This is a genomic window from Paenibacillus sp. NN59 (assembly GCF_057597225.1).
Window position 1 is genome coordinate 4,325,095 of the sequence record NZ_CP199678.1, and the last position, 115,343, is coordinate 4,440,437.

Consider the following 115,343-nt stretch of genomic DNA (forward strand, 5'->3'; position numbering starts at 1 on the left):
CGATGCGGACAAGTACAGACTATGGGGCGAGTTGTTATTCGCATCCCTGCACTTGGTCAACAAGGGTGATAAGAGTGTAGAGCTGATTAACTTCTACGATGAAGATCAGGGCAACATTACGATTCAGCTTGATCCACTGCTCACACCTTCTGATAATGCTCAGCGTTACTTCAAACGTTATAACAAATATAAAAACAGTCTGGCTGTAATTCACGAGCAACTTGGTAAAACCAAGGATGAAATCGCCTATCTGGATAATCTGCTTCAGCAGCTCTCCATCGCCTCCATGAACGATATCGAAGAAATTCGAGACGAACTTGTACAGCAAGGTTATCTGCGTGATCGGAACAAAAAAGGCAAGAAAAAGAAGAAAAATGATCGTCCAACTGTGCATCAGTTCACTTCATCAGAGGGAATTGACATTCTGGTCGGCAAAAACAATCTACAGAACGAGTATGTGACCAATCGTCTGGCATCAGCTAATGATACTTGGCTGCACACTAAGGACATTCCGGGTTCCCATGTCGTTATTCGCAGTACTGATTTTGGTGAAGCTACGCTGGAGGAAGCCGCTCAACTCGCCGCTTATTTCAGCCAAGCGAAGGAATCAAGCAGTGTCCCTGTGGATTACACGTATATCCGTCACGTTCGCAAACCAAGTGGTGCAAAACCCGGATTTGTCATATACGACCATCAGAAAACTCTGTTTGTAACACCAAACGATGAATTAATTAAAAGCTTACCATCCACGATAAAAAATGGATAAGCTGCCACTTATCTTATAGGATGAGATGTAACGATAACCAAAAAAACCCTGCCAGCTAAGGCCGAGGGGATTCTTTGGTTATCGTATATGTTTAGAAGAGTAACACGTGTCACTCCATTTCTTAATTCTAATTACGTATAATAACGCCGTATTAACTCAATGAATACATAAAAGAAGGATGTGTTCTATGCCGATTCATATTAGAGAAACTCGCTCGGATGATCTGAAACCACTGATAGCATTGATGCATGACTACGTCGTAGGTTTCTACAATAATCCATGGCCAGGTGACCAAGCAATCGAACTTTTGATTAACAACCTGCTGGAGCAGCAGATCGGCGCTCAATTTGTAGCAGAAGAGGACGGAAAGTTGATCGGATTCGCTACATTGTTTTTCACGTACAGTACGATGAAAGCAGAACGTGTAACGATTATGAATGACCTTTTTGTCACGGAAGCATTCAGAGAAGGAGAAACCGAAGCCAATTTATTCGCACGCTGTCAGCAATATACGCATGAACATGGATGTGCATATATGTCATGGATTACAGCCGTGACTAACGAGCGTGCGCAACAATTATTCGATCGGCTTGGAGCTAAACATGGCGATTGGGTTAACTATTCAATTCAAGGATAAACACATCCTAATGAGGTTATCTCTTGCTGTGTGCAGCCGCCTGCAGTCTTTCGAGCACATCAAAAGGTACCGTCTTGCTACCCAGATCTCCATGAAAAACAACGCCTTGTCGTTCGCCATGGTAATCTGAACCACCTGTCACAATAAGATCATATTCTCTGGCCATTTCAGCATATCTGTGTTCCTCTTCCGGGCCATGGTCTGAATGAAAGACTTCAATGCCATCCGGAAGGGATTCTGTGATAATACGGCGTACTAAGTCATCATCGCTATAGAGACCCGGATGCGCAATTACCGCAGCACCTCCTGCTGCTCTAATCCACTCACAGGCATCCTTAGGCGTAACTCGCGGTACAGATACGAAGCCAGGCTTGCCTTCAGCAAGATATCGATCAAATGCATCTCGCATGTCGGTAGCGTATCCCTTTTTCACCAATACATCAGCCATATGAGGTCTACCGATACTCTCATCTGGCGCTAACGGTCGTCCGAGTCCATCCAGTACTTCCTGCCAGCTTATATCCAATCCTAGTTGCTGGAGCTTGCCAATAATCAGATGATTCCGTTCCTCCCGCGCTTCTCTCAATCCGCGCAACCGTTGCAGAAATAACTCATCCTCCGTATTCACGTAATAACCGAGCACATGAATATCTTTACCACCAGCCCGTGTGCTGATTTCGACTCCAGCTATAACATCGATACCGTACTCTTTTCCCGCTTGCTTCGCTTCTGCTACACCTGCTACCGTATCATGATCCGTTAAGGCTACCGCAGCCAGTCCTCTCTGTTTTGCAAGCTTCACATTATCAGCCGGTGGTTGCATCCCATCTGAAGCCTGACTATGCGTATGAAGATCACAGCGTCCTTGATGCTGATCCATTGGCTCCCATCCCTTTCTGATTGAAATTTTACAGCCCTTTCATCCTTAAACCCGTTCTCCCTGCTCGAGCTCCTGTTGTCGCAAATACCCTAGAAAGGCAACAGCCGACAAAGGCAACAAAGATGACTTAAGGTGAATGGCATAAAACTGCCGTTTGAATTCAAGCCCGCGAATATCCACAATATGTACAAGCCCCAGTGCCAGCTCATGCTGCACGGACGAAGGAGACAACATCGTAATGCCCACGCCAGCCTCTACAGCCGATTTGACCGCACCTGTACTCCCAAGCTCCATAACCACATTCATGTCACTCGGATCTATTTTTTTCTTTTGCAGTTGACCTTCCATCACTTGGCGAGTACCTGAACCTTCCTCACGTAGCACAAAAGGGTAGTTCATTACCTCTTCCAAGTTTACTTTTCCCCGTCCTGCCAGATCATGTCCTGCTGGTACAATCAGTTTCAGTTCGTCCTGCATCACAGGTTCGACGATCATATCCGGATGATTTACCGGTGCTTCGATTAATCCAAAATTCAACTGGTGCTTCAAAATCTCATCCATGATCTGGGTGGTATTCATCACTTTCATCACAATCGAGATATCGGGATACTGCTTGGCAAAGGGCCCAAGCATACGTGGCAACACGTATTCACCAATGGTCAGACTTGCTCCAAGCTGTAATCTTCCCTGCAATTTCTGCGTAAAAGCAGACATCGCTTCATCTGTCTGACGGACAAGTTCCACACTTCGCTTGGCGTGAGGCAGTAACGTCCTTCCTGCCTCCGACAATTCTATTTTTTTGGTGGAACGATGCAGCAGTTTAGTCCCAAAATAATCCTCCAGCGATTGGATCTGCATCGTCACGGCCGGTTGTGTCATATGTAACGCCTGCGCAGCTGCGGAAAAACTCCCCTTTTCCGCTACCGTATAAAAAATGTGCAACTGATGAAAATTCATATCTTCGCCCCTCTTCTATTACACTTACTATATTGTATCCGATTTCCAGTCTGGCAACAAAAAAAAGCATGCAGCTTGTCTGCATGCGTTGGTACAAATGATTCTTCACTTCTCATCCATAAATTTTTATGATTGCAATCTCAAATCTGTTTCATCATCTATGCTTCCGGCTATTTTTGACCAGCGTCATTCTTCTGGAATGCCTCAGCCAAGAATAATATGACTTCAGATCTCTTAGTTCAATCGTCTCCGACATACGTCCCAAAAACGTCACTACAATCATTTTGTGTAGCGGATTGCCTGTAATGTCATATTCTCCTTCAAGCTCGGAAAACTCAGCAACCACCACCAGATCATCGTCAATCAGATAAACATCCTGCTCATTGCGGTAATATGGCGTTACCCTGTCCTGCTTCAGACACTCCCATAACCAAGCCGCAATATGGTCATCATCACTACGTGCAGGCTCAATACGGTCTGCATACCGCATCTTTGCATGATGGGTAATGACGATGTCAGCCACTTTCTTGTCTCCGAGAGCCACAAAAAACGGCTCGTAGGTGCTCCAACGTTGCATCACCTTATCACGCATGGGAATCACTCTCCACCAGATAGGACTTTCTATCTATTTATTACCCAATATATTACAACATTAGTCCCGTAACAACAAGGCGTAAGTGTAACTTTTTTTCGCAAAAATCTATTTATGCTTATTTTAGAAAAGAGCGACCCAGTGGGTCCCTCCTATGTTTCCTGCTATACTCCGTAAAAACTCGTTTTGTCCGCCGTTTTGCTAGCATACTCGGTTTTAATCTCGTTTCGATAGGAGCGCTCGATTTTGCGCACATAGGAAAGCCGCTTTACGTTTTTCATCGTATCGTCAGCCCGTTCTGCATTAACATACATGACAACATAATGCATACGGCGGGAGATATAATGCACGGTACCATATTTTTCGAGATTGCGGGCCGCTTTCAAATCACTGACCCAAATAATAAATCCTGTTCTTTCCGCAAACACCATCGTTCCCCGCCCTTCTATAAATGGAGACCGGCCCTCGAAAGGCCCGGTCTGTTCAAATTCTAAAAAACTATAATGTAACGGTCTTCGGGTTTAACTGCATCCACATTTGCCGCCGCTACCACAGCCGCCTTTAGGATTAGGATCGTTGCTTGGCACCTTAATCGTGCTCGATACAGCAAAAGCAATGGTTTCGGACATCTGAAACAGCATCTCATCCAAAGCTTGCTCAGCCTGTTTGAAACGAGCTACAGCTTCAAAAGATTCCAGTTCCTTCTCGATCGCTTTCACCTGATCCTTCGCTGCATGAAAGTCAGGATGAAAATGGCCAAAACGCTGTGTTTCTTCAAAAAGCTCTTTCTTGGCATTTAATCTGCGGATGCCCTCTTGAATCTCAGAACTTGTTTCGACTTGCTGCTTCCAATATAAATAATCCGATACTTCGGCAGATTGGTTAATCATGTCGCCCAGTTCATATGCGCCCGTTAACACTTGGGCCATATCGACCGTGTTTATTTCCGCTACGCTCATGAATTATTCATCCTATCTATATATAAAGTTCTACTTAACGTAGACTTCTTCATCATAGCATATCCATGAAAGGTTAAGAAGAGTTTTTCCACTAAACTAGACATCATCCGGTAGAATAAGACGCATTGCATCCCAGTCTTCCGGGGTAAATGTTCGCCATTCCGTACGCGATGCAGTTTCGTGCGGATCAAGGATGCACCATCCTTCCAGTATCCATCGCTCTTGCTCTTTCACCTGATGCGGAATAAGAACAAACGCATCCTTCCCCTTTTGAATTCCTAGTTTCACTTGCCATTCGATGGCTTGCATTGCAATTTGGCGCTCAGTCGACAGGTGATACTTTCTCCATTCCCTGTGCCAAGTCTCAGGTACATCAGCCTTCCTCTCGTTCCATGCCGATTTTTCAATCGCATCATAGTCAGACCCATCCTCATCGTAGTCCACCGTCATACCAGGCATCAATGGGAATTGCAATAAGCCTTGAGTCTCACCGTTGTAAAAGAAAAGGGAGTTCCGCTGTTCAGGGTGATCCGGATTCGTAGCAAATATCAGCATATCTTGCTTATCTTGAACATTCTCTCCGACTGTTGCCCAGTCCTTCAACGTAACAAATACTTGGCCGGGCAACTCCCCTTGTCCATGTCTCTGTAAAAAATCAGCGATGCCTTCCCACTTCACTCCACTCGCAGCAGCGGTTTCCACCCGGGCCTTGGTTAAACGATAGATTGACATCTGGTCGCGTGTGATCCGTTCACAGTATTGTTCGAGTCTCCAGCAGACTTCAGCTGGCACATCGGGCGGCACCATAACTTCAAAGTCGGGCTGCACATAAAATTTGCCGTAGTGTATCTCCCCCTGCTTGTGTAGCCTATCTGCATGATAAGCACCACAGTCTACTCCCCTATTCAAGAATTCGGCTGGATCGATCAACCAGCGAAATGCAGCCTCCCCATTCTCATTCTCACCGACTTCACCAAACCCCCAGCCAGCTAAAGCTTGCAACCAGCCTTGAAACCCTGAATTACCTCCTCCGCACAGTACACGGAACCATTGATTCACTCCAGGCGTAAGTACCGCGAGCTGATAGCGAGAATGTTGCATTTCTGATCCGGACGTCCCATATCGCTCCATGCATACTCTAAACACTTCACCATGCATCTCGAACCAGGATAACTTGATCCACTGTTGCAATTTATCTTGCCTGATTTCGAAACCCCGATCTGTTTGTTGCACCAAGTTTAAGCAGAGCAGTAAATCCAGCAAAATAACTACATGCACCGGGTATAATGCCTTATGATCATACGCAATCTCCAACGGTTCGAAATCCTCTGGAGACATGATCGTTAATGTGCTTAACTTTTGTACCGTTCTCTTATGTATTGTACCTTTTCCAGTGACAGGCAGACCTTCTCTATCAATCCAAGCAAGAAGATGAAGTAATTCCCCTGCGATATGCGGTTTTCCTTCCTTAATGACACGCCTGACAGAACCGACCATCGGTTCAACAATGCGGTCCACGCGACTTGTATACGACAAGGTCAATGTTGCCAGATGACATTCAGGGATATGAAAAGAGCATTCTCCCCAGCTTTTATGTACGGATTTAATCCATTGTTTACGGCGTAACATGGCAAAAGCAAGCTTCGCTTCAGCTCCACTTAACCCTTCCTTAGCCCAAACCTCCGAAGGCAGAAGAGAAGAGAACGTTTGACCCGCATATTTGTGAAAAAGAGCACCAAGCACCCGTTGCTCCGCTGACGTAAGTGCAGACCACTGTGCCAGATCAGCCAACTTTCTCGATTGCATCGATTTCTCCACTTCAAATTCCAGATCAGACATCAGCATTTCCCTTCCCTTCTGCAACATGTTAATGAACCTTGTCCTGCTCATGCACAATCGCATATTCGTAACCCTGCTCTACCAAAAACATCTGGCGATTTAACGCAAATTCCTGTTCCTTGCTATTTTCGGAAACCAGTGCATAGAAATAAGCTTTGTTCTCACCTGCTTTGGGGCGCAGAATCCGTCCAAGCCGCTGGGCTTCTTCCTGCCTGGAACCAAAGCTACCAGAGATTTCGAGGGCTACGGCAGCATCCGGCAAGTCAACCGCAAAATTGGCAACCTTGGATACAACAATCGTACGAATTTCCCCCTTTCTAAAAGCAGAAAACCAGTGAATCCGTTCCTGTTGTGACATCGATCCAGAGATTAGAGGTGCATCAATTTCCCGGGCAATCATCTCAAGCTGATCAAGGTACTGCCCAATGACAAGTGTCGGTAGATTTTGATGTCGTTCCAGTAAACGCTTTACAACCTTTAATTTTGCCGGATTTTCAGCTGCCAGACGAAATTGATGCTTACCCTCGGCCTGCACATAAGTTGATCTTAATTCAGGGGACAAGGGTACCCTCACTTCCTGACACTTCACTTCTGCAATCCAACCTTGCTGCTCCAGCTCTTTCCATGGCATATCATATAATTTGGGGCCGATCAACGAGAATACATCCTGTTCACATCCATCTTCACGAACAAGCGTGGCGGTCAAACCCAGACGACGAGTGGCCTGAATGTCCGCAGTAGCCCGAAACACCGGAGCAGGCAACAAATGCACTTCATCATAGATGATCAGCCCCCACTTTCTCTCTTGTAAAAGATGAATGTGAGTGAACTCTGCGTCTTTGGATTTTCGATGCGTCAAAATTTGATATGTGGCCACCGTCACCGGTTTCACCTGTTTTTTCTGGCCCGAATACTCTCCAATCTGTTCAGCAGTTATCGTTGTTTTATCCTGAATCTCCTTTATCCACTGCCGGACAGATGTAGTGTTGGAGGTTAAAATAAGACATTCACATTGCAAACGTTCCAGCACAGCCATGCCAATAATCGTTTTGCCTGCTCCGCAGGGCAGTACGAGAAGTCCGCTCCCCCCGATACCTTCACCGTCTTGAAAAGCATCCACTGCCATCTGTTGATAAGGTCTTAGCGCAAATGTAGCTCTTTTTCCCTCACCGCATCTACTAGACATACTAGTCGTTGATTCAGTAATATTAGGCCGCCAGCCAAATGAAAGATCGCTCCCTTTCCGATAACCTGCATAATCCAACACAGGGTAACCAAGACGTGTCAGTTCCCTCTTCAATAAACCACGCTTTTCTCCCGATAACACAAGCTCGTTCACGCTCGTTCGTTCCATACGGAAAGCAGATATCGATTTGATGTCGCTCAAATCATCCAACAATTGCTCGTCTTCACTAGTCAGGCGCATTTTGGCATGGTCCGGCTCGGCATGTAACTTTAATTTGCCGTATTGCTCCATTATTCTGCACACATCCTGAGCGAGTGCCGCAGGTACATTCCAGCGTGACACGTTCTCAAGACTCTTGATCACCCATTCAGAATTCCAGCCTAGTGCTGCCGCATTCCACAGCGACAACGGGGTGATCCGGTAGGTATGAAACGTCGCAGGTGTCTTTACGAGTTCCGCGTACATACTGAGCTCGGCTCTGGCTGTTTCAAACTCGGGATGCCCCACTTCGAGCAATACCGTGAAATCACGCTGTACAATGCAAGCTCCCTGCGGATTGAACATCTCCATCTTTCCCACATCCATTCCTAATCTATATCATTCGAACAAAGATCTAACTCGTATACTCCGACCGAAAACTTCATTTCATACACAACAAAAAAAGCACCCTGTCCATACCCTTGGTATGTTCAGGATGCCCAACTATAGTTCTCAGCATTCGGTTGCGTAGCCTTTCGCCATTGCCACAAACAGTTTCACGCCCGTCTGCATGGCGTCCTCGTCAAAATCAAACATCGGATGATGATGAGGGTACATTGCATTTTTCTCCGGATTACCCGCACCGACAAACATGAAGCACCCCGGCAACTTTTGCAAATAATACGCAAAGTCCTCTGCAGGCATCAGCATCGGAGAGTTCTGCACCCGGTCTGGGCCAAATATCGCCGTTGCTTCATTAAAGAAACGTTCAGTCTCCTGCGCATCATTAACCACCGGCGGATACCCCATGATGTATTTCACCTGTGTTTCCGCACCATAAGCAGCCCCAGTTTGTGCCACCATAGATAGCACACGCTCTTTCATATTCATCCGTGTCTCGTCATCAAACGTTCGCACCGTGCCGCTGAGCTTGCACTGCTCCGCAATCACATTCTGCGCAGATCCCGCCTGCATCGTGCCAATCGTTAGTACTGCCGGGCGCAACGGATCAACGGACCGGCTAACGATAGTCTGAAGCTGCATCACAAGCGCAGAGCCCGCAACGACACTATCAACGGTAGCTTGCGGCATGCCGCCGTGACCGCCTTTTCCTTTGATATCAATGTAAAAGTCATCTGCCGCAGCCATCATCGGTCCTGCTGTGCTTGCAACAATGCCAACGGGAAGCGGTGTCCATAGATGAATGCCATAGATAACATCCACCCCTTCCAGGGCTCCGTCTGCAATGACCTGAACTGCACCACCCGGCAACAACTCTTCCGCTGGCTGGAACAGAAACCGAATCTCGCCCTGCACTTCCTGCTTATGACGACTGAAATAAAGCGCGGTTCCCAGAAGCATTGAAATATGACCATCGTGGCCGCAAGCATGCATCGCTCCAGGTTGCTGTGAAGCATATTCCACATCCTTCTCGTCCTGCATCGGCAATGCATCCATGTCAGCGCGAAGCATGACTACAGGCCCTGACCTGTCCCCGCGAAGTATTCCAATCACCCCATGGCCACCTATATGACGTTTCACCTCAATGCCAAAGCTCTCCAGCATATCTGCCACAAAAGAGGATGTTTTCTCCTCATGAAAGGAAACTTCAGGATTGCGATGAAGGTGACGCCGCCATTCCACCATATGGATCTGCAGATCTTCCCACCATATTTGATTTGTCATGTAACCCCATCCTTTCGATCATCAGCAGGGCTTGTTCATAGCCCCAAACCTTCCTCTTCAAACCTGTTGCAGTATATTGTAGCAGAATTGAAAGAAAACCGATACGAAAGGCCTTCGGAAAGCTTGCACGGGAAGGGGAAACATACTATCATGAACTAGAGAAACACACGAGAATTATACTCGGAAGCTTATGAGGAGGATCAAACGCTTATGATTTTTGAGAATACAGGCTTGGATGGCTTGAAAAGCGACTTGGCATACCTGGATGAGAGCGCCGAGAAAGTCGGATTCGTCCGGTGGCAATGGGAATATTACCGTGCTACATATGACTACAAAATCGAAGATGAACAAACCAACTCAGAATACTTTGTACGCATTAATACGCGCGCGGTAGAAGGCAAACTGGAGAAACCCGATACGGTTCTGGCCGTTGAAGCCGTTTATCTGGGCAAAGCTACTTTCCCGCATGGACTTGATTACGACTCTTCCGTTCCGCAGCCAGTCGTGAAGCTGGCCACCCAAAAATTGCAGCAGCTCAAAGAACTGCTCGAAGCTTAGGCGGGCCAGATTATGAAACAACAAACGGCCCAGACGAGAACGAAGAGAGGCACGCCGGATTTTCAACTGCTAATCCTCACTTTATTGTTGGTGGGCTTTGGACTGGTGATGGTATTCAGCTCCAGTTCCAGCATCGCAATCGCAAGCGAAAGTTTTAACAACGATGCCCTTTACTTCACGAAAAAACAACTTATGTGGGCGATGATCGGTCTGGTTGGCATGTTTTTTGCCATGAATATCCGCTTTAACAAGTACAAAAAGCTCTATGCACCGTTTTTCCTGTTCACCACCGCACTACTCTTAGTTGTCTTGGTATCCGGTGCCGTGTTAAATGGTGCAAGAAGCTGGATTCGCGTGTTTGGATTCAGTTTGCAGCCTGCAGAGTTCGCCAAAATTGCAATTATTTTATATTTGTCAGCACTCATCACCAAAAAAGGTGAACGTTTCCGTGATTTCAAGACCGGATATTTCCCTGTCCTGTTCATCGTCGGATTTATTGCAGGATTGATTATGTTGCAACCTGACTTTGGTACCTGTTTCATTCTGGTATCTACCTGCGGTCTTGTCATTTACGCTGGTGGAGCTAACATGAAGCACATCCTGGGTTCTATTTTATTAGTTGCGCTTGGTGGTGCACTTGCCTTTGGAGCCAGTGCCCTCTTTTCCTCCATGTCTCCGGACACTCCTGCGCTGGACAGCACAACAACAGTGACAGCAGAGCAAAACTACAAAATTGGACGTATTCAAGCCTTCCTTAATCCAGAGTCTGATATCAATGGCGGAAGTCTCAACCTCTACCGTTCTCTGGTTGCCATCGGGGACGGCGGTATTACAGGTTCGGGTATTGGACAAGGCACCATGAAGTTGCATTATTTGCCAAATGCCTATAATGACTTTATTTTTTCCGTCATCGGAGAAGAGCTCGGTTTCATCGGGAGTGCATTGTTCCTGCTCATTTATCTGTACTTTATCTGGAGAGGCATTATCGTCTCCCTACGTTGTCCTGATCCTTTCGGAACGCTGGTGGGTATAGGTATCATGGGGCTTATTGCGATCCAGGCCTTCATCAACATTGGCGGGGTAACTCAAACGATACCTGTAACGGGAGTTACACTTCCGTTTATCAGTTATGGGGGGACTTCACTCTTTGTCATGATGGTGGCGATGGGTATTGTGCTAAGTATTTCACGGACCAATAACCTAGAAGCAATTAAGGAACAAAAAACGAAATCGGTAACGGTGCAGACACGCACCTCCCCGGCACTTCGTTCACGGGATTCGATTCGCCGAGTTCGCTAACGGAATGAAAAAAGACTTTGCATCTGATGGATGCAAAGTCTTTTTTGTGTTTTTTTGTATAAAGATAAGGAACAAAACATAGATTTGTTCATACCTTACGTGGAGTCTAAAGATTTACAGGTCGTCGCCTTTGAAAGAGACACCTTCAACCTTCACATTCACTTCGACTACACGTAGTCCGGTCATCGTTTCTACCGCTTCTCTTACATTCTGCTGGAGCATACGGGAAACTTCATGAATCGGAGTTTCATACAGGACGATGATACGCAGATCAATGGCTGCTTCCAGCTGACCGACTTCCACGCCTACGCCTTTCTGTACGTTTTTACCACTGAGACGCTTCGCCCAGCCCTCTGACAAACCTCCAGACATTGCGGCGATTCCAGGCGTTTCCATTGCAGCCATTCCAGCAATTTTCGCAACCACGTCATCGGCAATCCGGATGTTTCCGCTCTCCATTTGAAGTTGTTCTGCCATGCCACATCCTCCTTCACTTCGTTACTCGTATTTTAAATCCTTTCCACCCTAAAAAGCAAATTTAACTGTAAAAGATGCGTTTACAACCTGCCCCCCTTTGGTTATATTGAAATATGAAATTAATCGCATAGTTACATAACGTGAATTTCAAAACAAAATATGTATATAACCGAGGTGTTTTTTGTGAGAAACCGGATTTCATCCTTTTTGCTGATTGCATTTTTTGCGCTCAGTGCCATCGCCCACTTCTTGAAATGGGATTCGATTCTGCAGTTCGTGATATCTGCCATTTCGGTTATTTTCGTGGCCGGTTTTTTAGGTAAAGCGACCGAAAGTGTAGCCCACTATGCCGGTCAACGATTAGGAGGATTCCTAAATGCAACCTTTGGCAATGCAGCCGAACTCATTATTGCGATTTTCCTCGTAAAAGAGGGCTTGTTCGACATGGTCAAAGCCAGTCTGACCGGGTCCATTATCGGTAACCTGCTACTCGTGCTGGGACTCAGCATTTTTGCCGGCGGACTAAAGTATAAAACACAGAATTACAACGTTTCGCTTGCGGGCCTCAACGGCTCCCTGATGATCGTTGCCATCATTGCCCTGTTCGTCCCGGCCGTATTCCTGAACACCCACTCTATCACACAGCGGGATACGAACACACTCAGTCTCATTGTGGCTGGCTTGCTTATCCTGGCTTATATTGCGTGGCTTATCTTCTCTATGGTCACGCATAAAAGCTATCTTGCCGATGTAACGGATGACCAGGACGAAGAATTGCCTCATGAGCATGCTCCTGCATGGTCGAAGAAAAAGTCGATCCTCTATCTCGTGATCGCTACCGTTATGGTCGCCTTTGTCAGTGAATGGCTGGTTGGCACACTTGAGGTATTTACTTCAGAGTTTGGACTAAGTGAGCTGTTCGTTGGTGCGTTCCTCGTGGCCATTATCGGTAATGCAGCCGAACACAGTGCGGCCATCATGCTTGCGATGAAAAATAAAATCGGTGCCGCTGTTGAAATTGCCGTAGGCAGCAGTTTGCAAATCGCACTATTTGTAGCTCCAGTGCTGATCTTTGTAAGCTATTTTACGGGTCGTACGATGGATATCGTGTTTACCACCATTGAACTGGTCGCCATCGGTGTGTCTGTTTTTATTGCCAAATCGATCACACAGGATGGCTCCACCAACTGGTATGAAGGTCTGCTTCTGCTTGTTGTGTATGTCATTCTAGGTGTCTCATTCTTCCTGGTATAACAGAACTGTTGATTAACGTTATACCACTCCTGCGTACATCAAGAGACAGCCGAGGGACTACTTCCCCGGCTGTCTTTTTACGCCTACTGCAACACTAGACATATACATCAACACATACAAAAAAAGCATGCAACGGAATGTGCATGCCTTCTATTCTGACCCGCGCAATTGCAGGCTATTGCTCATTCTTTTTGTTCAAAGCTTCATATAAAATCGCCAAGTTCCGCTCAAGCGCGCTAACCATCTGCTTACCTGTACCTTCCGGAAGGAGCCCTGCACGGACAGCAAAATCAACTTCCTTGGAGAACCCATACATCTGTGTATCCAATACTTCCTCATAGAGAGGGCAGTAGCGGGTAGCCAGATTCTCCATCTGTACTTCAATAAGCTTCTGTATTTTATCTGCATCTTCTTGAAGAAGATTGATTGCTTTCAGGTTCAGCTGGTCCTGCAGATCAGATGAAGTCATGCATCATTTCCCCCCTATGTCCCAAAATCGCGTAAAGACGTTCTACCTCTAATATTAGACGAAATGAAGAGCTAATACAAGAACCTGACCAAAATAACCGCACGAGTTGTGAGCTCTGTTACAGCCTTTTCTCGCTTTGTCTAATTCACTCTAACGGACATTGTGTTCTGCTATGATTAAAAACACCCCTGCCCGAAGGCAGAGGTGTTCTTAATGATGTTATTCAGATGCGATGTTTACATTCAGCCCATGCTTTGCAAATACTTCAGACATTGCTGCCTTCGCTTCATCTGCATCCGGGCCATGAACGTGCAGTTCATAACTGTGCGTGCTAATCAGCGTTGTAAACAACCCAAGAATACTTTTTACGTCAATATACTTGTTCTCTGAATGAAGCACGATTGAAGAAGTAAACTTGCCTGCTGTTTGAGCAATTTCCACTACAGCCGCGTTATTACTCGACATAGGAATCCCTCCGTCTTTTCACTTTTGGTATCATCTATTAATTACCACTACATGATACCGTGAATCCGCTTTCCTAGCAACTGCAAAATACAGTTCCTATTTCAACTGGTCCGGATTCAAACATTCCAGCTCAGGAATGGCAAAGATGCCATCTTTACGAATCAGCACATCATCGAAATAGATTTCGCCACCGCCGTAGTCTGGACGCTGAATCAATACGAGATCCCAGTGAATGGACGAGCGGTTTCCGTTATCTGTTTCTTCATATGCCTGACCTGGCGTAAAGTGCAGGCTACCTGCAATTTTTTCATCAAACAAAATATCTTTCATCGGGTGCAAAATGTGCGGGTTGAAACCAATCGCAAACTCACCGATATGACGCGCACCTTCATCTGAGTCCAGAATTTCATTCAGGCGTTTCGTATCATTGCTGGATGCTTCTACGATTTTACCGTCTTTGAATGTAAACTTGATATTCTCAAACGTAATTCCGTTATACAGCGTCGGTGTATTATAACTAATTGTTCCATTAACGGAGTTGCGTACGGGTGCGCTGTATACTTCACCATCCGGAATATTTTTTTGTCCGGAACACTTCTCTGCACCGATATCTTTGATGGAGAAGCTCAGATCCGTGCCTGGCCCCGTAATCCGCACTTTATCTGTACGTTTCATGAGGCTTGCAAGTGAGTCTTGGGCTTTGTCCATTTTTGCATAATCCAGGTTACATACGTCAAAATAGAAATCTTCAAATGCTTCCGTGCTGGTGTTCGCGAGTTGCGCCATGCTTGCGTTAGGGTAACGAAGCACCACCCATTTTGTATGTTTGACACGCTGTTCGCTATGTACCGGATGGGAATACAGGGAGTTGTACAGTTTCATTTTTTCTTCCGGCACATCGGACAGATCATTCACGTTCTCTCCCGCACGAATACCGATATAACAATCCATTTGTTTCATACGGTTCAAATCAATCTCTGCCCACGTTTTCATCATCTCTTCCGTAGCATTTTGCAACATCACACGCTGAACGGTTCGATCTGTCAACTGTACAAAAACGTTACCGCCTTTTTTGCCCACTTCTTCAATAATGGCATTGATCAAATCACGTTCTGATCCAATCATCTCAACCAATACATTTTCGCCAGGCTGTACATCAACAGAATAACCTACGAGGTTCGCTGCAAGCTTCTGAATTCTAGGGTCCTTCATTCGATAAATCCTCCTGTCATCTGCCATTCAATGAATTGAACAACGGTAAATTACGTTACTATTGTAGCACGCACCAGACATCCCGTCAGCAGGCAGTCACAGGTTTTATTTATTGATATGATTTAAAGTTCACATCGGTTACCAGTGCTTCTACATTGCTTCGGCTACTGTTATCCGTGTATTTCACCTGACTCTCAGAGGAAAGGCGCATTGGTAAGCTGGTTTTGCGATCAACCGTCAGATGATAGACCGTATGCACCTCAGCCTTTTGAATCAACTTCTGCATCGTGTCCTCACCCTGCTGCCATACCTTTTGCAATTCCTGCTCAAGTTTCTGCTTACTCGCACCTTTCACTTGACTCGCTTTGTGCATGTACTCTGCCCGAATGGAATTCATCTCATCTGTCAGTTGGTCTGTAGCCCAGGTTTTGGCGTCCTCTGGCGCAAGCTCAATCCGCAATATGCGTGTTTGGCGCCCCGAACCATATTCGGACTGAATCGTTTTCTTCATACTATCGATCTTTTCTAATTGCGCAATGGGGTTAAAACGGGATAAGGAGCCACGTAATGGTTCATGCTGCGCTGTTAAAGCATTCCATTGTCCTTTTTTACGTTGAAAAGAGGCACTGAATCCGCTCGGTTGACCATTATTTTTCACCGCATTCAAACTTACTCCTGAATCCGCTGCAGTCACGGCACCTGGCAATCGGGTCTGCAACGTCAGCCGGTCATGGTCTTCCAGCTTACCTTCAAATTTAAATTGATTTTCAAACATTCCACTGTTTTCTCGTCTCAATCCAGCCTGCCCTTCAAACGTCAACGTCTCTTTCCCCGCTATGCCGGATAATGCCAGAGAAAATATTTCTTCCGGCGTCCGATCATGCTGGAGCATCCCACACCCCGGGACAATGGCCAGCACAAAGCAAAGGATTAGCGATAAAGAAAACGTAGACTGGCGGTTCAACATGTCTATTCCACCTTTCAGTCATTTTCTCCATAGATTGCCCTCACAATATGTGCTTATACTTCCTTACTATGCGACCAGACGAACCAGATGGACTTTGATCCACATACCGGTTCCATAAAAAACAAAAAAAAGAGAGAAACGACTCCGCAACCGGAATGTTTCTCTCTTATCGTATACCTTCCTGTTCCTCTATGACAATTCGATTCCGGCCACCGTTCTTTGCACTGTACAGCGCCATATCTGCACGGTAAAACAGGGACTCTACACTTACTTTTTCATCCATCCAGTTCCATTCAGCAATGCCACTTGACACCGTGACAGACGGCCTCGTCTCGGCCTCAACTCGGGTACGGATTCGTTCCGCATACACAAGCGCTTGTTGAATTCCGATCTGAGGCATGTAGATAGCCAGTTCTTCACCGCCCCACCTTGCGCAAATATCCTCGGCTCGAACCGAACTTGTAACAATGTCACTGACTTGTTTTAATACTTGATCCCCTGTCTGGTGACCAAAAGTATCATTCACCTGTTTGAACTGATCGATATCAACGACAACCAATGAGCCGCAGTAATCATGAACCTGACGTTCGTGAATAATATTATCCAGGTAATGCCTTACGTACAGTCCGGTCAACATGTCCAGATTGGCCAACCGGCGCACCTCAGCATGCAGGGTGGCATTGGTTAAAGCAAGGCCCAGATGAATCGATAACATTTGTAGTAACCTGTAGTTCTCATAGGAGAAAAAATGTTCCCGCACATGGGCAAGCAGAATAGCACTCTTCACCTGTCCATCCACGCGAATTGGTGCTGCAATCAGAGACATCGCGCCTGTTAATTCCATGAAACTGGAAGTTACCTTATCAAACTGCGTATAGTCAGATATGATTAATGGCTCTTCAGTCTGATACATGTAACCGGCAATACCAGAATCCATAGGATACGTTCTCTGCCGAATCTCTTTTACATTGGTCGCCATCACCTCAAACCTGTTCGTACTGTCATTCAATTGCAAAATGCAGCAATAGTCGGCCTGAAAGATATTTTTAAATTCTTGCTCGGAAAACTGATAGATTTCCATCAATTGCAAGCTTTTGTTAAGACGCTGCGTCAGATCATTGATTACACGAAGTTCCTGAATCAACATATGGGATTGCTCATGAAGTTTTGCATTTTCGAACGCTGTCCCTGCTGTATCCGCCATCATCGCAATCAGTTGCAAATCGGAGTCTTCCATCAATTCCTCGTTCATTTCGATATGAAATACTCCGTATATGCCCTGCTTGCCTTTGAGCGGCAACCCCACCTCAATGATTCGTTTGTCCAACTCATCGGACCGGGAGACAATCAGTCTGCCCTCCATAAATGAGCGAACACAGATATCTTCTCCACGCTCCTGAATAAGGAGTGGTTTAATTCGTGGATTAAAGCTTCTCTGGTCCTGAGACATATAGAGCATAATGTGTGTGGAAGGATAGAGGTAGTCCATACTGACAAATACTTCGTCCAATATCGCCCCGACATCCATTTTGTCATGCATACGCTGTACGATCTGAAAAAGAATGGATCTTCGGTGTTCCTCCCGAGCGGTTTGTTCATGTGAGTGCAACAAGTCCGTCATAAATATGTATTCAAATCTTCGGTAAAAGCAGGTGCGGTAATGCAATGCCTCAGATCGAACCACAGCTTCTGACGTTTCGGATCGGTGGGATTCAAAGACCAGCGCAACAAACACAGCAAATATATCTTTATTGATTCTTGAAAACAGAGGCTCGGCAATCAGCAGATACTCCCCATGTTTACTAATTCCGCGTCTAGATAACGTCTGTTCCTTTTCAGCACACTCCAAAACCATCGAACGTACATTGATATCCGAATCGGTAATCTGACCGGAGTCCTCTCCTATGCACTCTCCTTCCGTATTCCAAACACTGTATGCAGCAATTGGCCCACCTGGCACAGAATCTGTCTGGCTTGTCCAATCTTTGAAGGCTTGTCCTAACAAACTGCTTAAATATGAGAAGTCAAAAGGTGTGATATCCATTTTTTGCATCCACAACGCATGGTCATCATGAGATGGAAGCACTGTAAACGATGTGGAATCGCCCGCGCTTCGCAACTTCAGACTGGTAGGTAAACTTCTTAGATGTTCCAACATGTCAGGCGCTCCTTTGCACCGTTTTTGCATCCTGGGGGATGCATTAATCTGCATCAATTATCGCAAATCTGCAAAATATTAGCGAAAACCTTGATACATAAGATTGTTTAAAGTTAAGATACCATCTATTTTACTCTGTTTGAAGCTTTTTTGCACTCATATTTCAGAAAATCGTCCCATTATTTTAGGCCTAATGACCTATCGACAAATTTAGACGTTTTTCTGGCTTTATGTATTGCTTGACTTTACTCCTCTCAGAATGTAGAATAAATTGTTGATGAAGACTACTAATACGGTCTTTAAATTTGGGCATTACCGGTTGTGTCACCCTCATTCTTTTTGTTGCTTTCAGGACAGCGGCTGAACTTTCCTGATCGTTCTATGCGAGGCCAAGCCCGCATCAACAAATTGGAGCGCAAACAGAGCCCTATATGAACTTTAACTAAAAAGGAGCTACTTTAAACATGGCACGTTACACTGGTCCTAAATTTAAATTAAGCCGTCGCCTCGGCATTTCCCTGAGCGGAACAGGCAAAGAATTGAAACGCCCTTTCCCTCCAGGTCAGCACGGAGCTAACCAACGCAGAAAAATGAGCAACTACGGTATGCAGTTGCAAGAAAAACAAAAATTGCGCCACATGTACGGTTTGGGTGAAAAACAATTCCGCACATTGTTCTCCAAAGCGCAAAAAATGCAAGGTATTGCCGGTGAGAACTTCATGTTCTTGCTTGAGTGCCGCCTTGACAACCTCGTTTACCGTCTTGGCTTTGCTAACTCCCGCGCTGGAGCGCGTCAATTGGTAGCACACGGTCACGTAACTGTAAACGGCAAAAAAGTCGATATCGCTTCTTACCAAGTAAGCACTGGCGATGTAATCGGCTTGCGTGAAAGAAGCCGCGGTCTGACTTCCGTTAAGGAAGCTTTGGAAAACCGTTCGCATCTTCCAGCATACGTTGAATACAACGAAGCAGCTGTAGAAGGTAAATTCATCCGCTTGCCTGAGCGTGCTGAATTGTCCCAAGACATCGATGAAAAACAAATCGTCGAGTTCTACAACCGTTAATCGTTGCATCACAACAAAAAAGCAACTGTTCGAGATTTCCTCGGCAGTTGCTTTTTTGTTGTTTTTTTTCACTCCTTCCCCAGACCCTCTTCATTACTAGCCTCTACATAACGATAATATGTTTATCGAAACACGCACAAAATAGAAAGATAACTTAGGGGGCTACACATGTCATTTTTTCGAAATACCAAGCTTGCGGTAAAGCTAGGATTACTGCTCGGATTAGTGCTCCTCTGCTCGATCGGCGCATTAATTGCCTTTAACACCAAAGCCATATACGACAAAAGCATACAATATGGTGAAGCTGTAGCCGAACACTCAGCAAGTGCAGCTACTAGCGAATTCATGACTTACATCAACCAGGTAAAAAATACGCTCGACAGTTTGAGTACAACCCTGCTGGACGCTTCAAAAAATGGGACGCTGAGCCGTCAAGATATCGTAAGGCTTTTGGAAGAATACTTGAAAAAGGACGAAAAGGTTTTTGGTTTTTATACCGGATGGGAGCCCAATGCCTTTGACGGCAAAGATGCAGAACATGTGAATAAGGATAAATACGATGATGAAACAGGCCGTTTTATCCCTTACGTTATCCGGGATGGAAGCTCCTTGCATTTTGAACCGCTCACTACTTATGAGGGAAACAGTGAAACCAGTAAATACTATCAACAGCCGAAGGCGACCAAAACCATCTATTGGTCCGAGCCCACTACGTACAAAGTTGCTGGTAAAGAGACCTTGCTCGTATCCATCGTTCTGCCTTTACTTGATGAGAACAATACCTTTCTTGGCATCGTTGGGGCCGATTTTACGATTGAAGGTTTCCAGCAAAATATTGCATCTCTGAATCCAGACCAAGGCTATGCCATGCTGATTACAAGTGAAGGGCACATTGCTGCGCACGGCTCAAGACCGGAACTGACCAAAGAGAATGCCGAGCTCTCTTCCAGTACCCAAGCACTTATTCAGCGGATCCAGTCGAATGATACAGGGTTCTACACTGCGGTTGACAATGGCAAACCAGAATTATTTATTGCCGAACCTGCCAAGCTTCAAGGCTCCGATTCTAGCTGGCATCTAGTATCTGCATTACCCAAAAGCGTGATACTCCAGCCTTTTTACGATAGCTTGAAATGGTCTGTACTCATCGCTATATTGGCGGTACTTCTACTGGCAAGTGTGGTCGCGTACACCATCATATCCATAGTAAAGCAATTGAACCGTGTAAATGTTGTCGCAGGACAACTCGCGCATGGTGATCTGACACAAAAGTTGCCTGTTAAATCGAAGGATGAATTTGGAGTCATGGCCATTCACATGAATAACATGATGAATACATTACGCCATACGATCTCTGTTATATCTGAACATGCCTTATCGGTCGGTTCAACTTCGCAACAATTAACCGCCGGGGCAGAGGATACAAGCAAAGCCGCCGAACAGATGGCACTTACCGGAATGGAAGTTGCAAACAAAGCGGAGAAGCAAGTTCAGGAGTTACTTCATTCCTCCCGCTCGATGAACGAAATATCCACGGGCATCGGAAGAATAGCTGAGGCTGCTGCCGAAGTAAGTAGTACATCAAAATCAGTGACGGAACGAACTTCATACGGAACAGACAAAATGCAGGCAGCTATCCATATGGTGGAGAGTGCAAACACTTCTGTCCAATCCTCCATGACTGCACTGGAGCAATTTAAAAAGCGCTCGGAAGAGATTGGTCATATAACGGGTATGATTACCGAAGTAAGCCGACAAACGAATCTTCTCGCCCTCAACGCTTCTATTGAAGCTTCGCGAGCGGGGGAACACGGACGTGGCTTTGGCGTTGTAGCTGCAGAGATTCGCAATTTAGCCGAGCAATCCAGACAATCGGCTGCTGACATTGCCGCGTTGATCCAATCCGTTCAACAAGAGATTTCGGCTATCGTTGAAAATATGGAAAAAGGAAGCACCGAGGTGACTCACATTGCCGATGTAATGAACGAGAGTGGTGAGCTATTCTCATCCATCTCATCACAGATCGCCGACGTGAATCAACAAATTGCACAAGTCTCCACCATTGCCAAACAGATGTCAGATGAGTCCCGACAGGTCGATTCATCACTTGAGCAACTTAAAACGATTGGTCTTGAAACAGCAGCGCACGCAAGCCAGGTTGCCTCAGCTTCGGAGAAACAGCTTGCATCTATGGAGGAAATCACTGCTGCATCCGCTTCTTTGGCACACCTCACACAAGAACTGTTGGAACTTATCCAGCGTTTCAGAACCTAATGAGCATAAGATACTATATTTTTCTTCAAACACTCTTTTCTATATAGACTTCAAGGCTGGCCTGCTTACATGCAGTTCCAGCCTTTTTCCTTACTTTTGCAACTCATGAAATGCTGTTCGATATCACATGCTATATATCATAATCCATTCCAGATTGGCAAATTTCGACCATTACTTGTATTTCTCAGGCATGCAAACGGGTCTTTTTATGCTATAATTAGTGCTGTTAAAAGGAGGAAGACACTGAATGGTTGATGTTACTAAGAAAAAGCCTGAAGATCCGCCTGTACGCAAGCGTAGCTTTGCACGCAAACTAGGTAGCTTCGTTATGTGGATGGTTGTCCTTGGATTTATGGGCATACTATTCGTTGGCGGTGCTTTAATGGGTTACGTCAGTTCGATCGTCAAAGACGAACCTGTCCGGTCAAGGGCCCTGATTGAACAAAAAGTCAGCGAAAACTCCATCACAGGCTTTGCTTACTTTTCTGACGGCAGTCCGATTGGTCAACTTCGCACGGAAGAAGACAGACGTCCGGTCACCTTTGACCAGATCCCCAAAAAAGTTATTGATGCCGTGATCTCGATTGAAGACAATCATTTTTACGAACATAAAGGTGTAGACATGAGCGGAACACTGCGTGCCGTGAAACAAAAAGTGCTGAAAGAATCAGTACAAACGGGTGGCAGTACGCTTACGCAGCAATTGGCTAGACGTGTATTTCTGAATTTGGACCGTACGGAAGATCGTAAAGTAAAGGAAATTTTGCTTTCCCTTCGACTGGAACGTTTTCTGACCAAAGACGAGATTATGACCGCTTACCTGAACAAGGTGCCTTTCGGCAATGGTTCCAGTGGATACAACGTTTACGGAATCAAAGCAGCCGCCAAGGGATTGTTTAATATCAATGATCTCGAAAAAATAAATATAGCTCAGGCCGCTTATTTGGTTGGATTACCTCAGTCTCCCTCTTCCTACTCCGCCTTTAACGGTAAAGGCGATTTTGTAGAGGATAAATTTGATCGCGCCATCAATCGTCAAAAACTGGTTCTGCGCCGCATGCTGGAACTTGGCAAAATCACGCAATCGGAATACAACAATGCACTTGCCTTTGATATCAAAAGCTCGCTTGCTCCGAAAACCATTAAAGCCTATAACACTTATCCATACCTTATGATGGAAACGGAACGTCAAGCAGCACAGATTATCATGCAGCAGCTGAATGCCGACAAAACTAAGGCAACAGGCAAAAGTACCGACGCCGAGGCATCGCAAAAGGAAAACAGTGCCCTTCTGGAAGAGGCTCAGTCACAGCTTCGCACAGGCGGATATCGCATCTATACAACAATTAACAAGAACATCTACAAAACGATGCGTACGATTGCCGAGGATAACAGCAACTTCTCAGCAGATGATCCTGTTAAGGGAAAAGAGCAGACTGCAGCGATGCTGATCAATCATAAAACAGGAGCAATCCTCGGTATGATTGAAGGCCGAAGCTTCCAGGATGAACAGATGAACTATGCGACTCAAATGATTCGTCAGCCCGGTTCTACGATGAAACCTATTGCGGCTTATCTGCCAGCTCTGGAGGAAGGTCTTATTCAACCGGCCTCCGTCATTGACGATGCGCCAATTATCTTGAAAGACGGCCCTAGCGGATACCATATCGCCAAGAATGCGAACAACCGTTACCAAGGTTTGGTAACCGCTCGTAGAGCATTGAACTACTCATTGAACATTCCGGCTCTGAAGCTTTTTAATGAGGAAGTTGGCATCGATAAAGCCTGGACTTTTGCGAAAAAGCTTGGCATTACAACGATCCAGAAGCAGGATTACCAGGCCCAGACCGGTGTTCTCGGCGGACTTCAATATGGTGTAACTGTGGAAGAACTAACAAATGCCTACGGTGCAATTGCTAACAAAGGGGTCTACAACGATTCTTATATGATCAGCAAAATTGTGGATTCCAAAGGCAATATTGTATACAAACACGAAAGCGAGCCTGTACAGGCATTTTCGGAACAGACGGCCTATCTTATGACGGACATGTTACGTACCGTTATAACAGAAGGTACAGCCGATAAAGTACGGGAAAACTACAAGTACAGATCAAGTGTGCCTATTGTCGGTAAAACAGGTTCAACCCAGAACTACGCCGATGTCTGGTTTGAGGGATATACACCAGATGTTACGCTCGGTGTGTGGGTTGGTTATAAACAGCCGATTAATACACTCGAAAACAAATCACAACGCAAACGTGCTCAGCAGCTTTGGGCCAAAATTATGAATGAAGTCGTCGAAACACAGAAGGATCTGTTTGTTACTAATTCATTCAAAAAACCTTCTGGTATTGAAACCAGAACGGTCTCAGCATACAGTGGCAAGCTACCAACATCCCTGACCGATAAATTTGTTACTGACATTTTCAATAGCAAATTTATTCCGAAGGACCGTGATGATGCTGTCGCTAAAGCGAAATATATTACCTACAACGGTGTAAATTACATTCCACGTGATGAAACACCTGCGGATATGTTGAAGGAAAAAACGGTTGTCAAGCGTAAGAAACCGATCTCCGATCTCATCAAAGAATTGCAAAATGCATTTAAACGGATGAGTCGTCATGAGTCGCTTGCATATTATCTGCCTGAGGATGCCGGTGCTGATCTGCCAACTGAGGTTGATCCACGCAAGGATAACGGCAAAGCTCCAGATGCACCTGGCAATGTCCGCATCTCCATCTCGGGAGAACGGGCATCCATCACATTCAATGCTACACCTGAAAGTGATGTTGTTGGGTATCGCCTCTATCGTTCAGTCGGTGGTGCCGGATTCCAGAATCAAGGCCAGGTTGTACTGACAGGCGAGTCCAGATCATTCTCAGCTTACGCAACAGCTAGTGGCAACTTCGCATTCTATGTTACTGCCGTAGACGTTGCTGGCAAGGAATCTGCTCCAAGTGCGACGGTGAGCAGTGCAGGCGCTGGTGCGCCTGATACAGAAGTCAAAGAGCCTATTGAGGTACCTGGTACGGTGGTAACCCCTGGAGAAACAGTCAGTAACAACAATGCACCAACGGCGGCTCCAAGCACACCAGGCCAAGTGAGCGTATCAGCGCTCTCCCAAGGACTTCGTATTCAGTGGGCACCGAACTCGGAAACGGACGGCGTGCAGAGCTACGCTGTCTTCTATAGCGAGACAGGTTCAGAACCCTTCACCAAAATTGGCACCACTTCAGGTACCAGTATGGTTTATGGTGTACCTTCATCAACGGGGGGCTGGTTCAAAGTATCTGCCAGCAACAGTGTAGGAGAGTCCGCATCCTCGGAAGCGATACACTATCAGCCTTAATACGGGTGACAAACCCGTTGACAAACCAATATCGTAAACGAATGAAAAAGCCGCATGTCCAGTGTGAATACACTGACATGCGGCTTTTTTTATGTTCATGTCCTTTTTGACTCTACATGATACTCAGTCCTCAATGGTGGATAAGTCACCTGTTGGCAGATCAAGTTCCCATGCCTTCAACACACGGCGCATAATCTTGCCTGAACGAGTCTTCGGCAGTCTTTCTTTGAATTCGATCTCACGCGGTGCAGCGTGAGCGGACAGGCCCTCTTTTACAAACCGATAGATTTCTTCCTTCAGTTCCGGCGTCGCCTCATACCCCTCACGAAGCGCGACAAACGCTTTAATGATCTCTCCGCGTGTCACATCCGGTTTACCGATCACGCCAGCCTCAGCAACCGCTGGGTGCTCTACCAGTTTACTTTCCACTTCAAATGGTCCAATGCGCTCACCTGAAGAGTTGATGACATCGTCGATGCGTCCCTGGAACCAGAAGTATCCGTCTTCGTCCATGTACGCTGAATCCCCGGATACATACCAGCCTGTCAGTCTGAAGTACTCCTCATACTTCGCTGGATTATTCCAGATTTTTGCCATCATCGACGGCCAAGGTGTGCGGATCGCCAGATTCCCCATACTGTATGGAGGGAGCTCTTGTCCACGATCATCGATAATAGCTGCTTCAACACCCGGTAAAGGACGTCCCATGGAACCTGGTTTAATCGGCATACCCGGGTAGTTACAGATTAACTGTGCTCCCGTCTCGGTCATCCACCATGTATCATGAATTCGTTGACCGTACGCTTTCCAGCCCCAACGTACGACCTCCGGATTCAGCGGTTCCCCTACCGACATGACATGACGCAAGCTACTTAAATCATGTTGGGCAATCGTCTCGTCCCCTGCGCCCATAAGCATACGGAACGCCGTAGGGGCACTGTACCATACACTTACTTTGTTTTTCTCGATTGTGCTATACCAGTCCTGCGGACTAAAACGTCCCCCACGAATCACATTTGTTACCCCGTTAAGCCAAGGGGCGAAAATGCCATACGACGTGCCTGTTACCCAACCTGGATCGGCAGTGCACCAATATATATCATCTTCTCGCAGGTCAAGTACAACTTTACCCGTATAATAATGCTGAATCATCGCATTCTGAACATGGTACACACCCTTCGGTTTCCCTGTTGAACCCGAGGTGTAATGAATCAACAGTCCATCCTCGCGCGTCAGCCATTCTACTTCCATATCATCTGAAGCCGCAGACATCTCTGCATCAAAATCAATAAGACCTTCCTCAGACTGCGGGCCACCGCCGACAATAAAAATATGTTTCAGCTCTGGTAATTCGGAGCGTTTGATCCGTCCCAGAAGCTCAGGCGTGGTCACGAGCGCAACAGCACCACTGTCCTCCAACCGATCCTTCACCGCCGTTTCCATAAAGGCCTCGAATAAAGGACCCGCTACAGCGCCCACTTTCAAAATTCCCAGCAAACTGAAATACAGCTCAGGACTTCGTGGCATGAAAATAAAAACACGATCTCCTTTAGCTACGCCATATTTACGCAACACATTACCAAAACGACTCGACTGCTCGCTCAGATCTGCGAAAGTGTAAGCTTCCTCACGAGAAGCATCGCTGTAGAGCAAGGCCGTCTTCCCACCTCTGCCTTCCAGGACATGGCGATCAATCGCCTCATGTGCCATATTCACTTTGCCGCTGGCGTGCCACGTAAAGTGCCTTTCTACCGTTTCCCAATCGAACCGGCTTCTTGCTTCCGTATAATCACCCAGATTCGATTCAGACACCACCGTTTGCAGCATCTCATTATGTGCTTGACTCATGCTTGCCAGCCTCCTTCAACTCGACATTTCGATTCCCTTCAGGGTTCATTCGTATTGCCTTTGTGTTGACTGAACTTCCAGTTAGCGCTTACATTAGTAGAGAGAACTTCTCGTCATGTACTTGCCTGACCCAACCGATGCACTCAAACGGTGTTGAATTGTGAACATTTTTTGTCAACGCAATTATAGCAAATTGGATCAAACATCGTCTACGGCTTTTCATTTTTTTGGTTTTTTGCTATAAGTAGGGGGAGAGAGGGGTATGAACCATGGAGCATATCAAGAAGCATCATATACGTTCCATTTTCAAGTCCAACCACCAAATTACGGTTGAGGGGCCCGTGCCCGCAGAACAGATTATGGAATTGACGTTTCACTCCGATCTGGATGCCTTTCGGCGCCCAACAGAGCAACAAGAAGCCATTGCCGAGATTGCCGCCTTACCCGAAGGGCGAATTATAATTGCCCATGAGAATAATATCATCATCGGATACGTTACTTTTCACTACGCAGATGAGTGTGAACGCTGGTCCGAGGGCAATATGACAGACCTAATCGAGCTTGGAGCCATCGAAGTCGCAGACGAGTATCGCTCTCTTGGTGTAGGCCGTGAAATGCTCCTTACTGCGATGCAAGATACGTATATGGAGAACTATATTATTTTCACGACAGAGTATTACTGGCACTGGGACTTGAAAGGCAGCGGACTATCGGTATGGGATTATCGCAAAATGATGGAGCGGCTTATGCAAAACATTGATATGACCTGGTACGCGACAGATGATCCTGAAATCTGCTCCCATCCTGCGAATTGCCTTATGGTTCGGATCGGCAGTCAAGTACCCATGACCTCGGAGGAACAGTTTGACCGTGTCCGCTTTCGTCATCGGTTTATGTATTAAAGAAAAAGATAAAAGGTACGAATCGCGAATTGAATACATAAAAGAACCGCCTTACAGATCATTCTCCATCGTAAACGGAAAATGCATCTGTGAGGCGGTTTATTGGTGTCTCATTTCGATTTATTCGTGTCTCATTGCGGGTAAGTCACGTTTCTCAAATCACATATGTTCAAGCATGTGCTCAACAATACGATGGGAACGCTGAGAAGACTGCACCGTGAACTCGGCAAAATTCACATGTGCAGAACCGTCTGCCTTGTCAGACATGCTGCGTAGCACAACGAAGGGTACATGGTTCATGTGACATACTTGAGCCACCGCAGCCCCTTCCATCTCTGCACAAGCTCCGTCCATCTCTCTATAGAGCATGTTTACGGTTTCCTTGCTGGCAATAAACTGATCACCCGACAACACCTTGCCAATCCGATATTGAGCGCCCTGCGCCTTGCACGCTTCTTCAGCAAGCGAGATTAACGCAGGCTCTGCCGGGAATGCCGATGTCTCCTGGTACGGTATCACTCCACGTTCGAATCCTAGTGGCGTTACGTCCATGTCGTGCTGCACACACACTGAAGAAATAACCATGTCGCCAATGTTCAATTCGGGATGAACTGCTCCTGCTACACCTGTAAAAATCACTCGATTCACCTGAAAACGATCAATCAGAATCTGCGTAGTTACCGCCGCATTTACTTTCCCTACGCCTGACTTGCATACCACAATCTGCTTGCCAAGCCACTCACCGGCGACATACGTAATCCCTGTCTGCTTCACCGTTTCAAGTTGTTTCATGCCCTGAAGCAGAAGTTCCACTTCCTCATCCATAGCACCCATAATTCCTATCGTTTCACGCACTGTTGTATCCTCCCTGTTCCCGTTCTGTATGTGAGATCATGTCATTACCCAAGCCGTTTTAAGCACAAAAGCTCCGTTTCCGGAGCTCCTGCACAATCAATATCTATGTAGAGAGAATTGAATCTCCCTTTCGCTTACTTAATAAACTAGTCAATTAACCCGCGTGACTTACAGACAGACGAAGAATGGTTTCATGCGGCAAAATCACTCTTGGATTTTCCACATTTTCTTTCTTCATCAGTTTGGTCAGCAAACGCATCGCTACCGCGCCCAGATCATACATCGGCTGTGCAACAGTTGTTAACTGTGGACGCACCATGGAAGCCATACGAATGTTATCCACACTAATGATGGAGAAGTCATCCGGTACTTTCAAGCCATCGTCCTGAATACTGTGAATTGCACCAATCGCCATTTCATCTGTTGCAGCAAAGATCGCAGTCGGTTTTTTCTTGAGTCCAAGGAAGTATTTCATCGCTTCCACACCGGATTCATAACGATAGTTACCGATGCGTACCAGATCCTCTTGATATTCAATACCCGCTGCTTCCAGTGCCTTCTTATACCCTTGGAAACGTGCAAACCCGTTAGCCGGATCCTGCAACGTTCCACTGATCATCGCGATCTCTTTGTGACCGTGGCGAATGAGTGTGTTGACAGCATCAAACGCAGCTGCTTCATGATCAATATCAACAGAAGGGAATGTGCCCTTCTCATCACTTGTTGCGCACAATACGATTGGAACTGCTGCAGACTGGAACGCTTGAATGTGTTCATCCGTTACCGTACCGCCCATGAAGAGCAGTCCATCCACTTGTTTCTCCAGCAGGGTGTTGATAACACGAATTTCTTTTTCTTTCTTTTTGTCCGCATTACACAGAATGATATTGTAGTGGTACATATTCGCAATATCTTCGATTCCGCGGGCAATCTCCGCAAAGGTGGAGTTCGAAATGTCCGGAATAACGACTCCAACTGTCGTTGTCTTTTTGCTCGCCAGACCACGGGCTACCGCATTCGGACGATATCCGAGTCGTTCAATTGCTTCGTATACTTTTTTCCGCGTTTGCGGTTTGACATTAGGGTTATTGTTGACTACCCGTGATACCGTTGCCATAGACACTCCAGCTTCACGTGCCACATCATAAATGGTTACCGTCACAGTACTTCGCTCCATTACCAGTAAATTTTCATTCCATTTTCATTAAGATTTATATTACGACAAATTATTGCATTAATCAATTAAAATAGGCTCTAGGACTCACTTAAAGTGTTAGCAAGCATCTTACTGGTAATCTCTGAATGGGAAGTATGCCATACTGGATTTCCCTTTTTGACCAGAATAACTTGGGGAGATTCGTGCTTAACACCCAGTCTCTCAGCTGCTTCGTTAGATACCGGACGATCTTCCACCACATAGATGATGCCATATTTCACGCTTTCATTCGGAGAGTTATGCAGATAATCATTCATCTCCTGATAAGCATGTGCGCTGATTGGACAGCGGGTACTATGCTTGAACAGAAGCAAGGGTTGATCCTCCGTCGCCTGCACAGCGGAGTTTAGCTGTTCAATACTTGTCATTTTAGTCATGTCAGCCATTCGTTATACATCCCCCTTAATCAGCAATAACGCCTTGTTGAGCGTTTTCACTCTTCGATATCTTAACAAAAAGTGAGCAAAAAATCCAATTTTCATGAAAACAAACATTCTACACGTCAAAACTAGACGGCATTTGAGAAATGCGCCTGCCATACAAAACCCGACAACTGTGCCAGTCTGCGCTCCGTATCCTCAATCCACGCCTTGTCTTCCGCTTTGTGTGCGTAGCTCATAATATCGAGCAATAGATTGATTCGTGCCTCTACCGCCTCTTTCATTCGGTATTCCATCTCTTGATCCGTGGCCTCCGGCCAGGCCAGAAGCTGTTCGTGGAGCAGGTCAGCCAGTTCATTCTGTTCCCCAAAAGAGACATCCTGCTTCACGGGCTGTTCACCCAGTTTGCTAATACATTCTGTCAAATCCGGTTTCACCGGCTGCAACACCTCGTATGATACACAGTCTGCACACGCAAAAACAGGTACATTACGAATTTCTACCTTCTTGGCGTATACGACCGTTCTTAATTCCAATTCCATTACATGTCCACATCTGCACGACTTGCGCACAACCATCACCTCATTCGCTCTTTACTCTCTATGTATGTACCATTCGACCTATTTCCGCCTAAATCCTGCTGTAAACTAAAGGTTGCACAAATTACCACTGTCACCAGATGAAGGTTGTCGAATGAAGGCTCGGGTTGGTTTGAAATCGTTCTATCCAGATGAGAACTTGTACTTAAACATACTTAAATTAGGAAGCCAATTAGCAAATCTGGTACAATATAAGACGCGATCTGCCAAATTCATTATCGAAGGAGAGTTCATATATGAGATTATCAGGTCAAAAAGTCATCGCACTGGTTGATGAAGAATTTGAAGATCTGGAGCTGTGGTACCCGGTATACCGCGTCCGTGAAGAAGGTGCCGAAGTGCATCTGGCTGGCGAGCAAAAAGGAAAAACATACGTCGGCAAATATGGTGTTCCTGCTACCGCTGAATACAGTTTCGATGAGCTCAGCAGTTCCGATTATGATGGAATACTGGTGCCGGGAGGATGGGCTCCAGATAAACTACGGCGCTACCCCAAAGTGCTGGAGCTTGTAAAAGAGATGCATGCAGACCACAAGCCGATCGGGCAAATCTGCCATGCAGGCTGGGTACTCATCTCTGCCAAAATTTTGAACGGAGTCACCGTAACCTCAACGCCAGGCATTCGGGACGACATGGAGAATGCAGGTGCGATATGGAAAGATGAAGCCGTTGTCGTGGATGGGCATATCATCTCCGCTCGTCGTCCACCGGATCTCCCTCCTTATGGAAAAGCTTTCTGTGATGCACTCGCTGCAAAAATAGCCAAATAACAGCAAGGTAAAACGAAAATAAAGAAAAAACCGCTATGCAATCCTATGCATGGCGGTTTTTATATCTTTTGGAAAAAGTGGTACAAAAGTGAATATATTAATTTAAAGGTATTGCTCGTCTGCTAATGCGTGCAGTCAGTTTACTTTAAGAGGCGTTTGATCCGCTCTGATCGTCAGGACTGCCGCTCGCATCATTAAATATCTGCAAACGCTGTTCAATTTCACTGCTCGTTCTGAGGGTAAAACACTTGCGTGCCTCCTCCTTCGCATCAGCAGCCGTAGTATTCAAAACTCTATGCTTCACGCGCAGCAAGGATTGCGGAGACATGCTGAGATGACGAATCCCGAGTTCCAGCCATAGCGGAATGGAGCGTTCGTCCCCTGCCATCTCACCACACACACTAACGTCAATCCCAGCCGTATGTGCTGCGTCTACGGTCGCTCGTAGCATACGCAGCACAGCCGGATGATACGGATGATACATATGAGCAATCTGTTCATTCATTCGGTCTACTGCTAGCACATACTGTACCAGATCATTTGTTCCGATACTGAAGAAATCTGCTTCTTCCGCAAGAAGATCTGCAATCATCACGGCAGCAGGGACCTCAATCATGATGCCTACCTGAATATTTGCATCGTAGGCCAAGCCCCGTTCATCCAGATCAGCCATCGCTTCCCGAAGGATTTCGTTGGCTTGTTGCAACTCCTCAACCGATGAGATCATGGGATACATAATTTTCACATTGCCCGCTGCGCTTGCGCGTAGAATGGCCGTCAGCTGCGTTTTGAACAGATCCTTACGATCCAAACTGATTCGAATGGCTCGATAGCCCAGAAACGGATTATCTTCTTCTGGTAATTCAAAATAATCGAGCTCTTTGTCGCCCCCAATGTCGAGTGTGCGAATCACAACCGCCTGTCCAGCTGTTTTCTCGGCAACAAGCCGGTACACCTCATACTGTTCCTGCTCTCCAGGGAAGGTCGAACGATCCATATACAGGAATTCAGTGCGGAACAAACCTACACCTTTGGCTCCGTGTTTCAAAGCCAGATCAAGCTCCTTCACGGAGCTGATGTTGGAAGCAAGCTTCAGCACAGATCCATCCTTGGTCACCGCATCTACGGTGGCAAGCACCTGCAACTGTTCTTTTTTCTGCATCTCCTTGTTGCGAAGCATCGTGTAACGTTCAATGGTTTTGCGATCCGGGTCTGTGAATACCAACCCATTATCACCGTCAACGACAAGCATGTCCCCTGTTTCGACCGGCATGCCAAGACTCGCTTCCAATCCGGAAACGAGAGGAATCCCGAGTGCACGTGCCATAATGGCCGAGTGAGACGTTTTACCTCCAATAAGCGTAACAATACCCAAAACATAGCTTGGATTTAAATGCGCCAATTGAGACGGTGACAGCTCTTTAGCAACGAGAATGTAAGGTTGTGTATCTGAAGGTAACGTAATTTCAGGTGCACCCAGAAGATGTTTAAGCAGGCGGTTACCGACATCCTTGATATCGATCGCCCGCTCCTTCATATATTCATCTTCCAGAAGGTCAAACATGGTGACAAAGTGGTCTATCGCCTCTTTTACCGCCACCTCTGCAGCCTTATACTGACGCTCAATAATGCCACGTATTTCATTCATGAAAACCGGATCTTCCAAAATCGCCAGATGCGCATCAAAGATGCTGGATTCCTCAGGTCCTACAACTTCTTTAAATTCATTTTTGATATATTCGATCTCATCCTTCGATGTCCGTATCCCCTCGTACAGCCGTTCGAATTCCTGGGCAAGATCCACCGAATCCATCTTCTGGTCGGGTAGATCCCATTCCCAGCTGGGCAGGACAAATGCTTTGCCGATGGCGATGCCTGCAGCTCCATTGATGCCTTGTATCTTCATTCTACCCCTCCAACGTTCCTGTCATAGAGCACCACGGACATGACGGATGCCTGACCTTTCTTCACTTGCTTGAATGGAGCAAAACTCCACGATTTTACACGATCCGGATTCGTAATGACCATCGGAGTCGTGAGTGACGCAGCTTGTTCACGTAATACGGCTAGATCAAACTTGATCAGCAGTTGTCCAGGCTCAACGGTATCCCCTTCTTGTACAAACGCTTCAAAATGCCCTTTCAGCTGTGAGGTGTCGATCCCGATATGAAGCAGAACCTCCAGTCCCTCTCGTGTAGAAATGCCTAGGGCATGCATCGTCGGATACAAATGCATGATCGTTCCAAAGACAGGCGACACCAGTTCTCCTCGCTCCGGTACAAAAGCAACACCGTCTCCAACGAGCTTGGCTGCAAAAATCTGATCTGGCACTTCCTCAATCGGAAGCATTTTCCCCTGCACAGGTGCTGCGAACAGTACCTGCTGCAAATCCCGTTCCAGCAACTTCGCAATCTCTTCCCGAATCAATTCGGAATAGGTGCCGAATACAACCTGCACGTTACCACCGCCGAGCTTGATCAGTCCAGCAGAACCCAGATTCTTCATTGCTCCCGTATCGATCAACCGATCATCGTGAACCGTCAGACGCAGGCGTGTAATACATGCCTCCACCTGCACGATGTTGCTTTTCCCGCCCAATGCTTCGAGAATCAACGGAGCTTGATAAGGGATATTTCCAACCCAATCTTCCAGCATAGACCCTTCTTCTCGCCCTGGTGTCGGAATTTTGAACGTACGAATCGCCCAGCGGAACAGAAAATAATAGACCAGCCCATATAGTATGCCAATCGGAATGAGCTTCCAAGCATTCTCAGACAGATGGAAATTGAGTATGTAATCAATAACGCCAGCCGAGTATGAGAAACCATGCCTTATATCTAGCCAATAACTTAGCCACATGGCCACCCCGGACATCACTGCATGTACGATAAACAGATACGGCGCCGCGAAAAGAAAAGCAAACTCAATCTGCTCGGACACCCCTGTTAAAAAACAAACCAATGCAGAAGTCAGAAACGTTTTTCTGATTTTTGGTTTTAAATCTTCCCTGGCCTCTTGAATAATGGCAAATGCAATCGCAGGGATAGCAAACATCATAATCGGGAAAAGTCCAGCCATAAAAAATCCAGCTGACGGATCACCAGCAAAGAAACGTGGCAAATCCCCTTGCACAATATTGCCACTCGGCGTTTCATAGGTTCCTAGCTGGAACCAGAATACGTTATTCAGCAGATGATGAAGCCCAAAAGCAACCAGCACCCTGTATAACACACCATAGATGAACAATCCGAAACCGCCAAGACTGTATTCCCATGTTGCAATGGAATTCAGACCATGTTGCAGAACCGGAGCAAGCCATAACATAAAGCAGGAAAAAAGAGCCGAACAGAGTCCGACGATAAGCAAAACAAACCTTGATCCGCCGAAAAATTGCAAGATTTCGGGCAGTTTGATACTTTTGAACCGATTATGCATTCCACCGGCAAATGCACCGAGTATAATTCCAATTAATGATGCAGGTTGCACCGTACCATCCCCGAAATTTCGGGTAACCTGATCATAGATAACGATACCAGCCAACGCTGCAAGTCCAGCTTGACCGGCCTGGTTGGAGAGCCCCAGCGCCACACCGACAGCGAACAAATACGGCAAAAAATAAAAAATACCGTGTCCGGCCACGGTAGACACTTCACCAACAACTCCCATTCCCCAGGCGTTCCAGGGCAGACTACCCACACTGAGCAAAATGGCAGCAGCGGGCAGGACCATTGTAGGCAACATAACCGCTCTTCCGAGCTGCTGCAAGGATCCGAGCCAATTCATGGCGACCTCTCCTTTCTATCCTAGATGGTAAGCTTTACACAGCATTTTGTCAAAGCAAAAGCATCATGTTTAACAGGAAAAATCCCGTGTCTTAGAAAAGACGCGGGATGTTCATTACAATCCTGAATTGGATATGCGATGCCAAGAACGAATTCATGACGACAGCATCGCCTCTTAGCCGCGGCCAGCGCCGCGCAGAACGATGGAATCTTCTACCTTGATACAACGATTGGTGACTACAGTCATGCCGTTCTCTGCCGCAATCTGGACAGCCTCATCGTTATGAATGCCGAGTTGAAGCCATAATACATTGGCCTTGATCGCAGCAGCTTCACGAGCGACTTCCGCGCAGAACTCCTCACGCCGAAAAACATTAACAATATCTACAGGCTCGGGGATATCTGCGAGTGTGGCATACACCTTCTCGCCAAGAATCTCTCCCTGTGCTTGCGGATTAACAGGGATAATGCGGTATCCTCTGCTCTGCATCGCTTCCGCGACCATATACGAGGTACGATCTGATTTGTCCGATAAGCCGACAACAGCGATGTTGCCTGCATTGCGCAAAATGTGTCCAATTTCTTCTCGAGTAGGGTTGTTAAATTCCATGTTCAAGCACCATCCTTTTCTGCTTAACGTGTTAATTTACTCTTTTACCCACTGAACCGAGGCGCCAAGCGCCTGCAAATGATCAAAATATTGCGGATATGACTTGGCTACATGGTGTGCATCCCGAATACGGATAGGTTGCTTTGCTCGCAGACCCACGACAGTAAGCGCCATAATGACACGGTGGTCATAGTGAGCATTAATCTCTACGCCGCCCTCGACACCTTCCGGACGCCCGTGTACGATAATCTCAGCCTGACGCTCTTCGACGTTCGCTCCGGCCTTGCGGAGTTCATTTAAATAATCCGTAATTCGGTCACATTCCTTGTAACGCAGGTTCTCTACATTATAAAACCGTGACGTCCCTTCCGCAAATACTGCTGCCGCTACCATAGCCAATACGGCGTCCGTAGCCGCATCTCCGTCGAATTCAACCGCCTTCAATCGGCCATTTCCTTGAACATGAACCACATCATTCTCATGAGTGAGCGGCACTTCCATCATACGCAACACATCGACGATGGCACGTTCCCCTTGCTTGCTCTGCTCCATCAGCCTGAGAATTTTCACATCAGACTGTGTAACTGCTGCGGCAGCAAGTACGGCAGCCGAGCCAGGGTAATCCCCTTGCACAGTATACGTTGTTGGCTTGTATGCCTGTCCGCCAGGTACACGGAAGGACATGTAATCATCGCTTGCGTGGATGATGATCCCTGCTTGTTCAAGAACCTCCAGCGTCTGACCGATGACCACTTTGGATTTCAAATCATTCAGAACCTCAATTGTGCTGTCTTCAGCAAGCAACGGAGTAACAAACAGCAAGGCGCTCAAATACTGAGAGCTTACAGAACCAGACACGCGAATATGTCCGCCTTTGGCCTGACCGCCTTTAATTGTAATCGGCAGTCGCCCTTGCTGATGCTCTACCTGTACCCCCATTTGACCAAGTGCATCAATCAAATCATCATGCGGCCGTTTACCCAGTGAATCAGGGTATGTATTTACAAAAGTTACCTCAGGGCATAGTGCGGTAACCCCCATCAGGAAACGAAGTACTGCCCCGGCATTGCCTACGTTTAATTCACGTACATCACGGGGGTGGCTTCCGAAACCTTGAATGACGATTTTGCTGTCGTCTTCTTCCAGCACAGCGCCCAGATCGCGAATACATCTGCGCATCGCATCGCTGTCCTCACTATGTGCCGGAAAATGAATCGTGCTTGTTCCTTCCGCCAGCGCAGCGGCCAACAGGTAACGGGTGGTGTAGTTTTTGGAGGACAAAGCTCCGATTTCCCCGTTCAAATTAGGGGTAGGGTTAACAATAACGTCCATGGATGATATTCTCCTTTTATTGATTGTAGTGGTGAAGCTGCATAAATGGTTTTAGTGAGTCTCTGTAAGGCCAAATTGACATCCCCTGGTTCCCTTGGGTATCATTATAGGCGTTAAGTCCATATAGAAAAGAGGACCTGAATATGACACAAATCGCAGAAATTCAACCATCCGAGCTACGTCGCCGTTTACAAGCGGGGGAGAAGCTACAGATGATAGACGTCCGCGAGGACGAAGAGGTCGCGCAAGGCATGATTGCCGGTGCCAAACATATTCCACTGGGACAGATTCCAGATCGCTTGTCGGAGATTGATAAGTCCGGTGAGATCGTGATCATCTGCCGTAGCGGTTATCGCAGTGAACGAGCTTGTGAATATCTGCAACAGCTTGGATACGACGGCTGTACCAATATGGTCGGCGGTATGCTGGAGTGGCAACAAGAAGATTAAAAAGTTAGGGCCATTGTTATCGCTGGCGAACCTTTCAAAGTGTTAATTTCCAATGGAGCACACACTCTGCTTTTCCCAAAACGGGCCCACATGGCCCGTTTTTCAATCTTCCTCTCTCTCGTTCAACTTCGATGATAACAAGCTTAGACGCGGTAATGCGCTAAAATTAAATGAGTCACTTCGGCCGCAGACAACGCAGTAGTATCCACCGTGTAATCCGCAAAACGATATGCATCTTTGCGTTCTTCCATTATCGTGCGAATGCGTTCCTCGGCATTACCTGCAAGTAGTGGACGGTTATCACACCCGCTCACACGTTCCACAATGACCTCAGGGTCTGCGGTTAGGGCAACAACCCAGCCATTCGCTGACATCGATTCACAGTTGTCCGGACGAAGTACGACCCCGCCTCCAGTTGCAATGACCTGTCCTTCGTTTTCAAGGACCGTGCACAACACCCGGTTCTCTACGTCACGAAAGTACGCTTCTCCCTTGCCCGAAAACAATTCCGGGATGGTACAGCCTTCCTCCTGTTCAACCGCGGCATCCACATCGATTAACCGGTATCCCAACTCATGAGAAAGCATATCAGCAACAGTTGATTTGCCCGTTCCCATCATGCCAATGAGAATAATATTTTTAGACTTGCTCAAGGTGTACACTCCTTTAATTCAAGCATTTCGTGAGCACTTTTGTCCTATCATAACACAGCCCTGCGAACGGGGGAAGGCCATGCCTGTACCAAGCTTCCTTTCGAGCCACGACCGTACATACTGTCCCTCCTCTCCCAATGATCTTCATTCATTCATTAATGTTACTCAACAGACTTTTAGTTTCTCTTATCGTATGAAAAAAGAGGAACCTGGTGGTTGTCGGTTTAAACCGATCCTCCAAGTCCCTCTTTACATGCTATGATTCGAATACTACTCCATCCAGTTGTGATGGAAGCTTCCTTCTTTGTCGACACGTTTGAATGTGTGTGCGCCGAAGTAGTCACGTTGTGCTTGCAGCAAGTTTGCCGGCAAACGTTCTGTACGGTAGCTGTCGTAGTAAGACAACGCGCTGGAGAAGCCTGGTACCGGAATACCTTGTTTCACCGCAACGGCTACCACTTCACGCCATGCATCCTGATAGGATTCCACGATGTTTTGGAAGTATGGATCAAGGAGCAGGTTTTTCAGGGCTGCATCTTTATCGTATGCTTCCTTGATGTTTTGCAGGAACTGCGAACGGATAATGCAACCGCCGCGGAAGATCATCGCGATGTTGCCGTATTTCAGATCCCAGCCATATTCGTCGGATGCGGCTCGCATCTGTGCGAAACCTTGAGCGTAGGATACGATTTTACTTGCGAACAGCGCTTTGCGCACGTTCTCGATGAATGCTTTTTTGTCACCAGAGAATGCTTCGGCCTTAGGTCCGTTCAGGATTTTGCTTGCAGCGATACGCTCGTCTTTCATCGCCGACAAGAAACGGGAGAATACGGATTCCGTAATCATGGACAATGGTACGCCGAGATCCAGCGCGCTCTGGCTTGTCCATTTGCCTGTTCCTTTTTGTCCAGCGGCATCCAAAATGACATCAACCATCGGATTGCCCGTTTCCGGATCGTATTTGGAAAAGATGTCCGCAGTGATCTCGATCAGGTAGCTGTCGAGTTCGCCTTGGTTCCACTCTGTGAAAATTTCGTGCAGTTCTTCTACGGAAACGTTAAGTACGGATTTCAGCAAGTGGTATGCTTCACCAATCAACTGCATGTCACCGTATTCGATACCGTTATGCACCATTTTAACGTAGTGTCCCGCACCGTCAGGTCCGATATATGTACAACATGGGTCGTCACCGACTTTGGCCGAGATCGCCGTCAGGATCGGTTCCACCAGTTTATAAGCACTTTCTTGTCCGCCTGGCATAATGGAAGGTCCTTTCAGTGCACCCTCTTCACCGCCGGATACGCCTGTACCGATAAAGCGAATGCCTTTGTCTTCCAGTTCTTTACTGCGGCGAACCGTGTCAGGGAAATAGGCATTTCCGCCGTCGATGATGATATCTCCTTGATCCAAATGAGGAAGCAATTGCTCGATAGTAGCATCTGTAGCTTTACCTGCTTGTACCATGATCAGAATTTTGCGCGGGGATTCCAGGGAGGCTACGAATTCTTCAATGGAGAATGTACCTGTCAGGTTTCTGCCCTCGGCTTCTTTCAGCAGGTCATGTGTCTTCTCTGGGGAACGGTTGAATACCGATACTGAAAATCCTCTGCTTTCAATATTAAAGGCCAAATTTTTACCCATGACTGCCAGGCCGATTACGCCGATTTGTTGTTTTGTCATCTGGTCCTCCATCCTTTACTCCAATTAATTTTATTGAAAAAAATCTCAACAATACACCCATTTTAACGGTTTTATGTATGAAAGTGAACCCTCCACCCGAGCCGGATAGCGGGAAATCGCTGTAATCAGCAAAGGTGTTCATCGTATTTTCATAAAATACGTTATTATAGTAAGAGTAATGAATCACCATCAGAGCGGAGGAACTTGTGAATGAGCTATGAGCAGCTTTCAAACGAAGAACGGTTTTCACTAGATATCCGAAGAACTTATCTTTTGGGGTTGTATATAAATGAATGGGGCATGCCTGAGAGCAGAATCATACTTTCCAAAACAGAGCGAAGCATTCATGTGGAGATTTACTATTTTCCAGCAACGTTGCAGTCCGAGATTTCCCGGTTCGTCACTGTAGGTTTATCTCAAGCTACCCGACCTTCAGGGGAACAAGTCTCCGCAGAGTGGATGCTTGCGCTACCTTCCGATTTAGGCGGTGTAAGTGTAGAACGTGTCAACACCTACTTGGCAGATATCATTACGCATCATATCGAAAATGCTCCAGATTCGGATATCCCGCGTGTGATGAAATCAAGTACGCTAGCACCCACAGAATGGAATGCAACTGCCTTACTAATCGACGAATTGCGGGGAGAAAACGAAGCTCTCGAACTTATTCATATTGGTCAGGAGACAGTCCCTCTGTTGTGGGTCATTCCGATCACCCCAGATGAAGCAGATCTAATTCTGGAACAAGGGATTGAGGAATTTGATGCTCATGTAGACAGTTCGGACTATTCCATTATTGATCCTCAGCGTCCGTAGACGAGCGGAAAAGTACAAGTCCAGAGATTCAGAATCCAAAACTAACATTCCCTCTACATATCAAGGGGCTGCCCCTAGTCCGTTAATGACCTTTGGGAACAGCCCCTTTCAACAAAAACGATGCTCAAACACGCTTGGTCTCATCCTTCCAGCATCAGCAGATGCTCGGACAATCGCTGCAGTGCTTCACGGCAGGCATTGGCCTTCTCTGTATTATCGATCTGTACAGCATTATACAGGCGCTCCAGTTCATCGTCGATCTCCATACGCAGCAGCATCAGCCGTTCTTCGCCTTCGCGCGAGAGGAACATTTCTTCCATCTCTTCCGCCGTAGGCGCAGGTTCTTTTTGAAAAATAACCCGTTGCTTAAATCCCGACACTTCCACCAGACGAATGACTTCACCAAACAGAATATTCTCCACCGTCATCTGCTGATCCTTGAAGCGTTTCACCACAGCATGCCCGCGTGTATCGCCAATCAGTTTCTCCAACCACTCTGCGAGCTTGGCATCCTTGATCAGATAATCTCCTGTCATTTTATAGTTCCCACTGCGTGTTTGTTGAAAACGGAGCTTTACCAGCTTACGTCCGGTGCGGACTGACAGGATAAAGAAGGATTCGTCCTCGCTCCAATATAGTGAATACCCCTCACGAATTAGGTCTTTGATTAGATTTTGGATATGCCGACGGTTGAACCGCAGCTCCAGATTGCAATATTCAACTTCATAACTCTTGTTCACGGCACTCCCTCCATCTGTACCGGATCTGCTCCGGCCTCATGTTTCAAGCGCTTGTGTTACATCGGCTTACCCTATTTTATACTTCATTTTATGTAAGGGTACTTGGTTATTTGACTATTTTTCACGGAATACGAATCCGAATTGAAGCTTTCCGCAGGTGCACAGGGGCAAGCCCCCGGTAATTCATTGTATTACGGAGTACAAGTGACAAAATCATGATCATTATGTTGTACAGTCGACATAACTCACTTCATTTGCACTAATTGACGACTCCCAGGAATCACAACACATCAAAAAAGAAGATCCTCAACCCTAATCAGGTTATGGATCTCCTTTTTTCTCTACTTCATCTATCCAGCAGGTGCAGTACGGTAAGGCTTGCGTGCCAACACAAAGTGAACGACGAAAAGTCCGGCCATTACAAGAGCGCTTGCGATAAACGGAGCCGGATGACTGATGTGATCCCACAACAACCCAGACACAATCGGACCAAAAACCATACCCGAACCTTGCAAAGTAAGGAAGAACCCCCAAATTGCCCCGCGTTCCCCTTCCGGAATCAGTGTGGCAACAAATGCATTCCAAGCCGGAAGAATCATCGCATAACTTACGCCAACAAGCATGACAATGCCAAAAACAACGGGAATGGCTGTCACTGTCGAGAAAACAAACAAACTTGCTGCCGCCATCAAAAACCCGATATTCAGGAACGGCTTCGTGCCGAACTTGTCCACCATTTTCCCAACAGGAAGCAGTGCGATGACGGTAATCCCTCCTCCTGCAATGAGCAGCAGGCTATACAGATTGGGTGAGATATTCAGATCTGTTCGTGTATACAGCGTAATGACAGGGCTGAGCAGGCCAATCACAAACGACTGCATAAATAGCGCAGGATAGACCAGCGGATTAACGTTGAGCGTGCTACGCACCCGGTGTAATGTACGCTTTACGCTCTGTTGTAACCGAATAAACGGAGTAAGAAGATTCGGCTTGGCTGGATATTTCTGATTTGCAGACATTCGGTCTTCTCTAGCATCTCCTGCTCCTGTTGCTTGTTCCCCCTGAGCCACAACGCGGCCCGGAAGAATCATAGCGACCAGAATGACCAGAATCGCACATCCCATCAGAACGAGGAAGATTGTACGGTAATCATGATCGGTCCGCTCCAGTAGCCAGTTCATGCCAACAGGCCCGAGCCCCGTGCCTCCCAAAGCCGCCATTTCCAGCGCACCCATCGCTGTTCCATTTTTGTTCTGTGGGCCTGACATTGCCGTTACTCCCGTCATTGCGCAGGGCCACAGGGGTGACGTGCCGATTCCGAGAATGAGACAAGCCATAGATAGTCCAACTGCACTTTTGAGAAAAAGAATCATGATCACGGCAATCAAAGTACAGATCAGAGCCGTTACCATCGTGGCGCGGAAACCGATTCGTTCTGCTGCCCAGCCTGAAGGGGCTCTGAACAGATTATCCCCCAGATATTGAAGAGCAAATGCTACGCCGATGACGCCAGCAGACAACCCCAGAATATTATCCATATATACGGGGAGAACGGCGACCAGCAGTGCCCCCTTGATGATCTCCACTAGAAAAAGTGTCAGCCACATCGCGATAAAAAAAGGCGATCTTAAGATCTTGGCTGGTTTGATGTCGGTTTGCATTCTTTTTCCCCTTTCAAGGTTCATTTACCGTTCCTCTACACATAGTGTAACCGGGGGCATGACAAGCAAATCTCACCAATTCAAAAATTTGTCGTTCATACCGCTTGCATTCAGTGCTTATTTTGCTATACTCATCTTTGTTTACCATTTTACTTAGGAAGGGTTGTGACAGCACTGATGAATCACCACCGTACGCCGCTGTTTACCGCTTTGAAAGATCACGCGGCACTCAATCCCGTACAGTTTCATATTCCGGGACATAAAAAAGGATTGGGAGCGGATACCGAATTCCGTGAATTTATAGGCGATAACGCCTTCTCCATAGATTTAATCAATATCGCACCACTCGATGACCTGCATCAACCCACAGCTGTCATTCGGGAAGCACAGATGCTTGCCGCAGATGCCTTTGGAGCCGATTATACCTATTTTAGTGTACAGGGTACAAGCAGTGCGATTATGACGATGATTCTATCGGTATGCGGACCTGGGGACAAAATTATCGTGCCCCGCAACGTACACAAATCTGTCCTGTCTGCCATTATTTTCTCAGGAGCCAAACCTGTATTTGTTTCTCCTGCACAGGATGTTAACCTTGGTATCGATCACGGTGTAACCATTCAATCGATCCGTCGTGCGCTTGAGCGTCACCCGGATGCCAAAGCTCTGTTAGTCATTAATCCAACCTATTACGGTGTATGTACGGACCTGAAGTCCATCGTAGAGCTGGCTCACAGCTATCAAGTACCCGTTCTGGTGGACGAAGCACACGGGGTGCTCATTCATTTCCATGAGGATCTGCCACTGTCTGCAATGGCTGCTGGAGCCGATATGGCTGCTACAAGTGTGCACAAGCTTGGTGGTTCGATGACACAGAGCTCTGTGCTGAATCTGAATACCAAGAACGGGTATGTCAACCCACAACGTGTACAGACCATTCTCAGCCTGCTGACATCCACATCCACGTCATACGTATTGCTTGCATCGCTGGACACCTCCAGACGCAACCTGGCGCTCCATGGTCATGAGATTGCGCAAAAGGCGATTGATCTTGCTGAGTTTGCAAGGCGTACAATCAATGATATTGATGGCTTGTACTGTTTCGGAAAAGAGCTGTTAGGCACAGAAGCCACTTTCAATTATGACCCAACAAAAGTCACGATTCATGTGCGCCATCTCGGCATTACAGGCTACGAAACCGAGAACTGGCTGCGTGAGCATTATAATATCGAAGTAGAGCTTAGCGACATGTACAATATTCTGTGCCTTATCACGCCAGGTGATACAGATGGCAGCGTGAATATCTTGCTTAATGCGCTACAGGATTTGTCCCGTACTTATTATCAGGTCAATCCGGCGCATGAACTGGTTGTCAAAGTTCCAGACATCCCTCAGCTGATGTTGACCCCGCGTGATGCTTTTTACGGAGATACTGAGGTCATTCCTTTCAAGGAATCCGCTGGACGCATTATCTCGGAGTTCATTTATGTGTACCCGCCAGGTATTCCGATCCTGCTTCCGGGCGAGGTCATTACGCAAGAAAACATCGATTATATCATTGATCATGTTGAGGTTGGACTGCCCGTTAAAGGACCCGAAGACCGTAGCGTTACGAACGTCAAAGTCATCGTGGAAGCTGACGCCATTTTCTAGAATGGCATTCAGGTCTGAGACGGCTTGAACAGAAAAGGACTGGGTCTACCACCTGGTCCTTTTTGATTTTCATTTTTGGTGACTCTCCGTCTCCGCACCAGCCTCACAATCCAAAGCAACAACAAAAGACCCCCTGAAATTCAAGGAGCCTTCATGTTATATTCCAAAAGATTGACTATTCTTGGGAAGCAACCAGTTCGTTGTATGCCGCTTCAACACGGTTCCACTCTGCTTCATCTTCAATATTGTAGAGCACCATTTCCTCGTCTTCTTCTTCCATACGCAGGATGATGCCGTCAGCTTCAGGATTGTTGCGTTCCAGCAGAAGTGCATAAACGTGATCTTGCACGTCAAATGTTTCTACCAAAACCATTTCCACGTCTTGTCCGTTCTCATCAGTCAATGTGAGAAGGATCTCTTCGTGTTCATGATCGTGATCATGGTCGTGACCGCAACCGCAATTATCTCCATGCTCGTGTTTGTGATCGCTCATTGTAATACCTCGCTTCATTAATAGAAAATGTGTAACCTTGCATATCGTAACATGTTCACAGAGCTAGGTCAATTTAGAAGCATAGCGTCTATTCGCCTTTAATCATTCAAGGCTGTAATGATTTTTTCGGCGACCAGAACATAGTTGCTATTTGCATTTTCTTTAATATGAAAACCGACTTGATATTTGCCAGCACGACTAAAATCATAAGTGAAATCATACGTTCGGAACCAGAAATTGTCCTTCTGCGTAGCGAGATCTTGTGCCTGAATATCCTTAACCTGACCGCTCGGGTCCGTTATGGTAACTTTCACGGCAGCCACATCGGTTGTGAGACTATCCACCTGTGAGAACACATTAAATTTCAATTTGCCCACATTGACGTTCCCAAACACAGTGTCTCCCTTGAACAGAAAAATATGTACGTTCGGCTTGATCACCGTTACTCGCTTGTTACTATTGTCCCACCGAGTAATGCCTCCAGCCTCTCTAACAGGTACATAAGTCGTCCCATCAATCAAATAACCACCGTCAGACGCTTCCTTGCCGTTAATGAGCACACGAATCTTCTCGTTCACAGAGTCCGCAAATAATAAAGACCCGCCCAGCAAGGAGAATACCATGACACACAGCAGCACTCTTTTCCATTTCATCCCGTCAATATACCCTCCCTTGCTGTTAGCTTGTTTGTAGATTTATACTGCGAACGGCTCCACAAAGTTGCGCTGTTTTTCATCATTTTTCATTTTTTATCCAAAATATTTACCACGCTCTGGTAAACACAAAAAAAGGCTATCCTTTTTTCAGGATAACCTATGGCGTCGCATATTATATCTACGTCATTAGACGAAGTATCATGAAGATACGTGGCGAGTGAGGATACAGGGAACCCCTTTGCCAACCGCCCCGCCTTCTCTCATTCGTGCAGCATATTCCGTCCCGCGCAAGCAAGGTGTCTTGCAGCGTTCACATACATCGGATGTGACCAGCTTCATGGATACACGCATCTTGTCACTTTTTAACGCGGGAGCTTTCTTTCCTTTTGCCTTTGCCATCACGGATTCCCCATTTCCCATAATGCTGAATGAATAGTGCATCATATGGGGAAACGCCCAATTGTGTGCCTTCCTTAGAAAACGTATTTAAATACTAAAAAGATAACGAACAAAATACCACCGAGAATCAGCCAATTGCTGATCTCCCACCAAATACTTCTTCCTCCACCAGAGATGAGTTGCTGTGATTTCTCCTCATGACGCTGCTAAGGCAAAAAACCTCCGAGTCTTCGGAGGTTTTTGTCTATTGCATTTATTTTATTCTAAAGGAAACGTTACGAAACCCGTCTGCTTACGCCTGCTCTACTTTAACATTAACATTACCTTTGATCGCTTTGGAATAAGGGCAATATTCATGAGCAAGTTTCACAAATTTTTGAGCCGTTTCTTCATCCAGACCGAGAATTTTTACTTCAAGCTCCACATCCAGCTTTACACCACCATCTGCCGGGTCCGCTACCAAAGCAACAGTTGCAGATACTGTGCTGCGTTCAATCGTTACATTGTGCTTTTTCAATTGAAATTCCAACGCAGAGTTAAAACATGCACTGTATCCTGCTGCAAACAATTGCTCCGGGTTAGTCGCTGTTGTGACTTGACCTCCAAGTTCAGGGGGTGTGGCTACATCCATCATGAATACGTTATCCGGGGATTGTACGATCCCTTGGCGTCCACCTGTATTAATAACTGTCGTTTCATATAGAGTTTTCATATTAAAATTCTCCTCTTCCGATTTAAGTTTTTGTTATATGTTTTGAACATGTTTTCTTTTAACTTGTTTACAAATTGATTGTACACAATTTAATTTGCTTTGTAAATAGTTTTTTTAAATAAAAAAAGAGCGACCTTGTAAGGTAGCTCTCTATATTGTTTTAAGGCAAAACCAAAGCACAAACATTCGTGTAATCTCAAATACCTAGCAATGGAAAACGGAATGACATCTGAGTTTATTGGGATGTATCCGATTTTGATGTTTCAGATTGCTCCGTTTTTTCACTCTGTTGATTTTGATTTCCGGAATTACGATTGAACCCTGGGCCTCCGAATCCACCCCTCATGCCGTTTCCTTTGAGACCATCTCCCAATTTGTTTAGGTCAACGGAAGATGCATCGATCAGCTTATCCGCACTCGCTTTTTGCCCTTCTGTAGTGGAAGGGATCGTTCCATCAAGCTGTCCTTGAATGCTCTCGGCACGCAATGTTCCTAATTTAGTCAATTCAGCAACAGCTTCTTTATACTTGTCATATGTCACGAACGCAGTCGCATCATTTTTTACGTAATCCGTAATCAGATTGTTTAACGTCTCTACCGTTTGCTCAAATTTTCCGTTGGCAAAATAACCGTCCACGATTTGTTGCAAGTATTCATGATACTTCGCTTTGTACTCAGGAACCTCCAGTAACTTGCTTAGAATCGGCCGTTCTTCCATCGTTACGCCCGATAACGGTGTATCAATGGCAAGATTGACCACATCGGATACGGAACCTGCCTGGAATCCACCAAAAGCCATATTGTAGTCCCAAGGCAACATACTGATCTTGCCGTTATTCTCATATAAATAATAGTTATGCCCCATATTGGATGTGTAACTATCCATGTTAACCACCACATTATGAGCTGCAAAATATTTGAGCACAGCATCCACATCTACATATTTCTCAAGATCGGTGCCCGCATTCAAGTTTTTGAGTGCTTCAATCACACGTTGTTCATCTTCTTCCGTCGTTTTGGTCCTTGCATTATCAAAAATGCCAGAATAACTGGACACTTTATCATCCGTGTACACTAAGGATACGCCGTTCGTGCCACCATTCATTCCACCGCCTCTGCCGAACCCCCGACCACCCTCTCCGCGAGTGTTGGCAGTCTGAGATTTGGCATCGCCTGTTCCTTCACCTTGATCGCTTGGTGGCTCCATGCCTTCAGGAGGCTGACGGTCTCCCATCCCGAAGGCTTCCCCTTCTGCTGGCGGGTTCCCCATTCCCATCGGGTTTCCCATTCCGCCCGCTCCCATATTGCCATCGTTATTGGGTTTGTAGATCTCTCCTTCACCATTCTTCGCACGTGCCAGATATCCGCTGTCTATGTCTTCAACAGCCAAATATAAGCCCCACGCCTTTCCGTTTACGTTAATGTTGGCAAAAGAAAACAGCGGTGCATCAACTCCGATATAACTCATGATGTCATAGCTGAGATACTCTTTCATATAACTGGCGTCGGAAATCATATTATTCACGACCATTTTATCAAGACCATTCCAGGTCTGACCTTTGACGTATTTGTCAAACTTGATTTTGAAACTATACCGATCGGTTGAATCGTCCTGTGCCACTTGCCTCAAACTGGAGTTTCCTTTGGCTCGTATACCTACATTTTCTATGGTTGTTCCATTGATCGTTACATTGGCCTTGATATAGTTTTCCTCTGTTGCCGTGTCCAGCATTTCCTGCCAGGCATCCTCATCTACATCAATGGAAAAAGACATCACTTCCGTTTTATTAAAGTTTTGTGCGTAATCCACCGTTTTTGTCTGATCTTCTGTGGATTGGTTCTCTGTAGTTGTAGTCGTTGTTGTTGATTGCAGAGCTCCACTCTCATTGCTACAAGCCGCTAATAACAACGAAGCAATCACTGTAGTTGTCATAACATTTCGCCATTTGTTATTTATCATGCCATTTCCCACCTTTAGTTCCTTTTATATTCCTGCTACAGAGAAGTTTAAAAGAGAAACCTTAAATGGAACTGAACAAGCAAAAAGAGCCACCTTCTAGGCGACTCTTTATAAACATTTCTTTTTTTGCTTCTACTTTATGGCGGCTAAATGCTTCATTCGACTTTTTTGCTGTCTTTCAATTTACCGTTGCCATCCAGCTCATAGGATTGGTAAATGTCATTAGAGAGCGTTAGAGATTCCAGAATCTTCTCCATAAAGGACGCTGATGCCTTGGTACTGAGATGGTCGCCGTTCCAATAGTAATGAATCATAAGACGATTTTGATTGTATGGATGTTTAATAACATATGCTCCGGAGTGTCCAGATGCGTTCATAGCCTCTTTCCAGTCCAAACCGATACCCTTTGCCCGAACATTAATGTTGTTTTTCAAAGCTTGAACCATACCATTCGACTTTGCATCACCAACAAGAATGAGGTTACTGCTTCCAATCTCACGTTTCAGCTTCTGCTTCAACTGTTTTCGATCCCGAACTACATCGTACTTCATGCCAAATACATCAAAAATCTGAGTTAACTTGCTGGTCGCTTGTTCCTGTTGTTTTGCTGCTTCTTTGCTCACCTGATCTCCAAGTACAATGGTTAATGGCTCCCCTCGAAAGGACTTTTCCATTAAACGAATCATTACTTCGTAAGGCAGATTTGGAATGTTATTCACTACTGCTTCATACTGCGGCTGATAGGCATCATGCATATATGCTGCAAGTTCCTTCTCCGACATTTGATATTCCTGCTTAAGCTCAAATCCTGGCTCCATTAAAGCTTTTTCCATGTCCTGACGCTGTTCTTTACCAAGAACATCCTCAATAGTACCAAGTAATCCATCGATTGTAGCGTTTTGATAGACAAAGCGATTAAAATACTCCTTCATGAACGCATCAAATTTTTGTTCACCAACAGAGCGGTATAATTGATAAATGGCCTGACGACCCTTTTGGTAAAATACATAATCAGCCATTTCTCCTACTTGTTCATTCGTTGACGCGATTGGCAGATCAATAGGTGAAGGATCTAGCTGAATGGATCTGAAACCTCCCAGCTTATTGCCCTGCTTTTCTAAAAAATACACCGTGGAGAATTCGGCAAAACCTTCATCCAGAAAGGATTCCGTTTCGGAGTTGTTCCCTATCAAAGCATGAAACCACTGATGTGCAATCTCATGTACAAACGTGGTATCATCTTCAGGCGATAACCCCGCAGCACGCTCCGGCATCTGTATTAATCTTGAATATTCTACGCCAAAGCCATCCACATAAGTCTCGATGACACGAAATTCGGGATACGGGTATTTACCATATTTCTCACTGTAAAACGCAATGACTTTAAATGCATAATCGATATATTTATCCACTGCAGCTTTCTTGGCAGGATCATCACCCGAATAAAAATATTCCACGGTTAGACCATTACGCGTCTCACGTTCTACCTTTAAGTTGGCGCCAGCAAAAAAAGCAAATTCTCTGGTGTTCGCTGCGCGCGCTGTAACCACTTTCCGTCCTTGTTCAGCACTGTTTTTGGAAGTGATATCTCCCGGCATGACCACCTGATATGACTCAGGCACATTGAACTCAACATCGAAATCGGATGAGGTATAGTAATCACTCTCGAATGAAGTGCTGTACGGTGTCTTATTCCATTGATGTGTAGTCTCGTCATACACAGACATCACAGGAAACCAATGTGCTCCGTTGACCTGATCCTTGTAATACGATATTCGTTGCATACCATAAGGAATGTCGATCCGATAATCCACTTGGAAAGTAATTGACTGACCCGGTTGTAGAGGTGCCTTCAATTGTACATGTAATGCCTGATCTTTCTTATCAAAAAGAAGCTTCTCTCCTTGCTGCGTCACTTCCACAATATCCATCCCGCCCAAAAAATCTGACGCTTTCTTCTCCGGGTGTTCTTTGGCTATTTGCTCATTCTGGTCTGTATACATAATTGTTTGTGTTGCTTTGGATCGATTCGAATCTGCATAGGTATGCATGACCAACTCTTGAAGGGTATCTTTGCTCGTATTCAGGTGGGTCACCGTCTGGCTACCCTGTATTGTCATGTCTTTTTCGTCCAGACGTGCTTTGATCTGGTACTGAATCGGGGATTGATCTTGAGACATGGCTTGTTGTGAGCGCATGCGAAAAGCTTGTTGCATCTGGAACGCTTTCTGCGTTGTCTCAGAACTCGCAGCCAAGCTCTCCCCCTTCGAAGAGGTGGCATACGTAGTGTGGATAAATGAGGATGTTGTGAGCGCCAGTACCATTGTGCTTAATATGGCCTTTTTCATCACGTTTTTGTTAGTAGATTGGGTTTTGGAAGCGTGCATTTTCTCTCTCCTCTGTTCTATGTTGTTTGCTTACTACAACAATAAGAGATCAACCTTACATTGAATTTAGGTTTGGTTTAAATTTTGTTTAAAAAAGCATAGCATGTCCCCATTCCCGCACCGAATTCTCTCCCAAAAGCCGATTTAACCATCCATATTGGTTCAGAAAAAAGAAAAAAAGCCTTGCGTAGCAAGGCTTCTTAAGTATGATCTGTAGTGGGCTCGAACCACTGACCCCTACCCTGTCAAGATAGTGCTCTCCCAGCTGAGCTAACAGATCATGTATATTAGGTTTCGTTCAATGAAGTAACAGTATCATACCAAGTAAACGTGTTCATTGTCAATCATTAAATTGGTTTTAAATCATCCATATTGGAGCACAATAATGGAAAGCTTACAATATTCTGCAATAGGAGAATGTATAGTGATGATGAATAAAAATACTGATCAATCGCTTAATCCAAACCATAACTATAAACACCATAATAAATACTGGAAGCTAACTGCTACTCATGTTGCCGTTTTGCTCATTCTCTCCTGTACCTTGACTGGTTGCAGGCTGGAACGGGACGAGCATACGGTACAATTTCAGCAATTGCACCAACCGAATGAACAAAATGAATCGCTGCCTGTCTGGATGGACGTCTACTCCAAATCCATAAATCAAGAGGTATACTCCCCTCAGGGAAACAGTGAGTTTTTGCCTTAAATAGCAGAATGAGATCTAGAGCCTTTATCAGAAGTACTCACTCTTCTTCATCCCATTTGCGTGAGTATGCCTTCTTGGTCACATAATATAACAAAGCGATCATTCCCGCCGACATAAGCAATGTAATGGTCATAATAGCCGCCATTCCCATGACTCTCCTCCTCCTCCAAAGTCCCAATATGTACCAAACTTAACTATACAGGAAAAGCATTTTTTTGTATAATGCAGTCTGAACTTGTGCGCATGGAGCAGAAAGAAGGAATCGAATTTGGCAGCAGAAATTAGTTATGTCACGACAGAAGAAGAATTGAAGCAAGCTCTTGGGATTCGCCGTCAGGTTTTTGTCATTGAGCAACAAGTGCCCGAAGAACTCGAAATAGATGAATACGATGTTATCAGTCCTGATGTGCATCATGTATTGCTTCATACCGATGGTCAGGCTGTTGCCACAGGGCGTCTCATCTATTACAGCAAAGATACGGCCAAAATGCAGCGAATTGCTGTACTGGAGTCCTACCGCTCGTTCGGGTATGGACGTGTGCTCCTGTTAGCGATGGAGGAGCTTGCTCGTGAGCTTGGATTAACCTATTCGCTCCTGGATGCCCAGTGTCAGGCGCAGAAATTTTACGATAAACTCGGTTATGAAGTGATTTCGGAAGAACCTTTTTACGATGCCGATATCCTACATGTCCGTATGAGAAAAAGCCTGTAGTCCAGCAGAACAACTCCACAACACAGGCACTACATACATTACACAGCTATTCTCGAAATGTGGAATGTTGTAAAGAATGCATACTTCTCTCCAATTCGGACAGGCTAACAGGGTAAACCTATTCCCATTTGGTCATAGAAGGAGAGTGTGACATGATGGATCAAACAACACGCGAAACGTTCACAGCAGTACAAAAGAATGGTGACGGTGACTTGACCGCCTTCCAGACATCGACAGGCCGTATTCTGGATTATCAGCAAGCTCTGAACGAAGTGAAGGCTGGAACAATCGCTGGTGTGAATGTATTCAAAGGCAAGGATGGAGAAATGTATATTCGCGGCGATGCCGACGGCGACCCGACCAACAACCTTGACCAGCTTCCGAATTTCTGATAAATGTATTCACCATACAGCGCCAATCCTTACGGATTGGCGTTTTTGCTGTAACTTCTGCTGAAGTCTGTTACACCTAGGCGTACTATTCGCCCCTCAAACGAATCAGTAATCCGTAAAATATTTTACTGCATTGCCGGCAGGCTGTGCTTTTCGTACGGGCTTGGGTTCCTGCTCCCAGGCCTGCAAAATCTGTATATTTTCCAGCGTAGATGGTTGAGGCCAGGAGATATATCCGTTCTGTTCAAGCGCCTGTAGTGACTCCCGAATGTGCGCCGGGTTGCGCCCTGTCTTGGTTTCCAGTTCATCCATACGTGGAATTCGACGTTGCTGACCTGCATAGTTGACAATAATACGAAGTATTTTACGTTCAAAGTCGTTCAGCATACTTCAGTTCTCCCTTCCGATTCCGATCCGTTACAGGGCGCCATGCCAGAATATTTTGCTCCAGAAAAGTCCGGGGTACCCCTTCCATGCCATCAGATGCCCGAATTACTCCGCCTCGCATGCTGTTAATTCGAATCTGCCGTTGCGTAATCTGTCCCGCACGATCCATGTACACAAGCTCCACCATCTGGCCAACATACTTCCCTAGCATGATCATCCCTCCAATAAGAACATTTGTTTGTATTCATTATTATATGCGAACATAAGTTCTTTATTCAATAACAAAAAAAAAAGGAATTTCGAAAAAATAAAAAACCAGACGTACTCCGGGCAAGACGGAAGTCTGGTTCTTCAGGTGAAGATCGAATATTAGTGACGATCTGATTCAGAAAATTGCACTGTTTTTAACTGTTGCGTATTCGGATTAAAATCCACATTAACATAAACAGCAAATTGCTTGCCGTCTTTGGCTCGAACCCACAGCTTGAACTGTTCTCTGGACTGATTTGCGCTAAGCGACGAACGGCCGATATGTTTGTAATCCAGAATGTCGACATTGTACTTCGTTTGGGTTTCCTTCACGGCGATGATGCCCCATTTCGCATAATCCGGAATGTTGCTGCTTGCTGCCGAAATGGTCGTTGAGATGCCAGCGAAACCTAGAACAAGCGTTAATATCGTTATCATAAGCACTCTCATGCATTTCACTCCTTGGGAGAATGTGTTTGCTGATATCGTTCCCGTTCGGATTACATTTTACACCCAGATTCGCAAAATCCAGACTGCTGGCAACAGCCAAAATGGAACAACTGGCATCAGTTTAACCAATGGATCTACCTCGGAAGTATTACTGAAGCTCATCCCCCAATCCCCGGAAAGAAAATGCTGCTCTGCCTGGGACTCTTCTGTAGGCTCTAAACCATACTTCTCCATAAGCATTTGCCTTGTCTGTTCATCCACCTGAACATCATTCCCTGCACTGCTTGCCGCCACATGTAACACTGTTTATGTAAGTTAACATTATCATTAAACCCATCATTAAAGATATGATATGGAACGCTCTAGATTTCATATGCCTGTATTCCTTCCTTTCTACTTCGAATCCATTACCAAAGATCGGCGCAACTTAAAACAACTTGTCTGATTGTACATAATAATTGTGAAAATGGAAATACCAAACGGTGAACTATTCACCACGTTCTTCAAACATTCGTAGCAGATAGTACATGCCCCTTTAGACCCATTTCATAGTTTATTTGTTTAAAAAATCCATAGACCGTGTAATGGGCTTTGACTGACCAAGCTTAATCCAACGTCGCCCGAGTCCATTTTCACCCCATATTCGAGGAGGTTATATCTGCATGTTCAAACGTCTGGATGAAATTTTGATTGAAATTCCCAACGTCGAAAAGCCTGATCCCAATGCAGCAGCAGCTATACAGGAATTGCTTGGTGGTAAATTTGGAGAAATGTCCACACTGAACAACTACCTCTACCAATCCTTTAATTTTCGCTCCAAAGAAAAACTAAAACCATTCTACGACCTCGTCATGAGTATTACGGCCGAAGAATTAGGACATGTTGAACTGGTATCCCATGGGATTAACCACTGTCTCCGAGGATCAACCGAATATAAAGAACCTGATCAGACACCACTCGGTTCCGTCAAAGATGCAAGGCTTTCGTATCATTTTCTGGCAGGCGCACAAGGCGCAATGCCATTTGACTCGATGGGCAATCCGTGGACAGGTGCCAATGTCTTCAACAGCGGCAATCTGGTAGAGGATTTGTTGCATAATTTCTTCCTCGAATGTGGAGCCCGTACGCACAAGATGAAAGTATACGAAATGACCGATCATCCCGCAGCTCGCGAAGTTGTCGGTTTCCTGCTCGTACGCGGCGGTGTGCACGTGGTGGCGTATGCTAAAGCGATTGAAATTGCGACAGGTGTCAATGTCACCAAACTGATCCCGATCCCTTCTCTGGATAACAAAGCCTTTAACGAGGCTCGTAAATACGAAGAAAAAGGCGTTCACACCAAGCTGTACACTTACAGCGACAAAGACTTCAATGCCATCGACCAGATCTGGAAAGGCACACATCCCGAAGATGGACAACCTCTGGAAGTCATTCAGGGCATCCCTCAAGGCTTCCCAATTCCGGAAGCTCCGGCGGTGGAAGAAGAGTTTGCGCCAGGGATCTCACACGAGGACTTCAAGGAAATTGCACGTCGTCTGAAGATGGCGGGGAATATTGCGGATTAAGGAGCCGGTTAAAGCCCTCGAACCCAACTGCTTCAATGCAGCGAAGGTCTGAGGGCTTTATTATAACGAATCTATGTTAAATTTTATGATGTAAAATAAGTATGTTGTACCCATGTAATTTCCTAAGAGTTTCGCTGTAAAAGTAAACCCGATCTCCGCTCACATCGTTAAGCTTAGTTAGCCCGATTCATTCGGCACTGGGTGGGGTTAAAAGAAAGACCCTGAGGATCAATACCTCAAGGTCTGAAATTAGTATTATAGCAATTATATTTGATTTAATATTTTCAACTTTTTATTAATATTAGTTATTTTAGGATAAACACGGGCATGGAAATCTTCCTTTGATTTCACAGAAATACATAACAATTGTGAATCATCTGTTTCGATAACATAAAACACATACTTTGAATTTTCAATCGAATCACCAGCCTCTAATGCGATACTTCTAAAGAAGTTATCCAGACTTATTGCCTTTTCAACAGCTTCAATAGTTATGGTTTTATGCCAAAGTATCTGCTTTTTTTCTAAAAAAGCAGGTTTTAAGTGAGGGAATATCCAATCATCACCGCTATAATAAAGCAGCGATTGCAAATAATCTCTAGTCTCTTCGGATTCATACTTAAGATTATCCTCAATTGTAGCAAATAATATAATATCATTCTCTTCTGGAAATAAGGACAACAATTTTGCAATTTCAACACTGCTCATTGTGTCAATGTTTATATAATATATCGCTTCATAATTCATTGATTCAAATACACTCCTATGGTTGGAAATAAATATGTTCATTCATTAACTTTTTTGTACCAGGTTTATATTTTTGATAATGAGTCGGATAGTAATAACCTGTCTGTGCGTTACTCGTATTATTACCCACATACTGCGGTTGATTATAATGCACCTCACCAATTGCATTTCTGTTTTTGTCATAAACAATACTCTTGTTCATATCAAATGTCGGTATTTTTGTTCCTACAGTATACCCGTTGTTTTTCATAAAGCTACTCATTGAACCGAAATTTTTAGTCCAGCCTTTTATTCTTGATATGTCAACCTGCATTACAAAATTGCAATTTGTATTATGAACCCAAACGCCCAAATCTGTTACATAATACGTGTGAAAATCCGCAACCGTAAAGTTGTAAACCGTAACTTTTTCCTCAAGTTTAACAAAATCCACTTTGTCAATCGTCAGGTTACTTCCGTCAGCTTTTTGGAGCTTGTCTCCTGTTTGAAGTTCATCAGCAAAGACCCATCCCTTACCTTCAACAAAAAACGGGTGATTATTGGTCGTCTCGATGACTTGATCTCCTACATGCAATTTAATAATATCATCACGTTGGTTACGGAATAAAGCGGTAACTTCCTTGTAAGCCAACTCTCCACCGGGATTTGTCTCATCCTTGGCGAGAACTTTATCTCCGACTTCAATATCTTCAATATTTTTCTCTCCATCGTCTGTTTGAACCTTGGTCCCTGCAACAAAGCAGTTACAACCTTTTGATGGAGGAGCATTTGTTTTACCTGATGCAGTTTTCCCGCTGCTCTTGGAAGCCGCACCTGTAACATTTCCCATTGCAAGTATTGCAAGATATTCTGCTGCTTTCCCTTTAATCAATTCATCTACTAACTGTTCAGTTGCCCAGCTAATACTACCCGAAGATTTAGAATAAGAGCTCTTGCCCAATGCCATGTCATACAAGTAATTAAATTGATTTCTGCTTAAAAACGAATTAAAGTCATATCGATCTCGAATGGTATTCTTATGCAGGTTAAATAACGAAATATTGATTCTAGCTTCCTTCAGCAGATATCTGAGCTCTGTAGCGTAGGAAGGCTCTGCCATATGTCCACTTGGATCAACATATATAAGCGGATTATTCTTCACATACGCATACAAATTCAAACTTAGCGGGTCATCCAATTCGCCCTCAAACGTATCCTCATTAATAAATCTGCCTGTATTCGGATCGTACCATCTCGCTCGCAAATACTGCAAATGCGACGTATCATCCCATAATTCGCCAGAGTACAAGAAGGGATTATGAACCTTCTCCTCTTTTGACTCCAGATTGCCCCACACATCATACTGATACTTGTTCAGTAATGCGCCATTGATACCTCGTAGCTCGGTAATATCTCCGTGTCCGTTGGTTTGCACATATGCTTTGCTGCCATCTGCATAGACGATCGCTTCCAGCTTGGCACCGCGAATATAGTTCGCTTTGAGTTCTGGCGTACCGTTCCGTACTTCGGCTTCTGCAATAATCTGAGCGCCATCATCATAATAGTAACGCGTAGTGATACCATTCTCTGTACGCTCGACAAGCTGGTTATCACCGTTGTACTGATATCCCACTTTGGCCGTATCTGTGGTCACTTGAGTCAGACGATTACGGTTATCGTACTGATACTCACTAGTTACCGCGTTGACTTCCTTATCCGACTGCATGGTCAGGCGGTTGCCTTGTTTATCATAGGTGTACTGCTCGTTATTGCCACTTGACGTGACCATCCGATCGAGTTGGTCATACGTAAAGTCGTCCTGTACGCCTTGCTGTACACGCTTCGTTATGTTTTTGTTGTTATCATAACTGTAGTTGTACACACCAAGTATAGCTTGATCTCGCACATGTTCCAGACCTACCAGATCCAGACCATTATATGTTTGGCGGTCATTTACACCATTTTGTAATTGAGATGATTTAAATAGTCCATTCAGATAATACGTGTACTGCGCATCCGTTGTGTCCTTCGCTGTACCGACCGAGGTCATTCGGTTCATTGCATCATACGTATAATAGACGTTGTTGCCAAATGGCCCTTTCATATCGGTACGGTTACCATTGAGATCGTAAGTGAATTCAGTGGTCAGTCCATCTGGATAGATCATTTTTGTCAATTGCTCAGTTGCTGGGTCATATTGATAACCCGTCGTACCGGTGCGATCCGTCATACTCGTACGTTTCCCTAAGGCATCAACAGTATAGCTGATCGTTTCGTCCGAGCTCACTTTGCGGAGCAAGTTACCACGCAGATCATACTCATATGTGAATGTATTTCCATTGCGATCCACATATTCTGTCAAGTTACCACCAGGTGTATAGTAGCTTTTCGTGGTATTGCCTGACTTGTCTTTCGTCTGAAGGCGGCGATTCAGCTGATCATACGTATTTTCTTTCACGTTACCTGCTGGATCAATTACCTTAGTTAGATTCGCTGCCAAGTCGTAGGTGTATTGTGTCTGTTCTCCATTGGCGCTGGTCACTTGACGGAGCTGGCCCACGACATCATAACTGAACGCAGTCACATTGCCATTACCATCGGTTTGCTCCAGCGTTTGACCGCTGATGTTATCGTATTTGTTTTTCTCCAATACTCGGAGGACCTGATCCAGCTGCGTTTTCTCTTCCGTTTTGATGCCTTTGCCCCACTTATCATAAGTTGCAATCTGCATATAGCCTTCGGCATCCGTACTTGTTGCTGTTCGAGCTACATCATCGTATTTCATGGATATGGACGTACCATCGGCTCCGGTGGTCATGACCACACGGTTCCAGTTATCGTACGTATTACGAGTACGGTTGCCCAGGGCATCGTCTGTCCAGGCAGCCCGACTATACGGATCATATCCGGTACGTTGAGAGACTACGTAGCCGTTTCCTGAGAAGTAACCATTCTCGATAGCCTGACCCAGTGAATTCCATTTCTGTAACCGTTGCTGCCCTGACTCGTCCGTCACTTTGATCGTATTGTTGATATCATCGTATTCCGCACGGAGCTTTGTTCCATCCGTTTGCGTTACCTCAATGGTACGCCCTATCGCATCCATGCGATACTTGGTTGTACGTTGCTCTGCATCTGTAGAAGAGATCAAGTCACCGGTGGTCATGTCATATTCAGACGATGTGCTGACCGGCGTTGTTTGACCATCCACATCGGTCACCAACATGCTTAGACGTGTTGGAAACGCATTTTGATAACGACCATCATATTCAAGTGTGGCATTTCGTTCTTGTTTGCCGTCCGAAATGCGCTGGTTTAACAGGTTGCCATAGGCATCATAGGTGTAATCTGCCTGTGTCAACAGTTCGCCGCCGGCACTGTCTTTACGGTTCACAATTTGCTTAATGTTACCGAAGCTATCCCTTGAAAGAACCGTATATTTCTTGTTGGTCGCATCCACCATTTCGTTGATACTGGTTAACCAGTGTCTAGTGTCATCATACGTACTGCTCGTGGTGCGTCCCGTTGCATCCGTTACCGACGTGATATTGCCGTAATCATCCAACTGTAAGGTGGTTGTTAAAACATCCTTGGCCTGGTTATCTGTTACGGTCGTTACCGTCGGAGTTGATGCAGCATAACTACGTCCTTTGACCGTCTTACCGTAGGTGTTGGTTGTCGTCTGGGTTTTCCCCTCTGCACTAACCAGGGTCCGATCCAGATAAAACTGGGCTGGTGTGTCATTGGTAATAAAATCTTTACGGTAATTGTATTGCGTATTGGTTAACCCATTACTCACCGAGACAGCAAATGTTGTATCCTGTGAGAATGTAGCTCCCAGATCGGACGTATAGCTATACGTCTGACGGTTGAAATCCTCAGTTGATCCATTTTCATACGTAATCTGATCTTTACGAGACAAGACACGGTAGGCATCATTGAAGGACTCTTCACCAAGATAACGCTTAACCGGCCCGTTTTCATAATCATAGAACGTTTTGGCACCCGTATTATGCTGAACTGATGTCAGAAGCGCATACGGGTTGAGTGCCGCACGTTCCGGACTAAAGCCAGGCAAGTTAAACTTGGCATCCGCCAGTTTGTAAGAATACGTCGTTTTTCGTCCTAGCGGATCAATGACCGAATCAAGCAGTTCCATACCGTTTTTTGTCTGTTTATTATATGTGACTGTACGGTTCCCCTGCACAATCGTTACAGCTGACGATGTATAACTGATACGAATCGTATTACCTATAGCATCCTTCACTTGGGTTAACAGTTTGCTGTTATACACCGAATTATTTTCATAGAAAAATTGAACCGTATTTTTCTGTCCGTCAGAGATCTGGAGCAGACGTCCATTCGCGGAAAAATATTGCTTGATTAATCCATCTGCAGAAGTCATCACCAGTGAAGACGTTTCTCCATTTACAGTAACCGTCGTATCCGGACTAACTGTGATGCCTTCCCAGTCGTACCCTTTTAGCGTATTCCCTGCAATTTCGTAGCGACCGCCATCGGCCAGCACCATAAACGTTTTGTTATTCTCCGTTTCGGTGTAAGGCAGTTTCCATGACCACCCCTTACCCAGTGGTGCTCGTTTGTCCGCAGCGGCGGGAATCGTTTTGTTATAGTAGGTGACATCTGTGTTATTGCCCACTTGATATGCCCGAATCTCGGCATTAGGCTGGGAAGCAATATAATAGTTATAGCCATCATTGATTCCGTTCTGGAACTGTACATTGGCATGATTGTTAATCTCAGTCTTGATACTGCTCGCATCGGACCAGTAGTCTGTACCATCTGTAGCCTGCGTAGTTGATTCTGCTGCTCCCTCCGTAATCTCGGTTTCTACCCACGGGAGCTCATTCACATTGTAGGCTTTACGTTGCTTGCCTCCGCCACCCAGAAGCACCCAAGAATCGAATTTTCTGCCTGATGTGGTCGCGGGTTTGATAACTGTACCTGAATAAAGTTGGGAGTAATTGCGTGTGTCTGACGATGGTATGGATACAGAACCGTCATATTTCGCTTCCCATGACTTGGTACATACAAAATTGGCCACCGATTTATTCGGTGATGGACAAGCTTTCGTATTGGTTACAGATGACCGCGTCAGCGTAATGGTCTGGCCTTGAACCGTAGCTGTTTTGGTTTGCGGACATGGGCTCTCTGACCCGGTTTGTACCCAGTTCCCTTTGGCATCATATTTACCAGGAATGGAATTCACGCAGGTTTGAGTAGGGGCCGTAATCGTTCGAGCAGGTTTATACTCTCCCGAAACTACAGAAGGGCTCCCCTGTTTATTGAGTGTTCCGCTAAAAACACCATTGTTGTAACTCACACTTGAAGCAAAACTGCTGGCATTTGTTGAATATCGGGTTGTTTGCTCTGTACGCGACTCCGCGGGTACGGGGTATACGATGGGCTGCTTGGCCGCTTGTTTGGCCTCCGCCTCAGTAGCATACGTACCTAGAAGTTTCGTTTTTCTCTCCTGAATTTCGGTTTCGAGATCGATCACACCATCGCCATCGTTGTCCATCTGATACCACATGTTTTCGCTATATTTCACATGGTATTTCGGGATTTTCTTTTTACGAATAGCACTATACGTCACAAAATATTTGTAGACAGGATACTCGTATGTGTTAAAGCCTACTTCCTTATCATAGAACTGCGCTTCGGATGAGTTATACTGCCGTTGTAAGGAGAATCCCATACCACCCCGTCCTGGCAGCGTTGCATCCACATGCTCCAGGATTAAGGAACCACTCAAATTGGAGATAGCTTCTCCATTTTCACCTACGGAATAGGGCGCCTCGTTAAATGAATTCTTGTTAAATACCGGTGCTTTCTCGGAAATATGTTTACCCGGATCAGGCACACTGGTCGACGCAGCCAAAGGCTGGATAACATCTGAAGCTGTACTATGTGTCGCTTCATCTGCTGGTGCATTGTTATTCTCTTGATTTCCCGTAACGGATTCCGGGGCTGTCGTTGATTCTGACTGTTGGTCCTTCTCTTGAGCAGGTTCCTCCCCAGCAGGCTGGCTTGTTTCAGGAGCACTACTCTCTGGATTTGTTACAGGCTGTTCGACCGCTTCAGATTTCTCTTTGTCGGCCTCCTCATCCTCTGTCTTCGTTTGAGTAGGATCGGTGCCTCCATAAACCTCTTCGGTTACAGCAAACGTATCATATCGTTGCATGATACTGGACTGGTCAGCCTCAACACTGACAATTGACAATTCGTTGTTAAGCGAACCTTCTGCATAGACATCACTGGTTACGCTTTGAGATTCATTGATTTCTTTCGGATAAAGGGTATTCAGTGCTTCTTCAAATCCCATTTGACTATCTCTCATTTTGAAAAAAGCTGAGAGGATTTGATTCAAGTTATATCCCTGGTCCAGGTAACCTTGAATAAAACCTTCCGTCGTACCGAATTCGCTGATCATCACTTGAACCAGATCCGTAGTCTGACTCTGTTCTTCCTCCGCGTATGTAGTCGCTGGTATCCAGTTGCCAAAAAGACCTAGCACGACTGATAAGATAAGAATAATATTCATAAACTTCTTCATTTTAGAATGTTTCAACTAAGTTTCGCTCCGTTCAATAAGTAGTAGCTACAATGTGCTAATCGTCTATGGATTGACTACCGTTGTTTTTTTCAAATTCCCATTTTTGTCGTATTCATAACTTATTCTCTTGCCGGATTCATAGATAATGCTCGTAAGCTGGCCTGAAGAATTATAGACGTAAGTATACTTTTCAATCCCTCTCTTTTTTACCGTGTTACTTGCTTCGGATTCTTGACCTAATATGCCTTTTGTTGTGACATAAAAATTGTATTCTTTATTAGGGTCTAGATTCCCTATGGTTATAGTCTTATCTTTTGTCGTTTGAATCATTTGATTGTTCTGATAAATATCATACCTATCCCAATCATTTTGACGTTCATGTTCCCACGATAACTGTACTGAATTGACACTTATAACCTTCAGCTTTAGACTGAGAGGCTTTTCAACTGGTAACACTTCACTAGGCTGATCGTCAATAGTTATGAGTTTAGGGCTAGTTATTGAACCCATACTAATAAAACTTCCCCAAATATAAACATCAGAAGAATTACTCACAGCCCCACTCATATCATCCCCAGCACTAACCCTATGAATATCCTTTAATCCAGGAACTGGTACAGGAGATAAACTATCAATTTTTGTTCCATTTCCAAGTTGTCCTGCAGAGTTCGTTCCCCATGCAAGTACCGTACCATCGTTTTTTAAAGCAACAACATGTTTTGCCCCTAAAGCAAGCTGTTTTACATCCCTTATATTTTCGTCCAATACTGGTTCACCATATATAGGAGACTTAGCTTCAGAAGGATAATCTTTCCCCCACCACCAAACAGAGTTATTCTCATCAATTGCTGCACTATATGGTCTGGCAGTACTACTACTTTGATAAATGTGTTTTACTCTTACTGGTAAATTAATTTGTGTAGGAATTGTTGAATACTCCCCACTTTTACCGAGCTGATAATCATTAGTGTACCCCCAGCCCCACACGGTTCCATCACTTTTAAGTGCTAATACTGTTTTTGATAAAGCATTACTTGCTATCTCAACTACGTTATCTAGACCTGGAACTAATGTTGGTTGAAGACGATTAGAAGTATCACCTAAGCCTAATTCTCCGTATGTGTTTTGCCCCCATGTCCAAACTTTTCCGTCTTCAGTAAGTGCGACAACGAAAAGGTTCCCTGAGACAAGGGTTCTGACATTTTTAATATATTTAATCACTTTTATTGGATCATATTTAAACCATTCCCATATTTCACCTTGGTTATTTAGCCCATTTATTTTAAAGGCATCTGCTGAAAAATCGATTATATTTTTAGCGGAACGTACTCTCCTTAACTCACCTTTATTATCAGTATTGTTTCCCGCTGCCCATCCCAGTCGACCAAAGCTATTATATCCTCCTGACCACAATGAACCGTCTCTTCCTAGAACATAATAGCTCATCTGCCCGAAATAAATTTGATTAATTTGATTTACGACTTCTTTTTTCTCGTTTTCTTCTTTTGCCTCAACTCTTTCAGGGATTATTATCCCAAAGAATAGGCTTAATAAAATTAATAAGACTGTTAATGTTCTACTTTTCATTTTTCTAATTTTTCACCCTTATGTTTTATTTTAAGTTCTCTATCTAAGAATTAACTTCGCTTCACACACCGATCACCTTTACTCCTTTTCATTTAATAGTTCTCAAATAGCTTTATCATTATCGTTTATTCATCTACAATAATAAATAGGCTTATTTTGTATTTTATTGTCTATTTTTGTCGAACAAAATCCTGATTTAATATATAAAATCTTATATATGTATAATTGTCCAATTATGATTGGTTTTCTATCAATCCAATATTTTAATGCAACGCATATAATAATTATTCATATGATATGTGTTATATATAAAATAGAGTTATTTTAGACAATGGTTTCAAAATAAAAATATCCTTTACACAGATAATTTCTGGTAAAGGATCGGTTATTAGACGAGTTACAATTACATCCATCTCAGATGTAAAAAACTAATTTTGATATCGTCCCATATGATATATGCATCATCTTGTTATCTTCTAACAATAAATCATTGCACATTTAAGTTGGATAACCCTTGAAATAATAATCTATCCATCACTTCCTTTTCCCACGCCACCAATACCTTCCCCATACGCCTAACACACCACACAACAACAGCGCACAATATGCCCAGGCAAACAGCATAGCAAGCCCTAACCCGATGTTGGCATCCAAACGTTCATCGGTGATGTAGGTATACAATGCAAACATAAGTGGCACGGCGCCGATGATAAAAAGTCCCATAAACCAGCCAGCCAAGATACGAGGGGCGGTACCTTTGTCATTTCCCATCAGTTTACGAATCCCCAGCAATAACAACGATAAAATTAAAAGAAAACCGAGACAGGTAAGTAGTATTTTAGTCAGATCTGACATGTCAATTGCCTCCCAATGCTCCATTTTCTCCAGATGCTATGCCTGAAAGTCCCTAATCATGTACCTGTTAAACCTATCCTACACTCCAACGATAGCTTTGCCTATCATTACCCATTTCGGTGGTGTGTGATCGTACTTTTCCCCCTCTAAAAAAAAGACCACCGCCCTGACTCCTTCCAAGTCATGGCGATGGTTAACTTATATACTCCCGTGTACTACGTATTCCCAACATTTTACATATTCACCTTGTTAAAATCCTACATTTCGTTACAAACATAACTCTTATACCTGTATACCGTCCTGATCCGATACGTTGTTCATTACTCTAAACACCAACCTGATTAAGTTAAACTTCCACGCCACTTCAATCGAAACTTCTTAGCGTTTTTGCTTAAACTTTAGATCAGTAGCAACGGACTCTGCCTATGCACCAAACTGCGCATAGTGCAGGCGACTGTAGATGCCGCCCGAAGCAAGCAGTTCCTCATGACGTCCCTGCTCCGTAATGCCTTTCTCGGCCACGACCACGATGCGGTCTGCGTTTTTGATCGTCGCCAGCCTGTGGGCAATGACCAGTGTGGTACGCCCTTCCGACAGTTCCGCCAGTGATTGTTGAATCGCGGCTTCCGTCTCGGTATCGAGCGCAGACGTTGCTTCATCCAGAATGAGAATCGGTGGATTCTTCAGAAACATGCGAGCAATGGATAACCGTTGCTTCTGCCCCCCGGACAGCTTCACGCCGCGTTCACCAATCAGTGTATCAAGCCCTTCTGGCATGGACAGAATCAAGGATTCCATCTGGGCACGACGAGCCGCCATCCAGATTTCCTCTTCTGATGCATCCAGTTTGCCGTACGCAATATTTTCCCGAATCGTCCCATCGAAGAGGAACACATCTTGCTGCACGATCCCGATCTGACTGCGCAAGGAATCCAGTGTCATGTGCTGAATGTCCTGACCATCAATCGTGATGCGCCCTTCCAGCACATCATAGAATCGTGGCAGTAAACTGCAAAGCGTTGTTTTCCCCGCACCCGACGGACCAACCAGAGCGACCGTTTCACCGGCACGAACACTTAGATCGATACCTTGAAGTACAGGCTCTTGATCCGAATAACCAAAAGTTACTTGCTCGTAACGGATATCTCCGCGCAAATGGGATACCGCAACGGCATTAGCATGGTCTTTGACCTCTGGTTCCATATCAAGCAGGTCCGTATACCGTTTGAAACCTGCAATGCCTTTAGGATAAGTCTCAATAACCGAATTGATCTTCTGAATGGGTGTCAGGAATACATTGGACAACATAATAAAGGCAATAAACTCACCATAGGTCATGCTGCCGTTAATGACAAACCACGTTCCGCATACGAGCACAAACAACGATACCAGCTTCATCAGCACATAACTGATGGAAGAGTTCCACGCCATAATTTTGTACGCAACCAGCTTGGTTTGACGGAAACGACCGTTGTTTACCGCGAATTGTGCTTTTTCATACTCTTCATTGGCAAAAGCCTGAACCACGCGAATACCCGTAATGTTATTTTCAACACGAGCATTGAAATCGGCAATATCCCCGAACATTCGGCTGAAGGCTTTGGACATTTTGTTCCCGAAATACAAAGATAGATAGATAATCAGCGGCACAATGATAAACGTGAGAATCGCCAGATTTCCGTTAATGCTCATCATGATACTGAAGGCACCGACCAATGTCATCACGGCAATAAATACATCCTCCGGACCATGGTGGGCAATCTCTCCGATATCCATCAAATCATTCGTCATGCGGGATACCAGATGTCCGGTCTTCGTATTATCAAAATAACGGAAGGATAACTTCTGTACGTGATTGAACAGACTTTTACGCATTTCCGTCTCGATATTGATCCCCAGCTTATGTCCCCAATAGGTTACAACGTAATTCAGGAATGAGTTCAGCAAGTAAATGCCCAGCAGTCCTAGACACGCCCATAGAATCCAATCCCAGCGTCCACCTGGCAGCAGATCATCTACAACCCGGTTCACAGCTAGCGGAAAAGCCAGCTCCAGCAACGCAACCAGAATTGCACAGGTGAAGTCCAGAATGAACAGTTTTTTGTACGGCCTATAATAGGCAAAAAAACGACGAAGCATAAACCTAGTTCCCCCTTACGGCAATCCTCCGTCAACATGATGATGATTACCTTCTATTTCGTCCTGCTTAAAAGATACAGGAAGTATGGTGCACCCAGAATTGCAACGAGAATCCCGGCTGGAATCTCCGAAGGTTGCAAAATGACACGTCCCAGCGTATCCGCGACCAAAACGAGCAATGACCCAACCAGTGCAGATGCAGGTAGCAAAAACTGATGTTTTGGCCCAACGAGACGACGCGCCAGATGAGGCCCAATTAGGCCAACAAAACCGATACCGCCGCTTACAGACACACAGGCTCCTGCCAAAACAGCTGCTGCAGCAAGCAAAATCATACGTTCACGCTCTACAGGAGCACCGAGACCACTTGCTGTCTGATCCCCAAGATTCAATACGTTCAGTACACGTGCCTTCGCCAGTACCAGCGGTACGAGCACCAGGATAAATGGCAACAGTGCCCAAACAAACTTCCAATTCGAGCCCCAAATGCTTCCTGCGAGCCAAGTGGCCACAAATTGATATTTCTCGGGACTAAGTCGCAACGTTAACACGATCATAGCTGAACTGATACCGGCTGCGATCCCGATTCCCGTGAGCAACATACGGGTTGGCAAAATGCCCTCCCCTTTTTTGTAGGAAAGGATATAGATTAGAAATGCCGCAAAGCTTGCGCCAATCAGCGCAAGGATCGGAAGCAGAAAGATCGGAGCTGCTGTCGTCGTTGGAAAAAAAGAAACAAACAGCATGACCATAAGCCCCGCTCCAGCATTAATACCTAGAATCCCAGGATCGGCGAGTGCGTTTCGCGATACCCCTTGCAGGATACAGCCCGACAACGCCAGACCCGCCCCGATTAGAACAGCAATCACAATACGAGGCAGTCTGAATTCAAACAGGATCAGCTCCTGTTTCGGTGTACCGCTGCCAAACAACGTCCGTAAAACCTCCAGCGGTGAAAGCTTGGTAAAGCCGGTATTCATACTGATAATAAAAGCTGTAATAATCAAAAGACCAAGCACAATAAGAACAACGATCCCTTTTGTTTTCTTTTTGCGCTCTGCACCAACCATAGTTGAGGAACCCATCTTACAGCGTCCTCCTTTCTTTCCGCGCCAGATACAGGAAGAACGGCACCCCGATGAGGGCTACCAATGCGCCAATCGGCGTTTCGTAAGGCGGGTTAATCATACGTGCTGCCAGATCCGAAAATACAAGCAACAGACTGCCCATCACGGCAGAACAAGGAATAATCCAGCGATAATCGACCCCAACCAGCTTCCGGGTAAGGTGGGGGATGATCAGACCGACAAATCCGACTGCACCCACGACAGATACTGCAGTACCCGCCAGGATTAGTACTACAATCAGACCGACCAGCTTGATCACACCGGTACGCTGTCCCAATCCAACCGCAATCTCCTCGCCAAGACTGAGTAACGTAATTGAACGAGAGATGATCATGCCCACGATCAGTGCAGCGAGTACCCAAGGAAACATCACTTCAAGCTGAGACCACTTCGTTCCGGCTACCCCTCCGGCGGTCCAGAACGCCAAATCTTGTCCGATTCTGAAGTAGAGCGCAATCCCCTCACTCAGCGCAGACAACATAGCCGATACCGCGGCTCCAGCCAGCACGAGACGCAGCGGCGTCAGACCTGATCTGGATGCTGCACCGAAACCATACACAAGTAGTACACCAAGTCCTGCTCCCAGGAATGAGTACATAATAATGTACATGTACGGCAGGCCCGGGAAAAAGGCAAAACAGATCGCCAGTGCAAAGCCGGCGCCAGCGTTCAGACCAAGCAGTCCCGAATCGGCGAGCGGATTCCGGGTCATGCCTTGCATAATCGCTCCGGCAACAGCAAAGCAAGCACCCACCATCGCTCCGCCAAGAATACGAGGCAACCGAATCTCCCATATGATCTGATGGGGTGTCAAGTCAGGGTTAAAGTTAAATACCGCCTGCCAGACCACGCCGAGTTGAATATCAGCAGCACCAAATGAAATAGACAACGCCATGCCCAGAGCAAGCAGCAGAATACCGCCTGTTAGAATGAGAGTGGCTGCCCATGGACGTGTATGGATTTTCGCTGTAGGTGACTCCTCATTTGATTGCGTGGAAGAACTGTTCAAGTTCATACTTGTCCACCTGTGTTATGAGTGACGCTTATTAATCTTATGTACATAACAATCACCTCTCCAAAAATACCGCTTCTATTGATATTGATTCTCATTCCCATAGAACATTGTAAGGGAATCCTTCCAGTCTGGCAATGGACAAAAAGGACAACTTTCTTGCAGATATGAATATTTTCGCATGAATATGCATAAAAAAGGCCACACAGAGCTTCATTGCTCCTGTGTGGCACTCATACGATAACTTTACATACGATAACCTTACATATCCTTTATTTGATTCCAATATTCGCTGAGCGAGTCCGAGCGGTCATCAATGAAGCAAGTACATCCGGAAGATCGGTGATGATGCCTTGTACTCCCATATCCATCATCAACTCCATATCGCCGGGATCATTCACGGTAAACGGATAGGTGACTATACCTTGCGCAAGAGCAGCAGTTACTTCCTCTTTAGCCACAGCCAGCTTGTACGGATGAAGACCCGTGGCCTCCAGTTTAGCCGCATAATCATAAGGACGATACAACTTCTCCATGTATAAAAGCGCAGTACGAATGTCCGGCGCGATGCGCTTACACTTCACAAGCGAGGCATGATTAAAGCTGGATAGAACAACCTGTTGCTCCATGTTCCACTCCCGAATAACCTGAATGACCTTCTCTTCCATCCCCTTGTATGGCACGATGCCATTTTTCAACTCTACATTAAGCAGAATTCTCTTGCCTTGCACCAGGTTAAACAACATTTCCAGTGAAGGAATAGGCTCTCCGGCAAAATCCGCATGAAACCAGGAGCCTGCATCCAGAGTGCGCAATGTATCATAAGTGAAATCTTTAACCCAGCCCTCGATTCCCGCCGTCCGTTGTAAAGTTTCATCATGAATTAACACCAACCGGCCATCGGCTGACATCTGCACATCCGTCTCAATCCCCGTTGCACCCAGCTCTAGCGCTCGCTCAAACGCAATCATCGTGTTTTCCGGGCATACCGCAGATGCACCTCGGTGGGCAATAATTTCCATGTTATTCAATTCAGACCCTCCTGCGTTCAAAGTGGATTCTATGAACTTTCACTATATACACCATTTGTCATACACGTATTAAGAGAGCGTATAATTGTATACTGGCTTGTTCATTCAGCACGGGTCTAACATTTAAAGGGCTGGGGATTCACTCATTTTTGCGAACTCAATCTAAAAACCAACATAATATAATATCAGTCGTAGACAACTGCACTCCGCTGTAAGGAGGTTGCCCTTTGAAACCGTTGAAATCACGAACAAGGAAGCACTCGATCTCTTCCAGATCTTGCTCTGCCCAAAAGTGCTCATCACAACATTCAGCGAAGAATAGATCAGAACCCGGATCGAAAATCAGCACGTCAAGACCTCCCGGATCACGACAAACGATTCCGCGAGCTTCTGTTCGAGGACTCTCTTTACCTGACAGAACAAGTAATCAGTCCGGCGTCATCGAACCCAAACAAAATAAACTTGATAAACTGGCCTTTGTTGCGGCCATCCTTGCACTGATCGCTTCAGCTATTGGACTATACATTGCCTGGAAAACACTCATTCTGCCCAGCGATACTACGGAAATCGTCGTATAGTTTCAATAGATAGCTCTATCTCATTACGATGGGATGGAGGTCTTTTTTTAGGCGCAAGCAAAAAAACCGTTCCCCTGAAACGCCGGTAGCCGCCGGCGTCTCTTTGGAAAGGCCATTTTCTTCGAATGATGCCATGAGTCAGCATGCATCTGTTATAAGAATGGTCTGAATTACAGTACGAACGTGCGGGAGATGATAACCAGCAGGATAAACAACACCAGGATTGCGCCTGTTGATGTCCATACACCACCACCGAAACCTCCACAGTAGCCGTAACCTGCTCCTTTGAGATCGCTCATGAGTGACACTCCCCTCTTCATCAAAGTACACTATAGACTATGTCCGCAAGCGTTATTTGCTTGGGCAAATGAGGAAGTTTTTCTCTTGAAGCATCAGGTTAACAACTCCATTTCATTGGGTGTTTACTTTCCGCTGAGTTCAGACCATTTCTGAGTCAATTCCTTAGGGATGTAGGCAGCCATCCGAGCAAGCAGCTCAGCCGGATCAGACTCAAGACTCCACAAACTGAGATGTGATGTGTTGGAGAAGCCTTCGTGCACACTGTGCTCCACCATTTTCATAAGTGGTTCATAATAACCGTTGACATTCAAAAGGCCAACAGGTTTGCGATGAATGCCGATCTGTGCCCAGCACAGTACCTCGAACAATTCTTCAAACGTGCCCATCCCACCCGGAAGTGCGATAAATCCATCGGATAACTGTGCCATCGTCGACTTCCGTTCATGCATCGTACCCACTTCAATCAGTTGAGTAAGCCCGCCGTGAACCACCTCACCCCGGAATAACCCCGTAGGCATAACCCCAATCACTTCTCCGCCTGCCTCGAGAGCCGCATCCGCGACTGCCCCCATCAAACCCATACAAGACCCGCCATAGACCAGGGCATATCCGCTGCCCGCAATCTGTTCCCCCAAAAGGGAAGCGTGCTTAATATAATCAGGATGATTTCCCGGGTTAGACCCTGCAAAAACACATATCCGTTTCAAGTGGTTTCACTCCTTTTTGAGATCTATCTCCTTAGTATACAGTATAAGTGTCATTGCTATGTTACAGCACGTTAACAGAACTCATGCAAAACGTTATATGAAGTTTGAAATCGTTTATTTCTTTGCTTCTCCATGTTGCTTTCATACGCCTCCCGCTAAAAAAAGAGAAAAAAATACCCGGCCGTTTGCAGCCGGCCGGGTTCCCAAATCCATACACATTCATTTAGAAGGGGTTGTTACTACCTACTATAAGATCGAAACATTAATGCTGTATGATCGCAGTATGAAATACATATTAAATTTAAACCAGACTACCGTATGCCGCGCCGCGAACGTACCACAAACATGTGCTTGTCCTTGCGAAGCAGACGGCCGTCTTCAAGCTCGACCTGATCTTCGTCATGTCTTACAATCCTAGTGGATAACGCTACAATTTTGGCACGCCGCCAAATCATAATCTGTGACTTGAAATAAATCGCATTTTCAAACTGCACTGCTTTTTTCATCACATATCCGATCTTGTGCACTTCAGAACGTGCTTTCTTCAGAGGCAGGCTTTCGTCAGGAAGTGGTTTGATCATTGCAATATTGTCAAACGATACTTTAATCCGTTTCGGTCCAATTCGAACACATTCCGTTTCTTCATCCCACTCTACCAGCGTTCCCTTCAGAGGCTCGCGAATTCCTGTTGCCCGGTATACTGCTACTTTTCGTCCAATCCAATGTCGCAATGTGCTCGCCTCCAATCTATCTATATCCGTTGAACCAAAGATATTTACACAGACACTCCAATGACAGAAGAACCTTCCAATCGCTGTTATCCCCAGATTTTTTGATTCCCTTTTCCAAAGGGGAAAATCCGGTGATAAAGGCGAACGCTTCGCTTTTTCAGGTTTTTTCTGTCCTCTCCGTTCCTTGTGTAAATGATTTGTTCAACATATCTAGTTTTCAGGTATTGTCCAATCGATCGGTTTAATACCTTTGGAGACGAGAAATTCATTGGCTTTGGAAAAAGGCCGACTGCCAAGAAAGCCGCGATGTGCAGCTAAAGGGCTCGGATGTGTTGATTCCAGCACCAGATGTTTGTCTCTATTAATAAAAGCACCCTTCTTCTGAGCATGACTTCCCCAAAGCATGTACACCATAGGCTCATTACGTTCATTAAGCTCACGAATGACGGCATCCGTGAACGTTTGCCAACCCAAGGCCTGATGAGAATTGGGCTGACTCTCCCGAACTGTCAGAACCGCATTTAGCAGCAATACACCCTGCTCTGCCCAGTGAATAAGTGAACCATGCTTTGGAACAGGCACACCCAGATCAGCCTGAAGTTCCTTATATATATTTTTCAGTGAAGGCGGTACGCGCACCCCCGGTCTGACCGAGAAACTTAATCCATGCGCCTGCCCTGCCCCGTGATAAGGATCTTGACCAATAATAACGGCTTTCACCCGATGATACGGGGTCAACTTCAAGGCAGAGAACAAATCTTCCTTGGGCGGGTAGACAGTCTGTGTTTTATATTCAGCAGCAAGTGCATAACGAATCTTGTCAAAATACTCCGCTTCCGTCTCCTGCTGCAACACCTCGTCCCAATCATTTCCAAACATAATATATAGGCTCCTTTCCCATGATGAATACATATCCGTGTAGCCCGTTTGGAAGGGCTCTTCCCTGCAAGAGTCACATGTCCCGCGACTCATAGACTATCCATCATTTTAACATAACCGTAGTCGACAGACCAGAAGTGTACGACGAAGAGAAAGGAAACCGTTCAGATAAATAAAAGAAACACTCAAAAAGGGACGAAACAGAATACGTTCTGCTCCGCCCCTTTCCTATTGATCTGTATATACCCGTGTTCATCGTAAAACCTACCGATGTTATACGTGTACGGGCACCTGTTTCACCTGTTTTTGTTCCGTCTGTTGGTCCACCAGCACCCGACTAATTCGACCCAAACCTTCCTTCAGGACAGAGCGAGGGCAAGCCAGGTTCAACCGGATACAACCTTCGCCGTTTGCCACAAACATTACCCCATCCTCCAGTAATACGCCTGCTTGCTCCGCAAAGAACAGAGGCAGGCTGACATTCTTCGGTGCATATGGCGTAATATCAATCCAGGCAAGGTACGTTGCCTCAGGAATGTGAAAAACGGCAAGCGGCAGATGTGTTTTTAAAAAGTCATCAACATACGCAAAGTTATCATCCAGGTAAAGCTTTAACTGTCTCAGCCATTCATCGCCATGTTCATAAGCTGCTTGAGTTGCCGCAATGCTTAGCGGATTTTTGAAGCCATAATGACGTGCCTGCCAGATCTCCCTTAGTGCCTTGTTCGGAATGATAACGTTGGAGAACATCAGACCCGCCATGTTGAACGTTTTGCTGGGAGACATACAAGTTATAATTCGGTCTGTATCCGGGAACAGTTTGGCGAGTGGGGTATGTGTTTTTCCCGTACGAAGCAGATCACAATGAATCTCATCTGATATGATCCATAGCTCATTATTCAAACAGATTTCGCCTACTCGCTTCAGTTCCTCCGTGCCCCAGATGCGTCCAGATGGATTATGCGGATTACAGAAAATGCATACCCGAACTTTCTCGTCTCTGGCTTTCGCTTCAAAATCGTCAAAGTCAATCGTATAATGCCCTTCTTCATTTAACATGTCCGAGCACACCAGCTCAAGCTGGTTATGGTCTGCTGCCGATTTGAAAAATCCATAGGACGGTGTCAGGATCAATACCTTTTCGTCCGGCTGGCAGATATACTCCACCAGTTCATAGAGCGCGGGAATAATGCCATTCGATGTCTCCAGATGCTCCTTCGGGAAAGACCAGTCATAATATCGTTTCATCCAGCTTGCTACCGCTTCGTAGTAACTCGGGTCAAAAACTTGCGAATACCCCATAATGCGGCGATCCAGGCGTTCTCTCACGGCATCCAAAATCTCGGGAGGTGTGGCAAACTCCATATCGGCAATCCACATGCGGATGAACTCCTCATCCTTAAACGGAAATTCCATCTCACTCGTTGCGTTGAAAATATATTGGCGGAAACCATCCGTATTCATGGCGTTGGTTCCGGTGCGGTCAATGATCTCATCAAAATTATAAGAATTGTCTATCTTGTTCGTATTGCTCATCTTGGTCATGGGGTTAACTCCTCTGTCTTTTCGTTTCATCATTTATGGATGTTGGATCTATCCGTTCTTCGGTTCATCACTTCTAACCCTATTGTTCCATGCCGCGGGAGTTGCATCAAATGCAAGGGAATCTACTTAGAAGAAACAAATCAATTATGATGTTTCTTTAGAATAGGCTTTTCACTGAAAAAGTGATATATTTCTGATAGGCTTTGGCGTTTAAGAAAGACTTTCAGCTTATTTGTCTATTCTCAGGAAACACTTCTGATCATCCAACTCGATAAGGAGCACCCCAATGAACAATATCAACCAGGAAGTGGGCAAAAAAATACGAAACTTCCGCAAATGGCGCGGGCTCACCGTACAACAACTGGCAGACCAGATTTTCAAGAGCAAAGGTACTCTTTCCAAATATGAGAGCGGTGATATTACGCTGGATCTCGTCACACTACACCAGATTGCAGATGCGCTGAACATTCAGGTTGAGCAGTTGCTCTACCAAGAACCGAGGCATGCGTCTCCGCTGATGAACACGGTCCAATCCAGCTTTTTCAAAAACTCCACCCGCTTCTATTCGTACTTCTACGACGGCAGGAACAACAGTCTCATTCGCTGCGTGATCGACATGATGGCTCAATCGGACGCCAATCGTTACCGTACGGTGATGTATATGAATGTGAAGGATTTTGACAATTATCAGGAATGTGAAAATATGTACTGGGGTCACACCGAGCATTATGATACGTTGACTACACTCATTTTGAAAAATCAGGCTACACCACTGGAGAATCTGTATATTAATATTTTGGCATCCTTCCAGGAGTCGGAGAAAAAATGGGGACTTATGGCTGGTGTTTCATTCAGGCCGTTTATGCCCATTGCACTGAAAATGCTTTTCTCCCGAACACCGTTGCCGGAAACACCCGAGCTATACAATGAACTGAAAATCTCCAAAGAGGATCTGCGCACACTTAAAATTTACAACATGCTTGCGGTAACTTAAACAGGGACCCGAATAAGATAAAAAAGACACTTGCCCAAGCTGTTTCACTTACCAGCCCTTGCAAGTGTCTCTTCTTGTTATCTACAGATGTTTTTTCTAAAGATATTGATTGAATCTTTCTTTTCACAGCCGCAACCCTGGTTACCGCTCCTTAATGTTTGATCAGATCCAACGTTTCATCGAACTGTTGCTTCTGCTCTTCAATCTTGTGCTCATTTCCAATAACACACCGATGCTGTTGCTCCAGAATGGCAGAGACAAATCCGGCAAACCCGATAATATCGCTCTCTTTCGTACCAAGCACCTCATTGCGCTCCTGCTGCAGATCAGCTTCCGTCACATTGGACAGATAACATTCCAGCGAGAATGCCCCTTCACTGTAAGGCGTTCTTGGCGTATCCAGATCCTGGATCGCACCAATGATATAACGAGTCATCTCCCGTTCGTCGGCACGGAAATCGTTCAAATACTGCGGAATCTCCTCGTATACTTTGTAGGTTTTATCCAGATTCGGATCACGGTAGGAAGCCAGGAAACTGTCACCATTCCGTCTGAACCCGGACATACAGCCGTAAGCGCCACCTTTGGCACGGATATTGTTCCACAGATAGTCCAGTGACAATATACCCTGTAACACACGTAATGAGCCCGTATAGGCGTAGCCCTTTTCAGCATAGTTCCCGGTTTGAACGACATATTGAACCTCGGAAGGAGAACGGAAACCTTCGTTATGTGTTGCAGGCGTAAAGGTAAAAGCTTCCTTCGCCACATCATGTGTGAACAGCTTGGCTTTCAGTGCGGACACCTGCTCTTCCAGACCTTCGTATCCTTTATCGTCTGCCGTGTAACTGACAAGCAGGTTCTCCGGTCTGAAAATGTAACCCATCAGCTCTTGCAGGCTGGAAGACAGCTGTTCTTTTTTCGCATCAAAGTTCGCCTGTAGATCCTCAAGCCACTGATAATAAGCAATCCCGCTAACCGCCTCCCGGAAATCAGCAACGGCTGAATGTTTCGAGGACGATCTGGCAACTCCTGCGGAATGACCACTGTTGATCAGACTGCGTTGCAAATTACCTTTGACCTGAGAAATAATCTCGAAAAGTCGCTTCGAGTTGTCAAAACGGGACGTAAACACGATCTCCTTGATCATATCAAAAGCAAATCCCAGTTTGTCATACAGTACTTTCGCATTGAACTCATAGGTTGCTTTGAAATCATGAAGCTGATGCGCATTCGCATAAGAACCAACCCCGCTGTTGATGCCTCCAGAATGGATATGAATTTCATTCGATAACTCGTTAAACAAGTAGTTTTGAGTGTCCACGTAACCAAGGACGTTTTTGAGCAATCCCACATAAGGCAACAAGCGGCGCGGTACTTCCTTGATATCAAACAACATTCTCAGATAACCAATACCGTTCGTATACAAGTTATGATGCAAAATCGTTGTGCCATCCACGTTGTTCAGCGTTTGGTACAGTTTAGACGCCTTCGTATCAATGTCCTCAATAGACAACGTCGGGATGACTTGCTGCTGTTCTTTGGTGGAAGGGGTGTTCTGGTACTCGGCAAGCGCCTCGGTGCGCTTAATCATATCCTGCACCTCTTCTGGACGAAGTCCAGCCTGCACCGACTTCAACCGCTCCTTCAGTGCCTCTTCCTTGCGTGCGTTCAAGCCTTTGTCCGGTGTGAGCGCAACAAATGATGTATGTGTGTTTTGTAATAAATACTTCTCAATCAGTTGTTCAAAATAACCGTCTTTCATTTTGGACCGAAGTTCTGCAAATACATCATTCGCTTCAAAATACGTGAAAGGCGCTTCCTTATCATACAGCCAGCTTTGGAGGGAGGAGAGTCCGTAGATCAGTCCTTTCGGCATCCGGCCAAAGTCCGCTTCCCGGTGGTTGAACTCATAAGAATTAATGCCGGCAAGCAATGCTTTCGGATCAAAGCCTTCTTTTACAACGCGCTCCAGCACTTCCTTGATTGTCCCGAGAAATTCGTCCTTGCTGGACAAGTTGCTCTTCTTCAGTCCCACCGTGAACACGGGTTGATACAAGCTATCATCATAAGAGCCGTAGACATCCTTCGCGATGCCTTTATCCAGCAAGGCTTGCTTCAGAACAGCTCCCGGTGCATTGAGCAGTGCGTATAACAAAATCTGAAACGCAATGTTCAATTCCTTATCCAAACTTGTGCCAATCACCGCATTATAGGTCAAAAAGCTATTGTCTACTTCGGATTCCGTACTTCCCGCAGAGTAGGACTTCACCGTATCCACCCGTTTCGGGAAAGCAGATTGCAGTTTAATCTCGGAGTCAATCTCGATCCGATCATAGTTGCCTAAGTAATTTTCATCCAGCCACTGCAGCTTTTCTTCCATATCCATATCCCCGTATAGATAGATGTAACTGTTGGACGGATGATAGTACCGTTTGTGGAAATCAAGCAATCCTTCATAAGTGAGATCCAGAATCGCCTCCGGGAAGCCCCCAGATTCACAGGAGTATGTTGTATCCGGGAAAAGAGAATTCAGCACCTCTCGTCGAACCAACCGTTCTGGCGAAGAAAAGGCACCCTTCATCTCGTTATACACTACGCCGTTGTATGTCAGTTCGTCTTCTGGTGAAGTCAGGTTGTAATTCCAACCTTCCTGCAAAAATATTTTTTCATTCTCATAAATATTCGTATTTAATACCGCATCCAGATACACATCCATCAAGTTATGGAAGTCATGATCGTTGCGACTCGCAACGGGGTAGACGGTTTTGTCAGGATACGTCATCGCGTTGAGGAATGTATTGAGTGAACCTTTGAGCAGCTCCACAAAAGAATCTTTAGCCGGGAACTTTTTCGAGCCACATAGCACGGAGTGTTCCAGAATATGAGCTACCCCTGTATCATCTTCAGGAGGTGTGCGAAAACCGATGTTGAACACCTTGTTATCATCACTATTGGACAACAGTATGATATGAGCACCCGATTTTTGATGTTCCAGCAGGTACGCATCGGATTTCAGTTCTTCGATTCTACGCTCCTGTAATACCTTATATGGCTTAAGCTGTTTCAACATAAACTTGAGTCCTCCGTCCATAGATTGTTGTGTTGGTTGATGGGAAAGGTAATATATGCCTATCGATAGTATACACCATTGTGACCTCTCTTCATAAATAGACGCCCGAATCCACTTTCTGATATGTATTATGTGGGGGTTGTGTTTATGAAATGTGTTGTGCAAATGAAATTGTTGGATGTGATAAGCACCTCTAAAATAAACAAATCTTATAGGTCTATTGATCCCTTTCCACTTTTCAAACTTTGAAGATACAGATCAAGGTTAAAGAAAGCAGCTCAAGTTGAGCTGCTTTCTTTAACCTTTTTTAATATTTCTAGATATTACGTTAGTACCCTGTTTTTCTTTCAAGTTCAATAATTGGTGGAGTTGTGTCTCACAAACCATTCCTATTTCTTCAAGCAGGCAAGGAAAAGCTCCGCTGTTTCCCGCTCAGTAGCATATAATTTATTTAATCTTTCCTTGAAATCAGTATTATAAGTGACAGGCCTTGAGGATTCTACGTAATACAATACTTTATTTTTGTAAGCCTGCCAACTATTACTAAGGTCTTGATACTTTTTTTGTAACATATCTTTTTCTTGTTGATCAATGACATTATATTCGTATAATAATTCCACCAAAAGAAAATTCCTTTTTTGTAAATTAAATGGCATTTTGCATATATGATATAAATGTTCTTTATCCTTCGCCGCAAATACGATTTCATCAACATTTTCTGCATAACATTGGATGGCGCCAATGCCATATTCATCATAATATATTTCGTCATAATCTTTACGAACATTTGATAAATATACGTTTAGGTTATCTACTGTTAACTTTTTCAGATCCTTGAATAATGTTTTTGATTCTTCAAATGGCTTTAATTTTAAAATGTGCAAAATAACGTTCTCTTCATTTGTACCATTGTTCATATTTTGAAAAGCCAAATTAAAGTCTGTGTAAGAAAGATTGTATTCTTCTAGATGCCCCAGTTGCACACAATCCTCCAATAACAAAAAAGACTGCTTGGCTTCATCGTATCCATAGATTAGAGTAGGATGTATTAAAGTTTTTTTCTTGTACTCAATACCACCAGAAAAGTAAAACCGATCCAACTCTAGTGATACATAACAACCTTCGCTTAATTTTTGTTTGATTAAATTTTCAGCCTCGTCCTCTGAGTTTGGCCATAAGTGCTCCACATGAAAAAATTGATCAAGTTCTGGTAGATTGTAAAGTACCTGTAATGTGAGCCATCCTTCATTTAAGTACTCTTGAATTACATCCTGACCCGATTTTTCTGGTATTAACAATCTCTTTGCATAATAAGCCTGAGAGAAGCAAGGAAGATATGTCCACACTTCGTTGTGTGCACTTAGGATGCTTAACATATTATTGGAAACACAATTAATCCATAACTCATTGTAAGGCTTAATAGCTAATTCTATTCGTTTCACTTAAATTTCCTCAATTCCAGCATTTTTAATTTTCCAATAAAACCCCTTTTTATTCATTAACTCTGAATGTGTTCCTACTTCAGCGATCCCGCCTTCGTTCATAACGATAATTCGATCTGCTAGAGGCAGAAGACTCAGGCGATGGGTAATGAGGATTGCAGCTTTATTTTTTAAGAAGTTTTTCATGGATTCCACTATTTTTTGTTCGTTTCCTTTGTCTAACGCAGATGTAGGTTCGTCCATAATAATAAAATCACTCTCAGTACGTATAAACGCTCTAGATAATGCTAACCTCTGCTTTTGCCCACCTGAAAAATTGGATCCTTGTTCACTAATAAGAGTATTAAAAGATTCAGGCAACTGTTCAATGTATGTTTCTAGCCCCGCTAAAGTTGAAGCTTTACTTATATCGTGGTCGGTAATTCCTTGTAAATTCAGCTCCATATTTTCACGTATGCTTCCCGAAAAAAGATAAGCTGATTGACTTACATACACAGCATTCTGAGTAGAATCTGTCTCTTCTCTAATGACTACTCTTCCAGATGTAGGTACATAGAGACCACTACACACCTTAGCGAGTGAAGATTTGCCAGAACCACTTGCTCCTATAACGATAACTGTCTCATCTTTTTTTAATTTAAAATTCACATTTTTCAAAATTGCTTCATGACTACTTTCTGGCTGAAACGATACATTTTCCAAAGAAAGCACTGTATCTTTATCTAATAATCCTTGTTCTTTAGAAATTATCGTTTCGCTATCCGCATTACGGTTAGTTTTTAGAAATTCGTTGATTCGCCGGAAAGCCCCTACCCCTTCTTGCACCTGACTATACTGATTTGACATTCCAAGAACTGGCCAAACAACCAACTCAAAAAGCACACTAAATGTAACAATTGTACCTGGAGTTAATGAATCTCTTGAAGCAGCAATTGCAATGAAAATTAGGGCAACAATATAGATTAATTGAAAGCTACCTTCTGTAAAAGTTCGACTCATAGAATTGACCATGGCAAGTTTAGTTTGTGATCGGTTTAGTTCACCCCTCTGTCTCTCAAATTGATCTACATAAAGATTCTTGGCCCCATATATTTTAACAACCGCCAAGCCTTGAATAAATTCTTGTGATGTTTCACGTAGTTTCAGTTCTTTCTCCTGTACAAGGCTTGATTGATTGCGTATCTTTCGATCGAAAATACGACCAATCATAAAAAGAACAGGGGATCCAAAAGCACCTAACAATGCTAATACCACATCTATTCGAATTAAGTAAATGAAAGAGAAGATGATAAGTAACAAGACAGTGGCGAACTCAATTAACGATTCTATAATTTTTGAACTATGCTCAACATCTTCCTTCACTCTGGAAACTAGTTCTCCAGAGTGAAACATCTTTATTTTTTGATATGGCATATTGTTAAGTACATCGAATAACCTCAACGTCAGATCACGATGAACGTAACCGAGTAACTTAACGATGATATGGCGATGTATTGATAAAAATAGAATGCCTGCTAATAGTAAAGAAATGACTAGTTTGATTAAGGAGAAAAGTTCCTCTTTCGTACCTGTGGTCGCGGTATCAATGAATAATCCCTGAATTTTAGCTACACCTATCTCAAACGAAACATCTACTAGCATTAAGAAAGGGAGAAAAGCTAAAATCATCCAATATTTTTTCAAATAACCCCATAAAAGAGATAATGTTTTTTTTGTACTGATAATCTCATCCATACGTTATGCTAATCCCCTTCCTACATGTATTCGTTTTGTAACAATCGGTAATATTCGCCTTGCTTGTTTATCAATTCTTCGTGACTGCCGATTTCTTCAATAACACCGTCTTTGAGATAAACAATAATGTCTGCATGTCTGATCGTTTCTAGATTGTGAGCAACAATAAATGTTGTGCATTCTTTTGCAATGTAATCTATCGACTCTTTGAATTTTTTCTCATTTTCAATGTCCAAAGCTGAAGTTGGTTCGTCTAACAAAAAAATTGCGGGTCTTCTCAAATAGACACGAGCTAAAGAAAGTCGCTGAATCTCTCCTCCAGACAAACTAACACCACGCTCTCCAATAACCGTATTATAACCTTCGGGTAGAGCAACAATCCTGTCATGTAAATGAGCCAATCTCGCCGCAAATTCTATTTCCTCTGATGAAGCATTATTTAATCCGAAACAAATATTATCTCTAATGGAACCAGTGAAAATGACCGCATCCTGAGAAACATAACCGATACAGCTTCTCCATTCATGAATATCGATATCATTAATAGGTACATCACCGTATAGGATTTTACCTTGCTCAGGGTCATAGAATCGAAGTAGTAATTTCATTAAAGTTGACTTACCTGAACCACTTGGACCAACGATCGCAACCGTTTGACCTGAGTTGATTTTTAAATTGAAATTTTTCAAACCTTTGTTTCCATTTGAGTAACTGTACTTTAGGTTTTCAAACGTAAGGTTGTAAGCATTTACATTATCAGAGCTAACTCTCCCTTTTAATCCATTGTTTTTCTCATCAGGTAAATCTATGATTGTAAAAACTCTCTGTGCTTGTGTTAGAGATTGAATCGTATCAGTCCATAAACTAGAAATAGATAACAGTGGATTTATAAGTTGTCCACTTGTAACAACAAATGTAGCCAAACTCGCCACAGCCAAGTCTCCATTGAACACCTGATAACCGCCGAAACCTAGCGTGAAAATCATTCCACCAAAAGTAGCAAACCTATTCAGTGAATCGATGCTTCTCTCTAATATAGAGATTTTAAAAGTACGCTGTAGAACCTGATGAAGTCTGTCCGATAGCAATAATCGTAAATGTTTTTGCAATTGGAATGTTCTTACTTCCTCAACACCTTGTACGGATTCTTGAAGTATAACATCTCTTTTTGCAACTTCGTCCCCTTGACGGTCATAATGATTACGCAAAAACCGCGATATAGGGTAAGTCATCATCGGATAAGCTAATGTGAAGCTAATCAATCCGATGGTTAAGGGGAAATTTAGCCAGCTGAAATATGCCAAGCTGAAAAGTATCTGTAGTAGATTTTGAAATAAAACAAGAAACTTTTCGTTGACTCCTGTTTGTGCATTGGTGACAGAGCTAAGCAATCTACCTAATAGATCACTGCTATGATAGTCCTCTAAGGACTCTTGCTTCTTTCTGTAAATCTCGTTAAGAACGTCACGTTGCATTCCGCTTATAGATTCATTTTTCACTTTAATCATAACTCTGTCCTGTAAAAGACCAAGAACTATTTGAACTAGAGTAGTAGCTATTGCTAAAAAAGCACCAATATACACGGCTTGAAGAGACTTTGAGGTAGCACCCGAAATTATTCTTCGAATCGATTCAAGATAACCTAAGTTTATAAAAGCTAAGCACACAATTATTAGTAATAAACAAATATATAATATAATATAAGATTTAGAATGCTTAATTAGCCTCGAGAAAGTTTTAGCAGCTGAATATGAGACAGTCTTATCCATTTTTTTTCTCTAAGGAATTATTTTTGTTTAATTCGGATTCGATATAATCTACAATATCTTTGATCGTCGGAAAATAACTAATGTCTAATCTCTCTTCATCAAATGAAATATTAAATTCATTTTCTATTAGAATTACAAGTTTGATAAAGCTAATAGAGTTAACTCCAGCTTGAATTAAATTCGTTTCCATTGAAATTTCTATTTCAATCCCAGGTAGTTCTTTATGCAACATATCAATAAATTGCTTTTCAATTTCATTAGTCATATTTATAGTACTCCTGTCTTATTGAATTTTCATTTCGGTTAATATTTGTTGAATGACTTTTTCTTCATCCTCATGAATAAAAAAATGACCACCATGAAATATTTTTATATTTTTTTGAGTTGATTCTGTAAAATCATACCACCCGCGTATTGAATCTAGGTCACAGGGTGTGTCTGCGTCCCCAACATAAATAGACAAGGGCAGCCCCATTGAAGGTGTTTCCTGAAAAGCATACTCTTCGACTAATCGAAAGTCATTTCTAATAACAGGTAAGAAGATACTCAGCAATTCCTGATCTTGTAAAATAATTTCCGGTGTGCCTCCTAAATTCCTAATGGTCTCTAATAGACTAGAATCATTTATTTCTTGTACTTTCTTTTGTCTACTGGTACCAAACAAGTTAGGAGGTAAACACCCCGAGATAATAACATGTTGGGGAATATTCTCCTTTTTCCCCTCAAGTCTTCTTGATACTTCGTAAGCTAACATACCACCTAAGCTGTGTCCAAAAATGCTGTAGGACGTCTCAATATTGGCATCTTGAATTTGCTGAAGCAAATCTTCAACACCATCATCAAAGTTATCATACAATGCCTCATTTAAGCGGCGACCATGCCCTCTCATTTCCAATGGAATTATATGTACAACCCCTTCTAAACTTTTCCTCCATTTATAATATATCGAAGCATTTCCGCCGGCATAGGGAATACAAAATAACACAGGCGTGGATTGATTGCTCATAAAATTGGCTTCCTTTCATTAATGCAGACCAACTTTTTTTCCATTTCCAGTATTCTATATATTCCATCAATAGAAATAGAAATCCGATCATATGAATAAACCGAAGAAAAATAGTATTTCCCCCAAATAATACGAATACTTTTCCACTCTTCTAATAAATTGCCTATCAGTTGTAATCGTTCTTGGTTTTGATCAAAATAAAAATATCTTGCACATTCAACCTGTTTAGCTGTAACAATTTGATTTAGACTTGAAAATATGGGTTCTATAAATTGAACCAGATGATCCGGATCCCGACATACATCCTTAAGCCATCTTGAATATTGTTCTAATTGAATAATACCTTTTTCATATAAATGTTGGTGATTAATTATATTATCCTCAAATCTTCCAACCCAACTGTAATTTTCATCTTCAGATTGATAAAAAAATTCGTAATAAGAAATAGGGTTTTCTTCAGAATGCTTTAAATCGAAAAAGCCATTGTAAGCCTGTTTAAGACTATCAAACGAAAGCCATTTCAACTCATAGTTTAGACTGTCTTTGTTCAAATGCTCCATTATAGCAAACTGTTGAGTAGCATCATTGTAACCGATGATTAATATCGTATGAGCCCAATGTTCATTGAGGTACATGTCTGAGCGAATATTTTCAAAATAGCAGTCTAGCCAAATGATAACTGGATTGTTAAGATTAATGGCCTGAATAAGCTCATTAACTATGTCGTCTTTTCTGTGGCATGTATTGATTTTATAGTTTTCTTCAACGAAAATTTGTTCAGGATCACGGAAGTTATGATATACCATCTCTAACATGCCAGGCGTTTGGATGTTTTGATTATATAAAATAATATCATTTGTAATATGTGGATATATGCTTCTATTCATCCATTCTAATACGGGAAACAAGGCATTATAAAAACAGCTTTTATAAAAAAAATGGTTAAATGGTTTAATTCCCTGAATAACTTTTACTGTCATCTAGTTCCTCCTGTTCCGCCATCTCTAATTTCATCTCATTGTATTTTATCTCCACGTAGCGGGCAATTTCAGAGAGTTGCGAGTTTTCAAATATGACTTCTAACGTCAAATCCACCTCATATTTTTCATATATCTTAGCAATCATGTTCATTATATTGATAGAGTTCCCACCAAGCTGTAAAAAAGCATGATTCCGTCCAACTAATTCAATTTCAAGGATTTCCTCCCAAATTAGGGCAATCTCTTTCTCATATTGACTAATCGGTGGATCATATTCTACCAAATCAGGTGCAGGAAGTGCGGAGTATTCAATCTTTCCATTTTCATTGAGAGGAAATTCCAAAAGCTCAAAGAAATATGAGGGAATCATTGGCTCCAACAAAATATTTTCAATACTTTTTTTATATTTTTCAAAGGAATACGAAGTTTCATCTGGTGATCTAAAATTGGGAATGACATAGGCAACTATCATTAGATCTCCTGAAGGCATGTCCTTTGCGATCACAGCTACATCTTTTACTAGTCCCGTAGCCATAATAGTGTGCTCAATTTCATTTAGTTCAACACGATGTCCTCGAATCTTGACTTGTCTGTCTTTTCGTCCCATAAATTCAATATTTCCATCTGGCAGCAATCTACCCATATCTCCAGTTCTATATACCCAGTCTCCTTCAAGTTCAGAGAATGGATTTTGAATGAATCTTATTCGGTTTAAATTTTCATTATTAAAATATCCTAGACTGCGGTAAGGAGTACGAATAATGATTTCTCCTTTAGTACCATCAGTACAAACCTGTAATTCTTCGTTCACAATAACTGCACGTGCTCCGGACATTGGTAGGCCAATGGGCATTCTTGCACGATGTACATCCTGTGGTTTTATTTTGTAAAATAATTTGGCCAGTGTAGTCTCGGTAGGTCCATAAAGATTAATTAGTTGGACGTGAGTACCCATTGTCTCATACCAATTTTTTAATTTTTTAGGACTAATCTCTTCTCCAGCTAGAAATATATATTCAAGAGATTTGAAATATTCTCGATCTTGTTTAAACATATTCATATTTTTGAATAAACTTGGGGTACAGTGAATTACTTGAACTTCACTTTCTTCTATCCATGTCATTAGTTTTTCCGCGTATAAGAGAACAGACTTGGATTCAGGTATGCAAATGGTTCCTCCTGATAGTAGAGGTACCAGGATATCTCTTAGAAAGGGATCGTGACTTGGAGAAGTCAGTTGGCTAACTTTCTTTCCACCCATTAAATCAAATTCGTTGATTTCCCAATCTGTGTAGTGCAGCAACCCTTTATTTCGACCGACTATTGCATTAGGCAGTCCACTAGTTCCTGATGAAAAGTATATATACACCGCATCATCCTCATCATATTCGAGAGAATGTAAAATTTCAGTGTTAGCTAATATTTCTAGATTAGAATTTGTTGCCTCAAGCAGCCTAACGCCGCGTTCCTGGATCATGGCAAACCGCGATTCAATATGCTCCACGATAATTACTTTCAGTTCCGCTGCTTCTATCATGGATTCTAATCTTTTATTCGGATAATCGGCATCTAGGGGCACAAAAACACAACCAGCATTCCAAATACCAATCATCGCTGCGATTAGAATAAAACGGTCATGGACAGAAACACCAACAAAGCTTCCCGTCTCTATATTTTCATTTCTCAGCCAATGGGTAATCTGATTAGATTTTGACTGTAACTCGGAATATGAAATATGCCGAGTTTGGTACTCTATTGCACATTGATTCTGATATAAGCTAAAACTTTCTGATATTTTTGCCTGGATTGTTCTCTCATCCACCACTTTATACCCCCAGTTTTTAATTTATAAGTCCGGCATATCAAAGACATCTAAAAACACACAAAAAGTAATAATAATAATTAGTAAATCTCTCTCATAGGGAACATTTAGTTTGAAACCATTTTGACTATATTGAGCCAATAATTCATGCACAAAATCAGGGTTAAAATAACCTTGTTTTTTTATCCTCTCATAAGAAAGAAGGCTTAGTAAATATTCATTCCCCTCTTGAATCAATTCGGGACTGCCAGGAGCTACGAAAGCAAATTTGGGACGTTTAATTATTTCTTCAGGAACGAATTGATCAGCAATTTTTTTTAATGCATACTTCTCGTTAAAACCTTTCAGTTTTAGATTTGGTGGTAGTATTCTCGAAGTGAATTCGATTAGCTTCGCATCTAAAAACGGATAACGAGCTTCAACTGAATTCGCGTAGGCCATTCGATCGCCATGACCGGCTAGCAAATGTTCAGGAAGTCTTAATTTAAAATCAATGTACGAACGTTTATGTAATAAATGAATATCTGTGATCTTGTTCTTACAAATGACAGGATGATTTAGACAATTTATCAACGAAAAATCAACTGATATCTTTTCACTATAGAGTTTTAATTTTAAATATTGAAGTTCACTGTAATTTTGTTCATAAAAAAAACTGGGATCCCCCCATAAATTTTCTCGAATGGCAAGTTCTTCTTTTGCAACCGCTTTAGTACCTTTTTGAGCATTAAACTGATCAAAACGGTAACCCACATACCCTGCAAACAACTCGTCAGCACCTTCACCAGTAAGTATTGCTTTAATTCCTTCACGATTTACAAGTTTAGAAAGCATATAAGAAGCCGTATTGTAACTCTCTTTTAAAGCGGTCTCCGAATGCCATACCACATCTCGCAATTGTTCTGTGATGTCGTTTATATCAAATTCATATTCATAGTGTTTGGAGTTTATCGTTTTTGCGATCAGTTTCTGATATTTGGCTTCATTTAATTTTTTGTCTCGAAAAGTAATAGAGAATGTTTTCCTTGAGTCTGTAGAGAACTCTGATGCCTTAAGAGCGATCATAGAGGAGTCTAAACCTCCACTCACGTACAAACCTACCGGAGAATCAGCATTCAACCTAATATTTACAGCTTCTGAAAAAACATCTTCTAATTCTTCTAAATAATCATGCTCTTGTTTTACTGATTTCCCCACTTCATTTAGCTTTGGATATATAAGATCCCAGTACTGAACTTTCTCCGCTACACCACCAGAAATTTTCAAGTAATGCCCACTCTCAAGACTAAAAATATCTTCAAATAAGGTGTTTGGAGCAACTATGCTAGGGAATGTAAATAGTTGATCTAGAGCAATAAGATTCACCTTTTTTTTAACTGAGGGGTGTTGCAAGATTGACTTGATTTCCGATGCAAATATGACGTCGTCGTTTTTAATTGTATAGAATAACGGACATATTCCCGTTTGGTCACGTATAAGAAACATTTCCTCACGTTTTGAATCGTATAACGCAATGGCGAATTGACCATTCAAATAGTTTATAAAGTTCATCCCATATTGTTCATACAGATGAGGTATAATTTCCATGTCACAATTTGTATTAATTACATGCCCATGGGTTAGCAGCGTTTGTTTTAAATTTTCATAGTTGTAAATCTCTCCATTACACACAGCCACAACTGTACCTTCTTCGTTAAAAAAAGGCTGCTGACCATGCTCAAGATCAAGTAAACTAAGTCTTGTAAAACCCAACGCTAATCGTTTCGTTATATATTGGGAACGATCGTCTGGTCCTCTATGGTGGAGTAATTGAATCATCTTTTCCAATGTAGCAACAGCAACGACATTATCTTTCAATTTTAGATTGAACACACCGCAAATTCCGCACATATTACCTCCACAGTTAATAAATGAATTAACTATATGTATTGTACAACCGGAAGAATATCGACTTCTGCATCGTAAGCTAATGACGGTTTCGAAATAGGTAGCTGAATTAATAATTATTTTTAATTCAAAACGTGATAGAAACCGTCATTAACATATAAAAGTCAATAATTTATATTCTGACTTAAGTATCCCGTCAATTTAAATCATCATTAAAATCAAGAAAAGCTTTATCGTTTCTTGAGCTTTCAATTAAGAAGATGTCTCTTAATCTTACATTCGAATTTGAGCATATCTCTTTAATTAAGTGAAGATAGTTATTTAACCATAACTGGATCGTTGATTCCCGGTACAGTTCAGTACTGTAATCTAAAACAATCCCTAATTTCTCAGGAGACTCATAGACTTCCATCTTAAAATCAAATTTTGCTGTATCATTAGAAAACTGCTTACTGACGAAAGATAAGTTATCAATATTCATAATGTTTGATTTGTTATTCTGCATAATGAACATTGTATCAAACACTGGATTTCTGTTTATATCGTGAGAATATTCTGCTTTTTGAGCGATCAGTTCGAAAGGATAGCTCTGGTAATTCAAAGCATTATGGATTATTTCACGCACAGAATGTAAAAACTCTTTAAATGTTTGATCTTGTTTCGGCTTCACACGCAATGCAAGTGTATTTACAAACATGCCCACAACCCTTTCCCACTCTGATCGTGATCTGCCTGAGGTGGGGGTACCTATTATAATGTCTTCTTGACCTGAAAATTTATGCAAGAGCAGCGCATATACCGCAAACAGAAAAGTGAATGTGGTTACTCCTTCTGCCATTGCCTTCTCTCTTACTTGACTAGTTAGAGCTGAGTCTAGATCAATACCGACCTCATCTCCCGTTCCTTCTCGTATGTCAGGACGACTATAATCCATTGGCATATCTAGAACAGGAAGTTTTCCCTTCAAATGCTCAAGCCAGAATCGTTCCTGTTCATCAAAAATTTGGAGGCCTTCCTTGCTTTGTTGCCAGAATATATAATCTTGATAACTGTGACTAACAACTTCAAGGTTTTTTCCAAGATAGAGACTGACAAAATCTTCCATTAAAATATTCATAGATACACCATCTGAAACAAGATGATGCACATCAAAAAAGACACAATAATGGTCACTACTACAATGAACTATACCTACTCTGATTAAAATTTCAGTAGATATATCAAAAGGTCTTACAAAGTCCCGATATAGTGATTCAATATCATTATTTCCAAGATGAAGATGCTCAATTTCAAACTCATATTCTTCTATTTTCTGCATGGGCTCTTGTTTTACAAAATGAAATGACGCTTGCAAATGCTGATGTAATTTAACAAGTGTATGAAGTGAATCTTCTAATCTTTCTAGGTCAATCTCTCCAAATATATCTAGAGATCCAGGCATATTGTAACTTGTATTTAATTTCGATCTTTGAAGAGCATAAAATATACCTCTCTGTGCAAATGTAAGCGGTATAAATCCCTTATTTTTTACCACCGGATCATAGGATTTTATCTGACGCATTGGGTCTGATTTTGTTTCCACATAGTTTGTAAACTCTGAAATCGTAGGATGAACAAATAATTTACTGATCTCAAGATCAACCTGAAGATGATCACGTAGCTTATTAACAATTTTCAGAGCATAAATGGAGTCTCCTCCTAATTCATAGAAATTAGCATCTTCATTTATTTCGTTGTAACCTAACACTTCCTTCCAGACTTGATTCACTGTCTGCTGAACTGTTTTGATGGATGTTCCATTAGAATAAGTTTCATCAACACATTTATTCTTGTCGATCTCCAACCAACAACGAATTCTTTCAAACGGATACGAAGGAAGTGAAATCTTATTTACTGGAGCATTATAAACATCTCTTAAATCAACTTGTTCTCCCTGTAGATATTGGTTAAACAAGTCTCTGAAAGGTTCGTAAAGACCTAATTTAGTAGGTAGAACAAAACGATCAAACGGAACTACAAGACATAAATCTAATTTGCGTAGGAGGTCTTCATAATCGGTAAAAAAGACTAATATTCGCTCCGAATAATGTCCCCTACCTGTATTAATTGTATAGCACATCCCTTTCAAGTCAACATCTGGATTTAAAGACAAAAATGATTTATATGTTTTGAGAAGTACGTAAAGCACCTCAGAGTTTCGTGCAGAAATAGCTAATACATTAATTGAATTTTCGTTTAAGTGGCTCGTATCGGCTGTCTGTAGTGTCTTAGTATCGTACGCCTCTAAAACCAGATGGCAATTAGTTCCACTCATACCAAACGCACTCACCCCACATCGTCTAACAACGTCATTATCACTCCATTGAGATAATGCTTGGTTGACATAGAAAGGCGAGTTGATAAAATCAATGAGTTTATTCGGACAATCAAAATGTAGAGATGGAGGGATTACTTTGTGTTTTAGTGACAATACACTCTTGATCACTCCAGCAATTCCTGCTGCTGCATCCAAATGCCCAATATTCGATTTTAAAGATCCGATACCACAGAATTGCTTTTGATCTGTGAATTTCCTCATTGCTCTGGTTAGAGCTTCTACTTCAATAGGATCTCCTATTTTGGTACCCGTTCCATGTGCTTCTATATAAGAGATCGTACTCGGTTCGATTCTGGCATCTTTCCAGGCTTTAAGCAATACTTCTTCCTGAGCCGCAACATTAGGCGTAGTAATACCAGCAGATTTACCATCCTGATTAATTGCACTACCTTTGATGATAGCGTAAATATGGTCTCCCTCACTCTGAGCCGCATGAAGTGATTTCAACATAATTGCAGCGGCTCCTTCTCCACTAACTGTTCCATCAGCCCCTTCTGCAAAAGCGCGAACCTTAGATGTACTAGATTCAATTCCAATCTTGTTTCCACTCTCTGTTGGCAAAAGATTGAGATTTACTCCACCACATATGGCTGCCTCGCAATCCCCATTACGAATAGCTTTACAAGCTGTATGTATTGCTACTAACGAAGAGGAGCATGAAGAATCAATTAGCATACTTGGACCCTTCAAATCTAATAAATAGGAAATTCTGCTTCCTATAATAGCATTTAGCCCCCCTGCTACATTTTCCAACTCAGGGCTAATATCTTGAACATAATTTTGATACAGCCCACCAGCGTTTCCGCTAAAACCGACATATACTCCAGTTTCACTACCAACTAATCTGGTGCCCCCGTATCCAGCATCTTCAATAGCCTTCCATGCAACCTCTAAAAAGAGCCTTTGGTTTGGATCCATTGCTTTTGCTTCGGCAGGAGATAATCCAAAGAAGTGAAAATCGAATGTATCGACATTTTTCACATATCCTGCTTTAACATATCCGGGATTTGGGACGTTTTTAAAGTCTAGATAACGATCCAAATCCATTTTTCTATCTTCCGGTAATTCCACAATTAGATCTTTGCCATCGCAGAGGTTTGTCCAAAACTCATCTAATGTCTCACTACCTGGAAAATAACCTGCCATTCCAATAATGGCAATATCCCTGTTATCTACTTTTTGTACATTCTGAACGATAGAAGCCTTGTTGCTACTGTACCCTAAAGATAAATCCTTCAATTTCATCATCGTTTTTTCCCTTTCCTAGATAACATGTTTAGTTGTCCCATTCATAATTTAGATTAAAAGCCTGATTAATAGATTGAAGGATTACTCTTCGATTATCCAAAGGTATACTTTTGAATTTCAGAATATTTAGAAATAGCTCGAGAACATAAAAAACATAATCTGAATTTGAATTGTCGGTACCCGCCTCATTGTGATACATTTCCTCTAACTCTCTATAAGCAGGAATCACCTTTAAATTGTATTCATTGATGTCAGTATTGTAGTTTCGCGTACTAACTATTACGGATAATAATCTCGCGATCAGTTCTTTTAGATTAACACGCTGATAATTGTTGAAATCTTCCACACGGGATATAGTAAAAAATTGTACGTGTTTTTCGCTTTGAGGTATCATTCTATGAAAAATATTTTTTGGTGGCACGCTAATAATTTGAGTTACATCACTTTGTAAGGCATGTTGAATTGATTTAGACCAAAGGACGGGTTTTGTTATTTGTGAAGCAAGATATTCAGGAATGAGTTTGCTATCTGTGTACTCCTTTCCAGTTACATTAGCTAAGATTTTATGAAAGGGAAGACCCCATTTTATTGAGGTTAACCTTGATTTGAGTTTCTCTTCTGCTTCCGCCATAATAGGACTATGAAATGCGCCAGATACATGCAGCAGGGCTGTTTTGCAGCCTATTCCCACCAATTTTTCCCCCATCAACAACACATCTCTTTTATCACCCGTCAATACTAACTGGTCACTGGCATTATATGCTCCAATCCATATTTGCCCCCCCTTTGAACGTGATTCTATGCATTCTCTTTCAATCAGATCGATATGTTCTGCTTGAAACGATACAGCTAACATAGCTCCATTTGTGGATTTAGAGATTTCATCCATTATTTGCGCTCGGTAAAATACAGTTTTTAAAATATCTTCAAAAGATGCTGCTCCCGCACAAGCAAGTGCGGAATACTCCCCCAGACTGTGTCCTGCCATCAAATCGGGTTTTATTTCATGCATATTAGCAAACTGTCGATAAGCAGCGACACTCAATACAACAATGGCAACCTGAGCATTAATCGTTTGATTCAAATGTTCTGACGTGCCTTCAAAGCACAGCTTTTTAACTGAGAAATTTAGAATGTCTTCAGCTTCATCAAATGTTCGCTTAATCATCGGATAGTTTTCATACAATGCTTTCCCCATACCCACATACTGTGTTCCTTGTCCGGGAAAGAGTACCATTGTTCTAGACATAAGTTTTGTCCATCCCCTTCAGCAACTCTTCGAGGTAATTAACAATACTTGTACGAGTTGTAAACTGGTCCAACTCTTCAGTTGGTATAATCATATCGACTTTCTCAAATATTTCTGAGACAAACGCATATTTGAGCCAAATTGGTTCAGTACTCCAGTCAAATGTATCTTCATTTAATGAAGTTACCTGCTTCCCCCATACAGTTCTAATGCCTTCATTTACTAAATTTTCAATACTAGACAATTCCTTATCAATCAAAGTTAATGTCACGTTAGAACCGAGCGGCAACAGCTTCAACTCTTCCGGGCGACTATGTTGAAGTGGTGTGAAATGCGCGACATGAATTAATTTTTGCTCATTTTCAACAAATGTCTCCCATCCACCGTTGTCCTCCAAAAGAATTTGTTTCTTTGATCTTGTTGAATCTGTTGTCTCTATGGCTTCGCCAGTCAAACCTTGTCCATAGAAAAGGTCGATATGCGCTACTTCACTTGGAATATTTGCAATTGAAATACTGAATAGCGATTGATCCATTACCTCAGTATCATTTTCAATCCATTTATTTTCTCTTAAAAACTCTTTTATAGCCGTATTTTTTTCTCCGTTGTGGATTATAACTTTAATTTCAGACAATCCTTGCATCTCGCAAAAGCTCTTTAATGTAGAGAATACGGAGGCTTCAACTCCTCTTCCAAGAACACGACAACTAAGCAAAAATGTATCCACTACCAAAGTTTTATTCAGAATTTGATTAATGATTAGGCCAGTCAGGCCATAAGAGCCAAAACGATCTACAACTTCAATGGCCCAGCAAACATAATTCTCACTTTTTAATATTTCATTCAGCTCATTTTCTGTTCTTCGAATAATGCTGGAGTTAAATTGGTTAGTACGCTGAGTTAATTGTGACAATCTCGGCAGCATGTTAACCGTTGCTTTATCAATAAAAACTCTGAGTTGCAATTCTTTCAAATATTCTTCAGGTGATTTAGCTTCCAATGTTTTACGGATCGTAGTAGTTTTCTGCATGAAAGTTCGCTTTCGATCTTCATCCGTTATAAGGGCTTTATCCAAAGCCCAAATGTGAGATAGAAATGATGGAATATGTTTTTTATCCTTTGGAATCTTTAACGTTAGAACCTCAGGTAATTGATTCATCACTTCCAAACATTCATGAGGACTATCATCCAAAAAAATGAAACTGTCCAATCCCAGATTAAGTTCTTGTGCTATCTCTCGAATATTTTCTGCTTTACTTTTCCAATTAATTCTCCAACTCACAAAATCCTCTTTATTTAATACCATGTCTTTGTAAGTTTCAAATACATTCCATACATCGCTCTCGTTATTTTTACTAACAATAGATAGAAGAAAACCTTCTCCCATTTTTTCTTGCATGATCTGTTGCAAGATTTTAAATGGCTTATCTATGACCACGCTGGCCTGATCCTCACCACAAATGCCTTCCCATAAGGTATTGTCACAATCCAAAACGATAACTTTAAATGTTTGATTAATGAGCGCATGTACTTGCCTTACTAAATAAGCACCCATAACAGCATCAAATTCTTGAGAAAAAGGCATGTGTGCTAAATTTTCTTTAACATAATCAAACGTTCTCTCAATACCATAAAGATTCTGTGCAGACTCGAAATCTATGATGTGCACGGTAGGTATCTGTTGTAACGCTTCCTTCCAGCGTTGGTTCAACTCTTGTAGATAGCTAAGTAATGTATTACTTAGTCCAGCTTCTGTAGAAATAGGGAAAATGGCTACCATGAGAGCCTCCCTTTTGGAGGCCGTCTCAATAGTATTTAACATTTCGCTCAAAGCGAATTCTAACTTTTCATATTTGTGAGGTTCCAACAAGTGATCATCGTCACGAATCCAATCCTCAAAACGGTTAAAAACGACACGATAATCGAATGAATTCATGAACTGACTTCTTGGAAACAAAAGATCTTTCAGCATCCGTCCTTTATGAAGAGTTACTTCCAGTTTGAAAGGAAGCATCCTTTCGGCCCACCAACTGATATAAGATACAATCGGATCGGTTTCAAAGGTGGATGTTATTACAATTCTCTTTATATCATCACTTAAATTATTCAACATATATAATCCTCCTCAAAACGATGTAGCAGTGAACTGATCGCACATAGCGAACAAGATAGTTACATACAACTCTGTTATCTCTTTTATCGTTTGCTCTCTAATTCTGGGGCTACCAATTACCTGGATGAGAACATCATTCTCAGATTCTTGATACTGCAGTACAATGTCATATTTGCTGGCTAATGAACTCGTTGAATGACGATTAAACAATATATTGATTTCACCATCAAGATATGGAAGTAAAGGAGTATGGTTAAATACCTCTAATTGAGATTGTTGCTCAGTAATATGGAATACAAGTTGTTCAAGATCCTCAAAGTTAGTCATGTTAACATCTAGACTCATATAAGTTTTTTCGGAAACCGCTAAGTCAATCAGTATATTGTCTAATTTTGTGTACTGATTCAATGTATAGATTAATATAGAAATAGCAACATCCTGGGATTTGGAACGCATACTTTTAGCAACTTTCTTAAATTCTGAAGACCTGTCATAATCCAAGGAAAGTTTAAATACTGCACCACCGGACAGAGTTGTATCCAGATGAGATTCCCCAAAACGCATTTTACTCTGTCTGCTCTCTGAATAACCTTCTACATTATTGTCAGATTCCAGGTAATGGGCCAAATCAGAAATTGTTGGATAAGAGAAATAGTCTGTAATGCTCAATTTGCCTGAGTATTTCTTATTTAAATTCGCATGGAGTTGGATTAAGAGTAGCGAATTACCACCAACTTCAAAAAAGTTATCATATTTGCTTATATGAACTTGGCCTATAACTTTTTTCCATTCTTCGAGCAGTGCCCATTCAATTTCGTTTAATTCTTCCTTTTCTAGTGTTCTATCATTAACACGTTCAGTATCTTCTAACAAAGTCAGTTTTAATCTATCCACCTTCCCGTTAGACGTAAGTGGGAGCTCACTTAAGAACACAATGTAGTCAGGCAACATGAATCCGGGAAGTACTTTAGCAAGTTCGCTTCTTAATTGTTGTTCGTTAATAGATTCATTTGCTTCTATAACTACATATAACATAAGACGATCCATGTCATTTACTCTCTTCTTGACTACCGAAGCTTGAACTGTATTCCTTAGATTCAAGACACACCGTTCAATCTCCTCAAGTTCAACGCGATGCCCCCTAATTTTCACCTGGTTGTCTATCCGCCCTAAATACTCGATCGTTCCATCTGAACGCCATCTCCCCAGGTCACCTGATCGATAGAATATTTTATTTGTAATATTTGGAACATCGACAAATCGTAGGCGAGTATTCTCATCGTTGTTTAGATAACCCTGTGACAAACCCTTTCCCGCTATATATAACTCTCCAGGAACTCCAATTGGAAGAATAGATCCATTGTTATCAAGGATATAAACCTCCATATTATTTATTGGTTTGCCTATACACACTTCTCGATCATCAGCTTTAACTTCGTAAGCAGTTGTGCATACACTACATTCTGACGGACCGTATTCATTGATTAATCTTACATTAGGTAACAAATTAAAATGATCTTGAGCAAGCTGAACATGCATTTCTTCGCCCGCCACAGTGACAGATTTAAGACTCGCAAAATTAGGTTTAGTCGCCAGAATCGCAGCATACAAACTAGGTACTATTAAAAAATGTGTAATTTTCTGTTCCTCTATTATCCTACTTAAAGCTTTAGTGTCTAATCGTTCTTTGGATGAGATTAACGTAAGTGTTCCACCAGCTAATAGAGCAGAGAAAATATCTTCTACTGAACTATCAAATGATAAGGATGGTAATTGAAGCGTGTTATCCCCAAGTCCAAAGGAGTAATAGTTAATTCTCCAGTGTATTGTATTAAAAATAGCAGAGTGAGTTATTTTTACCCCTTTAGGGTTACCGGTTGACCCTGAGGTATATATGATATACGCCAAAGAATTTATCTCCACATTACATGTAAACTTATTAAGTGGCTCATTATAGTCAATTGATTGAACGTTTAACCGTTCTCCGTTGAAGCCCGGGATCTCCAAATCAACTGTTTTATTATCAACAATCAGAATCGAAACTTTACTATCAGCCAACATATATTGCAAACGATGAACAGGATATTCAGGATCTAATGGTAAATATGCAGCACCTGATTTAAGAATCCCTAGAATTCCTATTATCATTTCTGGAGATCGATCCATCATTACACCGACTATAGAGCCACGTACGCTTCCTTTTGAATCTAGTGCATGAGCCAAAGCATTAGCACGTCGATCTAACTCTAAATAACTAATCTTGTTTTCTCCATGTATTACCGAAATTGCCTCTGGCGTTTTAGCAACTTGTTGTTCGAACCAATAGTGCAAGGGTTTAGGCTCGATTTCATCAGATTTAGAATTAAATTCAGTTTTTATTTGCTTTAATTCATCTTCATTGAGCATGTTTAACGTCCCTATAGATCGGTCTGGATAAGCTGTAATCTCGGACATTAAATTTAATAGATGCTTAGATAATCGATCCATAGTCTGCATTTCAAAAAGTTCTGTGCTATACTCCAGCGCAAATGAAATGTGCTCGTTCTCTTCCCAAGCGAACAATGTAAGATCAAACTTGGAATTCTCCGATTTTACATTATAGGGCAATATCTCTACATGATCTTCAGTTTCTACTCTCGCTTCATCATAATTTTGTAAAGCAAACATGACATCAAAAATAGGATTACGCGAAGTATCTCTCTCAATATTTAGTTTTTCAACCAGTTGCTCAAATGGCACATCCTGATACTCTAACATCTTAATAACATCATTTTTGATTTCTAAGGCTAAATCACGGAAAGAAGTCGTACCTACAGGTTTCATACGGAGAACCATTGTATTTACGAACATCCCAATAAGATCCTCTAATTCCTCTTGCTGTCTTCCAGCAACTGGTGTACCAATCAGTATGTCATTTTGCTGAGTATATCGATAAAGAGTCATTCCAAATAAACCAATTAAACCCATGTATAATGTAATACCTGTGTCTTGACACAGTTTCAAAAAACGAGACGACAGCTTTGGATTTGCCTCAAATCTAAGCAGTTGTCCATTAAAGCTTTTGACAAGAGGTCTCGAGAAATCAGTTGGTAACGCCAGCACCGGTAAATCTCCGGATAACCGCTCTAACCAATACTTTTCTTGTTGCTCATAAGGTTCTGTCTGCATATATTCCTGCTGCCACAAAGCATAATCCTTGTATTGAATTTCTAATGGTTTCAGTACTTTCACTTCATTATACAAATCAACGAAATCCTGAATAAAAGGTTGAATGGATATACCATCAAAAATAATATGGTGAAATTCAAATTTAACCATAAACTGGTGCTGATCCGTCTCTATGACCTGAGAACTGAATAGGGGAGCTTTTGACAAATCAAACACATGAGATGAGTCCAGTGTATCTTGGTCTGATTTATGCCATTTAAGGATAGGTTGAACTTGATTCGGATCATGAACAACCTGTACCACACCTGCTTCCTCTAGCAATTCGAAGCTCGTTCTTAATATCTCATGACGCTCAATCATGTAATTTATAGCATTCTTGAATCTCTCTTTATCCAACACACCCTTAATAATAAAACCTTCTACTATGTTATAAGCCGTACCGTTGTTTAGTTGTTGAAGAAAATACAATCTCATTTGAGCTGAAGTTAAAGGATAATAATCTCTAATTTCAGCAGGCTTTAGTTCGGGAATCATCCATTTTTTTTGTTTACCTATCAGATCTGACAATTTTTCAACCGTTGAATTCGCAAAGAAAGATTCCAAGCTAATCTCAACTTCAAACTTCTTTTTTAATCTGGAAAGAAACATTATAGCTTTAAGAGAGTGTCCTCCTAATTCAAAAAAATCATCCTTTACATTAATAGAAGGGATACCGAGCAATTGGACCCACATATCAGATATTTCTGACTCCACAGGATCAGTTAAAGTAGTATCCTCCTTCACAAGTGGAGTGTCTATCACGTGACTATTAGCCTCAATGATTTCAACTATGGATTTTTTATCCACTTTCCCGTTCATTGTATAGGGAATCTCCTCCACTACGAAGACTCGATCGGGCACCATGTAAAGAGGAAGACGGGTTCTAAGTTCTTCTGTGATTTTTTTCATAAATCGACTATCATCTGAATCCTCCAGTACCACACATGCTTTTAATTCGAATCCACCTATAGCATCAAGTTCAACAAAAGCTGCTGACTCTTTGATGTATATGTTTTGATTAAGATGATACTCAACTTCGCCCAGTTCAATCCGATGCCCTCTTACTTTCACCTGATCATCAAGCCTGCCCATATACATAAAGTTTCCATCTGGTAGCAGTTTTGCCAAGTCTCCTGTTTTATACATTAACTCATCAATTACAAAAGGATTTTGGATAAATCGATCACGAGTGAGTTCTGTCTTACCGAGATAACCAATCCCTACACCCACACCAGAAATGTACAATTCCCCAATAACCGATGGGGGGCAGGGATTCATAGATTTATCTAACACGTAAATTTTCATATTTTCGGCAGGAATACCAATCGGTACAAAAGGTCCTTCATACAAGGAATCAAGCTGATAAATCATACAACCTACAGTTGCTTCGGTAGGTCCGTATTCATTAAAAATTTCAATTTTTGTATTTCTATATTTTTCCTCTAGTTTTCGAGCAACATGAGTCTCTAATGCCTCTCCTCCAACAATAAAACGTCTGATTCGGCTATGATCAAGGTTCATTTCTTTTAACAATCGTAAATGAGATGGGGTTAACTTGATAATATCCACCAAGTTATCTTCAATGATTCTTTCTAAAGATTTTTCTGGAGGGTCACTATAAACAACAATACAATTCCCTGTGATAAGTGGTGTGAAAATAGATGTCACTGTCAAGTCAAAAGCAATTGAAGTATACAATGGGAAGGTAAGTTGCTCATCTCCCACGTATACCTTGGCAGCCCAAGTTGAGTAATTTAATAAAGATTTATGACTTATAACAACCCCTTTAGGCTTTCCTGTAGAACCTGATGTGTATATAACATAGGCAGGATCTGCAATACTAATTTCAGGAAGCGATGCAGCACCGTGCAAATCAGACATAACATTGTCAAGAAATACTGATTCTACGTTCATGTTATATATGCTCTTACTTCGTAGTTGTTCATACTGCTTATCCGTAATCACTGCAAAACAATTACTGTCGTCAAGAATATACTCAACTCGTTCTTGTGGGTACATAGGGTCGATAGGAACATAGGCGGCTCCGGTTTGAATCACCCCTAGAACACTCGCAACAAATGATGCTGATCTTTCCATCATCAGAGCTACAATTTTCCCTTTTCCAATTCCATTTAAAATCAAATCTTGGGAAATAATATCTGCTCTTTGTATTAACTGTCGATATGTCAATACTTTGTTCCCCTCCCGAATTGCTATCTGGTCGGGGTACAAAACAGCCTTTTCTCTGATAAGACTATGGACAGGTTGATTAAAAGATAACTCTGTTTCGTTATTGTTTAATTCATAAATTTGCCAGTTCATCTCTTCATCTGATAATACGGTATACGATTCTAGACGTTCATCTGGACTCTCAGAAATCATATCCAAAAGGTTAATAAAATGATTTGCTAACCTTTCCACTGTATTCTCAAGAAATAAATCGGTATTATATTCAAAGCAAACGATTATTTTTCCGTCAAGCTCTGAAAACTCTAAAGAAAGATCCATTTTTGCAATTGGATTTTCCATAGGCAATGATCTTACGGACAACCCCTCAAGTTTGTTCACCAAGTTTTCTTCATACTGATGCATAATTAGCATAGTATCAAATAATGGGTTCCTACTCTTATCTCTATTGTTTTGAATATTTTCAACCAATTGATTAAATGGATAGTTTTTATTTTCATAGACATTTAGAACATTGGATTTAACTCTACTCAATAATTCCAAAAAGGTGATTTCAGGATTTACATCCTGCCGAATTGCCAATGCATTGATGAGTGGCCCCATAACCGTGCTTAAATCTTTGTCATTACGTGTAGATGCAGTTGTACCTACGACAAAGTCTTGGTTACCTGTATATTTGTTCAAAAACACATAGTATGCAGTAAGGAGGTTCATAAACATCGTAGTTTCACATTTTTTGGATATTTTTTTCAAATGATCGACGGTTTTTCTTCTCACTTCTTTATAAATCGTAGAACCATTGAATGTCTGTGACCGCTCTCGTTCAAAATCTATGGGTAGATTTAACTCAGGTATCTCACTACTCATGTAATCTATCCAAAAGTCTTTCATTTTCCCGAAGCTTAAAGTCTTAGTAAACTCCTTTTCCCAGTAAGCATAATCCTTGTATTGGATGACGCTTTCCTCAAGCTGAGCACCATTATAAATATTAAAGATTTCTTTAGTCAGGATCTCAAATGATTGTCCGTCCGCTATAATATGGTGTACATCGAATAATACATAAAATAAATCTTCTGTACACTCAACTACACATACCCTGAATAAAGGAGCAACTCCCAAATCAAAAGGTTTTGCAAACTCAGTTTTAAAAGCTTGCACCTGATCATACTGAAGCTTACGCCACTCCAGTTTTAAGTTAATATCATCAACGATCCGTTGCATCGGTATATGATCATGTATTTCAAAGACTGTACGAAGTATCTCATGTCGTTTAATTAACTCACCTAAAGTGTACTCTAATCTATTTTTATCTAAATGGCCTTTTACTTCTATTAATCCTGGCATATTATAGGCTGTACTTTCAGGATTCAATGAGTGTAAGGTGAATAGCCGTTCCTGTGCTAATGACAATGGATAAAAGGCAGCCGCTGGAGCAGGAGAAATCTGAATGTTGGTCGTATTGTCAGTCAAGTCAATCAATTCAGCTAAACGATAGAGCTCTGGACTCGAGAACAATTGCTTTATTGAAATGTTTTTCTGAAATGCACTGTAAATCTCAGCAGTAAGCACAGCAGCCTTAAGAGAGTGCCCGCCCAAGTCAAAGAAATTATCTTCTCTATCAATAACATTTACATTCAATATTTCAATCCAAATTTTGCTCAATACCTTCTCTGTTTCTGTGTTCATTTCTCCTGAATGAGAGTTATCTAGAGAAGCAAAACCATTGTAATGTTTCAAAGCCTTCTTATCTATCTTCCCGTTAGCATTTGTAGGCAAAACCTCTAAAAGTGCAAATTTTGAAGGTTGCATATATGATGGAAGTTTTTCTCTCAAAAAGCGTTTTAACTCTTTCAAATCTCCTTCACTATCCATTACAACAAAAGCTTCTAACTCTTCATTTTCGAACAGAACTATAGCTTCTTTTACATGCTTATGTTGTTGAAGTGCAATTTCAATTTCAGAAAGTTCTACTCGGTGACCTCGTACTTTTATTTGGGAATCTATACGTTTAACAAATTCGATGTTGCCATCAGGGAGCCACATCGCTAAGTCACCTGTTCTATAAAATGTCTCACCCGGAATAAACGGAGAAGGAGAAAAAACCTTAGAACTTTCATCTGGTTTTCCAATATAGCCTTTGGTTAGAACATCTCCACTAAAGCATAACTCTCCAATTACACCAATTGGGAGAACTTCATTATTTAAACCTGTAATGTAAGCACCTACGTTTTTCATAGGTTTGCCGATCGGTATGGAGTATGGATAGAAATGCTGTTCCGAATCTACACGATAAGTAGTTACATCAACGCAACATTCCGTTGGTCCATAGCAATTAATGATCTGAGGAATAGCATGTGCAAACGCAACTTTAATGTCATTTATTAAGGTTTCCTTAAGAGGCTCACCGCCAATTAGGAATAATTCAATACTAGAATTAGAGAATTCATTTCGGGAATTGCTTAGTAAAATACGAATTTGAGTGGGTGTGGCATTCATGTAATGAATCTGATGATCACATAATACCTCCATCAATAACTTAGCATCTAACTGAGCATCTTCTTGAATAATAAAAATAGTATGACCGTTAAATAACCCATAAAAAACATCTTCCAGGAAAACATCAAAATAATAAGGGGCAATCAAACCAATATTTCTTGGCTTTTCACCTGATGCGACATATTTTGAAAATGCACTCGTGTGATGTAACAAAATATTATGGTTAAACAATACACCTTTGGGATGACCAGTTGTCCCAGAAGTATAAATAATGCATGCCGCATGATCTTTGGAAACCAAAGGATAGTCAATATCCTGTTTATCGTTGAGAGAGACAACATCCTCTATAATTAGGATGTTCTGCAATAGTGAATCTACCTCTAAAGCAAATCTAGAAGAAATCAGCAAGATTTGGGCTTGACTATCCTTCAACATATAATTAACTCGTTCTGATGGCAAAGAGGGATCAATGGGTAAGAACACGCCACCTGCTTTAAGAATACCAAGGAGACCAGCGATAGTATTAACCGAACGTTCACATATAAAAGCAACAACTTCTCCGGTTTTAAGTCCCTTATTTAACAATCCGCGGGCAATATAATCTGATCGATCGTTTAGTTCCTCATATGATAGCGTTTCATTTAAGTCTTTTATGGCTTGACGTTTAGAAAACGATCGAACAGATTTTTGAAAATGTATATGTAGCGGTGATTCAGGCACTTCTACTACTTTTCTTTCATTAAAGGCATCAGTAATCATTAAATACTCATCAATTGATAATGTAGAAAATTCCTGCAGCTTGGTATCGATAGCGTAATCAAGAGAATTACGTAAAAGTTGTATATAATGTTTTAACAGAGAATTCACGAAATCCTCGTTTAGTTGTAATTGATTATGAGCAGTTACATGAATTCCGCTAGATGTATGGCTCATATTAATAACAAAATTACTTCCAGACATCTCTCCAACATAATTTAGGCCATGGAGGGATTCAAAACCAATTACAATATGATGAAATTCACCGATATTCATATTTATTAAAGATAGAGGAATTAATGGATGACTATATAAATTGTCTAGGCTGTTTTTTGTGTCCCTAAGTATGTTTTTAAACGTTATATCTGCTTTCATTTCTAAGAAAAATGGGAGCGTCAAGTTTGCCTGGGGATTTTTTTGATTATCTTTCAAATTTGGAACGCCGATAACAACCTGTTTACTCCTTGTATATTGACTTAACAAGACACTCCACATGGATAGAAGATAAGCATATAATAATGACTCGTTTCCGCTACATCTGCTATATAATTGCTCTACCATTTCTTGATCGATATGGATGTGAGCATTCTCTGATTCTTTTAAGGAAGAGCTGCTCTTCGGCGGCTGACAAACCAACAGATTAGTTGGAATAAATTTTTCGTTTTCTAATATCTTTCCCCAATATTGCTCTGCTGATTCTAGATTTTTTTTAGTATTTAACATTTTAATCCCTCACTATCATCCACTTTTATTTCTGCCAGCAACAGGTGTTGTTGCCGACAGAAATTGGTTTTGAACCTTCAAATAAGCTATATATTAGAAATTAAATTCAAACTGTTGATCGTTCCATACTGATCCATTATCACTAAAGTTTGGAGTATATATCTCATCTAATCTTATATGATAATCATGTAGTACAATTTCAGTAATTTGATTGAAGGTTTCAAAAAGGAATTGAACCGTTTCTCTTCTAAACTGAGATGTATTATATTCAATTTGGATTCTCCCATGTGTAGCGTCTTCCAATATTACAAAGGAAAGATCTATCATAGCTGAACCATCCGAGATATTTTCATCGGTTACTACCTTTAATTCGTTGATCTTAAACTCTGTTGGTATCGCGATTTCATAGGCAAACATAAATCGAAATAAGGGCGAGTGTCCAGCGGTCGTCGGTGTTCCAAGAGTTTCAATTAATTCATCTAAGGGATATGCTTGATGCTCTAGAGCTTGCTGCATTGTTTCTTTTATCTGGTCCAGATATTCTTTAAAGGTCATGGCCCCGTCAGCTTTACTGCGTATCGCCAGCGTATTAACAAACATGCCCATTGTTCCGGCAAATTGTTGATTGGTTCTGCCCGAGACTGGAGTCCCTACAACAATATCTTGTTGATTCCACAATAAATACAATGCACTTTTATATAATGTCATCAAAACATTAAACAAGGTAGTTTTCTCACGAATGGCGATCATTCGTAACTTCTCAAAATTCCCTTCTGGTATTTCAAAAGAAATAAGTTCTCCTTTAAAGTTCTGAATGTTTTTTTGTAACGGCACATTCGTTTCTGGTACATAACCTTTAAACGAATCACACCAAAATTTCTCATCGTTTGCCTTGACCTGCCCCTGGTATTGCTCTAATTGCCAAAGCACATAATCTTGATAATCACTTTCTAAAGAAGGTAACTTTTCCCCGTTAAGCAAGGCCTTTAATTCCTGCTCAAAAATGTTCATTGATACTCCATCACTTATTAGATGATGCATGTTCAGAATCAGGACATGATGCTCCTCTTCAATACGAATTACCGCTGTGGAGAAGAGTATTTCACCACTTGTAACATCATAAGGTTGAAGAAACTCATCCATGATTTGCTCTCGTCGTTTCTCTCCAGTTTCAAACCAAAAAATTTCAGGCTCTGCCTTGCTAATAAATTGAACAGGTATTCCTCTTTCATATCCAAACCCATAACGTAGAACGGAGTGTCTTTGAACAATTGTCTCTAACGCTGTTTTTAATAGAGAACGGTCGAATTGACCGAACAAATCAAACTTGGTCACAATGTTATAAGACATACCAATGTCAGGGTTCTGACTCAACAAAAATATTCTCTTTTGTGCCGAGGATAGAGGATAGTATGTCCCTGATTTATCATATTTTGATATTACGTTTGTGTTGTGCAATGATGCAGCCTCAAGCACGACCTTTGTTTGTAAAGAGATGGTCGGATTCTCAAATATGTCTTTTATGGTCAAGTTCTTTTCGAATTCTTTTTGTAGGGAATCAGCTAATTGAATGGCTTGTAACGAGTTACCACCCAGTTCAAAGAAATCTTCCTCAATTCCGATTTCATCCTTACCTAATAAATTAGACCAGTGTGATGCGATTTTAAGCTCCGACTCGTCTCTTGGGAGATTTTTTTGATCTTCTTGACTATCCTCAGCAAGCTCAATGAGTCTTTTACGGTCTATCTTCCCATTTAAAGTAATTGGGAATTCATTTAAGTACACATACTTAAACGGGACACTATATGCAGGAAGCTTCAGCATTAGATAGTTCTTCAACTCATTTTTAGGCAACGATTGCTCAGCAACATAAAAAGCACACAAATAATTGTTCGGGTATACTCCAATAGATAACACCATAGCCTCATAGATCTGAGGATAAGTCATGACATTCTTCTCAATGTCTGCTAATTCAATCCGATATCCTCTAATTTTCACCTGATGATCAATTCTACCAATATACTCAAGTTCATCATTAGGCAGCACACGCATCAAATCCCCAGACCGATACATCTTTTTTCCCGGAATGAATGGATTCTCTACAAATCTTTCTTCATTTAGTCTATCCCGGTTGAGATAACCTCTAGCAACGCCCGCTCCTCCTACATATAACTCACCAATCCCACCTCGGGGGCATAGCTGCTTATCTTTGTTTAGCAAATATAAACTTAACGTAGAAATTGGCTTACCGATACTACGATTATCTGACTCAATATCTTCTGATTTGAGATTCTTGTACGTAGTGAACACTGTGGTTTCTGTAATGCCATAGATGTTCATAATCCTGATGTGAGGATACGCTTTGTGAAAATCGAGCAATCTTCTTGGATGTAAGGCCTCTGCTGAAGAAATGATGTATTTTAATGACAGATCACTTCCTCGATCCGATATAGCGTTTATTAAAACATACAAAGCTGCAGGTGTTTGATTGAGCACTGTCACCTTTTCTTTTACTAGCATTTCGAAAAACATCTGGCTATTATATACAACTGAATCAGGCACAATGATCAATTTTGCCCCTTTAAGTAGAGCACCGTACATCTCCCATACGGAGTAATCAAAGCTCAATGCATGATACATGGTCCAAACTTCTTGTTCATGGAATGGGAAGAAAGGTTCAGCGTTCACAAAGAGTCTGACCACATTAGCATGTTCAATCATAACCCCTTTAGGTTTGCCGGTCGTTCCTGATGTATAGATTATATAAGCAATCTGATCGGCCGAAACCTCAATCTCAAGATTTCCTTTTTCTTCAGTGAGACAGATACTAAACAGATCACTCACAAATAAAACTTGACCTGACTTCAACATTTCATTCCACATAGGAGAAGGTCGATCTGCAATGACAAGTTCAACACAACTATCCTTCAAAATGTGCATAATCAATTCATTTGGATACTCTTTGTTAATTGGGATATAAGCAGCTCCAGCCTTGAGCACAGCGAGTATACTGATAATCGCATCAATTGATTTTTCTAAATAAATCCCAATAAATTGTCCTGAATCTACGCCTTTTCTTATCAAATAGTTGGCCAATTGGTTGCTGCGTTCATTCAATTGTAGATAAGTTAAAGTTTCCCCCTGATAACTAACTGCAATATTTTCTGGAGTCCGTGTCACTTGTTCCTCAAATACGTTATGAATAGTCTGATTATTCGGATACTGTATCATTGAACGATCAAATGAGTTAAGTAAATGCTTGAATTCATTAGGTTCCATAAATGAAAGATTGGCTAATTGTTCTTGAGGCTTAGCTATAATGTTAGATAGTAAACTCAAGAGATAAGAACCATGTCTTTCAATCGTATTTCTCTCATACAGACTGCTGTTGAACTCAAGTTTAACTTTAATAGTATCGTTGTATTCATATGCCTCAATAAGCAGGTCGAATTTAGCTTCGCTGCTTGCAATTGGATATTCAATAATATAATCTTGATCACTAATATGTTGATCGTTGCGTGTCCTGTTTTGCATTATAAACATGATGTCGAATATAGGATTTCTTGCTCGATCTCTTCGAATTGAAAGCTGGTCTATTAAATGATCGAATGGATAATCTTGATGATCTAAATCTTCCATCAAAGATTGCGACACTTCGTTCAGAAAATGCGAAAATATTTTCTCCCCGGAAGGATAATTTCGCAATACAATCGTATTGACAAATAAACCAATACTGTCTTCAAAACCGTGTTGCGTCCTCCCCGACACTGCCGTTCCTAGAATTACTTCTTCCTGACTGTTGTATTTATATAACAGCACATTATATGTTGCCAGAAGTACGCTAAATAAGGTTGTCTCTTGATCTAATGCCAATTTTCTTAACGCATTAGTCATATTAGCCTCGATTTCTATCCAAACGGTTTCTGACTTGCCCTCCTGCTCCACCATTCTTGAATAGTCAACAAGCAAGCTATCTTCCGTTAATTCCCCGGCCATTTTTTTAGCCCAATAATCCTGATCTTCCTGGAGTTTTGTTGAATTTAAATAGTTCTCAAACCAATAAGCGTACTGCTGATAAGAGGCCACACCATGCTTAACCTGTTCATCGTTATACAATTGAATAAACTGGCTCATTAAATGCACATTAGAAATTCCGTCCGTTACAATATGATGCATGTCTATATATAAATCAAAGCTATGTGCATCTACTTCCAATACGGAAACTCTTAGTAACGGGGCTATATCCAAATCGAATGGTCTGATCCACTGACTAGTTTCAGGAGGACAATCCCATTCTTGTAACTCAATATCAAATGTATGCAGTACAGTTGGTATAATGGCTCCATCAACTAGCGTAAATTTTGTTCTCAAAATTTCATGATTCGTCAACAATGTATTAAAACAAGAGCGAAGTTTATCCAAAACCATTTTGCGATTGATTCTGTATCTGCCTGAAATATTATATTTAGTACTTTCTTTATTCATTTGACACATCAGAAACATACGTGTTTGTGCTGGGGTTAACGGATAGTATTGTTGAGTTAATTCTTGCTTTTGTTCAATCACAACAGCATCATACGTATCTTGAGTCTGTTTTTGCTCAATTAACCCTGCAAAATCGAAAGGTGTAGGATATATAAACAAATCCTTTATCGAAACGTTAACTCCTAAATTTCTCTTTATTTTGGAAATAAACATTGTCGCATATAATGAATGTCCACCCAATTCAAAGAAATGATCTCTCGGCTGAATATCCTCAATTTTAAAGATATCCTCCCATATCTTAATAATGGTTGATACCATCGGGGTGAGTGGAACATGGTCAATCTCAGTTTCAATATCCATCTGCTCCAAAAGACGAATATCAACCTTTCCTCGATCCGACAGAGGAAGTTCACTCAGAAAAACAAACTTGGTTGGTGTCATGTAGTGAGGTAAAATTTCAGATGCCCATAATTTTAAATGGTATTCCGACAATTCCCGTCCTTCTGTTGACACAATAAAACTACATAAATATTTTCGAGACTCCGTCTCTTTCAATAACACTATTGCCTCTTGCACGTCCTCATGGTTCAATAAACATTTTTCAATTTCTTCCAATTCAATACGATAACCATGGAGCTTTGCTAGCCTATCAGTTCGTCCTAAAAAATCGATTTGTCCACTTGCTAACCATTTCGCTTGATCACCTGTTCGATAGACCATCTCATTATCATTAAAGGGGCTTAGTTTGAATTTTTCATAGGTCATCTGCGATAATCCCGTATATCCTACAGCTAAACCTTCCCCACCTATCACTAGCTCTCCAGGAATCCCCACAGGTTGCAAACGGTCATATTTATCAAGTATATAAACATTCTTATTTATCATCGGTCTACCAATTGGTGTCGTTTTCCAACGCTGGATTTCATCAAGATTCACTTTGTAATAGGTCGCATCTACACAACATTCCGTTGGACCATATACATTAAAAACTTCTAGATTCTTATAACCTGGTGAATGGAACAAATCCATTAGCAATTGATAGGGAACGGTCTCTCCTCCAATTAATAATCGGCGTAAAGAGTGTGGGGTTCTCTCTTCAACCAGAAGTGACCTAATATAACTTGGACTTCCATTCATAAGCTCAATTGTATGGTTGTCAAGAAATTGAAGTAACTTTTCGTACTCCAACCGTTCTTCATTAGTTGCTATTACTAACGTGTGCCCTAGTAATATAGATCCGAATATTTCTTCAATAGATTGATCAAAGAAGAAAGGCGCAAGTTGTGCAACGTTCAATCGCTCATCAAAAGGGGCATATATCTCCTTGGTCAGCCCTATAACTAAATTTATAATGCTCCTATGCTGTATTTCGACCCCTTTCGGTTTTCCGGTAGTACCCGACGTATAAATGATATATGCTTTTTGACTAGAGTCCACAATTGGAGCTGTCGGAGAAGCACTTAGCTCTATATTGCAGGAATTCACCTTGTCTATTAAAAGATGATGATGATTTCTAATTTCTGATCCTTGTATCGAGAAAATCTGTGATTCTGAAAGAATCAGTTGAATATCACTATCCTCTATAATATAAAGATTCCGATCCTGAGGCGCTTCAGGGTCTAAAGGCACATAATGAAATCCAGATCTCAAAACTGCCAGTACACTAACTACAAAAAAATCGTTGCGATCAAATAACAAGCCGATAGCTGAACCTTGATCCAAGCCACTATTAAGGAGCACATTAGATAAACGCATCGATTCGTTTAATAACTCCTGATAATTCAATTCCCGATTGCAACTAACAATAGCTGTTCTATGAGGATGGGTAACTGCCTGTTTTTCAAACATCTGAAAAACAGATGAATATTCTGGCAAGATAAATTTAGTTTCCGGTAGCAATTCTTGCCTCTCTCCAGGCGTCAATAAATCAAAATCGCTCAGTAGCAATACTTTCTTCTCTGTAATTAACTCCGCTAACTTAAAGAAATGCCCTTTAAACAAATCCACTAATTGCTCATCATAGATATTGCTATCGTAGCTCAACAACATACTAGCTTTATTATCATAGACATCTACCACAATCTCTAAGGGATAGTGGGACCTCGAAGAAAAAGCAATGTTGATTACCTGTAGCTCGGATAGTTGATTATTTAAATTTTGCAGGTAACTTATCTCAGTTTTAACACTGTCACCATGATTATTAAAAATCAGAATATGATTGATTAATTCCTGAGCAATTTCACTATCCGCCTGAATTTGGTGTAAAGGATAATATCCATATTGCCTTGATCTAAGCATGTCCTCTTGCATATTTTTAATAATTGCAGAGAAGGTAGTATTTGAATCCGTTCTCACCCTCATAGGAATTGTATTTACAAACACACCTAAAGCATGTTCAATATCATCTATACTAGGATCTCTAAGGGACGTTACTAATCCGTATACAACATCCTCTGAATTAGTATACCTCTGTAGCATCATGGACCATATCGCTTGAAAGATCACATTTATTGTGACACGATGTTCTAATGCTATATTGAATAAGGCACGAAACAATGAAGACTCAACTGTTATTTCCAATTCTTTATACTTGGGAAGACAGTTTTGATAACGCAGCGTCGGGATTGAATGATTAGCATCATAACCAGACATGTAAGAATACCAATAATCAGATGCATCCTTCCAATTTTGATGATTTAACCACTTGATGTAACCTTCATCGGATGTGCCAATTAATACTCTTTGATCCCTATCAGACTGTATATGACTCTCATAGTTCATTAATATATCCTTCAATAAGATTTGAAAGGAATATCCATCGATCAGAGCATGATGGTAACTACAGATTAATTTGAATGATTGATCGTTTATGGTAACTACAGAAAAACGCAAAATCGATTCTGCTGAAACAGAAAAAGGATTTAGACGATCTTTTTCGATATGAGTTTGTAGGAATTGTTCCTGATCACACGTCTCCATCGATGATGCATCGCTGTAATTCACCGTTATCAAACCTTCTTGTTTAACCACTCTAACCGGTTGATCTACATCTTCATATTCAAAATAAGTGCGTAAAATCTCATGATATTGAGAAATTTCACGTAAGGACGCAACAAATTTTTCATAATGGAATATGCCATTAATATCAATAACGAACTGTTCTACATATGCCCCTTCTTGCTGCTGATCATTGATAAGATGGTACATTAGTCCTGCCTGTATAGGGGGAATCATATCTATCCTTTGTACATCACTCATTATGAGGCTCTCCCAAATTTTGTTTTTTTATTAAAACCTTTTCTACTTGTTGTTGTTGCTGACTATTCAGTTGGGTATATTGATAGTGACTTCTTCGCTTCCGCTGTTGTAAGTTACTCTTGTCCTGAGTCGGAATGGATACCGGTTTGTCCTTACTCACATGTTCAACGAGAGATTTGATGGTAGGGCGCTCAAAAATATCTTTAACATCATAGTTAAATCCCTTTTTCTTCAGAAGCGCAATTACTCGCATGGCTTTAATAGAATCTCCTCCGAGGCTGAAGAAATCATCCGAAATACCGATTTGTGTTTGGCCGAGCACCTGATGCCATATTTCAACAATCTCTTTCTCTTCGTTATTCCTTGGCGGAATATTTTTTTCTTCCTGTTTGAAGAGACTCAAATCAATACGTTTAGCTTTATTTCGATCAATTTTCCCACTGGCATTCAAAGGAATATTATCAACAATGATTATTT

Annotated in this window: 84 protein-coding genes and 1 tRNA gene (2 of these 85 only partly in view); 19 read left to right on the plus strand and 66 right to left on the minus strand. The window is 42.7% G+C overall.

The features are described 5' to 3' along the window. Positions 1-766: the final stretch of an Rqc2 family fibronectin-binding protein gene (locus ACT89M_RS19060; RefSeq protein WP_154888659.1), read on the plus strand. It extends 1,040 nt beyond the left edge of the window; only the last 766 of its 1,806 coding nucleotides appear in the window; its start codon lies beyond the left edge, outside the window; it ends in the stop codon at positions 764-766. 187 nt (positions 767-953) lie between these two features. Beyond that, the gene (locus tag ACT89M_RS19065; RefSeq protein WP_487344778.1) at positions 954-1,403 is read left to right on the plus strand and encodes an N-acetyltransferase family protein; all 450 of its coding nucleotides are present in this window, start codon (positions 954-956) and stop codon (positions 1,401-1,403) included. Positions 1,404-1,419: 16 nt separating this feature from the next. Here ACT89M_RS19065 and ACT89M_RS19070 read toward each other — a convergent pair whose 3' ends face one another. The 8 genes from ACT89M_RS19070 to ACT89M_RS19105 all read right to left on the minus strand — a co-directional run bounded on the left by ACT89M_RS19070 (position 1,420) and on the right by ACT89M_RS19105 (position 9,700). Beyond that, on the minus strand, positions 1,420-2,283 hold the full coding sequence (locus tag ACT89M_RS19070) for a PHP domain-containing protein (RefSeq protein WP_154888301.1): 864 nt from the start codon (positions 2,281-2,283) through the stop codon (positions 1,420-1,422). 45 nt (positions 2,284-2,328) lie between these two features. Then, positions 2,329-3,240 (minus strand): selenium metabolism-associated LysR family transcriptional regulator, encoded by a 912-nt coding sequence (locus ACT89M_RS19075; protein WP_154888298.1) that lies wholly within the window; start codon positions 3,238-3,240, stop codon positions 2,329-2,331. A 154-nt stretch (positions 3,241-3,394) separates the two neighbouring features. Beyond that, on the minus strand, positions 3,395-3,832 hold the full coding sequence (locus tag ACT89M_RS19080) for a hypothetical protein (RefSeq protein WP_090923653.1): 438 nt from the start codon (positions 3,830-3,832) through the stop codon (positions 3,395-3,397). Between the two features lie 164 nt (positions 3,833-3,996). After that, positions 3,997-4,260 (minus strand): YlbG family protein, encoded by a 264-nt coding sequence (locus tag ACT89M_RS19085; protein ID WP_090923781.1) that lies wholly within the window; start codon positions 4,258-4,260, stop codon positions 3,997-3,999. Between the two features lie 93 nt (positions 4,261-4,353). Then, positions 4,354-4,791, minus strand: a complete 438-nt coding sequence (locus ACT89M_RS19090) for a YlbF/YmcA family competence regulator (RefSeq protein WP_090923654.1) — start codon at positions 4,789-4,791, stop codon at positions 4,354-4,356. A 96-nt stretch (positions 4,792-4,887) separates the two neighbouring features. Continuing rightward, complete coding sequence (locus ACT89M_RS19095; protein WP_186809619.1) at positions 4,888-6,681, minus strand: helicase-associated domain-containing protein; 1,794 nt, start codon at positions 6,679-6,681, stop codon at positions 4,888-4,890. Further along, a complete protein-coding gene (locus tag ACT89M_RS19100) occupies positions 6,659-8,386 on the minus strand; it encodes a DNA repair helicase XPB (protein WP_373323288.1) in 1,728 nt (575 codons plus the stop codon). The genes ACT89M_RS19095 and ACT89M_RS19100 overlap by 23 nt, the downstream gene beginning before the upstream one ends. A gap of 141 nt (positions 8,387-8,527) precedes the next feature. Beyond that, entirely contained in the window at positions 8,528-9,700 is a 1,173-nt protein-coding gene (locus tag ACT89M_RS19105) for a M20 metallopeptidase family protein (RefSeq protein ID WP_154888294.1), read from the minus strand. 210 nt (positions 9,701-9,910) lie between these two features. Between ACT89M_RS19105 and ACT89M_RS19110 the strand changes: the two genes are divergently transcribed. Both ACT89M_RS19110 and ftsW read left to right on the plus strand, forming a co-directional pair. Continuing rightward, the gene (locus ACT89M_RS19110; protein ID WP_090923657.1) at positions 9,911-10,258 is read left to right on the plus strand and encodes a YugN family protein; all 348 of its coding nucleotides are present in this window, start codon (positions 9,911-9,913) and stop codon (positions 10,256-10,258) included. A 12-nt stretch (positions 10,259-10,270) separates the two neighbouring features. Continuing rightward, positions 10,271-11,557: a putative lipid II flippase FtsW gene (gene ftsW / locus ACT89M_RS19115; RefSeq protein WP_090923658.1), complete on the plus strand. Its 1,287-nt coding sequence runs from the start codon at positions 10,271-10,273 to the stop codon at positions 11,555-11,557. Between the two features lie 114 nt (positions 11,558-11,671). Here the strand turns inward: ftsW and ACT89M_RS19120 are convergent, their stop codons facing one another. Beyond that, complete coding sequence (locus ACT89M_RS19120) at positions 11,672-12,034, minus strand: Asp23/Gls24 family envelope stress response protein (protein ID WP_090923659.1); 363 nt, start codon at positions 12,032-12,034, stop codon at positions 11,672-11,674. Between the two features lie 159 nt (positions 12,035-12,193). Between ACT89M_RS19120 and cax the strand changes: the two genes are divergently transcribed. Next, complete coding sequence (gene cax / locus ACT89M_RS19125; protein ID WP_260510923.1) at positions 12,194-13,288, plus strand: calcium/proton exchanger; 1,095 nt, start codon at positions 12,194-12,196, stop codon at positions 13,286-13,288. Positions 13,289-13,463: 175 nt separating this feature from the next. Here cax and ACT89M_RS19130 read toward each other — a convergent pair whose 3' ends face one another. The 5 genes from ACT89M_RS19130 to ACT89M_RS19150 all read right to left on the minus strand — a co-directional run bounded on the left by ACT89M_RS19130 (position 13,464) and on the right by ACT89M_RS19150 (position 18,559). After that, a complete protein-coding gene (locus ACT89M_RS19130; RefSeq protein WP_090923661.1) occupies positions 13,464-13,757 on the minus strand; it encodes an Fpa/YlaN family protein in 294 nt (97 codons plus the stop codon). 219 nt (positions 13,758-13,976) lie between these two features. Next, positions 13,977-14,222, minus strand: coding sequence for an HPr family phosphocarrier protein (locus ACT89M_RS19135; RefSeq protein WP_090923662.1), 246 nt, complete (start codon positions 14,220-14,222; stop codon positions 13,977-13,979). Between the two features lie 96 nt (positions 14,223-14,318). Further along, positions 14,319-15,434 (minus strand): aminopeptidase, encoded by a 1,116-nt coding sequence (locus ACT89M_RS19140; protein WP_154957720.1) that lies wholly within the window; start codon positions 15,432-15,434, stop codon positions 14,319-14,321. A 109-nt stretch (positions 15,435-15,543) separates the two neighbouring features. Continuing rightward, positions 15,544-16,401, minus strand: coding sequence for a hypothetical protein (locus ACT89M_RS19145; RefSeq protein WP_253492893.1), 858 nt, complete (start codon positions 16,399-16,401; stop codon positions 15,544-15,546). A 166-nt stretch (positions 16,402-16,567) separates the two neighbouring features. Further along, positions 16,568-18,559, minus strand: a complete 1,992-nt coding sequence (locus ACT89M_RS19150) for a sensor domain-containing diguanylate cyclase (RefSeq protein ID WP_308723166.1) — start codon at positions 18,557-18,559, stop codon at positions 16,568-16,570. 464 nt (positions 18,560-19,023) lie between these two features. Here ACT89M_RS19150 and rpsD point away from each other — a divergent pair, with 464 nt between their 5' ends. The 3 genes from rpsD (at position 19,024) to ACT89M_RS19165 (ending at position 25,249) form a co-directional block, all read left to right on the plus strand. Continuing rightward, positions 19,024-19,623 carry a 30S ribosomal protein S4 gene (gene rpsD / locus ACT89M_RS19155; RefSeq protein WP_154888288.1) on the plus strand — a complete coding sequence of 200 codons (600 nt, stop codon included), beginning with the start codon at positions 19,024-19,026 and terminating at the stop codon, positions 19,621-19,623. Positions 19,624-19,791: 168 nt separating this feature from the next. Next, on the plus strand, positions 19,792-21,897 hold the full coding sequence (locus ACT89M_RS19160; protein WP_308723167.1) for a methyl-accepting chemotaxis protein: 2,106 nt from the start codon (positions 19,792-19,794) through the stop codon (positions 21,895-21,897). A 247-nt stretch (positions 21,898-22,144) separates the two neighbouring features. After that, positions 22,145-25,249, plus strand: a complete 3,105-nt coding sequence (locus ACT89M_RS19165; protein ID WP_308723168.1) for a transglycosylase domain-containing protein — start codon at positions 22,145-22,147, stop codon at positions 25,247-25,249. Positions 25,250-25,372: 123 nt separating this feature from the next. Here the strand turns inward: ACT89M_RS19165 and acsA are convergent, their stop codons facing one another. After that, the gene (gene acsA, locus ACT89M_RS19170; RefSeq protein WP_154888282.1) at positions 25,373-27,097 is read right to left on the minus strand and encodes an acetate--CoA ligase; all 1,725 of its coding nucleotides are present in this window, start codon (positions 27,095-27,097) and stop codon (positions 25,373-25,375) included. A 269-nt stretch (positions 27,098-27,366) separates the two neighbouring features. Here acsA and ACT89M_RS19175 point away from each other — a divergent pair, with 269 nt between their 5' ends. Beyond that, on the plus strand, positions 27,367-27,999 hold the full coding sequence (locus ACT89M_RS19175; protein ID WP_487344779.1) for a GNAT family N-acetyltransferase: 633 nt from the start codon (positions 27,367-27,369) through the stop codon (positions 27,997-27,999). Positions 28,000-28,158: 159 nt separating this feature from the next. On the opposite strand, the gene ACT89M_RS19180 is transcribed toward ACT89M_RS19175, so the two are convergent. The 4 genes from ACT89M_RS19180 to ACT89M_RS19195 form a co-directional block, all read right to left on the minus strand. Continuing rightward, positions 28,159-28,833, minus strand: a complete 675-nt coding sequence (locus tag ACT89M_RS19180; RefSeq protein ID WP_154888655.1) for a 5'-methylthioadenosine/adenosylhomocysteine nucleosidase — start codon at positions 28,831-28,833, stop codon at positions 28,159-28,161. Between the two features lie 175 nt (positions 28,834-29,008). After that, the gene (ccpA, locus tag ACT89M_RS19185; protein WP_090923671.1) at positions 29,009-30,016 is read right to left on the minus strand and encodes a catabolite control protein A; all 1,008 of its coding nucleotides are present in this window, start codon (positions 30,014-30,016) and stop codon (positions 29,009-29,011) included. 92 nt (positions 30,017-30,108) lie between these two features. Beyond that, positions 30,109-30,456, minus strand: coding sequence for a bacillithiol system redox-active protein YtxJ (gene ytxJ / locus ACT89M_RS19190; RefSeq protein ID WP_090923672.1), 348 nt, complete (start codon positions 30,454-30,456; stop codon positions 30,109-30,111). 122 nt (positions 30,457-30,578) lie between these two features. Next, entirely contained in the window at positions 30,579-30,992 is a 414-nt protein-coding gene (locus tag ACT89M_RS19195) for a hypothetical protein (RefSeq protein ID WP_154957727.1), read from the minus strand. 293 nt (positions 30,993-31,285) lie between these two features. Between ACT89M_RS19195 and ACT89M_RS19200 the strand changes: the two genes are divergently transcribed. Beyond that, complete coding sequence (locus ACT89M_RS19200; protein WP_154957728.1) at positions 31,286-31,819, plus strand: type 1 glutamine amidotransferase domain-containing protein; 534 nt, start codon at positions 31,286-31,288, stop codon at positions 31,817-31,819. 145 nt (positions 31,820-31,964) lie between these two features. Here ACT89M_RS19200 and ptsP read toward each other — a convergent pair whose 3' ends face one another. The 4 genes from ptsP to aroA all read right to left on the minus strand — a co-directional run bounded on the left by ptsP (position 31,965) and on the right by aroA (position 37,543). Beyond that, complete coding sequence (ptsP, locus tag ACT89M_RS19205) at positions 31,965-33,725, minus strand: phosphoenolpyruvate--protein phosphotransferase (RefSeq protein WP_090923675.1); 1,761 nt, start codon at positions 33,723-33,725, stop codon at positions 31,965-31,967. After that, complete coding sequence (locus tag ACT89M_RS19210) at positions 33,722-35,602, minus strand: glucose PTS transporter subunit IIA (protein WP_154888276.1); 1,881 nt, start codon at positions 35,600-35,602, stop codon at positions 33,722-33,724. Before ACT89M_RS19210 ends, ptsP begins: the two co-directional genes overlap by 4 nt. Before the next feature lie 174 nt (positions 35,603-35,776). Further along, positions 35,777-36,211 carry a CoA-binding protein gene (locus ACT89M_RS19215; protein WP_154888274.1) on the minus strand — a complete coding sequence of 145 codons (435 nt, stop codon included), beginning with the start codon at positions 36,209-36,211 and terminating at the stop codon, positions 35,777-35,779. A 36-nt stretch (positions 36,212-36,247) separates the two neighbouring features. After that, the gene (gene aroA, locus ACT89M_RS19220) at positions 36,248-37,543 is read right to left on the minus strand and encodes a 3-phosphoshikimate 1-carboxyvinyltransferase (protein ID WP_154888272.1); all 1,296 of its coding nucleotides are present in this window, start codon (positions 37,541-37,543) and stop codon (positions 36,248-36,250) included. A gap of 143 nt (positions 37,544-37,686) precedes the next feature. Between aroA and ACT89M_RS19225 the strand changes: the two genes are divergently transcribed. Then, on the plus strand, positions 37,687-37,992 hold the full coding sequence (locus ACT89M_RS19225; RefSeq protein ID WP_090923679.1) for a rhodanese-like domain-containing protein: 306 nt from the start codon (positions 37,687-37,689) through the stop codon (positions 37,990-37,992). 143 nt (positions 37,993-38,135) lie between these two features. Here ACT89M_RS19225 and ACT89M_RS19230 read toward each other — a convergent pair whose 3' ends face one another. Together ACT89M_RS19230 and gndA are read right to left on the minus strand one after the other, a co-directional pair. Continuing rightward, entirely contained in the window at positions 38,136-38,645 is a 510-nt protein-coding gene (locus ACT89M_RS19230; protein WP_308723170.1) for a shikimate kinase, read from the minus strand. A gap of 270 nt (positions 38,646-38,915) precedes the next feature. Next, positions 38,916-40,325, minus strand: a complete 1,410-nt coding sequence (gndA, locus tag ACT89M_RS19235) for an NADP-dependent phosphogluconate dehydrogenase (protein WP_487344780.1) — start codon at positions 40,323-40,325, stop codon at positions 38,916-38,918. Between the two features lie 273 nt (positions 40,326-40,598). Here gndA and ACT89M_RS19240 point away from each other — a divergent pair, with 273 nt between their 5' ends. Beyond that, on the plus strand, positions 40,599-41,141 hold the full coding sequence (locus ACT89M_RS19240; protein ID WP_487344781.1) for a suppressor of fused domain protein: 543 nt from the start codon (positions 40,599-40,601) through the stop codon (positions 41,139-41,141). Positions 41,142-41,281: 140 nt separating this feature from the next. Here ACT89M_RS19240 and ACT89M_RS19245 read toward each other — a convergent pair whose 3' ends face one another. After that, positions 41,282-41,881: a hypothetical protein gene (locus tag ACT89M_RS19245; protein ID WP_154888266.1), complete on the minus strand. Its 600-nt coding sequence runs from the start codon at positions 41,879-41,881 to the stop codon at positions 41,282-41,284. A 350-nt stretch (positions 41,882-42,231) separates the two neighbouring features. Continuing rightward, positions 42,232-43,542: an MFS transporter gene (locus ACT89M_RS19250; protein WP_090923683.1), complete on the minus strand. Its 1,311-nt coding sequence runs from the start codon at positions 43,540-43,542 to the stop codon at positions 42,232-42,234. Between the two features lie 177 nt (positions 43,543-43,719). Here ACT89M_RS19250 and ACT89M_RS19255 point away from each other — a divergent pair, with 177 nt between their 5' ends. Then, on the plus strand, positions 43,720-45,195 hold the full coding sequence (locus tag ACT89M_RS19255) for an aminotransferase class I/II-fold pyridoxal phosphate-dependent enzyme (protein WP_308722941.1): 1,476 nt from the start codon (positions 43,720-43,722) through the stop codon (positions 45,193-45,195). A 175-nt stretch (positions 45,196-45,370) separates the two neighbouring features. Here the strand turns inward: ACT89M_RS19255 and ACT89M_RS19260 are convergent, their stop codons facing one another. From ACT89M_RS19260 to ACT89M_RS19290, 7 genes are all read right to left on the minus strand, one after another. Further along, positions 45,371-45,688 (minus strand): DUF1292 domain-containing protein, encoded by a 318-nt coding sequence (locus ACT89M_RS19260; protein WP_090923684.1) that lies wholly within the window; start codon positions 45,686-45,688, stop codon positions 45,371-45,373. Between the two features lie 98 nt (positions 45,689-45,786). Continuing rightward, positions 45,787-46,341: a stalk domain-containing protein gene (locus ACT89M_RS19265; protein WP_090923685.1), complete on the minus strand. Its 555-nt coding sequence runs from the start codon at positions 46,339-46,341 to the stop codon at positions 45,787-45,789. A gap of 201 nt (positions 46,342-46,542) precedes the next feature. Then, positions 46,543-46,743: a hypothetical protein gene (locus tag ACT89M_RS19270; protein WP_090923786.1), complete on the minus strand. Its 201-nt coding sequence runs from the start codon at positions 46,741-46,743 to the stop codon at positions 46,543-46,545. Positions 46,744-47,035: 292 nt separating this feature from the next. Continuing rightward, positions 47,036-47,455, minus strand: a complete 420-nt coding sequence (locus ACT89M_RS19275) for an organic hydroperoxide resistance protein (RefSeq protein ID WP_090923686.1) — start codon at positions 47,453-47,455, stop codon at positions 47,036-47,038. 235 nt (positions 47,456-47,690) lie between these two features. Then, the gene (locus tag ACT89M_RS19280) at positions 47,691-49,415 is read right to left on the minus strand and encodes a CotH kinase family protein (RefSeq protein WP_308722794.1); all 1,725 of its coding nucleotides are present in this window, start codon (positions 49,413-49,415) and stop codon (positions 47,691-47,693) included. Between the two features lie 155 nt (positions 49,416-49,570). Next, on the minus strand, positions 49,571-51,802 hold the full coding sequence (locus ACT89M_RS19285) for a M1 family metallopeptidase (protein ID WP_308722795.1): 2,232 nt from the start codon (positions 51,800-51,802) through the stop codon (positions 49,571-49,573). Between the two features lie 207 nt (positions 51,803-52,009). Beyond that, positions 52,010-52,082, minus strand: a tRNA-Val gene (locus tag ACT89M_RS19290). A gap of 147 nt (positions 52,083-52,229) precedes the next feature. On the opposite strand from ACT89M_RS19290, the gene ACT89M_RS19295 reads away from it, so the two are divergent. The 3 genes from ACT89M_RS19295 (at position 52,230) to ACT89M_RS19305 (ending at position 53,615) form a co-directional block, all read left to right on the plus strand. Further along, on the plus strand, positions 52,230-52,511 hold the full coding sequence (locus ACT89M_RS19295; protein ID WP_253492834.1) for a hypothetical protein: 282 nt from the start codon (positions 52,230-52,232) through the stop codon (positions 52,509-52,511). 268 nt (positions 52,512-52,779) lie between these two features. Further along, positions 52,780-53,223 carry a GNAT family N-acetyltransferase gene (locus ACT89M_RS19300; protein ID WP_154888259.1) on the plus strand — a complete coding sequence of 148 codons (444 nt, stop codon included), beginning with the start codon at positions 52,780-52,782 and terminating at the stop codon, positions 53,221-53,223. A gap of 155 nt (positions 53,224-53,378) precedes the next feature. Beyond that, entirely contained in the window at positions 53,379-53,615 is a 237-nt protein-coding gene (locus ACT89M_RS19305; RefSeq protein ID WP_090923789.1) for a DUF3892 domain-containing protein, read from the plus strand. A 105-nt stretch (positions 53,616-53,720) separates the two neighbouring features. Here the strand turns inward: ACT89M_RS19305 and ACT89M_RS19310 are convergent, their stop codons facing one another. The 4 genes from ACT89M_RS19310 to ACT89M_RS19325 form a co-directional block, all read right to left on the minus strand. Next, complete coding sequence (locus ACT89M_RS19310; protein ID WP_090923690.1) at positions 53,721-54,002, minus strand: LexA family transcriptional regulator; 282 nt, start codon at positions 54,000-54,002, stop codon at positions 53,721-53,723. Next, on the minus strand, positions 53,986-54,213 hold the full coding sequence (locus tag ACT89M_RS19315; protein WP_090923691.1) for a hypothetical protein: 228 nt from the start codon (positions 54,211-54,213) through the stop codon (positions 53,986-53,988). Before ACT89M_RS19315 ends, ACT89M_RS19310 begins: the two co-directional genes overlap by 17 nt. A 158-nt stretch (positions 54,214-54,371) precedes the next feature. Next, positions 54,372-54,701 (minus strand): DUF3889 domain-containing protein, encoded by a 330-nt coding sequence (locus ACT89M_RS19320; RefSeq protein WP_090923692.1) that lies wholly within the window; start codon positions 54,699-54,701, stop codon positions 54,372-54,374. 57 nt (positions 54,702-54,758) lie between these two features. Beyond that, complete coding sequence (locus ACT89M_RS19325; RefSeq protein WP_253492831.1) at positions 54,759-55,004, minus strand: hypothetical protein; 246 nt, start codon at positions 55,002-55,004, stop codon at positions 54,759-54,761. A gap of 359 nt (positions 55,005-55,363) precedes the next feature. Here ACT89M_RS19325 and ACT89M_RS19330 point away from each other — a divergent pair, with 359 nt between their 5' ends. Next, positions 55,364-56,266, plus strand: a complete 903-nt coding sequence (locus ACT89M_RS19330; RefSeq protein ID WP_123062476.1) for a manganese catalase family protein — start codon at positions 55,364-55,366, stop codon at positions 56,264-56,266. A gap of 264 nt (positions 56,267-56,530) precedes the next feature. Here ACT89M_RS19330 and ACT89M_RS19335 read toward each other — a convergent pair whose 3' ends face one another. The 8 genes from ACT89M_RS19335 to ACT89M_RS19370 all read right to left on the minus strand — a co-directional run bounded on the left by ACT89M_RS19335 (position 56,531) and on the right by ACT89M_RS19370 (position 71,320). Beyond that, on the minus strand, positions 56,531-57,013 hold the full coding sequence (locus ACT89M_RS19335; protein ID WP_253492825.1) for a hypothetical protein: 483 nt from the start codon (positions 57,011-57,013) through the stop codon (positions 56,531-56,533). Between the two features lie 16 nt (positions 57,014-57,029). Next, a complete protein-coding gene (locus tag ACT89M_RS19340; protein WP_308722796.1) occupies positions 57,030-63,557 on the minus strand; it encodes a polymorphic toxin-type HINT domain-containing protein in 6,528 nt (2,175 codons plus the stop codon). Positions 63,558-63,632: 75 nt separating this feature from the next. After that, a complete protein-coding gene (locus ACT89M_RS19345; protein WP_308722797.1) occupies positions 63,633-65,156 on the minus strand; it encodes an RCC1 domain-containing protein in 1,524 nt (507 codons plus the stop codon). 534 nt (positions 65,157-65,690) lie between these two features. Continuing rightward, on the minus strand, positions 65,691-66,011 hold the full coding sequence (locus tag ACT89M_RS19350; protein WP_308722798.1) for a hypothetical protein: 321 nt from the start codon (positions 66,009-66,011) through the stop codon (positions 65,691-65,693). Positions 66,012-66,434: 423 nt separating this feature from the next. Beyond that, on the minus strand, positions 66,435-68,150 hold the full coding sequence (locus ACT89M_RS19355) for an ABC transporter ATP-binding protein (RefSeq protein ID WP_308722799.1): 1,716 nt from the start codon (positions 68,148-68,150) through the stop codon (positions 66,435-66,437). 53 nt (positions 68,151-68,203) lie between these two features. Beyond that, positions 68,204-69,235 carry a FecCD family ABC transporter permease gene (locus ACT89M_RS19360; RefSeq protein ID WP_154888231.1) on the minus strand — a complete coding sequence of 344 codons (1,032 nt, stop codon included), beginning with the start codon at positions 69,233-69,235 and terminating at the stop codon, positions 68,204-68,206. A 1-nt stretch (position 69,236) separates the two neighbouring features. Then, positions 69,237-70,292 carry a FecCD family ABC transporter permease gene (locus ACT89M_RS19365; RefSeq protein ID WP_090923705.1) on the minus strand — a complete coding sequence of 352 codons (1,056 nt, stop codon included), beginning with the start codon at positions 70,290-70,292 and terminating at the stop codon, positions 69,237-69,239. A gap of 269 nt (positions 70,293-70,561) precedes the next feature. Continuing rightward, positions 70,562-71,320, minus strand: coding sequence for a glycerophosphodiester phosphodiesterase (locus ACT89M_RS19370; protein WP_373323242.1), 759 nt, complete (start codon positions 71,318-71,320; stop codon positions 70,562-70,564). Between the two features lie 227 nt (positions 71,321-71,547). On the opposite strand from ACT89M_RS19370, the gene ACT89M_RS19375 reads away from it, so the two are divergent. Continuing rightward, on the plus strand, positions 71,548-71,898 hold the full coding sequence (locus tag ACT89M_RS19375) for a hypothetical protein (protein WP_154888229.1): 351 nt from the start codon (positions 71,548-71,550) through the stop codon (positions 71,896-71,898). A 170-nt stretch (positions 71,899-72,068) separates the two neighbouring features. On the opposite strand, the gene ACT89M_RS19380 is transcribed toward ACT89M_RS19375, so the two are convergent. The 5 genes from ACT89M_RS19380 to ACT89M_RS19400 all read right to left on the minus strand — a co-directional run bounded on the left by ACT89M_RS19380 (position 72,069) and on the right by ACT89M_RS19400 (position 76,060). Beyond that, the gene (locus ACT89M_RS19380) at positions 72,069-72,197 is read right to left on the minus strand and encodes a hypothetical protein (protein ID WP_260510917.1); all 129 of its coding nucleotides are present in this window, start codon (positions 72,195-72,197) and stop codon (positions 72,069-72,071) included. Positions 72,198-72,320: 123 nt separating this feature from the next. Continuing rightward, positions 72,321-72,905 carry an LOG family protein gene (locus ACT89M_RS19385; protein ID WP_154888227.1) on the minus strand — a complete coding sequence of 195 codons (585 nt, stop codon included), beginning with the start codon at positions 72,903-72,905 and terminating at the stop codon, positions 72,321-72,323. A 311-nt stretch (positions 72,906-73,216) separates the two neighbouring features. Then, on the minus strand, positions 73,217-73,636 hold the full coding sequence (locus tag ACT89M_RS19390) for a hypothetical protein (protein WP_154888225.1): 420 nt from the start codon (positions 73,634-73,636) through the stop codon (positions 73,217-73,219). 210 nt (positions 73,637-73,846) lie between these two features. Next, on the minus strand, positions 73,847-74,515 hold the full coding sequence (gene ung / locus ACT89M_RS19395; protein WP_090923710.1) for a uracil-DNA glycosylase: 669 nt from the start codon (positions 74,513-74,515) through the stop codon (positions 73,847-73,849). 273 nt (positions 74,516-74,788) lie between these two features. After that, on the minus strand, positions 74,789-76,060 hold the full coding sequence (locus tag ACT89M_RS19400; RefSeq protein WP_308722800.1) for a MalY/PatB family protein: 1,272 nt from the start codon (positions 76,058-76,060) through the stop codon (positions 74,789-74,791). Positions 76,061-76,346: 286 nt separating this feature from the next. Between ACT89M_RS19400 and ACT89M_RS19405 the strand changes: the two genes are divergently transcribed. After that, on the plus strand, positions 76,347-77,054 hold the full coding sequence (locus ACT89M_RS19405) for a helix-turn-helix domain-containing protein (protein ID WP_090923711.1): 708 nt from the start codon (positions 76,347-76,349) through the stop codon (positions 77,052-77,054). Between the two features lie 151 nt (positions 77,055-77,205). Here ACT89M_RS19405 and ACT89M_RS19410 read toward each other — a convergent pair whose 3' ends face one another. The 15 genes from ACT89M_RS19410 to ACT89M_RS19480 form a co-directional block, all read right to left on the minus strand. Beyond that, on the minus strand, positions 77,206-80,127 hold the full coding sequence (locus tag ACT89M_RS19410; protein ID WP_308722801.1) for an insulinase family protein: 2,922 nt from the start codon (positions 80,125-80,127) through the stop codon (positions 77,206-77,208). 389 nt (positions 80,128-80,516) lie between these two features. Further along, entirely contained in the window at positions 80,517-81,569 is a 1,053-nt protein-coding gene (locus tag ACT89M_RS19415) for a hypothetical protein (RefSeq protein WP_253492791.1), read from the minus strand. Then, entirely contained in the window at positions 81,570-83,303 is a 1,734-nt protein-coding gene (locus ACT89M_RS19420) for an ABC transporter ATP-binding protein (RefSeq protein ID WP_308722802.1), read from the minus strand. A gap of 20 nt (positions 83,304-83,323) precedes the next feature. Next, a complete protein-coding gene (locus tag ACT89M_RS19425; RefSeq protein WP_154888216.1) occupies positions 83,324-85,072 on the minus strand; it encodes an ABC transporter ATP-binding protein in 1,749 nt (582 codons plus the stop codon). Then, entirely contained in the window at positions 85,065-85,337 is a 273-nt protein-coding gene (locus tag ACT89M_RS19430; protein ID WP_154888214.1) for an acyl carrier protein, read from the minus strand. Before ACT89M_RS19430 ends, ACT89M_RS19425 begins: the two co-directional genes overlap by 8 nt. 18 nt (positions 85,338-85,355) lie before the next feature. After that, positions 85,356-86,078, minus strand: coding sequence for a thioesterase II family protein (locus tag ACT89M_RS19435; protein ID WP_154888212.1), 723 nt, complete (start codon positions 86,076-86,078; stop codon positions 85,356-85,358). Further along, positions 86,075-87,058, minus strand: a complete 984-nt coding sequence (locus ACT89M_RS19440; protein WP_154888210.1) for a C39 family peptidase — start codon at positions 87,056-87,058, stop codon at positions 86,075-86,077. The genes ACT89M_RS19435 and ACT89M_RS19440 overlap by 4 nt, the downstream gene beginning before the upstream one ends. Then, positions 87,030-88,880, minus strand: coding sequence for a non-ribosomal peptide synthetase (locus tag ACT89M_RS19445; protein WP_154888208.1), 1,851 nt, complete (start codon positions 88,878-88,880; stop codon positions 87,030-87,032). Before ACT89M_RS19445 ends, ACT89M_RS19440 begins: the two co-directional genes overlap by 29 nt. 24 nt (positions 88,881-88,904) lie before the next feature. Further along, on the minus strand, positions 88,905-90,770 hold the full coding sequence (asnB, locus tag ACT89M_RS19450; RefSeq protein WP_154888206.1) for an asparagine synthase (glutamine-hydrolyzing): 1,866 nt from the start codon (positions 90,768-90,770) through the stop codon (positions 88,905-88,907). A 193-nt stretch (positions 90,771-90,963) separates the two neighbouring features. Continuing rightward, the gene (locus tag ACT89M_RS19455) at positions 90,964-94,392 is read right to left on the minus strand and encodes a condensation domain-containing protein (protein WP_308722803.1); all 3,429 of its coding nucleotides are present in this window, start codon (positions 94,390-94,392) and stop codon (positions 90,964-90,966) included. Positions 94,393-94,420: 28 nt separating this feature from the next. Next, the gene (locus tag ACT89M_RS19460) at positions 94,421-95,641 is read right to left on the minus strand and encodes an ACP S-malonyltransferase (RefSeq protein ID WP_154888202.1); all 1,221 of its coding nucleotides are present in this window, start codon (positions 95,639-95,641) and stop codon (positions 94,421-94,423) included. Continuing rightward, entirely contained in the window at positions 95,634-97,754 is a 2,121-nt protein-coding gene (locus ACT89M_RS19465; RefSeq protein ID WP_154888200.1) for an HAD-IIIC family phosphatase, read from the minus strand. Before ACT89M_RS19465 ends, ACT89M_RS19460 begins: the two co-directional genes overlap by 8 nt. A gap of 12 nt (positions 97,755-97,766) precedes the next feature. Beyond that, entirely contained in the window at positions 97,767-107,123 is a 9,357-nt protein-coding gene (locus tag ACT89M_RS19470) for a non-ribosomal peptide synthetase (RefSeq protein ID WP_308722804.1), read from the minus strand. Positions 107,124-107,216: 93 nt separating this feature from the next. Beyond that, positions 107,217-114,866 (minus strand): non-ribosomal peptide synthetase, encoded by a 7,650-nt coding sequence (locus ACT89M_RS19475; protein WP_308722805.1) that lies wholly within the window; start codon positions 114,864-114,866, stop codon positions 107,217-107,219. Next, on the minus strand, positions 114,859-115,343 hold the 3' portion of the coding sequence (locus ACT89M_RS19480) for a MupA/Atu3671 family FMN-dependent luciferase-like monooxygenase (RefSeq protein ID WP_341181066.1). It continues 3,874 nt past the right edge of the window; only the last 485 of its 4,359 coding nucleotides appear in the window; the start codon falls outside the window, past its right edge; the stop codon is at positions 114,859-114,861. Before ACT89M_RS19480 ends, ACT89M_RS19475 begins: the two co-directional genes overlap by 8 nt.

What these genes read in the sequence shown, in the direction of transcription:
- ACT89M_RS19215 (WP_154888274.1), bottom strand. Translation starts at nt 36,211, where the DNA reads ATGGAATTTAACAACCCTACTCGAGAAGAAATTGGACACATTTTGCGC.
- ACT89M_RS19420 (WP_308722802.1), bottom strand. Translation starts at nt 83,303, where the DNA reads ATGGATGAGATTATCAGTACAAAAAAAACATTATCTCTTTTATGGGGT.
- ung (WP_090923710.1), bottom strand. Translation starts at nt 74,515, where the DNA reads ATGTTTGGAAATGATTGGGACGAGGTGTTGCAGCAGGAGACGGAAGCG.
- ftsW (WP_090923658.1), top strand. Translation starts at nt 10,271, where the DNA reads ATGAAACAACAAACGGCCCAGACGAGAACGAAGAGAGGCACGCCGGAT.
- ACT89M_RS19475 (WP_308722805.1), bottom strand. Translation starts at nt 114,866, where the DNA reads ATGAGTGATGTACAAAGGATAGATATGATTCCCCCTATACAGGCAGGA.
- ACT89M_RS19160 (WP_308723167.1), top strand. Translation starts at nt 19,792, where the DNA reads ATGTCATTTTTTCGAAATACCAAGCTTGCGGTAAAGCTAGGATTACTG.
- ACT89M_RS19330 (WP_123062476.1), top strand. Translation starts at nt 55,364, where the DNA reads ATGTTCAAACGTCTGGATGAAATTTTGATTGAAATTCCCAACGTCGAA.
- ACT89M_RS19090 (WP_090923654.1), bottom strand. Translation starts at nt 4,791, where the DNA reads ATGAGCGTAGCGGAAATAAACACGGTCGATATGGCCCAAGTGTTAACG.
- ACT89M_RS19400 (WP_308722800.1), bottom strand. Translation starts at nt 76,060, where the DNA reads ATGACCAAGATGAGCAATACGAACAAGATAGACAATTCTTATAATTTT.
- ACT89M_RS19270 (WP_090923786.1), bottom strand. Translation starts at nt 46,743, where the DNA reads ATGGCAAAGGCAAAAGGAAAGAAAGCTCCCGCGTTAAAAAGTGACAAG.
- ACT89M_RS19275 (WP_090923686.1), bottom strand. Translation starts at nt 47,455, where the DNA reads ATGAAAACTCTATATGAAACGACAGTTATTAATACAGGTGGACGCCAA.
- ptsP (WP_090923675.1), bottom strand. Translation starts at nt 33,725, where the DNA reads ATGAAGATACAAGGCATCAATGGAGCTGCAGGCATCGCCATCGGCAAA.
- ACT89M_RS19340 (WP_308722796.1), bottom strand. Translation starts at nt 63,557, where the DNA reads ATGAATATTATTCTTATCTTATCAGTCGTGCTAGGTCTTTTTGGCAAC.
- ACT89M_RS19440 (WP_154888210.1), bottom strand. Translation starts at nt 87,058, where the DNA reads ATGACAGTAAAAGTTATTCAGGGAATTAAACCATTTAACCATTTTTTT.
- ACT89M_RS19335 (WP_253492825.1), bottom strand. Translation starts at nt 57,013, where the DNA reads ATGAATTATGAAGCGATATATTATATAAACATTGACACAATGAGCAGT.
- ACT89M_RS19295 (WP_253492834.1), top strand. Translation starts at nt 52,230, where the DNA reads ATGATGAATAAAAATACTGATCAATCGCTTAATCCAAACCATAACTAT.
- ACT89M_RS19360 (WP_154888231.1), bottom strand. Translation starts at nt 69,235, where the DNA reads ATGGGTTCCTCAACTATGGTTGGTGCAGAGCGCAAAAAGAAAACAAAA.
- ACT89M_RS19255 (WP_308722941.1), top strand. Translation starts at nt 43,720, where the DNA reads ATGAATCACCACCGTACGCCGCTGTTTACCGCTTTGAAAGATCACGCG.
- gndA (WP_487344780.1), bottom strand. Translation starts at nt 40,325, where the DNA reads ATGACAAAACAACAAATCGGCGTAATCGGCCTGGCAGTCATGGGTAAA.
- ACT89M_RS19130 (WP_090923661.1), bottom strand. Translation starts at nt 13,757, where the DNA reads ATGACTTCATCTGATCTGCAGGACCAGCTGAACCTGAAAGCAATCAAT.
- ACT89M_RS19265 (WP_090923685.1), bottom strand. Translation starts at nt 46,341, where the DNA reads ATGAAATGGAAAAGAGTGCTGCTGTGTGTCATGGTATTCTCCTTGCTG.
- ACT89M_RS19315 (WP_090923691.1), bottom strand. Translation starts at nt 54,213, where the DNA reads ATGCTAGGGAAGTATGTTGGCCAGATGGTGGAGCTTGTGTACATGGAT.
- ACT89M_RS19250 (WP_090923683.1), bottom strand. Translation starts at nt 43,542, where the DNA reads ATGCAAACCGACATCAAACCAGCCAAGATCTTAAGATCGCCTTTTTTT.
- ACT89M_RS19180 (WP_154888655.1), bottom strand. Translation starts at nt 28,833, where the DNA reads ATGGGTGCTATGGATGAGGAAGTGGAACTTCTGCTTCAGGGCATGAAA.
- ACT89M_RS19210 (WP_154888276.1), bottom strand. Translation starts at nt 35,602, where the DNA reads ATGAATTGGCTCGGATCCTTGCAGCAGCTCGGAAGAGCGGTTATGTTG.
- ACT89M_RS19435 (WP_154888212.1), bottom strand. Translation starts at nt 86,078, where the DNA reads ATGAGCAATCAATCCACGCCTGTGTTATTTTGTATTCCCTATGCCGGC.
- ACT89M_RS19195 (WP_154957727.1), bottom strand. Translation starts at nt 30,992, where the DNA reads ATGGAATTGGAATTAAGAACGGTCGTATACGCCAAGAAGGTAGAAATT.
- ACT89M_RS19430 (WP_154888214.1), bottom strand. Translation starts at nt 85,337, where the DNA reads ATGACTAATGAAATTGAAAAGCAATTTATTGATATGTTGCATAAAGAA.
- ACT89M_RS19095 (WP_186809619.1), bottom strand. Translation starts at nt 6,681, where the DNA reads ATGAGCAGGACAAGGTTCATTAACATGTTGCAGAAGGGAAGGGAAATG.
- ACT89M_RS19070 (WP_154888301.1), bottom strand. Translation starts at nt 2,283, where the DNA reads ATGGATCAGCATCAAGGACGCTGTGATCTTCATACGCATAGTCAGGCT.
- ACT89M_RS19110 (WP_090923657.1), top strand. Translation starts at nt 9,911, where the DNA reads ATGATTTTTGAGAATACAGGCTTGGATGGCTTGAAAAGCGACTTGGCA.
- ACT89M_RS19200 (WP_154957728.1), top strand. Translation starts at nt 31,286, where the DNA reads ATGAGATTATCAGGTCAAAAAGTCATCGCACTGGTTGATGAAGAATTT.
- aroA (WP_154888272.1), bottom strand. Translation starts at nt 37,543, where the DNA reads ATGGACGTTATTGTTAACCCTACCCCTAATTTGAACGGGGAAATCGGA.
- ACT89M_RS19310 (WP_090923690.1), bottom strand. Translation starts at nt 54,002, where the DNA reads ATGCTGAACGACTTTGAACGTAAAATACTTCGTATTATTGTCAACTAT.
- ACT89M_RS19455 (WP_308722803.1), bottom strand. Translation starts at nt 94,392, where the DNA reads ATGATGAAATTGAAGGATTTATCTTTAGGGTACAGTAGCAACAAGGCT.
- ACT89M_RS19120 (WP_090923659.1), bottom strand. Translation starts at nt 12,034, where the DNA reads ATGGCAGAACAACTTCAAATGGAGAGCGGAAACATCCGGATTGCCGAT.
- rpsD (WP_154888288.1), top strand. Translation starts at nt 19,024, where the DNA reads ATGGCACGTTACACTGGTCCTAAATTTAAATTAAGCCGTCGCCTCGGC.
- ACT89M_RS19380 (WP_260510917.1), bottom strand. Translation starts at nt 72,197, where the DNA reads ATGAGCGATCTCAAAGGAGCAGGTTACGGCTACTGTGGAGGTTTCGGT.
- ACT89M_RS19410 (WP_308722801.1), bottom strand. Translation starts at nt 80,127, where the DNA reads ATGTTGAAACAGCTTAAGCCATATAAGGTATTACAGGAGCGTAGAATC.
- acsA (WP_154888282.1), bottom strand. Translation starts at nt 27,097, where the DNA reads ATGAGTCAAGCACATAATGAGATGCTGCAAACGGTGGTGTCTGAATCG.
- ACT89M_RS19405 (WP_090923711.1), top strand. Translation starts at nt 76,347, where the DNA reads ATGAACAATATCAACCAGGAAGTGGGCAAAAAAATACGAAACTTCCGC.
- ACT89M_RS19350 (WP_308722798.1), bottom strand. Translation starts at nt 66,011, where the DNA reads ATGTCAGATCTGACTAAAATACTACTTACCTGTCTCGGTTTTCTTTTA.
- cax (WP_260510923.1), top strand. Translation starts at nt 12,194, where the DNA reads ATGTATATAACCGAGGTGTTTTTTGTGAGAAACCGGATTTCATCCTTT.
- ACT89M_RS19365 (WP_090923705.1), bottom strand. Translation starts at nt 70,292, where the DNA reads ATGAACTTGAACAGTTCTTCCACGCAATCAAATGAGGAGTCACCTACA.
- ACT89M_RS19305 (WP_090923789.1), top strand. Translation starts at nt 53,379, where the DNA reads ATGGATCAAACAACACGCGAAACGTTCACAGCAGTACAAAAGAATGGT.
- ACT89M_RS19145 (WP_253492893.1), bottom strand. Translation starts at nt 16,401, where the DNA reads ATGTTGAACCGCCAGTCTACGTTTTCTTTATCGCTAATCCTTTGCTTT.
- ACT89M_RS19105 (WP_154888294.1), bottom strand. Translation starts at nt 9,700, where the DNA reads ATGACAAATCAAATATGGTGGGAAGATCTGCAGATCCATATGGTGGAA.
- ACT89M_RS19345 (WP_308722797.1), bottom strand. Translation starts at nt 65,156, where the DNA reads ATGAAAAGTAGAACATTAACAGTCTTATTAATTTTATTAAGCCTATTC.
- ACT89M_RS19100 (WP_373323288.1), bottom strand. Translation starts at nt 8,386, where the DNA reads ATGGAGATGTTCAATCCGCAGGGAGCTTGCATTGTACAGCGTGATTTC.
- ACT89M_RS19425 (WP_154888216.1), bottom strand. Translation starts at nt 85,072, where the DNA reads ATGGATAAGACTGTCTCATATTCAGCTGCTAAAACTTTCTCGAGGCTA.
- ACT89M_RS19150 (WP_308723166.1), bottom strand. Translation starts at nt 18,559, where the DNA reads ATGTTGGAACATCTAAGAAGTTTACCTACCAGTCTGAAGTTGCGAAGC.
- ACT89M_RS19460 (WP_154888202.1), bottom strand. Translation starts at nt 95,641, where the DNA reads ATGTCTAGAACAATGGTACTCTTTCCCGGACAAGGAACACAGTATGTG.
- ACT89M_RS19225 (WP_090923679.1), top strand. Translation starts at nt 37,687, where the DNA reads ATGACACAAATCGCAGAAATTCAACCATCCGAGCTACGTCGCCGTTTA.
- ACT89M_RS19260 (WP_090923684.1), bottom strand. Translation starts at nt 45,688, where the DNA reads ATGAGCGATCACAAACACGAGCATGGAGATAATTGCGGTTGCGGTCAC.
- asnB (WP_154888206.1), bottom strand. Translation starts at nt 90,770, where the DNA reads ATGTGCGGAATTTGCGGTGTGTTCAATCTAAAATTGAAAGATAATGTC.
- ACT89M_RS19135 (WP_090923662.1), bottom strand. Translation starts at nt 14,222, where the DNA reads ATGTCGAGTAATAACGCGGCTGTAGTGGAAATTGCTCAAACAGCAGGC.
- ACT89M_RS19140 (WP_154957720.1), bottom strand. Translation starts at nt 15,434, where the DNA reads ATGAAGGACCCTAGAATTCAGAAGCTTGCAGCGAACCTCGTAGGTTAT.
- ACT89M_RS19355 (WP_308722799.1), bottom strand. Translation starts at nt 68,150, where the DNA reads ATGCTTCGTCGTTTTTTTGCCTATTATAGGCCGTACAAAAAACTGTTC.
- ACT89M_RS19080 (WP_090923653.1), bottom strand. Translation starts at nt 3,832, where the DNA reads ATGCGTGATAAGGTGATGCAACGTTGGAGCACCTACGAGCCGTTTTTT.
- ACT89M_RS19075 (WP_154888298.1), bottom strand. Translation starts at nt 3,240, where the DNA reads ATGAATTTTCATCAGTTGCACATTTTTTATACGGTAGCGGAAAAGGGG.
- ACT89M_RS19285 (WP_308722795.1), bottom strand. Translation starts at nt 51,802, where the DNA reads ATGCACGCTTCCAAAACCCAATCTACTAACAAAAACGTGATGAAAAAG.
- ACT89M_RS19175 (WP_487344779.1), top strand. Translation starts at nt 27,367, where the DNA reads ATGGAGCATATCAAGAAGCATCATATACGTTCCATTTTCAAGTCCAAC.
- ytxJ (WP_090923672.1), bottom strand. Translation starts at nt 30,456, where the DNA reads ATGGCTGACATGACTAAAATGACAAGTATTGAACAGCTAAACTCCGCT.
- ACT89M_RS19465 (WP_154888200.1), bottom strand. Translation starts at nt 97,754, where the DNA reads ATGTTGAATAATTTAAGTGATGATATAAAGAGAATTGTAATAACATCC.
- ACT89M_RS19470 (WP_308722804.1), bottom strand. Translation starts at nt 107,123, where the DNA reads ATGTTAAATACTAAAAAAAATCTAGAATCAGCAGAGCAATATTGGGGA.
- ACT89M_RS19320 (WP_090923692.1), bottom strand. Translation starts at nt 54,701, where the DNA reads ATGAGAGTGCTTATGATAACGATATTAACGCTTGTTCTAGGTTTCGCT.
- ACT89M_RS19065 (WP_487344778.1), top strand. Translation starts at nt 954, where the DNA reads ATGCCGATTCATATTAGAGAAACTCGCTCGGATGATCTGAAACCACTG.
- ACT89M_RS19165 (WP_308723168.1), top strand. Translation starts at nt 22,145, where the DNA reads ATGGTTGATGTTACTAAGAAAAAGCCTGAAGATCCGCCTGTACGCAAG.
- ACT89M_RS19280 (WP_308722794.1), bottom strand. Translation starts at nt 49,415, where the DNA reads ATGATAAATAACAAATGGCGAAATGTTATGACAACTACAGTGATTGCT.